We start from the raw sequence: 115,343 nt of genomic DNA on the forward strand, positions 1-115,343 counted from the left end.
TCTTAACAGCTGGCGGCGAGCCTTTTTCCATGAGTGCGGTGGACCTTACGATGATCCATCACGTGCCGGAATTGATTGAAGCGGGTGTGGGAAGTTTTAAAATTGAAGGCAGAATGAAGTCGATCCACTATGTTTCGACTGTGGCGAATGTGTACCGGGCGATTGTCGATGCCTATTGCATAGATCCAGGCCATTTTGTTTTTGACCCGGCGTGGGAGGAAGAAATTTGGAAAGTGGCACAACGGGAACTGGCAACCGGTTTTTACTTTGGGGAACCGGATGCCCGCCAGCAACTGTTCGGGCGCCCCCGCAAAATCCCGAAATATACTTTCGCTGCCCGCGTTTTGGATTACGACCCGGCTACAAAAATCGCCACGCTTGAACAGCGCAACCATTTTGCGGCAGGGGAAGAAGTGGAGTTTTACGAGCCGGGGTTTTCCCGTTTCACACAAACCATCCGCAAGCTTTGGGATGAAGACGGCAAATGTATTGAACGTGCCCCGAATGCGCTGATGACCGTGAAAACGATCACCGACCATCCTGTAAAACCTTATGATTTGATGCGGATACGCAAAATGCCGGTGAGTACGGCGCGCTTTTCAAACTTCCCTGTACAGGCTCCAAGTGAATGAAAATTTACCTCAAAACGGCGGGATATCAAAACATGTCCCCGCCGTTTTTTGCATCCCCGGCTTTCGTTAATTTGCCTTCCAATGGTATGCAAAATAGATTATGCTATGCATTTTTGCATAAGAAGTTTTCCTTTTTCCCGCCTGTCCCTCCGAAATCCCGCGGCTGCTTTTCCCAAATTCTGAGTTTTTTAAATCCTCCCTTTGTTTTTCTGGCAATTGGTATGAAAATTGCAAAGATGTAGAATAATAGGCCTCCGTGTGGATGGAAGCGGATCTGCCTTATTGGCGTACCAAAAAGCAAACATCTTTGATTTGTGGAATAGAGAGGGAGAATGATAAAATTGGAGAATGTGACATTAAAGCGTTCACTCGGTTTATGGGCCATCGTCGGACTCGGGTTAGGGTATATGACGCCTACCATTGTGTTTGATACTTTTGGCATCGTATCAAAGGAAACCAACGGGGTGGTGCCGCTTGCCTATATCACAGCTTTGATTGTCATGCTGTTTACTGCTATCAGTTACGGGAAGATGGTAAAAGTTTTCCCGAACGCCGGATCTGCCTACACGTATACAAGGGAAACGATGAACCCCCATCTCGGGTTCCTTGTCGGATGGGCGGCGTTGCTCGACTATTTGCTGTTGCCCATGGTGAATGCTTTAATTATCCGGATTTATATGGTATCCGTCTTTCCAAACGTGCCCGCCTGGGTCTGGGTGGTGGCGTATGTAGCCGGCGTGACGGGCATCAATGTATGGAGCATGGGGAAAACGTCCAATATGAACACCATTCTTGTTGCTTTTGAATTGGTGCTGATCGCCGCTTTTCTTGTGCTGGCCATTGTACAATTTTCGCACGGGATGGGAAAAGGCACGGTTATCACTTTCGATCCGCTTTACCACTCCGGTGTCCGTTTGAGCGCGGTCCTGACGGGTGCGACAGTCGTATGTTTCTCGTTTATCGGCTTTGATGCGGTGACGATGTATGCGGAGGAAGCGAAAGATCCCAAAATCATGCCGAAAGCGATCATGCTGACGGTTTTTATCGGCGGAGCGGTCTTTTTTATCGCCAGTTATTTCGCGCAAGCCTTGTTTCCGGACGTTTCTCATTTTAAAAACACGGATGACACATTGCCCGAAATCGGATTGTACGTGGGCGGAACGCTGTTTAAGTTATTGTTTATTTCCGGTGCATTTGCCGCCACGGTTGCGTCCGGCCTTGCTTCCCATGCCAGTGTTTCACGGCTGTTATATGTGATGGGGAGAAACGGCGTCCTGCCGAAGCGATGGTTTGGATACGTGCATCCAAAATTCCGGACCCCCGCTTGGAATGTAATCCTTGTCGGCCTGGTGTCGCTGCTTGCGATCACGCCCAGCCTGGAGCTCATTTCCTCGTTTATCAACTTTGCCGGGCACGAGGTTTGTTGTAATAGGAGAAAAAACCATTTATACTGGTTATACGCATGATGTTTATATGGTTGCCGCAATAGCGCGGCATGGTGCAAACAGAAAGGGGATTGCTATGAACGAGAAACAGCGTTTGGAACAGCAGCAAGTGAACCCTGTAGAGCCTGCGGACAAAAAATCCGAAAAGGACTACAGCAAATATTTCCAATCGGTTTATATTCCGCCAAATTTAAAAGAAGCAAGAAAACGTAGCCGGAAACCGGTCCAGTATTTTAAAGACTTTGAAATCGATGAAGACTTAAAAGGCATGGGCGACGGATTGAAATTTTACATCCGGACTTACGGCTGCCAAATGAACGAACATGACACGGAAGTGATGGCCGGCATTTTTATGCAGCTTGGCTACACGCCGACCGAAACGGTGGAAGATGCGGATGTGGTTCTGCTGAATACATGCGCCATCCGTGAAAACGCCGAAAATAAAGTGTTTGGCGAAATCGGCCACCTGAAACCGTTGAAAACGGAAAAACCGGACATGCTGATCGGGGTTTGCGGCTGTATGTCGCAGGAAGAATCCGTCGTCAATAAAATTTTGCAAAAACACCCGCATGTCGATATGGTTTTCGGCACCCACAACATTCACCGCCTGCCGTACATTTTAAAAGAAGCGTATATGTCCAAGGCAATGGTTGTGGAAGTATGGTCCAAAGAAGGCGACGTGATCGAAAGCCTGCCGAAAGTGCGCAAAGGCAACATCAAGGCATGGGTGAACATCATGTACGGATGCGATAAATTCTGCACGTACTGCATTGTGCCGTATACGCGCGGAAAAGAGCGTTCAAGGCGCCCGGAAGACATCATCCAGGAAGTGCGCGAACTGGCCGCCAAAGGCTACAAGGAAATCACGTTGCTCGGCCAGAACGTCAATGCCTACGGAAAAGATTTTGACGACCTTGAATACGGCCTTGGTGATTTGATGGATGATCTGCGCAAAATCAACATCCCGCGCATCCGCTTTACCACGAGCCATCCGCGCGATTTCGACGACCGCCTGATCGAAGTGCTGGCGAAAAAAGGAAACCTCGTCGAGCATATCCATCTTCCGGTCCAGTCCGGTTCAAGCGAAATTTTAAAAATTATGGGCCGCAAATATACGCGGGAACAATATTTGGAACTCGTCAGAAAAATCAAAGCCGCGATTCCGGATGTGGCGCTGTCCACCGATATTATTGTCGGTTTCCCGAACGAAACCGAAGAGCAGTTTGAAGAAACATTGTCCCTGTATAAAGAAGTCGGGTTCGAAACGGCCTATACGTTTATTTATTCCCCACGCGAAGGCACGCCGGCAGCGAGAATGAAAGACAATATCCCGATGGAAGTGAAAAAGGAAAGGCTGCAGCGCCTGAATGAACTCGTCAATGCCTATTCAAAAGCAGCCATGGAAAAATACGAAGGCCAGGTTGTGGAAGTGCTTGTAGAAGGCGAAAGCAAAAACAATCCGGAAATTTTAGCCGGTTACACACGCAAAAACAAACTTGTCAACTTCAAAGGCCCGAAATCAGCGATTGGAAAACTCGTGCAGGTAAAAATTACGAAGGCGAAAACATGGTCACTGGACGGGGAAATGGTGGCTGTGCTTGACCCGGCCGGGGTGGAAGCGTGATGCAGAAGTTTACAAAAGATGATATTGTCGCAAAAGCTGCCGAACTGGCGAAAATGATTGCGGAAACGGAAGAAGTGGATTTTTTTAAACGGGCGGAAGCGCAAATCAATGAAAATGAGAGAGTCCGCAATTTAATTGCCAATATCAAAGCTTTGCAAAAGCAGGCTGTCAATTTGCAGCATTATGGAAAAAAAGAAGCGTTAAAACAAGTGGAAGCCAAAATAGACGAACTGGAAGAAGAACTGGACGGCATCCCGGTCGTCCAGGAGTTCAAGCAGTCGCAGATGGACGTAAACGACCTGCTCCAGCTTGTAACAAACACCATTTCCAATACGATTACGGATGAAATCATCAAATCCACCGGCGGCGATCTTTTAAAAGGCCAAACCGGATCCCAGGTGAAATATTCTTCCGGCACCCTCCACTGAAAAAAACGGTGTGCACCCGGGTGCACACCGTTTTTTTTTTTTGCACGCCCAAGGCAAATCCATTCCCGGGTACGGGCACTCCTTCAGAGCCGCGGCATATGTTAGGATTACCCGGAGGTGGCGGGAAAAGAATTGGCACACCGGCCTGGGTAAAAGCATAGGATGAATTGAAAATAGATGAGGAGGGTTCGCTCGAATGGCAGAATATAGAGAAATCATTACAAAAGCAGTCGTTGCGAAAGGGCGCAAATTTACGCAGTCCAATCATACGATTTGCCCGCCGCAGCATCCTTCGAGCATTTTAGGCTGCTGGATTATCAACCATAAGTACGAAGCCAGGAAAATAGATAAAGAAGTTAAAATCCGCGGCTCTTATGATGTGAACATCTGGTACTCCCATAATGACAATACGAAGACATCGGTCATGACGGAAAAAGTCGAGTATACCGATACCGTTAAATTGCATTACAGGGATCCGGATTGCCTGGACGACAAAGAAGTCATCGCAAGCGTCCTGCAGCAGCCGAATTGCATTGAAGCGGTCATTTCGCCAAACGGCAATAAAATCATTGTCAGTGTCGAAAGAGAGTTTCTCGTGGAAGTCATCGGTGAAACAAAAGTTTGTGTTGCCATCTCGCCTGAAGGGTGCAGCGATGATGATGAATGGGAAGAAAGCAGCGACGAGTTTGAAGAATTAAACCCTGACTTTTTAGTGGGAAGTGAAGAAGAATAGAAGCCGCAAACTAGGAGGCATACACTCCTAGTTTTTTTTCTGGGCGCGGCGGATTTCACCACCAAAACGCTTGTGCCGCTTAGAATGCGATTAAAGTTTTTCCCGGATCCCCACAGCGGGCTTTGCCACAGGAAAGAAAAAACCCGGCACCCCGGAGGAGGCATTGAAAATCAACAGACAAGGCCCGGTTTTTGTAAAATGATCCGTATTTCAATTTATGAAGGCCTTTATGCAAATATGTTATAATAAACAGGATTGAAGAATGATTGATAAGCAGGAAAGGAATTTGGTAAGAATGGCTGCGTATACCCCAATGATCCAGCAATATTTGCAAGTGAAGGCGGAATATCAGGATGCCTTTTTATTTTTCCGCCTCGGCGATTTCTATGAAATGTTTTTCGAAGATGCCATTAAAGCGTCCCAGGAACTTGAAATTACATTAACGAGCAGGGACGGCGGCGGCGACGAAAAAATCCCGATGTGCGGGGTACCGTACCATTCCGCCAGCACTTATATTGAACAGCTGATTGATAAAGGCTATAAAGTGGCAATATGTGAACAGATGGAAGACCCGAAACTGGCAAAGGGCGTTGTCAAGCGGGAAGTCATCCAGCTGATTACCCCCGGCACCCTGATGGAGGGCAAATCGCTCGCAGAAAAAGAAAACCACTATATTGCGTCTGTTGCATCCCTGGCGGACGGGCATTTCGCGATTGCCTATATTGATTTGTCAACAGGGGAGGGCAAGGGTTGCCTGTTGGAAGGCCCGTTTGAAGAAGTGCTGAATGAACTGGCGTCAATCGGCGCAAAAGAAGCTGTGGTAGATCCGGAATTTCCGGATGAGTACGCGCGGCTGATGAAAAATACAGGAAATATCACCATTTCCTTCGAAACGGATACCGCCGTCAAGGAAGGCTTTGAAAAGCTTTTGCCCCAGCTTAAACCGGAGCTTTTGCAGCTGGCTGCGGCAAGGCTGTTAAACTATTTATTCCGCACGCAAAAAAGGAGCCTCGACCATCTACAGCCGGTTGAAATGTATGAAGTCCGCCGGTTTTTAAACATCGATTATTATTCCAAGCGCAATCTCGAACTGACAGAGACGATCCGCGGGCAAGGAAAAAAAGGATCGCTTTTATGGCTGCTCGATGAAACGATGACGGCCATGGGCGGACGGCTTTTAAAACAGTGGATCGGCCGGCCGCTTCTTAAGCAAGAAAAAATTGAAGCGCGGCTTCAAATGGTGGAAACCTTTTTAAACCATTACTTTGAACGGGAGGATATTCGCGGGCGCCTGAAGGAAGTATATGACCTCGAAAGGCTTGCCGGCCGGGTGGCATTCGGCAATGTGAATGCGCGCGACCTGATCCAGCTGAAATGCTCGCTGCAGCAAATCCCGGGCATCCGGGCGGTCATGGAGAGCATGGAAAGCCCGGAAAGCAAAAAACTGGCGGCGCTTCTTGACCCGTGCGAAGAGCTGACAGATTTGCTCGAACGCGCCATTGAGGACAGTCCCCCGGTTTCCGTGAAGGAAGGCGGGATGATCCGTGACGGCTATAACGAAGAGCTGGACCGTTACCGCGACGCAAGCAAAAACGGCAAGCAGTGGATTGCAAGCCTCGAACGCGAAGAGCGCGAGCGGACCGGGATCAAGTCGCTGAAAGTCGGATACAACCGCGTGTTCGGCTACTATATCGAAGTGACGAAGGCAAACCTCCACCTGCTCGAAGAAGGCCGGTATGAACGGAAACAGACGCTGGCGAATGCCGAGCGGTTCATTACACCGGAATTGAAAGAAAAAGAAGCGCTTATTTTGCAGGCGGAAGAAAGAATGATCGACCTGGAATACGAGCTGTTTACGGAAATCCGGGCACATGTAAAAGAATTTATTCCGCGGCTGCAGCGCCTCGCAAAAGCGGTCAGCACGATTGATGTGCTGCAAAGCTTTGCCGTCGTAAGCGAAAAACGCCACTACACAAAGCCGGTATTCCGGACAGACGGCGTGCTGAAGATTACGGAAGGGCGCCATCCGGTTGTTGAAAAAGTGCTCGATTCGCAAAGCTATGTGCCAAACGACTGCCTGATGGATGAAAACCGGGAGATTCTGCTGATTACCGGGCCGAACATGTCCGGGAAAAGCACGTATATGCGGCAAATTGCACTGACGGTAATCCTTGCGCAAATCGGCTGCTTTGTGCCGGCACGCGAGGCGGAGCTACCGGTTTTTGACCGGATTTTTACACGGATTGGCGCAGCTGATGATCTCATTTCCGGTCAGAGTACGTTCATGGTCGAAATGCTGGAAGCGAAAAACGCGATTGCAAACGCAACGGAACGAAGCCTGATTTTATTTGATGAAATCGGGCGCGGAACGTCTACATATGACGGGATGGCACTTGCCCAGGCGATGATCGAATACATCCATGATGAAATCGGGGCCAAAACGCTTTTTTCCACCCATTATCATGAGCTGACGGCGCTTTCTGCAGATCTGGGCAAGCTGCAAAACGTCCATGTCACCGCCATGGAGCAAAACGGCAAAGTTGTTTTCCTCCATAAAATCAAAGAAGGCCCTGCAGATAAAAGTTACGGGATCCATGTGGCAAAACTGGCCGGCCTGCCGGAACAAGTCATTCGTCGCGCCGAAAAAATCCTCCATGCGCTTGAAAACCAGGATAATGGCGAGACGCAAATGAACCCCCCGGAAGCGGCTGGTACCAGCGAACCCGCGCAACTGTCCTTTTTTGAAGAGCCAGAAACGCCGCGCCAGAAAACCGTTGAAGCAAAGGAAAGAAAGGTGCTCAAGCAAATCAGGGAACTCGATCTGCTTGAGATGACGCCGCTTGCGGCCATGAATGCACTCTATGAAATCCAGAAAAAATTAAAAAAATAGGTGGTGTTGTCCGCGATGGGAAAAATTGCACAACTGGACGAGTCGCTTTCGAACAGGATTGCAGCCGGTGAAGTGGTTGAACGGCCGGCATCTGTCGTGAAGGAACTGGCGGAAAATGCCATTGACGCGGAAAGCACGGTCATCGAAATTGATGTCTGGGAAGCCGGTATGGAAAAAATCCGTATGATTGATAATGGAACCGGCATCGAGCCTGAAGATGTTGAGCTTGCTTTCTCACGCCACGCCACAAGCAAAATTAAAAACGAACATGATCTGTTCCGGATCCGTTCGCTCGGATTCCGCGGCGAAGCGCTGCCGAGCATTGCGGCTGTTGCCCGTGTTGAGATGGTCACCTCAACCGGAAACGGGCCCGGGACAAAAGCGGTCATTGAAGGCGGGAAATGGGTGGCCCGCGAACAGGCGCCGAGCCGGAGAGGAACCGAAATTACGGTCACCGATTTATTTTTTAACACGCCTGCACGGTTAAAATATATGAAGTCGATCCATACCGAGCTCGGCAATATTACCGATGTGGTGAACCGCCTCGCGCTCAGCCATCCCGAGGTGTCTTTCCGCCTCCGCCACGGCGGAAAGATGCTGCTTCAGACAAGCGGGAACGGCGACGTGCGCCAGGTGCTTGCCGCCATTTACGGCGTGAACATTGCCAAAAAAATGATTCCGGTACACAGCCAAACGCTTGATTTTGAAATCAACGGGTTTATCGCTTTGCCGGAAATTACGCGGGCTTCGCGCAATTATATTTCCACGATGGTAAATGGCCGGTTTATTAAAAATTACGCGCTTGTAAAAGCCATATTGGAAGGGTACCATACACTGCTCCCGATCGGCCGCTACCCGATTGTGCTGCTATCGCTGAAAATGGATCCGGTGTTAGTCGATGCGAATGTCCACCCGGCCAAGCTGGAAGTGCGGTTCAGCAAAGAAAAGGAGCTTTGCCGGGCGATTACGGACGCGATTAAAGCTGCTTTCAAAAAGCAGGAATTGATTCCGTCCGGCATGGTGCGGCAGGCAGAAAAGCCAAAACAGGAACAGGTGTCGTTCCAGCTTGACCATTTGCCGGAAAAAACGGAACCGGAAACCCCGAAAGCTTTCTCTGCGCCGGTTGCGCCGCACCCATCGTCCCGGCCGGAGGAAGCGAAAACGGGGCAGCCTTATAAAAGCCCGGATGCGGAACAGCCGACCGCTGATTTCCCGCCATTTTCAGGAGGAAATTCGGATCCCGTTTTACCGGAAGAGATCCGCGAACCGGTGCGTGCTGCATTGGATGTTAAAGAGGCAAAGGGGCAGCTGGCGGCACAGCAGCCGGCATCCCGCATTCCGCCGATGTATCCGATCGGCCAGATGCACGGCACGTATATTTTTGCACAAAATGAAAACGGCCTGTATATCATTGACCAGCACGCTGCCCAGGAGCGGGTCAAGTATGAATTTTTCCGCGAAAAAGTCGGCGAAGTGAAAAAAGAGGTGCAGGAAATGCTTGTGCCGCTGACTTTGGAATACGCGACGGATGAAGCGATTAAAATTCAGGAGAACCTTGAAGCGCTGAAAGAGGTCGGCGTTTTCCTTGAACCATTCGGGCATAACAGCTTTATTGTCCGTTCCCATCCGACATGGTTCCCGAAAAATGAGGAAAAAGAAGTCATTGAGGAAATGATCGAGCATGTCCTTTCCATAAAAAAAGTCGATGTAAAAAAATTGCGTGAAAAAGCGGCGATTATGATGAGCTGCAGAGGGTCCATCAAGGCGAACCGGCATTTGCGCAATGACGAAATCCAGGCGCTGCTTGATGCGCTCCGGATGGCATCCGACCCGTTTACATGCCCGCACGGCCGCCCGATCATCATCCACTATTCGGTATACGAACTCGAAAAAATGTTCAAACGTGTCATGTAATTCCCCGATCACGAAACCCCTTGTTAAACAAGGGGTTTCGTTCTTTTTAACGGATGTTTTACTACAATTTGGCTGCATTTATTGCTGGACGCTGTTCTTTCGGAGCGCTTCAGCCAAAAGGATTACTGCTTTCTTTGTTTTAGCAGATTGACTTCATATTCCGTATCGGCGACTTTACGGTTTACAAAAATAACCCCTTCACGCAGTTCTTTAACAGCGTCCTTGACACCTGCAATTTCGCCATGGGCATGGTGGACATCCATTGACAGGGCATCAAGCTTTGCATCGGTTTCTTCCTGGCGGTCGCGGATTGCCCGGACCATTTGATAAAGTTCATCCTGGCCTGATTCCATAACTTCCAATTTTTTGTTCAGTTCTATTTGGCCTGATTCCATAGCTTCCAATTTATTGTTCAGTTCAACTTGGCCTGATTCCATAACTTCCAATTTTTTGTTCAGTTCTATTTGGCCTGATTCCATAACTTCCAATTTTTTGTTCAATTCCACTTGGCCTGATTCCAACGAGTTTAATTTATCCAGAATAATGTCCAGCCTCTGATCCATTGCCAATCTCCTTCCAAATTGTTTTAATTATCTTTTTCATGTTGAAATTCTATCACCATCTATTATATATTGCATTTTTAATCCAATCCACAGGAATTCATCTCTGTCCTGAAAATATGCGCCGCAAGATTCTCATCTTCCGGTGGTGCCGCATTCAGTGCGGCATGGGCATCTAATTTGTTTTGCAAGACGAAGATTGCTTTCAATCACGGGCCGTAGAAGTCCTTTTGTTTCCTCGTTCATTGCAAACGCCGTGCCAGAGTACACTTCTTCCAGGATGCAACGCCTGACGGGCCATCATGACTACGGCAAGCAAAAAAGGCAGCGGCCGGCATTTGTTTTAAAGGAAATGGCGGATGGAAGGAATTAATCACGGAATGAGCCGCCCTTGCTTTGTGCGAGCATGCCCAGCTGGTATTCATAAATCAGTTTGTCCAATAATTGGCTTTGGCGGATCGTTTCCGGGTGGTTCATGCCATTTTGTTTGGCACACTGCATCAATTGTTCGCGGAGGATCAAAATAATACGGGGCAGATGGGCAGAGGCAAGTGTGGGATACTGATTCATTTTTTCCATGCAAACATCCCTTTCGGAGAAATATAAGAAGATTAGAAAAACAGTTTTGAAGAAAAGGCAACATAAGCGTGTTTCGGAGGCGGTTGTGCTTAAGATGGCTTTTTAGCGGAGCCAGCAGGCATATCGTTTGAATCAGGGCCAATGGCATGCCTGAGCAATACGATATCTTCATATATGCTTTTTTTCACAGCCTCATACGGGCATTTGTGGTATTCATCCAAAAGCCGCCCTAATTCAATAATAAAAAAGAAACGCTCGTCATTTTTGACCATACAAAAAACCTGCCTTACATGGATCATAATCATTATCCTTATTATATAGTATAAATGGACTTGAAGCAGGACTTTAGACCTATATGCATTTTTTTAAATATTTTTTTGTAAGCGAATTTTCAATGATGAATAAAATCCCGAAAAAAGGGAAACTGTATAGATGTTCTGTTTGCTGTTTTATGGTACGATAGAGACAGAAAAATCCGGGGATTTAAAGAATGCTGCAATCTCCAGCATAAAAGGTAGGGTACGAATGGCAAAACAAAAACTGATCGTACTGATCGGCCCGACAGCATCAGGAAAAACGGCGCTTAGCATCCGCCTCGCGAAAAGATTCGATGCTGAAATTATCAGCGGCGATTCGATGCAAGTATACAGAGGCATGGATATCGGCACAGCAAAAATTACGCAGGATGAAATGGAAGGGGTTCCCCATCACCTGATCGACATTAAAAATCCGGATGAGTCTTTTTCGGTTGCTGAATTCCAGCAACTGGTACGGGAAAAAATAAGCGATATTGCTTCCCGCGGCAAGTTGCCCATGATCGTCGGCGGCACGGGGCTTTACATACAATCTGTCTTATACGATTACCGTTTTTCGGACATTGCCGGAGACCCGGTATACCGCGCGGAACTTGAAAAGATCGCAAAGCGGGAAGGGCCCGGCCTGCTTTACAAATTACTGGAAAAAACCGATCCGGAAAGTGCCGCAAAGATTCATCCGCATAATGTGAGAAGGGTGATCCGGGCGCTGGAAGTATGCCATTTTTCCGGCAGGACGATGCAAGACTACCAGAAACAGCAACAGCATGAACCGCTTTATTGTGCGGCGCTGGTGGGGCTTGTGATGGAGAGGGAGAAGCTGTATCAATGCATTAACGAACGGGTCGATCAAATGATGGAACGCGGTTTAATCGAGGAAGCGAGAAAGTTGTATGACAAACATTTGCGTGGTGTCCAGTCCATCCAGGCGATCGGCTACAAAGAACTGTACGATTACTTTGACGGGCGCACGACCCTTGATGAGGCTGTTTCCCGCTTAAAACAAAATACAAGACGTTTTGCCAAAAGGCAGCTCACCTGGTTCCGCAATAAGTTGGAAATAGAGTGGTTTGACATGACAAAAGAGGAAGAAAAGGAAAAAAAATTTGAAGAAATTTCCGCTTTCATAGCAGGAAAGCTACAATTAAAATCGAATAGTTTATAATATAGAGTATAGCCGGGAACACGCGTGACTTCAGTCATGAGATGCTCCGGGCACCGAACCGCAGAAACTGCGGGGGCTGCCTGCCAAAAATCACCGGAGATCCACCGGCGTTTGCAGGAATCTCGCGGCTTTAGTCATGAGCAGGTTAAAATAGAGAGAAAGTCCTACGGTGTGATGTCAAGGGTTAAAAACAAGTGAATTGGAAATTTTGTTGGCTCTATGTCATAAAAATGGCAATACTGAACTAAGCCTCCAGATAATTGGAATAATCTGGAAGTTTTCAAGTTCAGGCTATCGATGATGGTTACCTGGTTACCTCATCGCGTCACCTTCTTTTTCGGCGCATAAATTTGATCGTTGCGGAGCAGCGCATCGATCAGGCGCACCAGTTTTCTTGCCGTTAAGACGAGGGCGCGTTTGTGTGAGTGCTTATGCACCTCACGATATTTCTTTTGGTAAAAGGCGCGGTACTCAGGTTCGTGTCGCCGGACCAGATTGGCAGCCTCAACCAGGTAATACCGGAGATAACGATTGCCTGTACGCGCAAGCATTTTGTCATCAGCCTCAAAATCACCCGATTGGTGGCGGGGCCAGAACAATCCGGCAAATTTTGCGATCGCGGCTTGGTCGTCAAAGCGCTCAATGTCGCCGATTTCAGCGAGAATCCCAGCACAGCTCACCGGGCCTATTCCCGGAATGGTCTGGAGGGTATTCGGGATTCCATCAAGAACGCGGGCAATCGCCTTATCCAAATCCTTGATTTGGCGTTTAAGATGCCGGATGATCTCAATAGAACTGCCCAGGACCAAGTCAATCGAATCCTCCACACATTTAGAAAGCCGGTAAGAGGACCGGGCAGCTTTTTGGATGGATGCGGCCAAATCCTCGGGATCGCTAAAGCGGCCATGGCCTTTGGTCTGGAGATACATCGCTAAGTCCTCCAGAGGCATTTGGGCAATTTCATCGAGGCTATAGGCCTCAAGCAAAAATTCCGTTATGGCATGGCCGAAGACCGATGTATCCACTTCAAGGTTAAAGGCACTGAATTTGAAAAACAGATGATTCAAAAATACCTGTTGTTCCCGGGTTAAACTTTGAATCAGGTGATAGCGCATCCGTGTTAACCGTTGAAGGGCAAGGTATTGTTCTGACTGAATCACGGATTTCGGCAATCTCCCGAAACGCAAGCGGTCCGCAATTACCCAGGCATCTTTGGGATCGGTCTTGTCCATCTCGGCATAAGCCTTTTTGAAATTTCTCACCAGCTTCGGATTCAGGGTAAACACCTTTGTACGACGCTGTTTCAGCTCGGGATCTTCATGGAAAAACATTGCCGGGTGCCAACTATACACAGATGTGGCCTCCATGGCGATCTGGATGGTGTCATCCGCCTCCGCATGTTGGAGGATGGTGTCTCTTAACTCAGAGGCACCGGGAAGATTGTTTGTCACCGTTTGGGTGGCTAACGTTTCCCCCATTCCATCCATCAGGCAGGCATCGAGGTTTTTGGAGCTCACGTCAATACCGACAAATAAGGGCATATGATTTCCTCCTCTCTGTATTGGGATCGATGGAATCGGACGCTTCGGGATATCCCCAGATGGCTTGCCGATCTGTCAGCCTCGCGTATGAGAACTCATCCGGGCCGTGGGCTGCCTGGAACTGCTCATTTCCAGCACGGAGATCCGGAGGAACGGCCTACGGGTTAGACGTTCAAGCAAGAACCTGGGGATGCAGACTTTTCGAGTAGTCAGGCTACAAGGAGGGGAAGCATTGACCCAAACGATCCTAAGACCATTATCCGGGAACATCGCGAAGCGTCCAAGTCCGAACTTGTATTCCGGGCTCGCCCGGAATACAAAATCTTATATTCACTTGTCAATGAGCAGCAGAATGAACTGGAAATTGACATCCACTTTGGATTTAAACTTATTATACGAGAGGAGGATTTGTAATGAACAAAGCCATCAATATTCAGGACCAGTATTTAAACCAATTGCGGAAAGACGGTACGGTTGTCACAGTCTTTTTGATGAACGGCTTCCAGCTTCGCGGCCAGGTAAAAGGCTTTGATAACTTCACCGTGCTGATTGAAACAGACGGCAAACAGCAACTCGTTTTCAAACATGCGATTTCAACGTTCCAGCCGCAAAAAAATGTTCAAATCAATTTTGAGGAAAATTAAAACAAAATGTCCGGCAACTTGCCGGGCATTTTAAATATGGTGTACTGTTATCCGCCCCCGAAACATAAACTGATACAGATGATTATTTCTCGGGAAAGCGCAAAAACCGACAAATTCCCCCGCCATTTTGGATGATGCTGATTTTCGGCCGGTGCGGATTTGAAAAACAACCGGTTTTCTTATGCCGAACAACAAGTTTTTGTACGTGGGCATTTGTCACACTCCCGGCCCAATCCGCGTATATTGTCTGTAGAATGCGAGGTGGCGGTGATGGATCAACCGATTCGTATGAAAAATAACGGCCAGATCAATATTGTCCTCCATGCGGGCCAAAGGGAGGCCGTTATTCCCCAGCCGAAAATAGAAACCAGCAAAAAAGATTTATCAGCGGAACATGAAATTTTAAAAGAAATTGAAGATGAACTTGGCACGCTTGTCGGAATGGAAGAAATCAAAAAAATGGTAAAAGAAGTTTATGCCTGGATCTATATTAACAAGAAAAGGGAAGCCGCCGGGTTAAAAACGGGAAAGCAGGCTCTCCATATGATGTTTAAAGGCAATCCCGGAACAGGCAAAACAACTGTCGCCCGATTGATCGGGAAATTGTTCCATAAAATGAATGTATTGTCAAAAGGCCACTTGATTGAAGCGGAAAGGGCCGATCTTGTCGGCGAATACATCGGCCATACGGCGCAAAAGACAAGGGATTTGATTAAAAAAGCGATCGGCGGCATTTTATTTATTGATGAAGCGTACTCTCTCGGCCGCGGCGGCGAGAAAGATTTCGGGAAAGAAGCAATCGATACGCTTGTAAAGCATATGGAAGACAAACAGCACGAATTTATTTTAATTTTGGCCGGCTATTCAAACGAAATGGATTATTTCCTGAGCCTGAATCCGGGGCTGCATTCCCGGTTCCCGATTGTGTTCAACTTTCCCGATTACTCGGTAGAGGAGCTCATGGATATCGGGAAAAGGATGCTGACTGAAAAAGAGTATACGCTCAGTTTGGATGCAGAACGGAAGCTCCGCGACCATCTGGCTTTTGTCAAAACAACGAGCAACCCTGCCAGTTTTTCAAACGGCCGGTATGTGCGGAATGTAATTGAAAAATCAGTGCGCGCCCAGGCGATGCGGCTGTTGATGCAGGCTTGCTATGACCGCCATGAGCTGGTCACGCTGCGCAGCAGTGACCTTGTTTTTCCGGACTGACGCCCCTGCGCCCTCTGCGGTTTTCCGCAGGCGCTTATTTTCCGTCCGAAAGCTTAAGCCGGTTTTGCCGGCTAGCTGTTTCGCCCGGAAAATAAGCAGCTTGGGGATACATTTTCAAGTCATGCGGGCCCGGGCATAACAGCGCCCGGCCTTTTTTAATGCGGGCGGAAAAAAAGCCATATCGCACGAAGCCATGCCCTGTTTCCCAAAAAAAGCGCCTCGACATGTTATACTTGTGCGTTTTTTGGTAAGATAACAGGTATACTGGACGGAACAGGTGATGAAATGGAAAATAAAAAAGAAAGAGCGATTCTTGTCGGATGCGAATGGAGCGGCATCAGCCACAGCCGTTTTGCCTATTCAATGGAAGAGCTGAAGCGGCTTGTCGAAACGGCGCAGGGGGAAGCGGTGCTTGAAGTCGTACAAAAACGGGACAGGGTAGATGCTGCTACGTATATCGGAAAAGGCAAGGTAGCGGAACTAAAGGCGCTTGTTTCAGAACTGCAAGCTGATCTGATCGTTTTTAACGCGGAACTTTCGCCGAGCCAGCTCCGCAATCTCCAGGCCGCGGTGGAGTGCCGCGTGCTGGACAGGACACAGCTCATCCTTGATATTTTTGCGACGCGTGCCCGTTCAAAAGAAGGGAAGCTCCAGGTGGAACTGGCGCAGCTTGAGTATTTGCTGCCGCGTCTTGGCGGGCGCGGGACGGAGCTGTCGCGGCTCGGGGGCGGAATCGGCACGAGGGGGCCGGGGGAAACCCAGCTTGAAACGGACCGCCGCCATATCCGCCGCCGCATTTCTGAAATCAAGGCGCAGCTTGAAACGGTTGTCCACCACCGGGAGCGGTACCGCGAAAGGCGGAAAAAGAACCATGTGTTTCAAATTGCGCTTGTCGGCTATACCAACGCCGGAAAATCGACATTGTTTAATCGCCTGTCTGCCGCAAATTCTTATGAGGAAAACCAGCTGTTTGCCACGCTTGATCCGATGACAAGAAAAGTTGTGTTGCCAAGCGGTTATACGGCTTTGCTGACGGATACGGTCGGATTTATCCAGGACTTGCCGACGACGCTGATTGCGGCGTTCCGCTCGACCTTAGAAGAAGTGCGGGAAGCCGATTTGCTTTTGCATGTCATTGACAGTTCCAACCCGGATTATGACAACCATCAAAAAACGGTGCAGCGCCTGCTTTCCGAACTGGAAATGAACCATCTACCGCAGCTTGCCGTTTACAATAAAATGGATATAAAAGACAGCCATTTCGTGCCCAATGCACAAAACAGCATCATGATCAGCGCGAAAGACGAAAAAGATATCCACCGGCTGCTGTTGGAAATTGAAAAACAGGTGCTGGCCGAAATGGTGCCGTACAGCGCGCTTGTCCCGCAAACGGAAGGAAAGCTGCTTTCGGTTTTAAAAAGTGATACCATTTTAAGAGAACTGATTTTCAAGGAAGAAAATGAGGCATACCAGTGCAAGGGATATGCGCTTCCGGGCCATCCAGTTTTGGGCGCGATACAACCATATGCTGAATAAAAATCTTGTGCGCGGGTGCATGCAGCGGGTTCCCTTGTTGCATGCACCCGACATTTTGAACGGAAAGGTGTAGAAGATGTACCAGTATTTGACTCATGGTGCCAAACTCAGGCAAATGGCAGAGGAGGCCGAGCGCCAAATCCGCCCGGTCCACAGTGCAATAGAAAAACGGGCGGAAACGAACCAGTTCCGCGTATTGCAAAGCTTTCAAAAGCATAAAGTGAGCGAGTCGCATTTTTATCCGTCGACCGGATACGGCTATGATGACGCCGGCAGGGAAACACTTGAGCGCATATATGCCGATGTTTTCGGCGCGGAAGCCGGGCTTGTCCGCCCGCAAATCATTTCCGGGACACATGCGATTACGATTGCGCTTTTCGGCGTCCTCCGCCCGGGGGATGAATTGTTATACATAACCGGGAAGCCGTACGATACGCTTGATGAAATTACAGGGGCGCACGGCAGCGGCAACGGTTCGCTGCAGGAGTTTAACATAACGTACAATTATGTAAACTTGAAGGAAGATGGCACAGTCGATTTTGAAGCGGTGAGAAAAGCGATCCATCCCCATACAAAAATGGTTGCGATCCAGCGCTCAAAAGGGTATGCGTCAAGGCCTTCGTTTACAGTGGATGAGATCGGGGAAATGATCCGCTTTGTAAAAGAAATCAAGCCGGATACAGTTGTGTTTGTCGACAACTGCTACGGCGAATTTGTAGAGGAGAAGGAGCCGTGCCATGTTGGCGCGGATTTAATGGCCGGTTCGCTTATCAAAAATCCAGGTGGCGGGCTTGCTAAAACAGGCGGCTACATTTGCGGGAAGAAAAAATGGGTGGAAAGCTGCGCTTACAGGATGACATCCCCCGGAATCGGCGCGGAAGCAGGAGCATCGCTTTACAGCCTTCTTGAGATGTACCAGGGCTTCTTTCTGGCGCCGCATGTTGTGGCAGAGGCATTAAAAGGTGCGGTGTTTACATCGGCAATCCTGGAAAAATCCGGGATGCATACTTATCCGAAATGGGATGCGCCCAGGACGGACCTTATCCAGTCCGTTGAATTTGGCGACCCGGACAGCATGGTCGCTTTTTGCCAGGCGATCCAGTTTGCTTCACCGGTGAATTCTTATGTGACGCCATATCCGAGTGATATGCCCGGTTATGCGGACGATGTCATCATGGCAGCCGGCACATTTATCCAGGGGGCAAGCATCGAGCTTTCCGCCGACGGCCCGCTCCGCCCGCCTTACACCGCCTATGTTCAGGGCGGCCTTACGTATGCGCATGTCAAAATGGCCGTCCTGCTCGCGCTCGACCGGCTGATTGAAGAAAACCTTGTCGATCCCAATTGAATTTTTCCCTACTTTGATCCACGGCCGGCTGGATGTTAACCGGGCACCATGTTCCGCCCGTGCAGGGACGCCTTTTTCTAATGCGGCCGGTTTGCCGGTTGTGTTATAATAACAGGATGATATTTGATGAGGTGATCGCATGAATAAGAGGCCGCATTTGCTTTTGATTGACGGGATGGCGCTTCTTTTCCGGGCGTTTTATGCCACCGCCGTGACGGGGCAGTTTATGGTGAATTCCAAAGGAATGCCGACAAACGGCGTGCAGGGCTTTTTGCGCCATTTGCTTTTGGCGGCTGAGAACAAAAAACCGACGCATGTGGCCGTTTGCTGGGATATGGGGAGCAAAACGTTCCGCAACGACTTGTACGGTGAATATAAAGCAAACCGGGACGTCCCGCCGGTTGAGATGATTCCACAATTTGACCTGGCGAAAGAAACAGTGGAAGCTTTTGAAATTCCAAATGTCGGAGTGGCCGGGTATGAAGCAGACGACTGTCTCGGTACCCTTAGCAGCCGGTTCAAAGACGAGGCGGATATTTCCATTTTGACTGGCGACCGCGACATCTTGCAGCTTTTGGATGACCACGTGGAAGTCCATCTCCTCCAAAAGGGGTTCGGAAATTATAAAACCTATACAAAAGCGGCGTTTATGGACGAATACGGGGTGACGCCGCGGCAGTTTATCGATGTAAAAGCGCTGATGGGTGATACAAGCGACGGGTATCCGGGTGTGAAGGGGATCGGTGAAAAAACAGCGTTTAAGCTCGTCAGCCGGTTTGGAAACATCGGCGGCATTTTGGAACATCTCGGGGAGCTCACCCCGTCACAGCAGAAAAAAATCGAAGCGGGATTGGAGATGCTGCACCTGAGCAGAAAACTTGCTGAAATCCGTTGTGATGTGCCTGTGGCTTTTTCTTTGGAAAAAGCGCGGTTTGGCCAGATTCCGGAAACGTTTATGGAACTGATGGAGGAACTGGAATTAAAAATGGTAAAACGCCATTTGGTTACAGCGCGGATAAACGCAAGCTTCATTTCTTAACCACTTTGCCCGGTTTAATTGGGGACGGAAAGTGGAAAAACAGCATTCAGGACAAGAATGCTGTTTTTCTTCTCCGTTTTGCGATTGTCAGATTTTTGTATTGGACTTTTTCGCGCGGTTTTCAAGGGTTGTCTTTGGGTCCGGCGCGAATGCCGCATCCTGTGCGATTCCTTGCGGCGTAACGGAATTTGCCGCTTTACCGCGGTTTGTATTGTCTTTTTTAGCCATCCTGATCACCTCTTGTTATAGCATGCCCAAATTCGGGGAAATTTTGATAAAGGGATCCCCGGGAAAGTCCGGCGTGCCGCAATGGATAAATGCACGCGCAATGCGGATGGGAAAGCTGGCGGAAAGAAAGAAGGGATAAAGATGGAAAGAAAACAACTCATCCGGGAAGTGGATGAAATATTGAAGACGTATTGTGAAGGCTGTTTTTTAAAATCGCATTTCCGGAAAACACGCGGGAAAAAATATGCCCACCAGTTTTGCATCCGGCAATGCACGGTAGGCGAAAAGCTGAAAAAATACGGCGACCGGTTATCGTGACGGGTTTTACAACCGTAAAAATGCGGGGAACAGGCGGCACCTAAAAGCTGTTGCTCGTCTTTCCGCAATTTAACCATCACAAAGCCGGCCCGGGAAACAGGCGGCGCCTGATGACCACCATCGGGCTGTAAACAGCATACCTGCTGATGCAAAAACCGGGAAAATGCGGGAATCCGGTATTGTGATGGCTTACACAAATACAAAAAATAAAAGGCTGGCATAAAAGCCAGCCTGGTTGCATTCTATGATTTATGAAAGTTTTGTTACATTCGCTGCCTGAGGTCCGCGGTTGCCTTCAACGATGTCGAAAGAAACAGCCTGGCCTTCTTCCAATGTTTTGAACCCTTCACCTTGAATAGCGGTGAAATGAACGAAAACATCGTCTCCGCCCTCAACTTCAATGAATCCGTAGCCTTTTTCGTTATTGAACCATTTTACTTTACCGTTTTGCATTTCTTAATCCTCCTAAATCAAAAGCACGTTCGTGCCAAAAAGTGTTGCATTAAACAGATGAAAAACCGCCATCAAGGTCTGGGAAATCACTTGTTTAATGTTATAATTAATATACTCCAACCGGTATGGATAGTCAAGACAAAGGAAGCAAAAATGATGGAAAATTGTTGTGAATTCTTAAATTTGCAAGCGGTTTAAAATCGGCGCACATTTATTATGAATTCTTGTACATCATCCGTGATTATAGTAAACTGATGGTATTGTACCGGCAGACTCAATATTTGTTGTAAGAATGGGGGCCCGTGGATGCCGACACCTAGTATGGAAGACTACATTGAACAGATTTTTATTCTGATTGAAAGCAAAGGATATGCGCGTGTTTCGGATATTGCCGAAGCGCTTTCCGTTCATCCTTCATCCGTTACGAAAATGGTACAGAAGCTGGATAAGGATGATTATCTTGTTTATGAAAAATACCGCGGACTGGTCCTCACCCCAAAAGGCAAGAAAATTGGAAAACGGCTTGTCGACCGCCATCATTTGCTTGAACAGTTTTTAAGGATCATCGGGGTCGATGAAGAAAATATTTATAGAGATGTAGAAGGGATTGAACATCACCTGAGCTGGAATTCCATTGACCGGATCGGAGACCTTGTCCAGTACTTTGAGGAAGATCCGGGCCGGGTGAACGACCTGAACCGGCTGCAGGCACAAAACGAGGATTGAATTTTCCGGCCAGCCTGCCCATGAAATGGGGCTGATTCCTTTTATGCGTCGGCTGTTGCCGGATGATGGGGCATAGGTGCCTGGAAGCCTGTCTGCCGGCACGCATCAGGATTTTAGAGTCCTCCCTGCATGATGCAAGCAGGGCTTTTCCCCGCCAGCCGGAAGACAAAATCCGCATGGCAGCCTTCATGTAGAAAATCAGGGATAAAGCCAAACGATTTCCCGGTGCGGGCGAAAAATGCTTTTTTCAGGTGCATTGGGCTGCAGGGGTATGTAGAATAGAAGATGGAAGCAGATTTTTGATGAAGCGGAGGATTTGACATTGCCAAGCCATTCGATTGGAAAGACTGATATTGATATCGCGCAGCATGCTTCGCTGAAACCGGTCAAAGAAATTGCGGAAACCGTGCAGCTTGCAGAAGAAGACCTGGAATATTACGGGAAATACAAGGCGAAAATTACATATGAAAAAATCAAGCAGCTCCAAACCAAAAAAGACGGAAAATTATTTCTTGTCACTTCCATCAATCCGACGCCGGCGGGGGAAGGCAAGTCAACCGTCACCATCGGGCTCGGCGATGCATTAAAACAGCTGGGCCATAAAACCGTGATTGCCTTAAGGGAGCCATCGCTCGGGCCGGTCATGGGGCTGAAAGGGGGCGCAACGGGCGGCGGTTATGCACAAGTCTTGCCGATGGAAGAGATCAATCTTCATTTCACAGGCGATTTTCATGCGATTACCGCTGCCAATAATGCCATTTCTGCTTTGCTGGACAACCATATCCACCAGGGAAATCCATTGCAGATTGACCCGCGCCGCATTGTCTGGAAGCGGGCGGTCGATTTAAATGACCGGGCGCTGCGCCATGTCGTCGTCGGCCTCGGCGGTCCCGGCCAGGGCGTGCCCCGTGAAGACGGATTTGACATTACGGTGGCTTCTGAACTGATGGCCGTTTTATGCCTGGCGGAAGATCTCGAAGATTTAAAAAGGCGGATTGCGAACATCGTTGTAGCCTACAATTACGAAAAGAAACCCGTAACCGTCGGTGACCTCGGGATCGAAGGCGCGATTGCCTTATTGCTGAAAGATGCCTTGAAACCGAATCTTGTCCAGACGATCGAACATACGCCGGCCCTTGTCCACGGCGGCCCGTTTGCCAATATTGCGCACGGCTGCAACAGTGTTATGGCGACCAAAACCGCTTTGAAACTGGCCGATTATGTCGTCACGGAAGCCGGCTTTGGTGCCGACCTCGGCGCTGAAAAATTTCTCGACATTAAAGCGCGGGCGGCCGGCCTGAAACCGGACGGCGTCGTGATTGTCGCCACCATCCGAGCCTTGAAAATGCACGGCGGGGTGCGCAAGGAAGATTTGGCGGCAGAAAATATTGCGGCTCTTGAAGCCGGGCTTTTAAACCTGCAAAAACATGTTGAAACGATCGCTTCATTCGGTTTGCCGTTTGTGGTTGCCATCAACCGGTTTATATCGGACAGCAATGCGGAAATCGCTGTCTTAGAACATTGGTGCAGTGAACGCGGCATTCCCGTGTCGCTTACGGAAGTGTGGGAAAAAGGGGGCGCAGGCGGCATGGATCTAGCGGCCAAACTGCTGGAAGCCGCCAAACAGCCGCATACATTCAGGCCGGTTTACCCGCTTGAATCAACCATTGAAGAAAAGATAGAGGCGATTGTGCGCCAGGTGTATGGCGGTCGCGGCGCCGAATTTTCCGCGAAAGCGCAAAAACAAATCCGCGAATTTGAACAGCTCGGATGGGGGCATCTCCCTGTTTGCATTGCAAAAACGCAGTATTCCTTATCCGATGACCCGCACAAAACGGGCCGCCCGCATGATTTTGCGATCCATGTCCGCGAACTCGTTCCGAAGCTTGGCGCCGGGTTTATTGTTGCCCTGACAGGAGACGTTCTGACCATGCCGGGCCTTCCGAAAGAACCGGCCGCTTACCGGATGGATGTTGATGCGGACGGCCGCGCATCCGGGCTCTTTTAACGTCTTTCCGAAAGAAGTCTCCCATCCTCAAGGAATGTGAAGGTGCGAATCGCACCAATGAGTAGGTGGGAGATGAATTTCGGTTGGCTTTAGCCAAAGTTATTTTTCCAATCCTTTTCTCAACAATTCTAAGATTGCGGCTGTTCTAGTTGGAATCCCATTTTCTTTTTGATATTGCTCCAATTTTTCTAATATCGTCTTAGGCATACGAATTTCTACACGTTCTTTCTCTTCTCTCATGATTATCACCTCATATTGATTGTACGGATTTTTTACGATATAATCAATATATACGAAATTTTTCCGCACAAAGTGAGGTGAATTGATATGGCCAAGCAAAACAAAGCTTTCAAGTTTCGTTTGTTACCAAACAAAGAACAATCCGCATTATTAGCTAAGACATTTGGCTGTGTTCGCTTTGTCTACAATAAGATGTTAGCTGAACGCAAAGAAACGTATGAAAAGTTCAAGGATGATAAAGAATTGCTTAAAAAGCAAAAGTTTCCGACCCCTGCAAAATATAAAAGTGAATTTCCATTCCTAAAAGAAGTGGATTCTTTAGCTTTGGCAAATGCACAAATGAACTTACAGACTGCTTATAAGAATTTCTTTGAAGGAAATGCGGATTTTCCAAAGTTCAAAAATCGTAAAGCAAAACAATCCTATACAACTAATATGGTCAACGGAAATATTAAGCTAGAAAATGGTCATATCAAACTGCCAAAAATCAAAAAGCCAATAAAAATGAAACAGCATAGAGAGATACCTGCTGATTATAAAATCAAATCTTGCACTATTTCTAAAACAAAGACAGGCAAGTACTACATTTCAATTTTGACAGAATATGAGAAAGATATTCGTCCAGTTAACATACAGAAAGTTGTTGGTTTGGATTTTGCTATGGATGGTCTATATGTCGAGAGTGAACAGGGTAAGAAAGCCAATTACCCACGTTACTATCGGCAAGCCTTAGATAAATTAGCAAAAGCACAACGAATTCTTTCTCGAAGAAAGAAAGGTTCTGCACGTTGGAACAAGCAACGACTAGTAGTGGCTAAGTTACATGAGAAAGTGGCGAACCAACGCATGAATTTTCTTCATCATAAGTCAAAAGAATTAGCTTCTAACTTTGATGCTGTCGTGATTGAGGACTTGAACATGAAAGGGATGTCTCAAGCCCTTCACTTTGGGAAAAGCGTTCATGATAACGGCTGGGGGATGTTCACTACTTTCTTAGCGTATAAGCTAAAAGAACAGGGGAAACAACTTGTGAAAATTGATAAGTGGTTTCCCTCCACTAAGAAGTGTTCATGTTGCGGCAAGGAAAAAGAAATGCCATTATCTGAACGTGTATATAAATGTTCTTGCGGCTTTGTATTAGATCGCGATCACAATTCAGCAATCAATATCAAAAATGAGGGATTACGCTTATTAGCGTTATCATAAGTAACAAAACTCTTGGAACAAGAGGGTTAGCTCGGTCAGTTTTCGTTGGCTAGTAAAAGCAACGATAAGTCGAGAAGCCCCCACTTCAATCAAACCGTAAGGTTGATAAGTGGTGGGTAGTTCACACGGGGGACAGGCGATGTTTGACCCGACTGCTTTTGAAAATATGAAGACTGTATTCGAAGGCGCTGCCTATGATCTTGATTTAAGAGGGGAAGCATCCATCACCGGAAGAAAAGACCTGGTCGACCTGGCGGAAATGTCCCGGGAATACCGCATTACGCTTCAGCTTCCGGAATGGCAGGAAGCAAGCGTGATGATCTGTCTTTCGGCTTCGCTCGGGCAGCTGGCGGCGGAAATACTGGATCCCGCGCCCGGCGCCAAAGCGGGTGCCAGTGCCGCCGTAACTTTTTCCTGGAAAAACAGTGGCCGGTCCGCTGATTATAAACAGATGATCCTTTCCGCATGGGGAAACGGCAACCGGCGCCGCATCGAGGAAAGGACTGTCCATTCATCACGCTCGGGTGTAACCGAAGAAGTTGCCATCGATTTTGCCCGGCTGATAACGGAAGATTTAATGGATGATTTGTTTGAGATGCCCGCAGATGCCGTGAAGACTTTGCGCCGGATGAGGTTCTAACAAAAGCTGTACGCCCCGCCGTGCAGCTTTTGGCTTTCCTTGTCCAAAAACATGATAAAATGGCAAAGAAGGGAACGCTTATGCGGGATTATCTTTGCAGGAGAACGCCGCTTCTTCAGTTTTGACGGCAATTTTTCAAAGAATGGATGTTGAATCATGAAAATATTTCAAGCCCAAGGGTTGACAAAATCTTACGGGGAAAAAGTGCTGTTTGACAATCTTTCTTTCCATATCGGCGAACAGGAACGGATCGGCCTTGTCGGCGTCAACGGCACCGGAAAATCGAGCCTGCTCAAAATCTTCGCGGGACAGGATGAAGCGGATAGCGGGGAACTGAGCACGCCGAACGATTATACCATTGGTTATTTGCCGCAGGAACCCGAACTGAATCCGGCCTTCACGGTCCTTGAACAGGTATATAAAAGCAAGTCTCCGATTATGGCGCTTTTACGTTCCTATGAAGAGGCGCTGCTTGAAGTCGGGAAGGATCCGGGAAATGCAGGCAAACAGGATCGATTGTTCCGGCTGCAAAAAGAAATGGATGCCGCCGGTGCATGGGAAGCCGGCGCCAATGCACAGACGGTCCTTTCAAAACTTGGCATCCGCGATTTGGACAGAAAAATTTCGGGATTGTCAGGCGGGCAGAAAAAGCGGGTCGCCCTTGCCCGGGTATTAATGGAAACACCCGATTTGTTGATTTTGGATGAGCCGACCAACCATCTCGACTATCCGGCTGTCAAGTGGCTGGAAGCATTTATTACAAAATATCCCCGTTCTGTCCTGTTTGTGACACATGACCGCTATTTCCTCGACCGGGCGGCAAACCGGATTTTCGAGCTTAATGGTGGAAAACTGTACAGCTACAAAGGGAATTACCAGGATTTTATGGAAGCAAAAGCGCAGCGGGAAGAAGCGCAACTGCAGCAGGAAGAAAAACGGAAAAATTTGTACAGGCGGGAACTTGCCTGGATGAAGCGTGGGGCAAAGGCACGTTCGACAAAACAAAAAGCAAGGATCGGGCGTTTTGAAGAACTGGAATCCAGCCTCGGTAAAAGCCCCCGGCAGCAGGAAGCCGATATCGCTTTGTCCGGCAGCCGCCTCGGCAAACAGGTTTTTGAACTGCAACATGCTCATAAAGCGTTCGGTTCAGAGACGATTCTAAAGGATTTCAACCTGCTCGTAAAGCCGGGTGACCGGATCGGCATCGTCGGGAAAAATGGAAGCGGAAAATCAACTTTGATGAACATTCTCGCTGGCAGGATTCCGCTCGATTCCGGGGAACGCCTCACCGGGCAGACCGTCAAAATCGCGTATTACCGTCAGGAAACGCCAGGCATGGATGAAAATAAGCGGATGATCGAGTATATACGGGAAGCGGGGGATACGGTGACAACAAAAGACGGGGAAACGATTTCCGCCGCGCAAATGCTGGAAAGATTTCTTTTTGACATGCACACGCACGGCACCCCGGTCAGAAAACTGTCGGGCGGCGAAAAGCGCAGGCTGTATTTGCTCAGGCTTCTGATGTCGCGGCCGAATGTGCTGCTTTTGGACGAACCGACGAATGATCTCGATACGGAGACGCTTACCGTGCTTGAAGATTATATCGGAGCGTTTCCAGGCGTCGTCATCTCGGTTTCACACGACCGCTATTTTCTTGATAAAACCGCGGAGCAGCTGCTTATTTTTGAAGGCGGCGGCAAAATCAGCCGCTTTTTTGGCCGTTACAGCGACTACCTCGAAATCGCGCATGAAACGCCGGCACAGGAGGAAAAAACGGATGTGCCGAAGTCTAAACGGGAACCGAAACGAAAAAAATGGTCTTACAATGAGCAGCGGGAATGGGAAGAGATAGACGAAAAAATTGAAGCATGCGAGCAAGCCATTGCCGCACTGAACGAACAATTGGAACAAGCCGGCTCCGATTTTGTCAGGGCCCAGGACATTTCAAAAGCGCTCGAAGAAGAAAACGAGCGGCTGGAAGGCCTTATTGAACGCTGGAGCTATCTTTCCGAGCTGCAGGAAAAAAACGACAACTAACTTTTTCTGAGGAAGGCGACCCGTTTTTTGCCGGAAAAGCGTGACGGTTGGTCCGTCGCTTTCCGGGCTGGAGGAATGGGCGGCAGCCGGAAACATGCTTTTTGAAAGGAAAAAAGGATGCGCCGGCGAACGCACGAAAGATGTTTCTGATTTTCAAGGTACGCTTGATATTTATGAAAAGAATCAACTCATTCGTGTATCCACTGTGATTATGTTAAAATGCAAGTAGACTTGATGGGAAAGGCGGTGTGGAGATGAAAATTAAAGCGATTGAACCAACGCCGAGCCCGAATACGATGAAAGTCGTATTGACGGAAGCACTGCCGGACGGCGCCCGCAGCAATTATAAGAAAGGGCAGGAAGAAGGCGTGCCGCCGCTGATCCGCCGTATCCTCGATATCGAAGGCGTGAAAGGCGTATACCATGTTGCGGACTTTCTCGCGGTGGAGCGGCATGGCAAAACGGACTGGCAGGACATTCTGCCGAAAGTGCGTGAGGTGTTCGGGGAAGCGGAAGCAGAAACCGGAAACAGCCCCCGTGCCAATGAGCATTTCGGGGAAGTCCAGGTGTTTGTCCAGATGTTTAAAGGCATTCCGCTCCAGGTCAAACTGGCGGACGGGGAACAGGAAAAACGTTTCGGGCTGCCGGCTTATTTTGCCGAGGCGCTTGCCGCTGCGCAATTGGAAGGCGACAATTATGTTTTCTTGCGAAAATGGAAAGACTTCGGCGTGCGGTACGGGGAGATGCAAGAAATCGGTGCGGAAGTCACAGAAGAAATCATTGCCGCTTATCCGAAAGAAAGGCTAAACCGGCTTGTCAATGAAGCGCAGCATCCGGAGCAGGTTCAAGCCGCCAAAAAAAGGCTGAAATTAACGCCCGGCATGCTGGAAACGGATGACTGGCGCAAAAGGTACCGGCTCCTTGAACAAATGGAAGACCCTGATCTTTCCGACCTGCCTGTCCTGGAGAAAGCCCTAGAAGATGAAAAACCATCGATCAGGCGGCTTGCCGTTGTTTATTTGGGCATGGTGAAAGACAAGCGGGTGCTGCCGCTATTATACCGCGGCCTGCACGATCCGAATGCAAGCGTGCGGCGGACGGCAGGCGACTGCCTTAGCGACCTCGGGTTCAAAGAGGCATGCGGGGAAATGGCAAAAGCGCTTAAAGATAAAAGCAAAATTGTCAGGTGGCGCGCCGCCATGTTTTTATACGAAGCGGGCGACGAGGCTTCTCTCCCGGCCTTAAGGGAAGCGGAAAACGACCCTGAATTTGAAGTCAGGCTCCAGGTCAGAATGGCGATTGAGCGGATTACAAAGGGTGAAGAAGCAAAAGGCTCGGTCTGGAAGCAGATGACAGAAGCAAGGCAAATCCAGCCATAATTAAAGGAGGACATCAACATGTCAATGGCATATGAAGAATACATGCGGGCGCTTATTACCCCGATGAGGGAAGAATTGACGGCAAACGGGTTTACGGAACTGCGCACACCGGAAGAAGTCGAGGCCTATATGGAAAAAGCGGAAGGCACCACGCTGGTTGTCGTGAACTCGGTGTGCGGCTGCGCAGCCGGGCTTGCGCGTCCGGCAATTGTTGAGGCAATCCGGACGGCTGAAAAGAAGCCGGACCATCTTGTTACGGTATTTGCCGGCCAGGACAAAGAAGCAACGGCAAAAATGCGTGAATATTTTACCGGCGTCGAACCATCCTCCCCTTCTGTGGCGCTGCTTCAAGGGAAAGAAGTGGCCCATTTTATCCCGAGAAGCGATATCGAAGGGCATGAAGTCGAAGAAATCATCGAAAATCTGCATGCTGCTTTTGACCAACACTGCGCATAAAATTGCGGCCCCGTTTGCATCATTCCGGTTGCAAAATGGGGCCTGTTTTTTCTGTGTAAATATTATATAATAAATACATATTCGAACTGTTGGGATATGGAGGGGATCACGTGAAAAACTGGCTGAAAAAATCAATGGTTATCCTTGTTTCTGTTTTAACATTCGGCCTTGTCCCCCCTTCCCATGCAATCTGGAATCATCTCTATAAAACTGGCAATGAAACGGCGGAAACGACTTCTGCTTATTCCAATCGGACGGCTGCCACAAGCCGCAAGATTGACAGTGCCGCGCTTGCTCGGTCATTCGTTGAAGATGCAGAAAAACGGGCTTATCTGAAATTCGGGGAAAGGATCAGGCCTGTTATTGAAGACGAGTTCCGTGCTGCCGTTTTGCCAAACATTCAAACCGCCATCGCGGAAACGCTGCAGGAATACCCGCAGGACAAACTACCGCTGCTCGCTGTTTCAGACCAGCCGAGTGCGGGAACCGGTGAAAAAATGTTTCATATTTACAATACGGAAACAAATAAAGACATCATCCGTTTCCATGTCCGGCGCGACCATCCGCCCGGCGACGGCTACTATTTTAATTTCCATTACCATGTAGCCTTTGACCATTTCCAAACGCACCGCCACCTTGGCACCATTTACTGGGGCAAAAACATGCCGCCGCAATGGATGAAAGGGTAAAGGCGGGATGAATGCCTGCCGCGGCAGCAGCTGGAAACAAACAACGCCTTAACGGATAAAAGGCTAAAGCAGGGTGGAGACGGGCAACCCCAACATCCACGCGGACATTCCATGCACTTTTTGCAAACGCAGTGAATGTAGCACCAGCAGAAGGATATAAAATGAGCGAAACATGGCTGCTTTGTTGCCGGCTGCAACAGGGAATAATCATGCAGATGGATGGCTTTGCCCCATTTTAAATACTGGAGTTCATTTTGTACAGCACAATTTTCCAGGGTAGAAACCCGGATATTTGAATGACAAAGGATGGAATCATGATGAAACAATATTTGGATCTTTGCCGCGAAGTGCTCGAAAACGGCGTCAAAAAAGATGATCGGACCGGTACCGGAACGATCAGCGTTTTCGGCCATCAAATGCGGTTTCATTTGCAGGACGGTTTCCCGCTTCTGACAACAAAGAAACTGCATTTGAAATCGATTATTTATGAACTGCTCTGGATGCTGAAAGGAGATACGAATGTAAAATACCTCCAGGAAAACGGCGTCCGCATTTGGAATGAGTGGGCAGATGAAAACGGCGACCTCGGCCCGGTTTACGGGCAACAATGGCGTTCATGGCAAACCCGGGACGGGCGGACAATTGACCAGATCACCCAGGTCATTGAACAAATTAAAACCAATCCGGATTCCAGGCGCCTGATCGTTAACGCTTGGAATGTCGGGGAGATTGACAGGATGGCCCTGCCGCCGTGCCATTGCTTTTTCCAGTTCTATGTGGCAAACGGCAAGCTGTCATGCCAGCTGTACCAGCGTTCGGCCGATATTTTCCTCGGCGTACCGTTTAACATTGCTTCTTACGCGCTGCTTACGATGATGATTGCGCAAGTCACGGGTCTGGAACCAGGGGATTTTGTCCATACGCTTGGCGATGCCCATATTTACTTGAACCATATCGAACAAGTGAAGCTGCAGCTGGAACGGGAGCCCCGCAAGCTGCCGAAAATGGTTTTGAATCCTGAAGTAAAAGACATTTTCTCCTTCCGGTACGAAGATTTTACATTAAAAGATTACAATCCGTATCCGCATATTCCGGGGAAGGTGAGTGTATGATCTCCTTCTTATGGGCGGAAGATGAAAAAGGCGTGATCGGAAAGAACAACGCGCTTCCGTGGCATCTTCCCGAAGACCTGAAGTATTTTAAAAATGTAACAATGGGCCATCCGGTTGTGATGGGAAGGCGGACGTTTGAATCGATCGGAAAGCCGCTTCCCGGCAGAACGAATATTGTGATGACGAGAGACCCGGATTTTCAGGCGGAAGACTGCGTCGTTGTCGCCGGCAAAACAGAATTGTTAAAATGGGCGGATGCACATGGCGGCGAGATTTTTGTCACCGGCGGCGCGGAGATTTTTGCCCTGCTGCTCGAAGAAGCGGAAAAATTGTACCGGACGAAAATACATGCTGACATGGAAGGCGATACCTATTTTCCGCCCGTTGACTGGGAGGAGTGGGAAATGGCTTCCAGCACAAAGGGGATAAAAAACGAAAAAAATCCTTATGACTACGAATTTCAAGTGTTTGTACGGAAAAGGTAAAAAACCATGGAAACATTCCCATGGTTTTTCGCTGTGCCATCAGACATAAAATAAAATAGTGAAGTACATAAACGCGCTGCCGGCAATGACAAAAATATGCCAGATCGCATGGGAATAAGGAAGGTTTTTCCATGTGTAGAACACGGCGCCTACCGAGTAGCAGATTCCGCCTGAAAAAAGGAGCCAGAATCCCGGAGCCGAAAGCCCTTTATACAAAGGCTCAATCGCAATAAGGATCAGCCAGCCCATGATTAAGTACAGCATCGTGGACAATAATTTAAAACGGTGAATGAGAAAACATTTTCCAGCAATGCCAATAGCAGACACTCCCCACACGACCGAAAACAGCACCCATCCCAAAGTGCCATGCAGCGTAATCAGCACAATCGGCGTGTAGGTCCCTGCAATTAAGATGTAAATGGCAGAATGGTCCAGAATGGCGAGAAATGTTTTCACTTTCGTCCAGTAAAAGCTGTGCAGCAGTGTGGAAAACAAATACAGAAGCAGCATGGAGATCCCGAAAACGAGAAAACTTGCCAGATAGAGCGGGTTATTCTTTTCTGCGGCGAAAACGACGAGCATAACCATCGCCGGAATGCTGAGCAGAAAACCGATGCCATGCGTAACGGCATTGGCCAGTTCCTGTTTCCAGGATGAAAGCAGTGTTGAAGTTGTCAAAAATTTAAACCACCTTTGTCTTTGGGCTTCTCTTTATTATAGTGTTTGGCGGGGAAATCTGCAATGGAAACATCTTGCGCTTTAAGCGGGTGCAATTTTATGCGTAAATCAGCAGAAGATCCCGTTTTTCATGTTATAATGGGTACATTGTAAATTCAGAAAGGCTTGAAAAGTGGTGTCAAACATGAAAAAATGGTTCATTCCTCTTCTCATCTCCGTTGCGCTTGCCTTATCGGGCTGTTCACACGGCATAACCGGCCTGTTGTTTAAATCGGCAAGCAATGAAAAAAAGATGGTGCCCGTTCCGCTGCACATCGTCTCGATCGGGGACTCCCTGACTGAAGGCGTAGGCGACAGCAAGGGGCGCGGCGGCTACACCTATTATTTGAAAAATGAACTAGACGCCTTAAAGGGTGTGAAAAAAACCACCATTGCCAATTATGGCGTAAAAGGGAACAGGACCGACCAATTGCTTGCCCGGCTCCAGAATGAAAAAATCCGGAAGTCCATCAAGGATTCAGATGTTGTTATGATTACCATCGGCGGCAATGATATGATGAAAGTGTTCCGTGAAAATATTTCCAACTTAAACAAGCAGGAATTTGAGGCGGCCATTCCGGGGTACAAACAACGGCTCGATCAAATTTTCCGCCGCGTCCGCGCGGTCAATCCGGATGCAAAGATCGCGCTCGTCGGTCTCTATAACCCTTTTTCAAAGTGGCTGACCGACATAAAGGAAATGGACCAAATGCTTGCAGCCTGGAATAATGCCGGCAAAGCGGTGGCATCTCGCTATAAAAATACCGTTTTTATCCCGGTTGCGGATATTTTTGAGAATAACGAAGATGCATTGCTTTATGACGATCATTTCCATCCGAACGATGAAGGGTATAAACGGATGTCGAAACGGATTTACCGGTATCTCCTGAAAGGGAATTTTTTGGGGATTCCAAAATAGCAAAGTGGTAAAGGAATGATGCTTGCGTGAAAAGAAACCCATGGAAAATCGCTTTTTTTGCACTGGCTTCAGTGGTTGTGGCCTTTGTACTTGTGCTTTCCTTTTTTCTTTTTGTGCCGGATGGCCGCGTGCCGGAACCGGAAAAAACCGGAAAAACGGTTGATTTGCGGGTAGAGACAAACAAGGCGGATTTAACGGCGCTCATTAACCGCTATTTGCGGGAAGAAAAAATAAAGGGGAAAGTGCTTTTAAATGATGAAGTCGTCTACTATGGAACTGTCGGGGTCTTTTCCGAAAAAATGCAGTATAAGATGACTTTTAAGCCGAAAGCGTTAAAGAACGGGGACCTCGTTTTAAAGCAAAAATCGGTATCCCTCGGTTCCGTCCATCTCCCGGTATCCTATATTTTAAAATTCGTCAAAACGACTTACCACCTGCCCAAGTGGGTGATCATCCAGCCGGGTGAAAAACTGGTGTATGTCCAGCTGCAAAATATGAAGTTGGAAAACGGCGCCAAAGTGAAAGTCAACCAATTTGATTTGCAGCATGATGACATCTCGTTTACACTTGGTTTTCCAAAATAACGCAAAAAACCGGCCTTTAAAAGCCGGCTTTTCAATATGGTGGAAGGGTTTGCCGCCTGTTAACGTTACACAGGTTTAAACGATCCTTAACCCTTTCGGATAAAAGTTTTTCAAAATGCCGCCCGCTTCTTTGCTCCAGCCGAGCGGAAAACCGTCCACCGTGATAAGGACCCAGCCTCGGTTCTCCTTTGTTCCGGGGAGGGTTTCCCCTTTTAAATAGCGGATGCATTCGCTGCTTCCGGCGCCGAGGTCTGTCCGGTGTTTGCATTGTCCGGCTTTCAGGGAAAGCGCGAGCGCGTGATTCGGTTCAAACCGGTTTTTTTTAAAAGCGCCTAGATGCAGACCGCACCGGACAAGGCGGAGCCCTTTTAACTGCGGGCAGTTAAAAGGCAGCAGGAAAAGCTCGTTTTTATACAGAAAAAAGGAGCGCCTGCCGGGATCAAAGTGCTGGAGGGTGTTTTCTGCAAAGGTTGTCCAGTCTTTTTCCTGTTGCTTTGAAAGCTTTGTTGTCTTTTCAGGCGGCACCGTTTGCCCCGCTTCCCCCGGGTGTTTGCGCATTTTTGCGGCAAAATGGCCTTCGCCTTTTAAGCGGTGCGGCCATAAACGCGCCGTATTGGACAAATCTTTCCGCTTTTCCGTTGCCCATTCCGGCTTTCCCGGTCCGACGCCGTGTTCATGGGGAATCGGCACCAGTGTCATGTCTTCATGCCGCGCCAAAAAAGCTTCAATCGTCTGTTCGTTTTCTTCCGGAGAAAAGGTGCAGGTCGAATAAACAAGGGTGCCTCCGGGCTTTAACATCTTCCAGGCGTGCTCCAAAATCGCGCGCTGTTTTGCCGCGCACGCTTCGACATGTTCCTGGCTCCAGAGCCGCGCTGCTTCGGGATCTTTTCTGAACATGCCTTCCCCCGAGCAGGGGGCGTCAACCAAAATTTTATCGAAATAGTTTTCGAAATGCCGGCTTAGTTTTTCTGGCGTTTCGTTTGTTACAACGGTATTGGAGAACCCAAGCCGTTCGATATTTTCAGAAAGCGCGCGCGCCCGCTTCGGATGGATTTCATTTGCAAGCAGAAATCCGTTCTCGCCGATTCCGGATGCAATTTGCGTCGATTTGCCGCCCGGCGCGGCGCATAAATCAAGCACTTTATCGCCTTTTTCAAGCCCGAGCTGCCCGGCGATAAACATCGCGCTCGGCTCCTGGATATAATAGAGCCCGGCGGCATGGTACGGGTGTTTTCCAGGCTTGTCTTTTTCCTCATCAAAATAATAACCGGAGGCAAAAGGAATTTTTTCCAATTGGAAAGGGTTGTGCGCATGCCATTCCGTTTCGCTCACTTTTGCCGGATTCAGGCGCAATCCGGATGCCCGCGGTTCCTCATAGGAACGGAAAAAATCAGCGGCTTCCTTTCCGAGCAGCTGCCCCATCTTTTCCATAAAAGTTTCAGGTAATTCCAATTATGAGACCCCTTTCCGTTAAAATCGCCACTATGATCCATTATAATGAATTATGGGATTGCAGTCACGAAACTGGATGAAAACAACACCAACAGGTAAAATAAAAATAATCTATAGATAAAGGAGGGGATCCGCATGGCAGAGGAAACCGCGATTTTTGCCGGCGGATGCTTCTGGTGCATGGTCCATCCTTTTGACCAGTTGCCCGGCATTCAAAAAGTCGTTTCCGGGTACACGGGCGGAACAAAACCAAACCCGACATATGAGGAAGTGTGCTCCGGTGCGACCGGGCATACAGAAGCTGTTGAAATTACGTTTGATCCGGAAATTTTCCCTTATGAAAAGCTGCTTGACATTTATTGGCGGCAAATTGACCCGACAGATGCAGGCGGGCAGTTTTACGACAGGGGGGCCTCTTACCGGCCGGTTATTTTCTATCGGAACGAAGCCCAGCGGCAGGCGGCGGAAGCTTCAAAAAAACGGCTGGAAGAGAGCGGGCGGTTTAAAAAGCCGATTGCTGTCACAATTGAACCGGCTTCCGCCTTTTATCCGGCGGAAAGTTACCACCAGGACTATTACCGGAAAAACCCGGCCCATTACGAAGCTTACCGGCAAGGTTCAGGCAGGGCCGCTTATTTAAGCAACCATTGGAGGGATGAACATGAAGGATGAAGAATTGACCCCTTTACAATATGAAGTGACGCGGAAAAACGGAACGGAACCGCCGTTTCAAAATGAATACTGGAACGAGTTCCGCGACGGCATTTATGTCGATGTTATTTCCGGAAAACCGTTGTTCAGTTCAAAAGATAAATATGACGCAGGCTGCGGCTGGCCGAGTTTTACAAAGCCGATCGATGCCAGTGAACTCAACGAACAGCTTGATACGAGCCATGGCATGATCCGTACGGAAGTGAGGAGCAAGGCGTCTGACGCGCATTTGGGCCACGTGTTTCCAGACGGCCCGGGCCCCACGCATCTCCGGTACTGCATGAATTCAGCCGCGATGCGTTTTATTCCGAAAGAAAAGCTTGAGGAAGAAGGATATGGGGAGTATCTTGCGCTCTTTGAAGAAAAAGAATAAGCCGACTGGGCGGATGCACATACAAAACGGGCCCGTATCCCATACGATGCACTGTACAGAAAAACAGTTTTTTTGAGGAGTGAATGGGATGTATTACGGCCATGAAGGTGCTTACCCTGCATATGACTCCTGCTGCGGCTACGGATACGGTTATGGATACGGTTCCGGTTACGGCTGGGGCTATGCAGGGCACAGAAACGGCTTTGCTTTAATTGTTGTGCTGTTTATTTTGCTGATCATTATCGGCGCATGCTGGATCGGCCCTAATTAAAAAGCGGAAAAAGCCCGGGCCATGCCCGGGCTTTTTAGTGTGTCATTTATATTTTAAAGTTTCCGATCAGCTTGCGCAGGTTTTCTGCTTGTTTTGACAACTCCGAGGCTGCGGCTGTGATTTCTTCCATCGATGCAGACCCTTCTTCGGTACTTGCCGCGGTCATTTCCGTATTTGCCGCGGTATTCATGGCAATTTTGCTGACGGCATCGAACGAACCTGCGACATCGACAGCAAGTTTCTGCGTTTTTTCCATTTGGGTGGCCATATCAATAATGACATTTGTCGTTTCATTCGTTTGTTTTTGAATGACTTCGAGCGAGTGCATCGTTTCATTGGAAATTTGCACGCCGCAAGCAACCGCCTCTACGCCTTCCTGATTCTGGCCGATAATGGTGCTGATTTCTTTTTGGATCGCACGCACAATATTTGTGACTTCCTGGGCGGCGGACTGGGATTGTTCGGCCAGTTTTCTGACCTCATCTGCAACAACGGCAAAGCCGCGTCCGTGCTCCCCGGCCCTGGCTGCCTCGATTGCCGCGTTTAATGCAAGCAAATTGGTTTGTTTGGCAATCCCGGTGATCGTCATAATGATCTTCGTAATATCATCCGATTTTTCGCCGAGCGCTTCTACCGTTTTGCTCGTATTCGTCATGATCGCTTCAATGCTCTTCATTTTGCCGGACGTTTCCATGATGGACCGGCTGCCTTTTTCTGCGGATTCTTTCATATGGAGCGAAGCCTGTTTTACTGTTTCCGCCTGCCGGAAAAGCGTATCGACCACTTCTTCAAGCGACTTCATTTTTGATAAGGATGTATCCATCTTGGCAGAAGTTTGTTCGCTGTCTGCCGCGATTTCATTGGCTGTTTCCGCAATTGAGTGGATCGTTTTCGATGTTTCTTCCGATGAAGCGAGCAGTTCTTCGCTTGAGGCGGAGACACTTTCCGCCATTGCGGATACTTCTTTTACAAGCCGGGCAATGCCGTCTATCAGCTGGTTTGTATCTTTTGCCAGTTTTGCCAGTTCGTCATTGGACGACACTTCAATCCGCCTTGTCAAATCCCCGCCGGCATTTGCGATCCCCAAAATCGACCGGCTGATTTTTCTCGTGCTCGATTTGATGTTTTTCGTCAGGCTGATGCTGAGAATGACGGCCAGAACGATTGCAAGCAAGGAAAGGGTGACGGTTGCGATCCGCGCAATCAGGACGGAACGATGCAATTCGCCGATCCGGCTTTCCGATGCTTGTGTGGTGCTTGCGAGCAAATCATTGATGCTGCTTTTCAAATTTTTCATATAGCCGGATGCCTGGGAATCTTTCACTTGTGCAACCGCTTCTTGTTCCGATCCGTACTGTCTTGCTTCGACAACCCGGTCAACCGTGCCCACCCAGAAATTATAGGCTTCTGAAATTTTTTCGAGTTTTTTGCTCTGCAACCGGTTATCTTTCAGCATTTTTTGCAAGCGGCTTAACGTGCTGCTTGCTTCCTGTTTCCCCTGGTCATACGGCCGCAAAGCACCTTCCTTTCCGGAAATGGCGTAGTTCAGGGCGCCCGTTTCGATTTCGCCGGTCTGATTGAGCAGGCTTTGGACACGATCGTGTACGGCGAGATCATGCTGGACGACATGATTGATTTCATTCTCCAGCTCGCGCATGTTTATGTATGAAGTGACGGTTAATACAATGAGCAAGGCGGTTAAAACCCCGAATGAAATCACAATTTTCCCCCTGATCGTCTGCACATAATAAAGGGCAAGTCGATGCAGCTGGCGGTTCGGACGGGAATTTTTCCGTTTCTCGCTTTTTTGTCTTCTTTTTGCAAAAATGTTCTTTTTATTCAATCAAAAGCCCCTCCTTTTTACCCTGTGAACCGCAAAATCATCATTTATATTTTAAACATGTTTTCTATCTTTTTCTAGTTTTTTGTAAAAATTCCCTCTTCCCGTAATGCCGCCCTCCGTACTTTACGCGGGGGAGCGGATCGGCTATATTGGAGTAAAAATCATTTTGGGGGATACCAATGAAATCTTTTTACCAGTTTTTAATGAGATACAGGGATCCGCATCTCCGTGACGAGTTGACGGTTTTTGCCAACGGGGCATACAATGATCACAGCTTTCCGAAGCATTCAGCCAATTATCATGAAATCAGTTCCTATCTCGAATTAAACGGGCATTATATCCCGTCAATGTCGGTTTTTGACCGGGCATGGGAGATTTATAAAGGCGAAAGCAAATAACCGGCCGCAAATTGTGCTGTTCGCTTTTTCCGGGCCGCATGCATAGAATGAAGTAAAACGTGTTTCGTTTTCAAGGAGCATGAAAAATGGATGCAAAAGCGCCGAAGTTTCAAATTGGAGATACAGTTGTCGTAAAAGTATACGGAACGGTGGGAAAAATTACGGCTGTCAGACAGCTGGAAGGAGGGTATTTCTATGTGGTCAACGGCCGGGAAGGCCTCCTTGCCGAACAAAGCCTCGCCCGCCTGGAAGAATATGATGGGATCCTGTACAAGAAAGAAGAAGTCAATATAGAATTGAAATTTTTTATCGGGGATATTGTAAGAGCCCTTGCCAAAATGCTATATCCCCTGAAACTGTAAGCAGTCAGACAATTAAAGGTCGTTGATTTATTCCACTAAAGAAAAAAGACGTTTGTAGGAACATTATGACAAATGTAAAAAGAAATTGTGAGTTTTTGATTTTAATGGGGTAAATTTATTTGTTATAAGTGTCTAAATTTTTCCACTTTTGTCGGTTTTGGGCGGGTTTCAATAGATTAGGCTACTCATTCCTGTGGTAAATATTGTAAAACGGAAAAGGATGATTTTTTTTGAAAAAAAAGAGCCATGAAAGCCACTCCTTTGCTAAGATATAAGTACGATCAAATATCCAGGGAGTGATTTCATGACTATTTCTATTCTAACACAAACCAGAGACTTTTCAATACAACAAAATTTGATTCCCCACAATTGGCAAGACTATGCCGATATACCATTTGTCATTCCAGCCATGTGTTTCCCATGGGAGATTTTTAAGCCGATTGAACGAGAATACTACACCCTTTTATATTTGCACCTAAAAAATGAAAGAGCACATGATCCTTCTAATGAAATACAACCGGCACTATTTTCAATAACGGAGGAAGAAGACAAGTCTGCGTCTTCATTATTTCATCTCCCTTCCACTGGGAGAAAACCGCATCCTTTCATGCCCTTTTTTCGTGCTTTTGAACTGGCCTCTTTACAGTATATTGAAGTGATGGTGGAGAGTGTCTATTTGCAAGTGAAATCAAACCCGCTATTTGCCACCATGTGTGGATTTACGGAGAAAATTCCGAGCTACCGTTCCTTTGCTCGTTTTGATCAAATCATGACAACAAATGGTCTTTGGGAAAAAGCCCGGCTATTGGTTGTTGAATATAATAAAGGGGAAGGCGTGGTTGAAACGAATGAGGAAGCAGCCGCCGTGGATACATCGCATATAGAGGCAGAAGCAACCTTGAATAAAACAAGGAAGACGTGTTCTTGTGAGGGTGATTGCGATTGCCCCAAAGTCCTTACGGACGACAATGTAGGGGTAATGCGTAAAAGTAATGCAGTCTCCTATATTGCGCATAAATTATCAATGGTATGCGGGGTGAGATCCGGTTTGCCTTTGACGCGGGAAGTATTTAAAGGAAATACACCCGATGGGAAAACATTAGAACCGACATTGGAAACGTTTAAGACAGAGCACCCCGAGATGGCTGAGCAGTTGAGCTTTATCCTGGCAGATGGAATCTACCAAACGCCGGAAAATCAAAAAGTGACAAAGGATGTATTACAGGCGAAATTGGTGGCACCGATCAATCCACGGAACCGTAAAGATAAACCAACTACCGCCCGGGGGATTGAAAAAATCAACCGGTACGGCACTCCCATCTGTATCAGTGGACATAAAATGGAACTTAGAGGATCTGATCGGGAAAAGGGGCAATATATTTACACTTGTCCTGTATTTCATCCAAATGCCAAGCAAGAAGGTCTCACCTGCCCGCTAGCGAATCACGCGGAATGTTGTAATGGGGCAGCACAAGGAAGAGTATTTAGGATGGACTTTGATCAAACGCCTCAAGTAGATGTCGAGTTGCCGCAACATGGTCGCACATTTGAAGTGTTATATAGTGCCAGGACGATCATCGAAAGAATCTTTGGCATTTTAAAAGACGGATACAGTCTCCGTCGTGTTCACAAGCGTGGGAAACAGGCAGTTGAAGCTCATGTAGATCGATGCATGATATCTATGCACATCATGGCAAATATGGCGTACCATCAGACAGGAAAGGCCAATTGTGGATGGACACGCAATCGGCTGCAAAGAGCAAATTAAGTTATTCACAGGTGGATATGTGAATAACTCAAATGAACGTTTTCTTTCCACAAAGGGTAGTGAAAAAAACCATTTTGTGAAGGCGGGATACGTATGCCCTTTTTTTGAAGAAAAATGACCGTTTTACTTCTATTGAATTGAAAATCTGGATGAAAAGGCAAAAAAATCGGGATAATTAATTTTCCAGAGCCTCGCTCAAGGGTATATTTTTATTTTGGCAGAGGCTCTAAAAGTAAAAGGCTACGGCGGCGTCCTTTTTAAAATTGCCGGTTTCCGCACGGAGATTTGGCGGTATGCAGAAGATGCATGGGAAGATGTCATCTATGAAATGGTCAGCATTCCAAAGGGCGAATGGCTTGAAGCGGATGAAGACGAACTGTTGTTGATCGCCGATGCCGGGCAGGCCGATTCGTTTGTCAGCCGTTATCAATTTTTTTACCCGATGAAAAGCAGCCCCCTGTACCAGCTTGTCACTTCCGATTTGAAAACGCAGGAAAAAATCGACCGACTGCTCGATATGTACAATGATTATGCGCTGCTGTTAAATCTGTTTGGCGATGAGGCGTACAGGGCCATGCTTGAGGCGGTCAAAATGCAAATCCGGGTTCTTGCGGCGCACGGCGGCCCGGATTAGTTTGCCGGGTTTGGCATATCAGGCCGTACGGGGTCATATTTATATCAACAAACAGAACGAAACGTGGGGTGTCTGCGGGATGAAAAAAGGGGGCGTTTTTAATGGAAAATATGGATGTTTATATTGATACAGAAGAAATCGCCGCATTCTTTTTTAAAGAGCTCGTGAAAAGGGGATTTGCGCCCCGTGAAGAAGAACTGGACGAAATTGCCGATATTACTTTTGAATACTTGCTTGCAAAAAGCATTATAGACGAAGAATATGAAGACGATTCCATGTAAGGCGATCCTGTTTGCAGGACGTATGGGGAAAGGTGCAGCATCGGTATCCGGGACAGTCTTTTTTCGGTCCTGCACGAAATGGCACTTGATGTCCCTTTGAATTTGCCTTAAAATAAAAAAAGAGAAATCGCAGGGGGAGAAACCTGCGATTTTTTTTGGCAAAAGAGCGGGATGCGGACGGTTGTGCGCTTAACGGGAATGTGCCCGGTTTTCCCGCCGCAGAAAGATCCGGATGGGGCATCCATGCCGCTTCTTTTGCAGTACCGGCTGCAGAATGGGGAAGCAGCATCCATTTTGGAACAGAAGCCCATGCCGCAGTGAACGCGGCACATGAAGAAGGATCAAAAGCACAAATTTTCAGGATAGAGAAAGGTGACAACATGAGAAAATATGTATATACCGGCCTTGCCGCGATTTTGCTGGCCGGCTGCAGCGTAACAAACGGAAACGAGCCGGAAACGGGCACCCATAAAAGCACCGCCCCGGCGAAACCAGCCCACACGGATACCGGAAAAAAAACCGGTTCCGGTTTGATGCTTGGCGCAAAATATTTTAACGAAATCAAAACGGTCAACGGGAAAAAAGTGATCCAGAATCCGGACAATATTTTGGCACTTGTCAATAAAACCTATATTCTCGGGGATTACAAACCGAAAGACCTCGTCCGGCCAAATGTCCGCTTTTCATTTGGCGACGAAAGAATCGAAAAAAGCTATATGCGGAAAGAAGCTGCCGCGGCGCTTGAAAAAATGTTTGCCGCCGCCGAAAAGGACGGCATTGAATTATATGTCGCTTCCGCATACCGGTCGTACAACCGCCAGAAAGCCGTATATGCGGCAGAAGTGAAAAGTTCGGGGGAAGAACATGCAGAACAGGCGGTTGCCATCCCGGGGTCGAGCGAACATCAGACCGGTCTTGCCGTCGACATCACAAGCCAGACCGCCCATTTTCTCCTCACACAGCAAATGGGGGAGCAGAAGGAAGGCATCTGGCTTGCAAAACACGCGCATGAATACGGGTTTATTTTAAGGTATCCGAAAAACAAAGAGAACATTACGAAATATGAGTACGAGCCCTGGCATTTCCGGTATGTCGGAAAAAAGGCGGCAGCTGCCATTTACAAGCACGGCTGGACGCTTGAAGAGTATTTCGAACATGTACATAAGGCTGAATAAATTTCGGGCTCTTTTATTAAAAAGAAAAAGCTGGTAGAATAAAGAAGTTAGAAATCAGGAACTTTGACTTTTGGAAAACGGCATGAAAGTGGTGAAGCCTTTGGACGATGAGAAGAAACAGACGGAATCCGGGCAGGAAGAACAAACCGGTTATATCCGTATGAAAAAATTTAAATTTGTCATGCTTTTGTTTTTTGTGATTTTCATAACAGCCGGCATTACGACCGCTGCCTTTGCGTTCGGCGACCAAAAAGCCGTCAACGTGACGACTGTCAACCGGCCGGAGTTTGACAAACTGTATAAAGCATATGACAGCATCCAGAAAAAATATTACACAAAAGTAAAACAGAAGACGCTTGTCGACGGGGCCATTAACGGAATGGTGGAATCGCTCAATGACCCGTATTCTGATTATATGTCAAAAACCGAAGCATCAGACTTCAATAACACCATTTCTTCTTCTTTTGAAGGAATCGGTGCGGAAGTGGAAGAAAAAGACGGATATATTGTGATTGTTTCGCCGATTAAAGGTTCTCCGGCCGAAAAAGCCGGCCTGAAGCCGAACGATAAAATACTCGCGGTTGACGGCAAAAGCGTCCATGGCATGAGCGCCAATGAAGCGGTCATGTTGATCAGGGGCAAAAAAGGGACAAAGGTGACACTCACGATCCAGCATGTCGGATCGAAAGACGAAACGAAAGTGACCTTGACACGCGACACGATCCCGGTCAATACAGTTTATGCGAAGATGTTGAAAAACGGGGTTGCCCATATCCAGATTACGACATTTTCAGACGGCACATATAAAGAATTCAAGGCGGCCGTTGAGAACATGAAAAAGCAGGGCATGAAGTCGATGATTGTCGATGTGCGTCAGGACCCGGGCGGACTGCTTGACCAGGCTATTAAAATTGCGAATATGTTTGTGCCGGAAGGGCGTACGATCCTGCAGACGGAAGACCGGAACGGCTCCCGGGAGAAATATGTGGCAGAAAGTGGCACGAAAATTACGGTCCCGGCGGTTGTGATGATCGACGGCGGCAGCGCGAGCGCTTCTGAAATTTTGGCGGCCGCACTGAACGAATCGGCAGGCATTCCGCTTGTCGGCGAAAAATCGTACGGCAAAGGCACCGTGCAGTCTGCTGAAAAATTCAGCGACGGATCGATTTTAAAATTCACCGTCCAAAAATGGCTGACGCCAAATGGCAGCTGGATCCATAAAAAAGGGATTGAGCCGGATGAGAAAGTGCCGCTTCCGGATTATGCCAAACTTCCGGTGATCGGAACAGATGCGAAATTGAAACTGTATTCGGTCTCGGAAGATGTGAAGACGGCGGAAAAAATGCTGAAAGCACTCGGTTACAATCCGGGCAGGGTTGACGGGTATTTCGACTGGAATACAAAAACGGCTGTCGAAGCTTTCCAAATGCATGAAAAAATGCAGCCGACAGGCATCATAAATGGCGATACGGCAACAAAACTGATGTCTGAAGTCAGCAATCTTATTACGCAGCACGATACGCAGCTCAAAAAAGCGGAAGAAGTTGTCCAAAAAGAAAAATAGCAAAATAAGCCGGGAGATCTGCTCCCGGCTTATTTTGTGCAATCCGATGCACGAAAAATGATATAATAAAGTCAGGAGATTCGCCTGTCCCCTATAAGAAAGGAAAGGAATGGGAGTGTTGGAGACAAAAGATACAGTCGATCTGGAATTCATCTTCCGCAGAGTATACCGTAAAATTAAAGAAGAACTGCATAGCTTGTTAAAAGAGCATGTAACCCTTAACGAATTTATGGTGTTAAAACTTTTATCGGAATCCCCGATGCGTTCATCCGATTTGTCAAAAATGCTGCAAGTGTCCGCCAGCCATATTACTTCTGTAACCGATTCACTCGTGGAAAAAGGGCTGATTGAGCGGAGAAGATCCAATAAAGACAGACGTGTGGTCGATTTAATTTTAACGGAAAAAGGAAAATCGTTAATCAGTCAGTTGAAAGAAACCAAATCTCAGTTTCTAAAAGACCAGCTGAACGTTTTTACGGAAGAAGAACGGGAAACATTGTATAAGCTGTTCCGGAAGTTTGAAGACCACCTCAATCAAATGCACTGATGTGAAAACGCGCCCATATGCACAAAAAGCGCCCTGAAGCCGTAAGCCCGGCCCCGGGGCGCTTTTTTTAAATAAATATGGCAGCATGCAACATTCAAGAAAAAAATGTAACAATATCCGCCCGTTTCCCGCCTTGTCAACCCCAAATTCCCTCCATTTTTTGGATATTTAAAAAGGCGGTACCAATGTGTGAAATGATAGGAAATCCGCACAATGTGCCGGAACCTTTGATACAGCTGGTTTTTTCATTTTCAGTTTGCAAGCAGGCCCCTTCTTTGCTGCTTGTTCTATATTCTCCCAAAAATATTACAAAAATCGTATGTTATGATGCTATTGTGTACGAGAGAGAAACCAACGAAAACGAGGGAGGACATCATTGATGAAAAAGGCCATGTTCACAACAGCAGCAGCACTTGCACTGATCCTAGCGCCGGCAGTTTCCGGCAAGGCGGGGGCAGCCTCAAACGAAACAAACTGCAGCCCGAAAACGGTTGTTCAACATGAATACAAGTTTCATAGCATGCAGGAATTGGAGAACTGGTTAAAGCAGCATAACATCCGTTTTTCTTTTAAACCGGCAACCCATCAAACGGCTTCAAACAACGCGGGCAAAACGGACCAGACAACGGCAGCACCAAAGCAATCGGCACCGGAACAAACAGCAGCACCAAAGCAATCGGCATCAAAACAAACTTCAACGCAACCGGCAGGCAGCACGCAGTCCCAGGCTGCCAACACGTTAAACGCCTATGAAAAACAAGTGGTGACCCTTGTAAACGAAGAACGGGCGAAAAACGGCCTTGGCGCGTTGAAAATCGATACGGCTTTGAGCAAAATGGCGCGCGTCAAATCGAATGATATGGCAACCCATAAATATTTTGACCATACAAGCCCGACTTACGGCTCCCCGTTCGATATGATGAAACAATTCGGGATCACCTATCAATATGCCGGCGAAAACATCGCAATGGGCCAGCAAACACCGCAGGAAGTCATGAATGCATGGATGAACAGCGAAGGCCACAGGGCGAATATTTTAAATAAAAATTTCACCCATATCGGCGTGGGCTATGTTGAAAACGGCCATTACTGGACACAAGAATTTATTGGAAAATAAACCGCTTGGCGCAGCCTCTTTTACGGGGCTGTTTTTTTTGTGCCGCACTTTTTGAAACGCTTCCTGCGGAACAGGATCGCTTTTCTGCACGATAGTCAAAACTGCCGGATATGCCCGGCTTGCGCCAAACAATTATCCAGTCTTTTTCAGTCCATCGCCGGCTTTTTGCTGGATAGAATGCAAGCGCCACAAAAGTGTCACCGCCCCTGCAGCAAGGCCTGTGATCAGCCCGATCCAGTAGGCATACGGGCCGAGGGCGGTGACGGCATCCAGCAAATATCCGAGCGGAAGCCCAATAACCCAATATGAAACAAACGTCATAATGGTCGTAATCCGGACATCTTTATACCCTCGAAGCGCACCTTGCACCGGCGCCTGAACGGCATCTGACCATTGGAAAAAGATGGCGTACAGCAAAAAATGTCCGGTTAACCGGATGACAGCCGGATCATCACTGTAAAACGCTGCAACTTGTTCATGGAATAAGTAGAGCAACAGCCCGGTCAAGGTGGCGATCACAACAGCGGTTATAAGCCCGATTGTGCTGTACTGGCGGGCGTCTTGAAATCTTCCGGCCCCTGCTTCAAAACTGACAAGAATCGTCATTGCAAGCGAAATGCTGAGCGGAAGCATGTACAAAAGCGATTCAAAATTCATGGCGGCCTGATGGGAAGCGATTGTGTCAGTGCCAAATTTGCTCATGAACAATGTCACAACCGAAAAAATGCTTGATTCAAAAAAAGTCGACAACCCCATCGGGATCCCAAGCGCCAACAGCGCTTTCCAGCTGCGGAACGAAACCGGGTAAAACGTGCGGAACAGCCGCATTTCAGCAAAACGTGGCAAACGCATAAGCACAAGGATTGCAATCAACAAGATAAGCCAGTAGGTGATGGCACTCGCAACGCCGGCACCTGCCCCGCCAAGCTGCGGAAATCCGGCATGCCCGAAGATGAACAGAACATTCAATCCAATATTGATGGGCAGCGCCAACAGTGTGATCAACATTGATATTTTTGTCAGCCCGGTTGCATCAATCAGCGAGCGGCAAACCTGGTAACAGAACAACGGAATCAGCCCGAAAGACAGGGCAAATAAAAACCGATGCGCGACCCTCTCCACATGCGGCGCTAAATCCATCCGGCCAAGGACCGGCCCAATCACCAGCCCGCCTGCAAACAGCACCAGTACGGCCATACAGACGGCGACGTAAAGGCTCTGGATAAATGTACGGGGGATTTCATCCGTGTTTTTGCTGCCGATCAAATGGGAAATGATCGGGGTAACCACCTGTAAAACCGTTCCAAGCCCGGTTGAAACGGGGAACCAGAGGGATGCGCCGATCGCAACACCGGCCAGATCGGCTTTGGAAAAATGGCCGGACATCGTTGTATCGAAAAAATTCATGAGCAGCATCGCAAGCTGGGTGATGAGAATCGGCAGAAATAAATGCCAAAGCTGTGCGATTTTTTCTTTTAAGGTAAAGGTTTGTTTCATGTTCATTCCCCCAACTTTTCCACGGACTCCAAAAAATTATAACATATTCATTTTCCGGGCCGCCATGGACAGCCTGCCATGAAAATGGAAATGCCTGCGAAAGATTTGCAAACCCGTAAAACCATCATGATTTATAAAAAGTCTCATATAATAGAGTGACCAGACAAAAACGGGAGATTCTGTATGGAGCTGAAAAAAACCTATTCGACGTTGTCTCACATGTACCTGTGCCAAACCGTTATTCTTGCATGCGGCCTTTCCGCATTTTGTCTCACGCTGATGTATATCGGGCGCGGCGGCATGTTCATCTGGCTGGTTTTGGCCGTCTGGCTGTTCATTCTCTACTTTGCTGCGCGCTATTTCTACTATCAAAAGATAGAAGAAAACATATCCGGAGACAAAGGGGAGGAAGAAAGGCGGGCGGACAGCGGGCAGTACTTGATCCAGTTTCCTCCCGGTGCAAAACTCTCGGTGCAGCTTTATGACGGAAGCGGCCGCTTGGGATGGCTGCTTGAGGAAAAAGCTTTCAGACAGCAAATCCGGTATTTCCGCCTTGAACGGGGAGCGGGCGCCACATTTTGCGCCACGGTCCGCAAACGGCAAAACTGGGAAATCAGCATCAGATTTCCGGCATATGAACTGGCCTTTTCATTAAAAGAAGCAAAAGGAAAAGAAATGATATTTGAAAACGGCAGCCGGACTTGCGCGATCCGGAAAAATGGGAACCATGATTTGGAATTTTACCGGGACGAACAACTTTTGGCAGTGGTGTCGCGCGGCATGATGCCGGTCAGCTGGCAGGAGAAGTTTCCGCTTAATGCGCCGGTACTTGCTTTTACACGGGGGACGGAAGAAGACGAAGTACTCGTCATCGCACTGCTCGCCTTTTTTTACAGGCATGATAAATATTTCGTGTAAAAAAAAAGAAGAGATGATACAATTTTTGTAAGAATAAAGAAAGAAAAAGAGAGGAAATCCATCATGCATGTAAAACTGATTAAATGCCACGGCTCAGGAAACGATTTTTTGCTGATCGATGAAGCGGAAATCTCCGCACCGTTAACGGACGATATCCGCAAAAAAATGGCCCTGTCATTTTGCCGGCGCGATGCTGGGCTCGGGGCGGACGGCCTGCTCTTTGTGTCGGAAAGCCAGCAGGCAGACGCAAAAATGCGGGTATTCAATGCAGACGGTTCCGAGGCGTCTATGTGCGGGAACGGCCTGCGTTGTGTTGCGCGGTACGTATCCGAAAAACGCGGGAAAGACGATCTGTTAATTGAAACGATGAAAGCAAATCTATATGCCCGCAAAGCAGAGCCCATATTGGACGGCATCCCGACGTTCCGGGTCGAAATATCGCCTGTCTCCTTTGACTTGGACAAACTGCCGATGCATATTGATAAAGAAGTGCTCATCAATGAACCGGTTAAGGCCTTGTCGGAAGATTTGTCGTTTTCGGCGGTTGCGGTGCCGAATCCGCATCTGATCGCCTTTGTCGGAAATGAAGTGTTCCGGTCTGATACGCAAAAAACACTGTCTGAGTATGTGAACGGGCCGAATTGCCTGTTTCCGGACGGCGTGAATGTCAGCTTTGCCAAACCAATTGATGAAAATGGCTTATACGTCCGCACGTTTGAACGCGGCGTCGGTTTTACAAATGCGTGCGGAACAGCGATGTCCGCTTCAAGCCTTGTGGCCTGCCTGTTAAGATTGCGCCCGTTCGGTGAGATGATCGACGTATTCAATAACGGCGGTAAAGTGCGGTGCTTTGTCCAAAAAATTGATAAAAAAGGGGAACCGGCATATACGATTGACCTGATCGGCAATGCCACCTATTTATACGAAACCGCTGTTTCTTTTGACGTTGGGCACCCGGAACAGTTCCGGATCGCGGAAAAAAAGGATTTCGGCGAACAGAAGCTGTATCAAAAGCTCGAAACCCATGCAAAAGAAACGGTAGAGAAAGCATTGGCTTAAAATTTGCGCCTCCTGTAAAAGGGAGGCGTATTTGCCGCCATTGGAAAGCTGCGCCAAAACTATATGGGGCGCCCTTTGTTCTGCTTTAAAAATGCAAGTACCGGGGCAAAAGGCTGGCCGTTTTTGCAGGCAAAGAATCGCGCAAACGGGCAGCCGTACCGGTCCACGCGCGAAAGGACCGTTTCAATGGTAAAGTGATCCGGGGAAAGCGACGCGTTTACTTCTTTCCAGAAAAGCGGCGCCGCCACAAGCGCATCCTCATGCCCCCGCATCGAATAAGGCGCAATGATCGTTTTTCCTTCCGCATGCTGGACGAAATCAACATACAATTTTCCGCCCCGCTTTTTCTTCATCCGTTCGATTGTAAAATGTTCAGGCGATTTCGAAACGAAATAAGCAGCCATAAATTCCGTGAACAGCCTTGTATCTTCCCATGAAAACTGCCCGTCCGGCAATGGAATATAGACTTGCAGCCCTTTATTGCCGGAAATTTTAACAAAGCTCTCCAAATGAAGGGCATCCGTCACCTGTTTTAATAGCAAAGCCGCTTCTACTGCAAGTTGAAACGCATCCCGGGAAGGGGGGTCAAAATCAAATACAATCTCACTGACGAAACGACTGTTTACGGTCTGAAACGGGATATGGTATTCCACCGCCAGCTGGTTTGCGAGCCACATCAGTGTTTTTAAATCGTTGCAGACAATATACCGGATGTCTTCATGCATCGCCGTATCCACAAAAGCGGGCGCATAATCGGGGCAGTTTTTCTGGTAAAATGCCTCGCCGAAGACGCCGTGCGGGTAACGGATGACGGTCAAAAGCCTGTCCGAAAGAAACGGCAGCATAAAAGGAGAAATTTCCCGCATATAGGCAAGAAAGTCGAGCTTTGTCACATGGCGCTTTTTCCATAGCGGTTTATCCGGATGCGTCACTTCCACTTCTTCCGGAATGGCGGCGTTACGGAGCCTGAAATCTTCAAACGTACAGGCATCCGGTGAAAGATCAAAGCGGAAGCGGTGGAAATGAGGTTCCCGCAGATTGGCGCCGTCCCATTCCAAATAAAATATCTCGACGCAAATCGAAGGATCGATCGTGTAGACGCCGTTTTCATTGTTTGCGGCATTTTTCCTGACCGCTTCTGTGAGGATTTGTTTTTCGTCCGGATTCATGCTGAAAAGAAACTGGCCGATTGGAAAAATGCCGCCATCTTTAAACACTGCGACATCGAAATACCCGTTTTTCTCGTCATAAGCCGTAATAAAGCAGGCGGCTGTCTTCCAATTTTTCACTTTTATCCATGTTTCAACTCGTTTTCCCGCTTCCCACTTGCTGTCCGTTTGTTTTGCGACAATGCCTTCACTGTTAAAATTTTTCACCGTCTCTTTTAAGACGGATGCGTCACGGGTGAACGGGATTTGCTGAACCCGTGCCGTTTCGCCCGGGGCGGGGGAGAGCGGCAGCGCGAGCGTTTCACATAAGTTTTCCAATGCTTTTTTTCGCTGCAAATACGGTTTGCCGGCCATATCCTCTCCGCCAAGCATGAGCAAATCAAATACGAGATAATGGGCGGGGCGCATTTTCGCCTGCTCTGCAGCTGCTTCAGCTTTCATCCGCCCGCGGCGTTGCAGCTCCCTAAAGCCAGCTTTATACGGATTTTCAAGCAGCACAAGTTCGCCGTCAAGCCGTAACGGAAGCTGCCCTTTTACACGGCCTTCAAGCGTTTGCAAAAAGGTGCGGATTTCCGGAAACCGGGGCAGCAAATCTTTTCCGTTGCGGCTCCATAACCGCATGCCGTCTTCTGTCCAGTCGAGGATCGCGCGATAACCGTCATATTTAATTTCGTATACCCACTTTCCTGTATCTGGCAGAGACCATTTTAAAACCGGCAACATCGGTTTCATTTCGAGCACCCTTTCTTTTTCCAAAAGTTGAAGTACATAGCGGGGTGGATTCGTACATATATTATCTTCAAAAAGCGAGGCGTTTCATTCATGCATACGATGTGGAAAGGCACGATCAGTTTCGGACTCGTCAATATCCCGATTAAACTGCATGCCGCAACGGAAAATAAAGATATCAAATTGCGTTCCCTTCATAAAAAATGCCATTCCCCGATCCGGTATGAAAAGGTTTGTCCGGTGTGCGAGGAAGAATTGGACGCAAAAGAAATCGTAAAAGGATACGAAATCGCGAAAGGAAAGTTTGTCGTACTGGAAGAGGAAGAACTGGAAGAACTGCGCAAACAGACAGAAGAAAAAGCAGTGGAAATTATGGATTTTCTTGATATGCGGGAGATCGACCCGGTCTATTTTAACCGGAGTTATTACATGTCCCCGAATGAAGGGGGCGTAAAAGCTTACGGCTTGTTGCGGAAAGCGCTGACCGAATCAGAGAAAGTCGGACTTGCCCGGATTGTTATGCGTTCAAAGGAGCAGCTCGCCGTTATCCGCGTGTATGAAAACACGCTTTTGATGGAAACGATCCATTACCCGGATGAAGTCCGGAAAGCATCTGACGTTCCGAATGTGCCGCAAGATGATGAAGTCTCGAAAAAAGAAATTGAGACGGCAATTTTGCTGATTGATCAGTTAACGACATCGTTTGAGCCTGAAAAATATACGGATGCATACCGGTCAAACCTGATGGCTTTAATTGAATCGAAACGGACCGGAAAAAAACTCGTCACGGCAAAAGTAAAAGAACCGGAAAACAATGTGACCGACCTGATGGCGGCGCTCCAGGCTTCCATTGACAGGGCAAAGCCGGCAAAAAAACCGGCAAAAAAACCAAAAAAAGCGGCCAAAACAAAGGCAAAAGAAGCGTAAAAACCGGGCGGTACCGGATAGCACGGGGAATGCCGGAAAATTTGCCGGAAAGCCTCCAATATGGTAAATTATTTCATATTGGAGGTTGATGATGAAAAGGCAGACGATTGTGCAATGGGTGTTCGTTTTACTGGTGCTTTCCTTCTGCACCTGGATTTTTTTTGAAATCGCCGGTCACTTCAACCAGGCGGAGATCCGGCATTTTGACCTTCCGATTATCTCATTTGTCCAGGGGAATATTTCCGGCCGGCTAACGAGCGTGATGCTGGCTGTTACCTTTCTCGGATCTGTAAAAGGGGCGGCGGCGGTCACCCTCTTTCTTTCCCTTGTGCTCTGGATCAAAAAATACCGTACACTAAGCCTTTATCTCGCTGTATCTGTCGCGCTTGGAGCCGGGGTTTTTAACACCATATTAAAATACATATTCAAGCGCCAGCGTCCCGATATTATGCGTGTCGTCCAGGAAACGGGTTACAGCTTCCCAAGCGGGCATTCGATGGGATCCATGATTTTATACGGCTGCCTCGTATTGATCCTGTTCCGCATTGCGAAACGCCGGTGGGTGAAGGTCGCGGGTACGCTGTTTGCCCTTTTATTGGTGCTTGCCATCGGCATTAGCCGCATCTATTTAGGGGTCCACTACCCGAGCGACGTTGCCGGAGGATATACGGCCGGCCTTGTTTGGGTCATTTTATCTGCGCTTGCGTTGAACTTGTTTGAAAGAAAATTGAAATTGTAATAAAATATGGTGGAAATAAAAATATTTGGCGGTGGGTATGCGGAATTCCGGCGCGGACAGCCCCGCTTGGCCGGAAAGGGCTGCCCCGGGGCTGGAAAAGCCGTTGATGAGCGCTTGCTTTTTTTAAAAATTGTATTACAATATGTTGGTATGAATAAATGAAGCGTCCTGAAATTGTTGCCGGAGAGTTTGGCAATTGGGAGGGAATACTGAATGAAGATCTCGTTTAACCAGATTAAAAGTTTGCTAAATAAAAAATACGCCCTGTACTTTCTCATGGTTTTATTGTTCTGGGTAAAAACTTATATTGTCTATAAAGCGGAATTCAATCTGGATTTGCAAAACGGCATGCAGAAATTTTTGCTTGCCATCAATCCCATCAGTTCGGCACTGTTCTTCTTTGCGCTTGCGCTTTTCTTTAAGGGACGCGGCCGGATCATTGCAATGACCGTGATTGACGTGCTTTTGTCTGTTTTGCTGTACGCGAATGTATGCTATTACCGTTTCTTCAATGACTTCATTACGCTGCCGGTTTTGTCGCAGACAAAAAACTTCGGCGACCTCGGCGGGAGTGCAGCTGCATTAATGAAGCCTTATGATATTTTTTACTTTTTTGATACGATCATCCTCATTGCCTTGATTGCAACGAAAACCGTCAGGGCCAACGCAGGGAAAATCAACCGCCGCTCGCTTGCCGGGCTGATGATTGCCGCGATTGCATTTTTCATTTTTAATCTCGGCCTTGCCGAAGCGGACCGCCCGCAGCTTTTAACGCGGACTTTTGACCGCAGTTATATCGTGAAATATCTCGGCATGTACAATTACACCCTTTATGATGCGGTTCAGACAACAAAATCGTCTGCGCAGCGGGCGATGGCTGACAGCAGTGACGTGAGCGATGTGGAAAACTATGTGAAAGCGAACTATACCGAGCCGGACAGCAAATATTTCGGCGCGGCAAAGGGTATGAATGTCATTTACGTTTCACTCGAGTCGTTCCAGAACTTTTTGATCAATTACAAATTGGACGGCAAAGAAGTCACACCGTTTTTAAACTCGCTGACAAAGGATAAAAACACCTTTTATTTCGATAACTTTTTCCACCAGACAGGCCAGGGGAAAACGTCTGATGCCGAATTTATGATGGAAAACTCGCTGTTCCCGCTGCCGACGGGGTCTGTATTTACAACGAAAGCACAAAATACGTACCAGGCAGCACCTGCTATTCTTGACCAGAAAGGCTATACATCGGCTGTTTTCCACGGAAACTATAAGACTTTCTGGAACCGTGACGAAATGTACAAATCGTTCGGCTATGACCGTTTCTTTGACGCCAAGTATTACGATATGAACGACAAAAATACGTTAAACTACGGGATGAAGGACAAACCTTGGTTTAATGAGTCGATGCAGTATTTGACCAAATTGCCGCAGCCTTTCTATGCGAAGTTTATTACGCTTTCAAACCACTTTCCGTTTCCTTTGGATGAAGAGGATGCAGACTTCCCAAAGGGCGATTTCGGCGATAAAACCGTGGATAACTATTTTCAAACCGCCCATTATCTGGATGAAGCGATACAGCAGTTCTTCACCTATTTGAAGGAATCCGGGCTTTATGACCATACGGTGATTGTCATGTACGGCGACCATTATGGCATTTCGGAAAATCACAATGCGGCGATGGCGAAAGTGCTCGGCGTTCCTGAAATTACGCCATATTTGAACGCACAGCTGCAAAGGGTGCCGCTGTTTATCCATGTTCCGGGCGTAAAAGGCGGGATCAAGCATACGTACGGCGGTGAAGTCGATGTAATGCCGACGGTGATGCATTTGCTTGGCGTTGATACAAAAGACTACATCCAGTTCGGGTCTGATCTTTTGTCCAGCCAGCACCGCCAAGTCGTTCCGTTCCGTAACGGCGATTTTGTCACCAATAAGTTCACGCAAGTATCCGGAACGCTTTACGACAATGCGACCGGTGAAAAAGTCAATCCAAAACTTGGCAAAAATGATGAAAAGATTGCAAAAGAGATGCTGAATCTGTCTGATAAAGTGGTGTACGACGACCTGCTCCGTTTCTACACACCAAAAGGTTTTACGCCGGTGAACCGGAACAAGTACGATTATTCCTTTGACCAGACGGATATGAGTGGGTTGCCTGAAACCTCCATTCCGGATTCAGCCAAAAAGAATAAATAAAACAAACAACCCCCGGTGAATCAACCGGGGGTTGTTTGTTGTGCCGTGCAAAAAGCATATTGTGAATGCATCATTCCGGATTTTTTATGGGTTTGCACAAGTATGTCCAGCTTTCCGTTTTCACACTTTATTCAAGCCCTTGTCTATTCTCACGATGTTGATGGATTAATTGTAATACCCACTTTTCGTCAAAACGGAGCTTTTCTAACCGGTGCCGGAAAAAGGTCAGGATATACTGCTGTTCTTCCTTGGGAATCCGTTTATCCCCTCCCGCATAAACCAACCGTTCTTCCTCATGGCGGATTTCATAACGCAAGTAATCTTTATATTGATGCAAAATTAAAAACTGCACTTCCTCACTGACCAGACCAAAATTTTTCAGCTTCATATAAAAATGCAGTTCATAATCCGGTGAGTATGGAATCGGTTCTTCCATCAGCCGGAAAAACCGGATTCTACCTTCATCTGTAAGTTTGTAAATCTTTTTCTTTTTTCCTTTTCCCCGCCGAGCGCCCTCCGGTTGTTCTTCGGGGACCTGCTCGATCAGACCGTCTGCAAGCATGCTGTGAATGAGTGGATAAAGCGCCCCCCAGCTGATTTTTCGTGTGGGGCCCACAATTGCGTTCAAAATTTGATGCAGCAAATAGCCGTGCATCGGGTTGTTCATCAATTCGCCAAGTATGAACAATTCGTTCAAGCGAACGTCTCCTTTCCGTCTAACTTCCTTTTTATGGAACAAGGGATGCTGAACCATGAATATCCAACAAACAGACTCTCGCCATATAATTGTGGGAAGATGGTGCAGCGGGAAGCGCCGGGATTCCGCTTAACCTGTCTGGCGGCTGCCAAGTTGGCATGGATGACATTTGAAAGCCGCCTCTTTTTTAATGATCAGATACTAAGTAAAGGGTATTGCCGTCAGGGTCATTGAAGTGTACGACCTGGGCTGCCTTCCCTTCAACATAATCATGGAATTTAACACCATGGGATTTCAATGTCTTGATGGCTGCCTCTAAATCCTGCACCACAAATCCAATCGACATGCTTTCTGATTTTGCCGATTGGGCATTCCGCTCTCCGGTAAGATGCAGGAGCCCAATCGTCAATCCCGGTGCTTCGATCTGTACAAAATGATCGTCCATTTCGCCCTGCAGCTTCAATCCAAGGGTTTCGGTGTAAAATTGAACGGCTTTTTTTAAATCCGCTACCGTAACTGTTACATTCGCACTCGTAAACATGATATTGCCTCCTTCATAGGTTTGGTCGCTTTTATTATATAAAAAATTTATAATGTGTAAACATGTTTTTTTGATATAAAAAATTGGAAGAAAGAAGATGAATGGAAAATGCAAGAAGATAGATTTAACGGCAATCAGAAAATGGTGCTTATTTCAAAAAGGGATTATCCTAGCAAAGCAAACGGAGCAGCATCATCATAGTTCCGGGCAACTGTTCATTTTCTGCTCCCCGTATGTAATAAAAAAAGGAAGGCATCCACCTTCCATGCATAAATCATTTTTTAAAGAGCAAATCCATGGCAGTTTGAAAATCATTTGTCGGTTGATTGCAGCTGAAGTTTTCACAGACATAAATGGTTGGTTGTCCGTTTATCATGGCATAATCTTCAATAAAAGGGGCGATTTTGGAGAGTTTCGCCTGTTCACGCCTTTTTACCACCATGACGGAAATGCCAGGGTAGAAGTTCTTCTGTATATGGTTAATGAAATCAACAACTTCTTTTGTTTCATCATCCATCACGATCACGACTTCTTTTGTTGCCTGCTGTGCGTACATCACAGCCTGCAGCATCATGGCGTGGGCAGTGGGTTCATCATCGATATCCTTGCTGAAGGCCTGAAACAATTGCTGGACTTTTTCTTCCAACGTAAAATCCCCAGTCAGTTTCGAAAGCCTTAACAACTGGCAGGCTGCAACACTGTTCCCGGAAGGCAGTGCCCCGTCATAAGACGCCTTTTGCCTGACGAGCAATGGCTCATCGTCGTTTCCGCTAAAGAAAAAGCCTCCTCCATGTTCGTCCCAAAATAAATCAATCATATTGCCGGCCAGTCTTTTTGCTTCCGCCAAATAAAAAGGGGCAAAAGTGGACTCATACAGTTCCATATATCCCCACAGGAGAAAGGCATATTCGTCTATAAAACCTTTGTTTTTTACTTCGCCATCGCGGTATCTCACCATTACACGGTCATTTTGAATCAAGTTGTCCCTGATAAAAGAAACCGCTTTTTCTGCAGCCTGCACATAGGATGGTTGATGAAAAACACGCCCTGCTTTTGCGAGCGCTGCAATCATTAAGCCGTTCCATGATGTTAAAATTTTATCATCGCGGAACGGGCGCACCCGCTTTTCCCGGTGTTGGAACAAGCTTTGCCGTGCCGTTTCTAATTTTTCTGCGAGCGCCGCGGGAGAAATCCCTCCTTTTTTTGCGATTGATTCTAAAGGCGTTGTAATCTGATTCGGGATGTTTTTTCCTTCGAAATTTCCCTGCTCGGTAATGCCGTATGCCTGGCAAAAGAGCGTGCCCAACTGTTCCCCCAGCACATCTTTTACTTCTGCAGGCGTCCACACATAAAACTTTCCTTCCTCACCTTCCGAGTCGGCATCTTCCGCGGAATAGAACCCGCCATCCGGATGAGCCATATCACGCAGCACATACTTGATGATTTCTTCCGTTATTTTTTTGTACCGGGCATTTTTCGTCATCCGGAAAGCATCGGTATAGGCCAGTGCAAGCAGCGCATTGTCATAAAGCATCTTTTCAAAGTGCGGCACCAAAAATTTTTCATCAACGGAATAGCGGGAAAAACCGTAACCAATATGGTCATAAATTCCCCCGCGCGCCAGCCCGTCCAATGTTTTGGTTGCCATCGCAAGCGCATCCCGGTTTTCATAAAATTTGGCATACATGAGTAAAAATACAAGTGAATGCGGCATTGGAAATTTCGGCGCCCTGCCAAAACCGCCATAGCGGGGATCAAAAGCCTGCTTGTAAGTTTGGAAAGCGCGCCCGGCCGTTTCTTTCGTTAAAGCCGTTTGCCCCCCTTTTTTCCGGCTTGCCTTGAGCGCCTGTTTGACTTGTGCGCCTACATCCTTGATCCGGTCCGGATTTTCGGTGTATTGTTGGGATAAATAATGCAACACTTCTTTAAAACCGGGCATCCCATACCGGCTTTCCCGCGGAAAATAGGTTCCGGCATAAAAAGGGACCTTCTCCGGCGTCAAAAATACGCTCAACGGCCAGCCGCCCTGCCCAGTCATCATTTGGCAAACAAGCATATAAATGGCATCAATATCCGGCCGCTCTTCCCTGTCCACCTTAATCGCCACAAATTTCTCATTCAGGATCCGCGCCACCTCTTCATTTTCAAAAGACTCCCGCTCCATCACATGGCACCAGTGGCAGGTCGAATAGCCGATGGAAACAAAAACCGGCTTGTTTTCCCGCTTCGCTTTCGCAAAAGCGTCTTCGCCCCACGGATACCAGTCAACCGGATTACGGGCGTGCTGCAGCAAATAAGGCGATTTTTCATGAATTAACCGATTAAATGGTCTGTTTTCACCCAAGACATTCCCTTCTTTCTTTCAATTCCTTTATCATCAGTTTACCTGAAACAAAAAGGCGCTACAAATGCTTGAAATCGCACGACTCCGCAATTAAGCAGAGGAAGAGGCTTTAGCACGTGATTTGTCCGGTTTCACCGCCGCAAATGTAAGCCCTGCCGCCACCAGGCAGAAACCGGCCATGATCACCATGCTGATCTCAACTCGCCCTTTCATAAAATTGGCCATAAATAACGGGCCTGCCGCCACGCCGATATAGCGCATCGAACTGTAAATGGCGCTGATCGTCCCGCGGACTTCTTTTTCAATCGACTGGTTAATCAGCGCATCCAACGGCGTAAGAGAGGCACCGATTCCGATTCCACAAATGAGAAAGGTCCCCATTAAATAGAAAAAACGGTCCGAAAAGGAGATCACGAGCACGGAGGCTCCGGTAATAAGCGCACTGGAGAAAATAATCCATTTCATCAGTACCATGTTTTCTTTAATGATTTTCCCTGTTATAAAGGAAGAAAGGCACAGCGCCGCAAGCGGGACGGCCAAAATAAACCCTTTCTTCACGCCGTGGTAGCCGTACTGGTCTTCCAGATTGGACGACAAATAAAACAGCACCGCAAACAAAATAAACATCACGATGGCCCCGATCGCAAATACGGACGCCAGCCAGCGCCAGTGCTGGCGGAACACCTTTTTCGTATTCGATATAAATGCTTTGATTCCCGGACCTTGTTTTTCTTGTGCCGGCCTTTTGACAAGAAACAAAACAGACAGGATAGAGATCAGGCAAAAGACAGGGATGGCCGCAAAAGGCAAAAACCAGATCACCCCTGCCAGAAAGGATCCGAGAATCGGGCTCAATACTTTTCCAAATGTATTGGCCGTTTCAATAATGCCGAGGGTGGTGCTCACATCCCGGTTGCGGCGGAACATATCGCCGACAAGCGGCAATACGATCGGTGCCGCGCCGGCCGTCCCGACGCCCTGCAAAGTCCGGCCGACCAAAATAAGGGAATACGGGTGATCGAGTTGCCAGGCAGCATATGCCGAAATCGCCCCTCCGGCAGCCGTAATCACAAGTGACGGGATAATGACCATTTTTCGGCCGTATCTGTCCGATAAAAATCCGGCAACCGGAATAAGGAAAATGGCGACAATTGAATAAAAGGTGATAATATAGCTGGATTGGACTTTGGAGATGCCCAGTTTGTCCTCCATCAGGGGAAGGACCGGGATCAGCATCGAATTCCCCAGTGTCATAATCAGGGGGATGGACGATAATGCCACAATCGCCCATCTTTTTTGATGGATTTCATTGTTTTTATCGGATAAAGGTGTGTTTGTTGTTAAATGATCCATTGTCTGTATTTTCCTTTCTTCTTTTCAATGTCAACACTCTTCTTTACTATCTGCCCAACCGGAGACATTTATGAATGGAAAAAACGGGTTTTCTTTCTCATCATTTTTTAACAAACTATTCATATCTTTTTCTTTTCATTCGGTTAGTATATAAGTAAAAGCGGATTCTCCTTGATCATGCGCCTTCCGGGGCTATAATAAGGGCAGCGGAAAAGAAAGAGTTCCGGCAAAAGAACTTCGAGGGGGAATCATCATGAACATGAAACGGATATTATTGGTGGAAGATGAAAAAAATCTGGCCCGTTTTATTGAGCTGGAGTTAAGGCATGAAGGATACGAAGTGAAAGTGGCGTATGACGGGCGGGAAGGGCTGCAGTCGGCTTTGGAGGAGGAGTGGGATGTGATTCTCCTTGATTTAATGCTGCCGAAACTGAACGGCCTTGAAGTATGCCGCCGCCTGCGCCAGGAAAAAGAAACACCGGTCATCATGATTACCGCTCGGGACAGCATTATGGACCGTGTATCCGGGCTTGACCATGGGGCGGATGATTATATTGTCAAACCATTTGCGATTGAAGAATTGCTCGCAAGGCTGAGAGCCATTTTCAGAAGGATGGAGTACGCCGAGCCCAAAAAAGCAGCGCTAACAACGTACAAGTTTCGTGACCTTGTGCTGGAAAAAGAAAGCCGGCTTGTTAAAAAGGCAGGGAAAACCATTGAATTGACAAAGCGGGAATACGATTTGCTGCTTACGCTTTTGGAAAATAAAAATATTGTCATGACCCGTGAAGCGCTCCTGAACAAAGTATGGGGATATGAAACCGAGGTCGAAACGAATGTCGTCGATGTGTACATCCGGTACTTGCGCAATAAAATTGATACAGAAGGCGAAGACAGCTATATCCAGACAGTGCGGGGAACAGGATATGTGATGCGCGAATGAGGGCGGTAAAACACTGGCTGCAAAAAAGTTCCTTGAAAGTGAAATGGTCCGTTGGCGCAAGTGTAGCGATCTTTTTAACGTTTCTGATTTTCGGATTTTTCCAGTATACACTAATCAGTAGATGGCTATTGCATGAAGAAGCGACTTCGGTATCCGAGGCGCTGGATGATTTGAACAACAAGGGGGAAAACATCGATGACATTTTATCGAACCGGACGCTTTTTCAGCAGGTGCTGGAAAAAGACCAGTCGATCCGGATCATCAATGCGGAAGGAAGGGAAATGCTTGTCGTAAAAAGCATTCATTCTACCGATGCAAAAGTGCCGTTTATGCCGGTGAACGAAAAACGGGTCAGCCTGATCCGCGCGGGCAATCATCAAATTTTAGTCGGAAGGAGCCCGTTCCGCTCCCAGTCGTTCAACGGCTATATTGAAGTGATCTATCCTTTATACCGGTATGAAAATTTAATGCGGAATGTTCTGTTTGTCATGATGGTCGCCGGATGTGTGGGCTTGCTTTTGAGTGCTTTTCTCGGGTTTATGATGGCAAAAAATTTCCTCAAACCGTTGAAAAAACTCTCTTCCACCATGCAAAGCATCCGCAAAAAAGGATTCCAGGAACGGATGGAGCCAAGCGCCTCCAAAGACGAAATGGGGGAACTGACCAATATTTTTAACGATATGATGGACCAGATTGAACAGTCGTTCCGGCAGCAGAAACGGTTTGTCGAGGATGCTTCCCATGAATTAAGGACCCCCGTGCAAGTAATGGAAGGGCACTTAAATTTGTTAAACCGCTGGGGAAAAAATGACCCTGCGATTCTTGAAGAGTCGCTCCAGGCCTCGCTTCAGGAATTAAGCAGAATGAAAAAACTGGTGGAGGAACTGCTCGATCTTTCCCGGGTGGAAGAAGCCAAAATATTGGCCAATGAGGAAAAAGCAGATCTTTTGGCGGTCACAGAAAGGGTGATCCGCAATTTTAAAATGATCCACCAGCAATTCGATTTCAATTTTCAATATGATCCCAAACAGGCCTATGAAATCCTGATGAGCGAGAACCATCTTGAGCAGGTGCTGATCATTGTATTTGATAATGCGATAAAATATTCCGACCGCATTTACAAAGTCGATATCCGTCTCAAGCAGGAAAAGGGGAGGGCCGTGTTAACGGTAAAAGATTACGGGATCGGGATCCCGAAAGAAGATTTGCCGCAAATTTTCCACCGCTTTTACCGGGTGGATAAAGCAAGAAGCCGCGCAAAAGGCGGGAACGGGCTCGGGCTTGCTATTGCCAAACAACTGACAGAAGGATATTCCGGCACGATAGAAGCAGCAAGCGAGGTTGGCAAAGGGACCGAAATCCGGTTTACATTCCCCCTTGCCGCAAAACAAAAAACAGGCGGAAAAGAGGGCGTTTCGAAAAAATGAAACGTTCTTTTTCTTTTAAAGAAAAGGGGAGGGCCGTGTTTCGCCTGTGCCTGGAAACCGCGCCCGCCTTTCGCCCGTTTCCAAAAGGATAAACCTTTTTGATCCGCAAAATAACCGGGAGCTATACGTATGGAACCAACTGTAAGTTTTATCCAGAGGGCCGGGCTGTTAAAAATCTATGCCGACTTCTGTCATTTCATGTTCACTTTTTTTCAGGAGCCGGATTTCCAGGATGCCGTCCCGGTATTTTGCGGTCGTCCCTTTCCGGCGCACCGGGGAAGGCAGCCGTATCACCTGTTCCGCGTCCGGTTTTGGAAATGATTTTAACATGACTTGAAGGGAAGTGTGGAAGATTTTTAAGCCGGTGAGCATGCTTTCCTCCTGGACAGGGACGCGGATAAAAATAAAATCCAGTGTTTCAAATATTTTTATAGACGGGGCGCCCGTATCCGGGGAAGAGGGAGCCGGATCATCGGCCCCGTCCCCCTTCTTGAACGCAGCGCCCCATTCGTCCCATTGAGAAAGGGCTTGGTTTATATGTTCCTGTACAGGTGGAAACGGCATATTCATCATCTTGAAGATCTCTTCGGTAAACGGAAACGTTTTCCATGGGAACATTTTTCTGCTCCTTTCTGCAACGGGGATATCATAAAATATGCGGTTTTGAACAATCGGGTGAGGCAAATGCAGCAGCACTTTCCGGGAAAAAAACAGAATGAATCACTATTCATGCAAATTTTTAAAAATAAGAGTTTTTAACTTTATCTATTACGCTTACAGTGCTAAAATTGAGTTTGTAAGCGTTACAGCTTTCAAAATTCTTTATCGTTACATAATTTCTTGGTTCCGTTTTGGCATCCGCCAGGCGAAACCATACGAAAGTGAATAAGGGACGAAGAGCTGGAGGTTTTTCAAAATGAATGCAACTACACCAAAGGGATTTTGGGAAAGTTTTTCCGGTCCTAATCTTGGGTATGTCATGGATTTATATGAACAATACCTGGAAGATCCGGACAGCATCGACGAAGAGGCGAGAAAAGTTTTTGACCAGTGGGGCGCGCCCGCTGTTTCCGAAGGCGGGAGCCCGACACAGGGGCAGGCGGATATTTCTTTCCAATTGCCGGCAAACCCGACGATTTTCAGCAAAATGGTCGCTGCTGTCAAATTGGCGGACAATATCCGGACTTTTGGCCATCTCGCAGCGGATATCAACCCGCTCCAAAAACCTGTTGGGGATGTCAGAAGAATTGAACTGGGAGAATTTGATTTAACCGAAGAAGATTTGAAAAAAGTGCCGGCATCCTTTATTTGCCCGGATGCACCCAAAAGGGTCAAAAACGGGCTTGATGCCATCAATTATTTAAAAGAAGTGTACACCCAAAAAGTCGCCTTTGAGTTTGACCATATTCATGACATGGAAGAAAAGCACTGGCTGCAACGGACAGTTGAATCGGGCAGCTTTTTCCGCGAACTCGGCCGGGAACAGAAAATCGGGATTTTAAAACGCCTTTCAGATGTGGAAGGATTTGAAAAATTTATTCACCGGACATTTGTCGGGCAGAAGCGTTTTTCCATTGAAGGGCTTGATGCGCTCGTTCCGCTGATGGAACAAATGATCATGGAAGCGGTCAAAACGGGTGTGAAAACCGTTAATATCGGCATGGCGCACAGAGGCCGCCTCAATGTGCTTGCCCATATTCTTGAAAAACCATACGAGCTCATTTTTGCGGAATTTAAGCATGCTTCCAATAAAGATTTAATCCCTTCCGAAGGATCGATCGGCATTACGTACGGATGGACCGGCGATGTTAAATACCATCTCGGCGCGGACAGAAAAGGGCAAAACGGCGGCCCGATCGGCGCGCGTATCGTGCTTGCCAACAACCCAAGCCATCTGGAAGTTGTCAACCCTGTTGTCGAAGGGTATACACGTGCCGCGCAGGATAACCGGAACAAAGCGGGCTATCCGGACCGCGATCCGGACCGCGCATTTGCGATTCTTGTCCATGGGGATGCCGCATTTGCGGGGCAGGGCATTGTCGCAGAAACGCTGAATATGAGCAAGCTGAACGGATACGGGACAGGCGGGACCATCCATATCATCGCCAATAACAATATCGGGTTTACGACCGAAACATACGACTCGAGGTCAACAAAATATGCTTCTGATCCGGCAAAAGGCTATGAAGTGCCGATCCTCCATGTGAATGCGGATGATCCGGAAGCATGCGTACAGGCGGCGCTGTTTGCTTATGCTTACCGCGAAAAATTCCATAAAGACTTTGTGATCGACCTGGTCGGCTACCGCCGCTACGGCCATAATGAAATGGATGAACCGATGGTAACCAACCCGGTAATGTACCATGCGGTGCACAATCATCCGACGGTCAGGGCCATCTACGGTGAACAGCTTGTAAAAGAAGGCGTCCTGACAGCCGAAGAGGTTAAAACGATTGATGAAGCCGTTCAGAAAAAACTGCAGGCGGCTTACGAAAAAGTGCCAGACGGCGAAGCAGAACCCGATACGGCCATGGAGCCCCCAGAAAATGTGAAAAAAGGCTATTTGAGCATGAAAACAGGGGTGCCGGAACAGGAACTGAGGGCTTGGAATGCTGAATTGCTCGCCTGGCCTGAAAACTTCCACGTCTTTAAAAAACTGGCGCGGATTTTGAAACGCCGCGAACACGTTTTTGACGGAAAAGGGAAAATTGACTGGGCCCATGCGGAAGCGCTCGCGTTTGCAGCCATTTTAAAAGATGGCGTGCCGATCCGGTTTACCGGCCAGGATACACAGCGCGGCACGTTCGCACAGCGCAATCTCGTCCTGCACGACGAACAGACGGGGGAAGAATATATTCCGCACCATCATCTGTCCGGCGTTCAAACTTCATTTGCCATTTATAACAGCCCGCTGACCGAAGCCGGCGTTGTCGGGTTTGAATACGGCTATAACGTCTTTTCGCCGGATACGCTCGTCATTTGGGAAGCCCAGTTCGGCGATTTTGCAAACATGGCACAGGTCATGTTTGACCAGTTCATTTCATCCGGCAGGGCAAAATGGGGGCAAAAATCAGGGCTTGTCATGATGCTGCCGCACGGATACGAAGGGCAAGGCCCTGAACATTCAAGCGGCAGGGTGGAACGCTTCCTGCAACTGGCAGCGGAAAACAACTGGACAGTGGCGAATGTCTCGACAGCCGGCCAATACTTCCATATTTTAAGAAGGCAGGCAAAATGGCTGGCAAAAGAAGAAATCCGCCCGCTCGTTCTCATGACGCCAAAAAGCCTGCTTCGCCACCCGCTGGCATCTGTAGAGCCGTCTGTACTGGTAGATGGCAAATTCCACACCGTGCTGGAAGGCCCGGATACGGAAAATACGGGTGCAGTCGAAAGAATCCTGCTTTGCAGCGGGAAAGTGGCTGTAGACTTGGAAGAAAAGCTGGACGGTGCGGATATGAGCTGGCTGCATACGGTAAGGGTCGAGCAAATCTATCCTTTCCCTGAACAGGAATTGAAGGAAATCTTCGCGCGCTTTAAAAACGCGAAAGAAATTGTATGGATGCAGGAGGAGCCGGAGAATATGGGTTCCTGGTCTTTTGTTGAACCGTATTTAAGAAAGTTGGCGCCTCAGGGAGCAGAAATCCGATACATCGGCCGGCCGAGAAGGTCAAGCCCGTCGGAAGGCGACCCGGTCGTCCATAAAAAAGAACAAAACATAATTCTGACTGAAGCCATTACCCGCCCTTAAACGGCGGCTCGCTCCTTCCCAAGGGGCGGGGGCTTCCTATGCGCAAAATAACCGTTGCTTTGCCCGCTTCATCCTGCAGCCCGCGCTGCTCGGAAGATGAAGGAGGAGGCTTTGATATAAAAAAAGTGATACTTTTAAGGGAGGACAAGTGTTGTGGCTGAAATTAAAGTGCCTGAACTGGCAGAATCCATCACGGAAGGAACCATTGCACAATGGCTGAAACATCCGGGGGACCATGTAGATAAAGGGGAATATATTGTAGAACTTGAGACAGATAAAGTAAATGTAGAAGTCATTTCGGAAGAAGAAGGCGTCGTCCAGTCCCTCCTTTTTGAAGAAGGGGACACAGTCCAAGTCGGCGATGTCATTGCGATTGTCGGCGAAGGAACAGGGGAAAACAACGCAACGCCTTCCGCGCCGCCAAAAGAAGCGGAAGCACCGCAACCGGCACAAGCACAGGCGCTGGCGCAAACACAAGCGCCTGCCCCGGAGCAGCCAAAGCCGGCTCAGGAAGAAAGCGAAAGCCGCCCGGTTGCTTCTCCGGCTGCCCGCAAACTGGCACGTGAAAAAGGCATTGACTTATCGCAAGTGCCGGCAGTGGATCCGCTTGGCAGGGTAAGGAAACAAGATGTGGAAACCTTCAATCCGCAAGCTGCGGCAAAAGCGCCGGCAGCACCGGAAAAACCTGCAGCCGGCAAAGCTGTGGCAGAAGAAGCCGGCAAACCGGTTGAAAGAATCCGCATGTCACGCCGCCGCCAGACGATCGCAAAACGGCTCGTTGAAGTGACACAGACAACGGCGATGCTGACGACATTCAACGAAATTGATATGTCGGCCGTCATGGATTTAAGAAAGCGAAAAAAAGAACAGTTCGTTAAAGATCATGACATCCGTCTCGGCTTTATGTCGTTCTTTACAAAAGCAGTGGTTGCGGCATTGAAGAAATATCCGTATGTCAATGCGGAAATTCAGGGCAATGAGCTGCTCTTGAAAAAATATTATGATATCGGCATTGCGGTATCCACGGAAGAAGGGCTTGTCGTGCCGGTTGTCCGGGATTGCGACCGGAAATCGTTCGCGGAAATTGAAGCGGATATTGCTGCATTTGCCCAAAAAGCACGTGATAATAAACTTGCATTAAGCGATCTGCAGGGCGGAACCTTTACGATTACAAACGGCGGCGTCTTTGGCTCGTTGTTCTCAACGCCGATTATCAACGGGACACAGGTTGGCATCCTCGGCATGCACACCATTCAAAAACGCCCGGTTGCAGTCGATGGGGACCGGATTGAAATCCGCCCGATGATGTACGTGGCGCTTTCCTATGACCACCGCGTCATTGACGGAAAAGATGCTGTCGGTTTCTTGAAAACGGTGAAAACATTAATTGAAAATCCTGAAGATTTGCTGCTGGAATCTTAAAAGCATGAAAGAAAAGCATCGGTTTTGCCGATGCTTTTCTTTTTAACCGCCCTTTAAGGATTGGCGATCCAGACGCTTTTGACTTCCGTATAGTTTTGGAGCGCGTAGGAACCCATCTCGCGCCCGATGCCGGATTGTTTATAACCGCCAAACGGGGAAGCAGCATCAAACACATTGTAGCAGTTGACCCAAACCGTTCCCGCCCGGAGACGGTTTGCAATATAGTGCGCATTGGCCACATTTTCCGTCCAAACCCCTGCCGCAAGCCCGTACTCGCTGTTGTTGGCGCGGCTGATTACTTCATCGAGGGATTCGTAAGGCATTGCCGCAATGACTGGGCCGAAAATTTCCTCTTTGGCGATCGTCATCTCATCACGGACATCTGCAAAAATCGTCGGTTCAACAAAGAAGCCTTCTTCACGCGGTTTTTTTCCGCCTGTCACAATTTCCGCCCCTTCATCAAGCCCTTTTTCAATATAATTCAAAACGCGCGCTTGCTGCTCATCTGAAACAAGCGGCCCCATTTCCGTATCTTTATTCAGCCCGAAGCCCTGCTTAATTGACTGGGCGTGGGAGGCCATATCGGCAATGACATTATCGAAATGTTTCTTTTGAATGAAAACGCGCGAACCGGCGCAGCATACTTGCCCCTGGTTGAACATTACGCCGTTTAAAGCGCCAGGAATTGCTTTCGATAAGTCGGCATCCGGCAAAATAATGTTCGGGGATTTTCCGCCAAGTTCGAGCGTGACCCGTTTTAGCGTTTTCGAGGCATTGGCCATGATCAGTTTCCCGACTTCAGTGGAACCGGTAAAGGCAATTTTATCCACAAGCGGGTGGTCGACAAGGGCGGCTCCGGCAGTTTCCCCAAAGCCCGGCACAATATTGATGACGCCATCCGGGAAGCCGGCCTCGCTCACCAGCTGCGCCAAATAAAGGGCGGAAAGCGGCGTTTGTTCAGCCGGTTTTAAAATGATCGTGCAGCCGGTCGCAAGCGCGGCGCCCATTTTCCACATTGCCATTAAAAGAGGGAAGTTCCAAGGGATGATTTGCCCGACAACCCCGACCGGTTCATGGCGGGTATAGTTAAAGTAAGGGCCGTTTACGGGAATGGTCTGGCCGGTGATTTTCGTTGTCCAGCCGGCATAATACCGCATATGTTCAATGGCAAGCGGAATATCGGCATTTGCCGTTTCGCGGATCGGTTTCCCGTTGTCGAGCGTTTCGAGCTGTGCCAGCGCTTCCCGGTGCTCTTCCATCAGATCTGTCAATTTATACATTAACCGGCTTCTATCGGCAGGGTTCATCCGCGGCCATGGGCCTTCATCAAATGCTTTTCTGGCGGCTTGTACGGCACGGCCGATATCTTGTTTATCCCCTTCATAGACCGTAGCCAGCGTTTCGCCGGTAGCCGGATTCGGCGTGTCAAATGTTTTGCCGGATGCGCTTTCAACAAATTGCCCGTTAATGAACATCTTCTTTTTGCCCTGAAGGAAATGCTGAACCCTTTCATCCAACTGCACGGTTAATTGTTCCATTCCAACCCCTCCGTTTATGTTAATTTCAAGGAGACAAGCCTCCTTATACACTTGCTTTGCGCGCCAGTTTGTCAGCGCTTACATTAATATTCTACTAAATCCAAAAAATAGGTGCAATAGAAATCATTCGAATAATTTGAACATATTCCGTGGAAAACCGCAAAAATTCGACATGCCCCTTTATGAATAATTATTCGCTACTAATTTTCTAACAAAAAATAATTATTTTATCTTTTTATTTTACTAGTTTCATATTATAATCTATATATACATACATTTTAAGAAACGAGGGATAAAATTGACGATTAATGAGAGAATGGCACTAAAAATCCGCCTGGAGCAGCTGGAAGACGCTGAGATCCGGGTTATACAGGAATTTCAAAAAGAACGGGAATATATTTTTAAAAGATTAAGGGAGCTGGATGAAAAAGAAGGTCAGCAGGCAGAAACAGCATCCGGCAAACCGGAATATGTATCTTTTAATACGCTTGCGTCCGTCCCGCCGGAAACCTCCGGCGGCGAAGTCCTTACGAAAGAAAGAAAGGTGCGGAAATCGCGGCCGTCAAGAAGAAGCAAGTCGGGCAAGATGAGAGAAGAGGCCATCCAAATATTAAAAGAGGTTTCGAAACCGATCAGAGGGGCTGAACTGCAGCGGATGATCGAAGAAAAAACCGGCTTTAAAATCGCTAATATGACCTCTTTTATGAAATCCGTCGAAAAACTCGATCCGCGCATCCGCAAACCGGACCGCGGGCTGTATCAATTTGTGAATGATACAGCAAATACGGAAGAACCGCATCAGGAAATGGAACAAAATGAACACGAGCCGGAGGAAAACGAGGCAGTTGCTGAACAGAAGTAAACCGGCATAAAAAATCCCCGGAAATCCGGGGATGAAAAACAAAAAGCGGCGGGAACACATTAACTGTGCCCCCGCCGCTTTTTTTGTATTTTAGTGACTACCAAACGATCAAGATGCAATTATGAATTTGATTCTTCCTTCGGCGGGTGGGTCTGGTAAAATTTTTTCTGAATCAGCGTCTGCCCGATCATAAACAGCCCGCTCACCGTCCAGTACAGCGGCAGAACCGCCGGAGCTGAAAAAGAAACAAACAGGATCATGATCGGCGACATGAGCATCATGTATTTCATTTGCTTTTTCTGTTCTTCAGGGACCCCGATCAGGGAAATCTGGGCCTGGATGAAATAAATGACACCGGCGAGAATGGCCATCGGTATATCCGCTTGTCCGAGATTGAACCATAAAAAGGAGTGGGTCGCAATTTCTTTTGAGCCGCGGATCGCATAATAAAATCCCATTAAAATCGGCATTTGGATGATAATCGGCAGGCAGCCCATATTCAGCGGGTTAACGCCGTGCTTTTGGTACAGCCCCATCATTTCCTGCTGAAGCTTTGCCTGTTCTTCTTTCGTTTTTGCCGTTTTGATTTTTGCCTGCAGCTTATCCATTTCCGGCTTCAAAACTTTCATTTTATCCTGCATGATTTGCTGTTTTTTGAATGTATGCAGCATAAAAGGCATAAGAATCAGCCGGATGATTAACGTCAAAACAATAATGGCAATCCCGTAATCGCCATGAAGCAGCTGGGCCGTTGCTTTAATGACAATTGAAAACGGGGCAACAAAATAATGATGGAAAAATCCACCGCTGTGCCCGCCGTTTGTATTTGAACATGCGCTCAAAACGAACAATAAACCGCTTAAAACCAATGTGAAGCTGAAAAATCTTTTCATGAAATATCCTCCTTCAGTATATTGCACAAATCCTGCCCTCTCCGGCCGGCGTTAAATCCGGTTCCGGATCAGGATCCTCAGAAGGATATGTCCGTATTCTGACACAACTTAAAATCCAAACCGTAAAGAAATTGCACCGGCATTCCGCAGCCGGGCGGGTGTGTACAGTAAAATCCTGCATGATGGCGGCGGGCCTTGCTTCAACAAACGCTGCCGGCCTGATCACAAACCGGCTGAGATAAAGAAAACCTGCTGCCAGTACGTAAAATGACAGCGTGCAGACGGCTGGATCATTTACAAAATCGATGATGTTTTGAATCAAAGCTATTCACTCACTTTAAAGAGATCAGTACAAAGTATACTTTAAATTTATCTGTTTTACAATCGTAATCATCATTTTACCATACACTGCGAAAGAATCCTAATTTAAAGGAAGGGGAGTATGTGTCAAGTTTTTCTCGACAAGGTTTAAATATCGGGTATTCCAAGACACTCTTTTTGTACACTTTCGGCTACCGTGCTTTACTTGCTCGGTGTAATTTTCGGAAAAGATGTAATATTTCCGTATAAAGATGGATAACGGGGATGTTGAGGCGCGCGAAATTCACTCGCTTTCCGCGGGCGGCCGGCGAGCCTCCTCGCTCGTACCTCGCTGCGGGGTCTCTCCTGGCTCGCTTTTCCCGCAGGAGTCTCGTAAATTTCGCGCGCCTCAACGATCAGTCCCCACTGAGCCAAGCTTAAAACGAAAGCTCTAATATTTTGCTTAAATGTCCCATTGCCGATGAACTGCTTGAATGCAGGGCAACTGATCCGTGCTTTACGCCCACTGACGGGCGTACAGGCTGCTTGAGTAGTTGAGACATCCTGATTAATTGTTTCAAGTTCCGTTGCTTTCTCTCGCTTCTTGAACGGTGTTTCAGATAGACTTCTCTCAATGTCCCATTGAGTATGCCTTGTTTGATTTTCACCATGGCTTCTGCGCCAAGTTCACTCCAATGCATGCCCCTTTTTTTCATCCTGAAGGAGATATGCCTTTGATTCGATTCCATCGCTCCTAGGCCTCTCGCACCTTCCGGCACGTTTTTCACCCTGTCTCTCCAGTCAAAAATGCGGTCCCAGTTTTTCAAGATATACGAACGGAATTCCTTGATTTTCTTGAGAGCCTTTTTATCCGTCAAGGTGCTTTCGTGCGTATCCAAATATAACGTGAATTGGTCCAGGTCATGCGTTCTAATCGCTTTTCTAATTTGCTCTTTGATCTCGCTCTTTCCGCCCCCGAATGTCCTTACGATGGCTTGTGCAACGTGGTAGGTATCCAGCTGGTTGAGCACCGGAAATTCCGACTGTGAGAATGCTGTTTGAAACCGTTCAGCTGTATACCCTGCACCTCCATCGCTGTTTGTAATGACATGCGCTTTTTCAAGAGAGTAGGTGTTGGCAGCTTTGGCTTGCACTTCATCCCAAAATGTCTGGATGGCTTCCGTTGTCATGATGACTGTGGGCTGACGCAGGGAGACCCTTTTACCATTGGTTTGCCATCCCTCATAGAGAATGGCGTGGTGGACTTCCATACTCTGTTTCTTTTTTAGTCCCCGAACGAATACACCATCTGCTTCAGAAAACAGGTAGTCTACCTTCTTCCCCTCAGGCAGGGAAACAGCTATTTCTAGCTCTTCTACAAGTGCCTTATCGGCTTCCGCCTGAGTTTTCCCTACGTGTTTTACCATGTTCCCTACAGTTGTGTGACTAAGGCTCACTGCTGTCCATTCTTTTAAAATATCAGCTACCTCCCGATAGGTGTTCTCACTTGCCAACTCTGCCACCTTTAATTCCACTAACGGGCTGTATCGTTGGTATGGTAAAAGCCCTAACCATTCATCCAGAGGATAATGTGAATTCCCTTTCTGGTCATGCATTAGTGAACGTTTAAAGGTCACATTTCCAAATAAAAACTGAATGCTTCTGTTATCACTCCGGCAGTACTCCCAACCATCCTCCAGCTTTTTCTGCTTAATTGTTTTATCTAACGTCTCAAATATTTCCCCAACCCATTGCGTAAAGGCATTCTGAATCAGAATTTTAACTTGTTCTTCAAATTCAATAAGACTTTTTGTATCCTTTAATAATCTAGCAATTATTGATATAATATCCATAGGAAGACCTCTTTCTAAATGTATTCGCCCACAAGCGTACATTTAAATGATAGAGCGTCTTCCCATTTTTTTCCACTCATCTGCCCTTCGAGTAAAATTTTACACATACGGAAGGGGAGTATGGCCGGACAGCGTGAAAATGGAAAAAGTTATATGTGCATATAAACAGGGCTGCCCGGATGGACAGTCCTCATTTACGCCGTTAGTGAATATCTTTTTTCTTAAATCTGCCGCCGCGCACTTCCGATATGTTTCCAACCGCAATAAAGGCGCTTTCGTCAAATTCTTCTACAATTGATTTCAATTTTGCTTCTTCAAGGCGGGTGATGACGCAGAAAATAACTTTTTTATTGTCTCCTGTATAAGCGCCTTCCCCGTTCAGATAGGTTACTCCGCGTCCGAGGCGGGCCATAATGGCTTCGCCGATGTCATACATCTGGTCGCTGATGATCCATACCGATTTGGATTCATCCAGCCCCTGTACAACCACATCGATTACTTTTGTGGCGATAAAATAGGTAATGACCGAATACATGGCATATTTCCAGCTGAACACAAAGCCGGCACAGGTAAAAATGAAGAGATTGAGGCCGAGTATAATTTCACCGACAGAGAAAGGAAGCTTTTTGTTTAATAGAATGGCAAGCGCTTCTGTTCCGTCAAGGCAGCCTCCCCAGCGGATTACAAGGCCGACGCCGATGCCAAGGATAATGCCGCCGAAAACCGTACACAGCAGCAAATCATCCGTAAACACTTTTACGGGGGTCAACAGGACGGTTGTCACCGACATGACGGAGATGCCGTAAAGGGTGGTCAAGGCAAAAGTTTTTCCGATTTGCTTGTACCCGATATAAAAGAATGGGAGGTTTAAGATGAAAATAATAGGGCCCAGTTTCCAGCCGGCAAGGTGGGAGAGGATAATCGAGATGCCGGTGATGCCGCCGTCTAGAATCTGGTTCGGGACAAGGAAAAGTTGGAGGGCAACCCCCATAATCATCGCGCCGAGGCTGACAAAGATAAAGCGCTGGCCAAGTATCACCCACTTGTTTTTCTTCTGTCTGAATGATGCATATGTTTTTGCAGTTTCTTTCATATTTAGCCCCTTTCTAAATATTTTTGTGAAATAATGTACACTTTACGCATAATGAGCCGTTCCTTTAAGGGCGGCTTCTGCCAAAGCCAAGGATTTTTCCTTGAACCGGAGAACGAAAAAACATTTACAATGAAGGACGCTCCCGATATAAACAGATGAGAAAAAGCGGGTTTTTATAACAGAGGAGAAAAACCGGTACAAACATCTATAATTTAATTATATTATAAGAAAGTTAAAAAGTGAATGGATATGCATTTCCATGTTGTTCAAATTTTTTCCGGCCGTGTTGAAACATGGGGCATGGCGCGAATTGCCCGTATTGGCCGCGAAAATGTTTATAAAAAAGCCCGGCTTGGCCGGGCTTTTTTAAACATCCAATCTATTCTTTTTCCAAGGCGGCTTTTAAAGCATCTGCCAGGCTGTTGCCGAAACTTTCCTCTTTCTTTGTGTATTTTTGCAGCAATTTCTTTTCTTCATGTTTTGACAAAGTTTTTTTCTTTTCGTCCGCTTTTTGGACAATATTGCAGTGGCGGCATTGGAAATACACGCCGGATTTGCCGTGATGAATCTCCATCTTTTTATGGCAGGTCGGGCAGCGTCGGTTGGAAAGTTTCGGGCTTTTCCGCTTTGTAAACCGGCATTCCCGGTTTGAACAGACAAGCTTTTTCCCGTCTTTGCCGTTTACTTCTTTCATAAGGGAACCGCATTCCGGGCATTTCGTTCCCGTTAAATTGTGGGCGCGGTATTTTTTGTCACTCGTCCGGATTTCACGGACGAGGCGTACGGTTTCCCGGCGGATGGTTTCCAAAAACTGCTTCGGGTTGCCTTTTCCGCGGGCAATCGCTTCAAGCTGTTCTTCCCATTTTGCGGTCAGTTCCGGCGATTTCAACTCGTCATTTACAAGGTCGATCAGCTGCTTGCCTTTCGGTGTCGGCACAAGGCGGCCGGACTCACGGCTGATCGTTTCGGAGGAGACGAGCCGTTCAATGATATCGGCGCGTGTTGCCGGCGTCCCGAGCCCGTATTTTTCCATCCTGGAAAGAATATCCGCTTCGGAATACCGTTTCGGCGCTTCGGTTAGATGCTGGCTGAGCCGGATTTGTTCCAGCTTAAATGTTTTTCCTTCTTTGATCGAAAGCAGCGCCGTATTTTCCCGTTCCTGTTCATGGTGCAAAACAGCGGTAAACCCGGCATTTTTCACGGCCATTGTCCGCCCGGCCAGGGTTTTTCCGCCTGCTTGAAGCTTAAATTGGACGGTTTCATATTCATAAACCGGGTAGAACAGCGCAAGGAACCGTTTTACGATCAGATCATAGATTTTCCGTTCATCGGCAGATAAATCCGGCAAGGCCGGGCGTTCATCCGTTGGAATAATCGCATGGTGGTCCGTCACCTTTGCATCATTGATGACACGTTTGGCCAGTATGTTGCCTTTCCGGGAAAGGACCGGCTGAACTTCTTCTTTGTACGCATCTTTCACCGCAAGCAGCCGGTCGTACATCGTGTTTTCCATATCTTTCGTCAAATATTTCGAATCGGTGCGCGGATAGGTAACGAGTTTATGCTGTTCATATAAGTTTTGCAGCACGTTCAATGTTTTCTTTGCTGTAAAACCGAATCGGTGGTTGGCGTCGCGCTGCAGTTCCGTCAAGTCGTAAGGGAGCGGCTGCTGCTCTTGCTTCTGTTTGCGGATCACTTGTGTTACAACGGCAGTCTGCCCGGATAAAGCCGCGTGTATGGCATTTGCTTTTTGCTCATCAAATATCCGTTTCTCGCCGTTATGGGCATATGACACTTCGAGTTTTCCGGCGAGCGCTTCAATGGTCCAGTATTTTTTCGGCACAAAAGACTGGATTTCCCGTTCGCGCTCGAGCACCATCGCCAATGTCGGCGTCTGCACGCGCCCGGCGGAGAGCGGGTCGTTGTATTTCACGGTTAAAGCGCGGGACACGTTCAACCCGATCAGCCAGTCTGCTTCGCTGCGGCAGACGGCGGAGCGGTACAGATTGTCATACTGCTTTGCCGGTTTTAATTGCTTGAACCCGTCTTTAATCGCTTTGTCGGTCTGGGAAGATATCCATAACCGTTTTACCGGTTTTTTCCAGCGCATTTTTTCCAGAATCCAGCGTGCGACAAGTTCGCCTTCGCGCCCGGCATCGGTTGCGATAATGCAGTCTTTGATGTCGCTTCTTTTGCCAAGCTGTTCGATTGCTTTGTATTGCGGATATGTCTGCCGGATTGCTTTGGTTTCCATTTTATCCGGAAGAATCGGAAGGTCTTCCATGCGCCATTCTTTATATTTTGAATGATAGTCTTCCGGCATTTTCAGTTCGATCAAATGGCCGAGCGCCCATGTCACGATATAGCGCGGCCCCTCGATATAACGTTTTTTATTTTCCGTGCAGCCGAGAACGCGCGCAAGTTCGCGCCCGACGCTCGGCTTTTCGGCGAGTACAAGCGATTTCATTGCATAACACCTTTCTTTTATTCCTGTCTGAACAAGTATAACGCATCAAACAGGATTGATAAATCATTTCGTTTCTTCTGTTTTCACAGTAGAAATTTTGAAATGCAAACGGGCTTTTGGTAAAATGGTGGTTTGTAAGAGACAGTGTAACCTGAAAGCCTGCATTATATCTTGCAAATATAATTGGATAGGTGGTTATCGATAATGGAACAAACAAAGCCGTACAGAGTCTTATTGTATTACAAGTATGTTGAAATTGAAAATCCGGAAGCCTTTGCAGCTGAACATTTGCAGTTTTGCAAAGAGACCGGTTTAAAGGGGCGTATCCTCGTTGCCAAAGAAGGGATCAACGGCACTGTTTCCGGAACGGTTGAACAAACAACCAAATATAAAGAAAAGATGCACGCAGATCCCCGGTTCCGGGACATGGTCTTCAAAGAAGATGAAGCAGACGGCCATGCGTTTAAAAAAATGCACGTCCGCCCGCGCAAGGAGCTTGTTACGCTGCGGCTTGAAAAAGACATCAATCCGAATGAAAAAACGGGGAAATATTTGTCTCCGAAAGAATTTCGCGAGGCGCTGCTGGCTGAAGATACCGTCGTACTGGATGCGCGCAATGACTATGAGTATGATCTCGGGCATTTCCGCGGGGCATTGCGCCCGGATATCCGCACTTTCCGCGAACTGCCGGAATGGGTGCGCGAACATAAGGATCAATTAAAAGGCAAAAAAATTGTGACGTATTGCACCGGCGGCATCCGTTGTGAAAAATTTTCGGGCTGGCTGCTGGAAGAAGGGTTTGAAGATGTCAGCCAACTGCACGGCGGGATTGTGACATACGGAAAGGATCCGGAAGTGCAGGGAGAGCTGTGGGACGGCAAACTGTATGTATTTGACGAACGGATTTCCGTTCCGGTCAACCGAAAGGAACATGTCGTTGTCGGCCGGGATTATTTTACGGGGGAACCGTGCGAACGTTATGTCAACTGCGCCAACCCAGCCTGCAACAAGCAATTTTTATGCTCGGAAGAAAATGAACATAAATATATGCGGAGCTGCTCGCATGAATGCCGCACCGTGCCAAATAATTTATATGTAAAAGAACACGGCCTTACACCGGAAAAAGTAGCTGAACGGCTGCGCCGGATCGAAGAAGAAGACGCGGCGTTAAACCGGTAACCGGCGCGGCTTTTAACCTTACGATTCGGAAAGCGGATGGTGAAAAAGGGGATGGAAACCGTGCCCGCCCGGAAACGGCCGGAGCGATTCCTTGCTTCAAAAGCGGTATTTTCTTGAAAGAAACAAGGTGCCTGAGGGCGGCATGTGAAAAAAAGAGAAAAAAACCGGGATCCACTGCAACCATCCGAAGCCCGGGGGCAGGGTTAAAACGCGGCGTGTTCCGGAACAGAGAAAGGATTTGGTGCAAGCGGGCCAAATCCTTTTTATCTGCCTGCTTTTTTGCGTAAAATGGGATAAAATAGACCTCTGTGCCGCTTCATACGCGGCACCGGAAAAGGATGAAAATTTTCAGGATAGAAAGAAAGGCGGGATTTGGATGTGCGGGAGGTACACTTTGACGGCATCTGTAAATGAGCTGGAAGAAAGGTTCCATGCCAAAGCTTCTTTTCCGGGCAGTGAATATGCCAAAAGTTATAATGTCGCGCCTTCGCAAATGGTGGCTGCCGTGATCAGCGCCCGCGGGCAGTACAGACTGGGTTTTTTAAAATGGGGCTTGATTCCTTCCTGGGCAAAAGATCCGAAAATCGGGCATAAGATGATCAATGCCAGAAGTGAAACTGTATTTCAGAAACCGGGTTTCCGGGAGGCAGTGAAAAGGCGGCGCTGCCTCATTCCGGCCGATTCTTTTTTTGAGTGGAACCGAAAAGACGGCACCCGGGCGCCGATGCGGATTACGCTTAAGAACGGGGGCATTTTTGCAATGGCCGGGCTTTGGGAGAAATGGACGGATCAGGAAGGGAATCCGGTCTTTACTTGCACCATTTTAACGACAAAGGCGAACAGGATGATGGCAAAAATTCACGACCGGATGCCGGTGATTTTACGCAAGGAAGATGAAGAAAAATGGCTGGACAGCACGGTCACTGAACCGGGCCGGCTGTTGCCGCTCCTCGCGCAGTATGATTCGGATGCGATGGAGATGTATGCCGTATCCGAACGCGTCAATTCGCCAAAAAACAATTTTCCAGAGCTGTTATTGCCAAAAAATTAAATTTTTTGTTGAAATGCTGTGGCAAAAAGTTTATCATAAAGGTGACAAATTCATGAACGTAACCACAGGGGGAGCGTTAAGCTGAGAGTGAACGCCATGTTCTGACCCTTTGAACCTGTCCGGTTAATGCCGGCGTAGGGATGTGGAATTTCTTTTGTCCTCCCATGGTTCGTTATGTTCATGCATACCAAAAGGGGGATTTTTTTATGGGCAAATTAAGTTTACAGGCCATGATTGAAGCGGCTGTCTTTGCGGCATTTGCGCTTTTGCTGGACTTGCTGCCGTCCATTGAGGTGACGCACGTGATTTCCCTGTCGTTTGCCATGCTGCCGGTTTTTGTGGTCGCTTTTCGCTGGGGATTTAAAGCAAGTGTTGCTTCGGGATTTATTTGGAGCTTGCTGCAGATCGTCACCGGTGATGCAAATGATATTCTCAACCCGATTCAGGGCATCATGGAATATCCGGTCGCTTTTTCATTCATCGGGTTTGCCGGGCTTTTTCGGCCGCTTATCGAAAGAAGCTGCCGTCATGCCAAAAGGGGCACGATGACTTTTTGGATATGCCTTTCTGTTCTTGCCGGCAGTTTCGCCCGCTATTTCTGGCATTTCTTGGCCGGCGTGTTTTTCTGGGGTTCCTATGCGCCTAAAGGGCAGTCGGCGTTTCTCTATTCTTTCATCACGAACGGCGTCACGATGATTGGCAATGGCATTTTATGCGCAGCTGTTGCGGCGATCCTCTTTAATGCCGCCCCGCAGCTGCTGACAAAATACCGCAATCAGCACAGGCATGCGGCGTAAAAGCAACTTGAAAACGGCAAGGCAACTGCGCCTTGCCGTTTTCACTTCAGGCAGGAGGCTTTATGGAAACAGGCGCCTTGTAAAGCCGGAGTTCGGTTTCACCGCTTTTTCAGTTGATCATGGCCGGCAGAACGGGTAATGGCCGTAAGAAACGGGAAAGGATAAAAAGAAGGAATAATGAAAGAAAGGGGATTTTATGGATAAAGACATTCATCACCCGTTTGGCCGGATCATCCCGATGACTTCGATTGAAAGCGGAACAGGCAGGGAATTGCTGCCGGATATCTATTGCTTTACCATCCAAATTGTAAATGTGTGTCTGATCGGCAGGGCCGGAACCGGTACATTTGTCCTCGTGGATGCCGGCATGCCGGGTTCCGCCGGCGCGATATTTTCAGCCGTGCGGGAACGCTTCGGGGAAAAGTCAAAACCAAAAGCGGTTTTACTGACGCATGGCCATTTTGACCACGTGGGTGCGATTGCGCCATTATTGGAAAAATGGGACGTGCCGGTTTTTGCACATCCATTGGAGCTGCCCTATTTAACCGGGCGTGAAACGTATCCGGATCCCGATCCGACTGTTGAAGGCGGCCTGCTGGCGAAGATTTCCATGATATATCCGAATGAACCAGTTGATCTTGGCAAGGCTGTCCAACCCCTTCCCGAAGACGGGACGGTCCCGTTTCTGCCGGGCTGGAAATGGATCCATACGCCCGGCCATTCGAACGGGCATGTATCGTTCTTCAGGGAAGCAGACAACGTGTTGATCGCGGGGGACGCATTTATCACCGTCAGACAGGATGAATTTTGGAAAGTGCTGGTGCAAAAGCAGGAAGTAAACGGGCCGCCGCGCTATTTTACAAACGACTGGAAGGCGGCAAAACGCTCAGTTGAAAAATTGGCTGCCTTAAAGCCGGAAACTGCTCTTTGCGGCCACGGGATCCCGATGTCCGGCGCCGGCTTGCGGGAAGGGCTTGAGGCCCTTGTCTCCGGATTTGATGAAATCGCGCTCCCGGATCACGGGAAGTACGTGGATGGCGCACAATAGGCGGTTTCTTCATTGCTTCCTTCCCCGCAAAGGTTTACAATAATTTGTAAATGGATGGATAAAAAGGAGCGAGAAAATTGGAAGTCAAAGATTTTATGATCCGCGATGTCATTACGGTAAAAAAAGAGACGACGATCCGGGAACTGTTAAAGGTGCTTGCCCACCACCGGATCGGCGGCGTACCGGTCGTGGATGCGGAAGGAAAGCTGCTCGGCATGGTCAGTGACGGGGATGTCATCCGCTTTTTGCAGCCAAAGGGAAGGACCGTTTATGATTTTTATATTACGATCGTGGTAAATGAGCAGGAAGACTTTAATGAAAAACTGGCGCACAGCCTGGACTTTCCGGTGGAAAAGATTATGAAACGGCGGGAATTGTATACGGTAAGGCCCGAAGACGATTTTGAAAACGCGCTGCGGATTCTGGCCAAACACCATTTTAAAAAACTTCCGGTCGTCAATCAGGCAGATCGTGTTGTCGGTGTCATCTCAAGAGGCGATATCATGCGCCAGATTACGGATAGATTGCTCAACAGCTAAATCAAAATGGTTAGATCGGCCTCCCCGGGGATGACTATACATATCAGTCTTTCGGGGAGGTCAAATCATGAACGGAACTTCAATGCCGCAATCTCCTGAACCGTTGTGGCGCAAAACGGCCACGATGCCGCAATTTCCGCCGTTAACGCAGGATATAGAAGCCGATGTGGCTGTTGCGGGCGCCGGAATGGCCGGAATTGAAACCGCTTATTTGCTGGCAAACGAAGGCTATAAAACGATCCTGTTTGATGCCGGATCTATTGCAAATGGCACAAGCGGGCATACGACGGCAAAAATCACCGCACAGCACGGGCTCATTTATGATGAATTGATCCAGCATATAGGAAAAGAAAAAGCATCCCTTTATTACAAAGCAAACGAAACAGCTGCATCGTTCATTCAACAAACGATCCTGAAGCACGGGATCTGCTGTGATTTTTCGCGGCAGGATGCCTTTCTCTATACCAATTCCGATGCATATATTGAAAAACTGGAAAAAGAAATGCAGGCGTATGAAACCCTCGGCATCCCGGGAGAATGGATCGGTTCGCTGCCGGACGGGATTCCCGGGAAAAAAGCGGTGAAAATGGCCGGGCAGGCACAGTTCCATCCGCTTTCGTACTGAAAAGCACTGATTGAATATTTAATGGACAAAAAATGTCCCGATTTTTGAACAAACCACTGCGAAAGATATCGATTTTGGCAGCCCATTAAAAATCAAAACGGAAAAAGGGCATACCATGACGTGCAAATACATTTGCATCTGTACACACCTGCGAATACCGACGTTGCCAGGCAGCTCGTCAAAGGAAAACTTGACATGCGGGATCAATCTTTAGATGCGTTAAAAAATGACGAAGGGGCCGTTGTCCGTATTAACGGAAAGCGGGCAGGCGCCTACAAAGACTAGGACGGGAACCTCTATCTGGTCGATACGACATGTACCCATATGGGCTGTGAAGTGAAATGGAACTCGGGAGACCGCACATGGGACTGCCCGTGCCACGGTTCGCGGTTTGCTTGTACAGGCGAAGTGGTAGAAGGGCCGGCGAAAGAACCGCTGAAAAAAATCGATCAACAGGACTAAAGTGCTGCAAACACCGCCGCAATTCGACGGTGTTTTTCTGCTTCTATGCGCGAATTCGTGACTTTATGCCTATGTTACAAATTTTTCACGGGATTACAAAGAAGCGTTTTTGTGTAACCAAATCAACATTTTGCCGTTATCCGCCTGTTAAATCCGTGTGTTAGGATTTACGGTGTTGGCACAAAAGCCGGCAAAAAGAGGAGGTTACAATTTATGAAAAAAGCAGTATCAGCACTTGCAGCTGCGGTGACAATCACAAGCGTAATGGCTGTCAATGCACAAGCCGCAGCGCCGGATACTTATACCGTAAAACCGGGGGATACACTTTGGGGGATCTCTCAAAAATACAATACATCCGTTAAAACATTAAAACAAAATAACCAACTTTCCACCGAAATGATTTATCCTTCACAAAAGTTAACCATTTCCCCGAAAAACGTTTATGTCGTTAAAGCCGGTGACACGCTGTCGGATATCTCGAAAAAATACGGCGTGCCGGTTGAACAAATAAAAGAATGGAACGATCTGTCATCGGATGTCATTTTCCCGCATGATCAAATCGTGATTCGTTCCAATCCGAACAGCAAAGTGACAGTAAAAGAACGTGCAGCGGAAGTTTCCGTCCAGCCGCAAACAAACACGGAAAATGCAAAAGTGGACGTGAAAAAGCCGACCGTGCACGTGGAATCTTCCAAAGAGGCGGCTCCAAAACCGCAGGGAAAAACGATGACCGTCACCGCGACCGCTTATACAGCCAATGATCCAGGCTGCTCCGGCGTTACAGCGACAGGCATCAATGTTAAAAATAATCCGAATGCAAAAGTGATTGCCGTCGATCCGAATGTAATTCCGCTCGGTTCAAAAGTATATGTCGAAGGTTACGGGACCGCTGTTGCAGGCGATACGGGCGGAGCCATCAAAGGAAACCGTATCGATGTCCTCGTCCCGGATTCAGGAAAAGCCGCCAACTGGGGGCGCCGTACGATCCAAATCACCGTACTGGATTAGATGGGGATCCGTTACTTGCACCCGGTACGGCAAAACAGAAAACATTCAGGAAGTGACGTGAACGATGGGGGAAGTACCGCATTTTGAAACACCGCCCGGCCGCGTAAATCCAGAGGAAAAGGATTTACCCGGCCGGGCGTTTATTTTTTCTTGGCAGCGTGTGAAAAACATTGTAAAGTAGAGCTAGAAAAAGAAAGGAGTGATCCGTTTGTCTTTTCCATTGATCATCGCCGAAAAGCCTGACCAGGGGCGCACCCTTTGCTCGGTTTTTCCGCATGTGAAACGGGAGGGGTATATTGAAATCCGGCCGAATGAGATCTTCCCGGAAGGCGCTTTCTGCACGTGGGCGATCGGCCATTTAACCCAGCTCGTCCCGCCGGAACATTACAATCCCGCCTGGAAGCAGTGGAAACTGGAAACGCTGCCGATTCTCCCGAAAAAATTCAAATATGAAGTGACAAAGCCGAAATACAAGCAATTTCAAATCGTCAAAAAACTGGTGAAAGACGCACGCGTGACCAATATTATCCATGCAGGCGATGCCGGCCGCGAAGGAGAACTGATCATCCGCAACATCCTTCATTTGTGCGGCGCCAAAAAACCGCTACGGCGCTTGTGGATCTCGTCTTTAACCCCTCAGTCGATCCGGGAAGGGTTCCGCCATTTATTACATGATGAAGACACCCGCCCATTATATGACGAAGCATATGCCCGCGCCTGTGCAGACTGGCTGGTCGGCATGAATGCCTCCCGTGTCTACAGCCTGCTTTTAAGGCAAAAAGGCATGCGTGATGTCTTTTCCGTCGGCCGCGTCCAGACGCCTACGCTCGCTTTAATTGTAAAAAGGGAGCTGGAAATTGAACATTTCAAACCCGAACCGTTTTGGGAAGTCACCGCAATGTTTCAATTTGATGACAAACAATACGAAGGCAAATGGGTGAAAGATGGCGAATCGCGTTTGAATGACCCGGCCATGGCAGCGCGGATTGCCGCATTTTGCCGGCAAAAACCGGCAGAAGTTGCAGCATTGAAAAAAGAAAAAAAGGAATTCCAGCCCCCGCTGTTGTTTAACTTATCATCTTTGCAGGCAGCCGCGAACCGGGCTTTTCAATTTCCGCCGAAGAAAACGCTTGATCTTGTCCAATCCCTCTACCAAAAAGGGATCGTTTCCTATCCCCGTTCTGATTCCCAGTATGTGACAAAAGGGGAAGCCGAAACTTTTCCCGGTATTTTGGAAAAATTATCTGCCTTCCCGGAATATGCTCCGTATTTCCCGCTTCCAAAGCGCTCCATCCTTCAAAATAAGCGTTATGTGAATGAGAAAAAGGTTTCCGACCACTACGCGATTATCCCGACCGAACAGGTGGCGGCGCCAGGCAGTCTTCCGGACGGCGAGAAAAAAATTTATGATATGATCGTCCGTCGCCTCATTGCCGCTCATTACGGCAATGCCGTTTTTCATTACACGACGGTGAAAACGGTCGTGGACAGCCGTGCAGTCTTTCTTTCCAAGGGTACGCAAATGGAAGCGGAAGGCTGGCGCAAAGTCATTTTTTCAAAAGAGAAGGAAAAAGGCGACGTTTTGCCGGATGTAAAGCAGGGGGAAAAAGGGATTGTAAAAGATGCAAACGTAAAAGAAGGCAAAACGCAGCCGCCGAAACGGTATACGGAAGGCCAGCTCATCACGCTGATGAAAACGGCCGGAAAATATATTGAGGACGGGGAACTGGAAAAAGTCATGGCGGAAGTGGAAGGGCTCGGCACGGAAGCAACAAGGGCCGGCGTCATTACCATTTTAAAAGATCGGAAGTATATTGAGGTGAAAAAGAACCAGGTATATGCCACCGATAAGGCGAAAGTGCTCATCCGTGCCATCGGCGGCAAAATTCTGGCCTCTCCGGAAATGACCGCAAAATGGGAAAAACGGCTCCGCGAAATCGGGAAAGGGGCGGCCGAAGCAGCCGCTTTTATGGAACAGACGAAAAAGCTGTCCGAAAAAATTGTGCAAGATGCTGTTCAGGCAGCGGCCGAATGGGATTTTTCTGGCTTAAAAACGGATGGCATCAAAAGGCCGGGATCAAAATATACAATCGGGAAAAAAGCGGGCAAATGCCCGACATGCGGCGGCGACATTGTTGACAAAGGCAATTTTTACGGCTGCAGCGCCTACCGAAAATCGGGCTGCGCCTTTACGCTGTCAAAATCGATCCTTGGCAAAAAAATCAGCCTAGCCAATGCAAGGAAACTGCTGGCCGGCGAAGAAACAAGCATGATCAGGGGATTCCGGAAAAATGGCAAAACCTTCGATGCAAAATTGAAATGGGAGGACGGGAAACTCCGGTTTATTTTTGCAAAGCAACAAACCGGCCGCTGATTATTCAAGGGCCGGTTTGTGCGGAGCCTGTTTTTTCTTCCGGCTCACGAAAACGGCAATGGCAATAATGATCACCATGACGATAAAACTGGCATAAAACCCGGGGCGGATTTCTGTTTCCGCCAGTGTCCCGCTGATCGCAAGCAGCAGGAAAAAGATGCCGGCTGCGGCCGTGATTTTTCCGCCTCCGTTTAGTTTTAAGACGCGGAAAGCCGAAAGGATAATAAACAGCCAGTTCATCAGCAGCAAAATCCCGGCTGCTGTTGTAATGTATTCATAAATTTTCCCCGGCAGCAAAAGGGCCGTAATAATGGAAAGAACGAGGCCGCAAGCCGCAAGCCCGAGCGAAGGAAGCGGGAGGCTTTTCCATTTTTTCATTTTTTTTCCGAACCATTTTGGCGCATCCCCGTCATTCGACAAGGTTACGAGCAAATTGGTGACCCCGAACAGCGCAGCCGTCATCGTCGAAAATCCGGCAATGATAATGGCGCCGTTAAAGACGTGGGGGAAAAAAGCGAGATGATAGTCCGCCATTGCTTTGACAAACGGGCTTTCTTTATCATTAAAAGCCGTGTAGTGTTCCATTGTGACGGCAAGACCGAGCGAGACGATGTACATCATCGTTAAAACGGCCAGCATAATTGATCCGGCTTTCGGGGCATCTTCTTTGTTTTTCAATTGCATCGCCATCAACCCGATCACTTCAATGCCGCCAAACGCATAAAACGCATAAATGAGCGAAGCCCAAAATCCCGCAATGCCATGGGGAAAATAGCCGCGGAGACCATCAGGGAGGCGCCCGCCCGTTCCCTTGCCGCCGTCAATCCAGCCAAAAAGGGCACAAAAGGCAAGCACAATAAACATGATGATGGCGGCCGTTTTGATGACAGCGAGAATGTTTTCCACCTTATCAAAACCTTTTGTGCCAAGCAGGACAACGGCAATGGAAAGGGCTGCGTAAATGGCGGCCAGTATCCATAACGGCACCGTATGAAACCAGAATTTTGTTAAAATAGACAATGCAGTCAGCTGGCTCCCCATAATGAGCACATTCGAACACCAGTAATTCCAGCCGCAACTGAAACCTGCCCAGTTGCCGTAAGCTTTTTTTGCATAATAGCAAAACGAGCCTTCGTGCGGGTCGCGTGCCGTCATTTTCGCAAGCGCGCGGAAAACAATGTATGTACCGGCGGCTGCAATCAGGAATGACAATACGATGGAAGGGCCGGTCGTTTTGATCCCGATACCTGATCCGAGAAAATATCCGGTTCCGATCGTACAGCCGACACCGACAAGCGAAAGCTGCCACCACGCCAGGCTGCCGTTTTTTGTCGCTTTAGATGGTTGCTTCTGGTTACCCATCCCGGTTCCCTCCTTTACCTTACATACTGTTTGATAAAGCAGGCCGGTTTATGTACAAGTCCCGGATGTTTCTTTCTGCTCTGTCTTCTACAGGCCCGAATACAGAGCAAGGCGGGGCGGCCGGAAAGAAGCCGGCAAAGTAGAGAAACGTTTGGTCTAGCAGGCAAGTGGGAATCAAGTGGGAATAAGGAAGGGAAGAGAAAGGGGGAAGACGTTTGTTACATCTGTATAAAAACAAGGAAAACAACTGGAAATGGTATCAGCTGGAAAGTGTAGGCGAGAAAGAAATTGCACGGATTATTGATGAAAACGAGGAATGCAAAACATGGATTGAAAATATAAAAAATGATGATACAAACACTTTAACGATTGATACGGACCAAAATGACCGGCCGTTTGTCGAAGGTTCGCTTATTTTTGACCAGCACACGATCAACCGTGAGGAACATGATATGTTTCACTTTTACATTACCGAACAGACACTGTTGACGGTAGATCTTGATTTTTCCAAGCTGAAAAATACGGAAATCGAAAAAGTGATCGGGCAGATGGCCTATTCCTGCAATGCCATTGAGGCATTTTTTATTATCATCGGCGCGATCGTAAACAATTACCTTGATAAAATAGACGAATTTGAAATCAAATTAAACGAACTGATCTGGGAGATCCAGAAAAGAAACGATATTGACACGCTCGATAAAATATACGAACGCCGCCACGAACTGCTCGTCTGCCGGAATTTGATGGTCCCGGTGAAAGAAATTTTATACGGCATGCAGGAAGGATTTGGCACTGATATTTTGGAATATCCGCAAGTCCAGCAAAGGGTGATGAAAATCGAAAGATGCCTTGCGCTTTTGCAGGATTACCAGCAGGAAATCGATACACTGCTCAAAGTGGAAGAAGTCGTCTCAGGCCACAGGGGAAATTCGATTATGAAAACTTTGACCGTTTTAACGACGCTGTTTACCCCGATTTCCGCCTGGAGCGCCTTATGGGGCATGAACTTTAAAAACATGCCGGAACTCTCCTGGCGCTACGGCTATATTGCAGCGCTCGGCCTGATTGTCGTGAATACCATCCTGCTTTATATTTATTTGTACCGGAAAGGATGGACAGGCGATATTTTAAAAGGGAATAAGAAAAAGTCATTATTTAAATAGCCCTTTTCCGGCTCGGGACCGCCAGCTTTTTTGCGCCCGTTTCATTGATGTGAAAGCCAAATTCCTGTATGTTAAAAACAAAGAAAAGATTTCAAAAGGAGCGGTTCCAATGAAAGTGTACGGCCCGGTTGTAGATGAAGAGACGCGCTGCATCCATTATGCTTCCCCGTTGGATGTCGTAGCCATCCGCTTTAAATGTTGCGGAAAGTATTATCCGTGTTATAAATGCCATGAGGAAGAAGAAGCCCACCCGGCCGAGCGGTGGGAAAAACGGGAATGGGATACAAAAGCGGTTCTTTGCGGCGTCTGCAAGCATGAAATGGCCATCCGGGAATATATGGGGGCAAGCGCTTGCCCCCATTGCGGCGCGCCTTTTAACCCCGGATGCGCCGCCCATTATCCGCTCTATTTCCAAATCGGCCAAGACAAGCCGGCTCGCCAGAAATTTTCACCTTGACCGCTTTTCTGAAATATGGTATCTTAAATGCAATCCAATCCTTTAGCGTATTAGAGTGATAACATAATAAAGAGAAAGTACAGGATGTGAAACCGATGTTTTTACCGGAAGGCAGCCAGGATGAAATGGGCACGATTGTCAAAAACCGCGCAACCGTGTTTGAAATGTTCCGTCACACGGCAAAGGAGCGGAATTATATGGAAATCTCGACACCGCTTGTTGAGTACGCGGATACGTTTACAAATGAAAAGGTCGGCATGAAGCTTCAAAATATGCTGAAATGGTTTGACGGCCGCGGCCAGATTGAAGTTTTGCGCCCGGACTGGACAACATCCATCGCAAGGGCGCTTTCGCAAAAACCGTTCCGGGCGTGTAAATGGGCTTACCAGGGTTCGGTGTTCAGGATGGATACCCCCGGCCTTGAGAGCCGACAGGTCGGGATCGAAATGGTGGGACTGCCGGAACTTTTAGGCGAAGGCGAATGCCTGTTTTTTGCCCATGCCTTTTTTAACAGGCTTGGCGTTACCGGGGTGATGGTGGAGCTCGGCCATGCCGGCATTTTTGAGGAACTGGTCGCACGCCTCAACCTGGAAGAAGGCCAGGTTGACCGGTTAAGAGGGGCCATGCACGATAAACGGAAAGATGAAGTATACGAGATTGCAAGTTTATGCGGCAATGCAGCGATGGCCGCGGAACTGGCGGGGCTTGTGGATGCGTACGGCCCGTTCGAAATGATCCGGACATTCCAGGAAAGATGGAAAACGGACCCGGCACTTTTCAATATGCTTGCCCATATCGAAAAGCTTGGCAAAATTTGCATGGCTGTCGGAATGGAAGACATCATGATTGACCTTGGCCGGGTGAAAAATCTGCCCTATTATACCGGCATTTTGTTCCGGGGATTTTTAAAACAAACCGGCGCTTCCTGCTTTTCCGGCGGGCGGTACGACATGCTGTACGAACAGTTCCACCGCCAAACAACAGCTGTCGGCATTGCTTTTGACGCCGATATTCTGGCAGAGGAACTGGTTCAGGAAGAAAAGCCGGAAAAAATCTGTATCATTGCCGGGGAAGAAACGCTTGCGGAAGCAGAAAAGCTGCGGGCTGCATACGGCGGGAAAATCGTGGATATCCGTTTCGGGCCGCCTGCAGAAGGCGAATTCAGTAAGGTCCTCAAGTTTAAAAACGTGGGCGGCCATTGGGAGGCGGAAGAAATTTGACGATCAGCATTGCCCTTACAAAAGGGAGAGTGGAAAAACAATTTTTGCAATATTTAAAGTCGCGCGGCTTTCATGTTGAACCGCTCGTTGAAAAAGGGAGAAAGCTCCTCGTTGAAACGGATGCATTCACCTGCATTTTCGTAAAAGGCTTTGATGTTGCAACATATGTAGAGTACGGCATTTGCGATCTTGGCATTGTCGGCGAGGACATTTTGGCGGAAACGCATCCCGATGTTTTCGACTTAATGCCGCTTCCATTCGGAAAATGCCGGTTTGCCCTTGCAGGTAAACCGGAGGCTGTCCGCCATCACCGGAAATGCCGGATCGCCACCAAATACCCGAATGTAACAGAGCAATTTTTCCGCGAAAAAGGGGAATCGGTAGACATCGTGAAACTCGAAGGCTCCGTTGAACTCGCGCCGATCGTCGGCCTTGCTGATGCAATTGTCGACATCGTGGAAACGGGTAACACATTGAAAGAAAACGGGCTTGCCGTCATAGAGGAGATCCGGCCGGTCACAGCGCGGCTGATCGCCAACCGGTCGACGTTAAAAATAAAAAAGCAGGCAATCCGGCCGTTTATTGAAAAACTACAGGGAGAAGGGGTCGCAAAATGATACGGGAATACACAAAAAAAGCATTTGCCGAAACGTTTCTGCAATCGAAAAACAAGAGCGGCACGCACGATGAAGACGTGCTCCGCACCGCGAAGGAAGTGCTGGAAGACATCCGCTTAAACGGGGATGCCGCCGTGAAAAAATATGCCGCCCAATTTGACGGGGAAGTGCCGGAACCGTGGGAAGTTTCTCCGGAAGAACGCATACAGGCATGGCGCGAAGTTCCGCAGGATGTGATTTCCGCCTTGCAAAAAGCAGCGGAAAATATCCGCCGTTTCCACGCGAAACAGCTGCAAAACTCCCGGATCATGGAAATGAATGAAAATATCATTTCAGGCCAGCTGTTCCGGCCGGTGGAAAAAGCCGGGATTTATGTGCCGGGCGGGACCGCCTGCTATCCGTCATCCGTCCTTATGAACGCGATCCCCGCTGTCCTTGCCGGCGTAGAAGAAGTGGTCATGGCGACACCGGCCAGAAACGGCACGAAAATTGCCCCTGTTTTATCCGTAGCGGCCGATATTGCCGGTGTCGGCACCATTTACAAACTTGGCGGCATCCAGGCGATCGGGGCGCTTGCATACGGCACGGAAACGATTCCTGCAGTCGATAAAATTGTCGGCCCCGGGAACGCATATGTCGCCGCCGCCAAATCGCTTGTATACGGCACGGCCGGCATCGATATGATCGCAGGCCCGTCGGAAGTCGCCATCATTGCCGATGAAAATGCCAACCCGGCATATATAGCGGCCGATCTGATCGCCCAGGCCGAACACGACGAACGCGCAAGAACGTTTCTCCTCACGACGTCGCAGAAACTGATAAATGAAACAAAAGCGGAACTTGAAAAACAGCTTGTTGTCCTTCCGCGTCGCGGCATCGCGGAAGTGTCCATCAAGATGCAAAGCGCAGCCGTGCTTGTTGCATCGATAGACGAAGCTTTTGCGCTTTCAAACCGGCTTGCCCCGGAACACTTGGAAATCCAGGTGGAAAACCCGCTCTTGCAGCTGTCGAAAGTGAAAAATGCCGGCTCCGTTTTTCTCGGCGAAAACACGCCGGAAGCCATCGGCGATTATTACGGCGGCCCGAACCACGTCCTGCCAACATCGGGAACGGCGCGGTTTTCTTCCGGTTTGTCTGTTGATGATTTTTATAAAAAAATCACCTATTTGTATTATGGTGAAAAAGCTTTACAGCAAGCGGCGCCGGATGTGATGGCGATTGCTGCACAAGAGCGGCTCGAAGGGCATGCGCGGGCGGTCCAAAAACGGGTGAAAGGGTGAGTGCGTTGCGGAAAGCGGCAAAAAGCAGAAAAACAAATGAAACATTGATTGAAATTGCTGTCAATCTGGACGATCCGGCGGAAGTTGAAGTGAGTACGGGCGTCGGATTTTTTGACCACATGCTCGAACTGTTTGCGCGGCACGGGCGCATCGGGCTTGTTGTAAAAGCGAGCGGCGATTTGTACATTGACAGCCACCACACCGTCGAAGACACCGGGATTGTGCTCGGCCAGCTGGTGCGTGAAGCGCTCGGCGATAAAAAAGGCATCACCCGTTACGGCTCCGCCTATGTCCCGATGGATGAAGCGCTCGGCTTTGTCGCCCTCGACATCAGCGGCCGCCCTTTCCTGCATTTTGAAGCGGAATTTGAAAACCCGAAGCTCGGCAATTTTGACACAGAGCTTGTGCGCGAATTTTTCCAGGCGTTTGCATTCCAGGCGGCGGTTACCCTCCATGCCAGGGTACTGTACGGCGCCAACACCCATCACAAAATCGAGTCGCTGTTTAAGGCGTTGGGGCGGGCGTTTCACCAGGCAGTGGAAGTTGACCCGGAAATCAAAGGTGTCAACTCGACAAAGGGGCTGATAGAATGATCGCAATTGTCGACTACGGCATGGGCAATATTGCAAGCGCCTCGAACGCTTTCCGCACGCTTGGGCTTAAGGTTGCCGTAACGGACGACCCGGAAAAACTCGGCGCCGCCACCCACATCATCCTGCCCGGCGTCGGCGCATTTAAAGCAGCAGTGGACGAGATTGAAAAGCGCGGGCTGCGGCCGGTTTTGACGGAGCTTGGGAAGAAAAAGCCGTTTCTCGGCATTTGCCTCGGGATGCAGCTGTTATTTGAAACGGGATTTGAAAATGGCGTTTCCGAAGGGCTCGGCTTGATCCCGGGGACGGTGGAACGGATTCCGGCAAATGAAATTTTACCGCATATCGGCTGGAATACGCTCGATGTGAAACCGGGTTTTCCGGCTTTTGCGCCGTTTCAGCATCAGCATGTGTATTTCGTCCACTCCTACCAGGCGAAAACAAAGGCGTCTTATATTGTGGCTTCAACCGATTACGGGGCGGAAATTCCGGCCATTGTCAAAAACGGGCATGTGTACGGAATGCAGTTTCATCCCGAAAAAAGCGGCAAAACCGGCATGGCACTGTTAAAAACATTTTTGCAGGAAAGCAGTTTGGAGGTACAGGCATGAGAATCATCCCGGCCATCGATTTAATTGGCGGAAAATGTGTAAGGCTTTACCAGGGGGATTTTAACCGAACGACAGAAGTGGCGCCTGACCCGGTGGCACAGCTGGAACGCTTTATTGAAATGGGGGCGGAAATGGTCCATATTGTCGATTTGGACGGCGCAAAGGCCGGCCGGCCCGCACAGTTTGAACTGATTGCCTCTTTGTGCAGGCATGCCGCCGTTCCGGTTGAAGTAGGCGGCGGCATCCGCAATTTGGACACCGTCCGCAAATATGCGGAAATGGGCGTTTCCCGGATTGTGATCGGGACGGCCGCCATCGAAGACCGGGATTTTTTTAAAGCGGCGGTCGCCGCATACCCGGAGAAAATCGTCGCCGGCATTGACGCAAGAAATGGGAAAGTCGCGGCACACGGCTGGCTTGCAGTTACCGAAATGGATTACATCGGTTTTGCAAAAGAAATAGAAAGCTTGGGCGTGCGGCGCATCGTCTTTACCGATATATCGAGGGATGGCACCATGAAAGGCCCGAACCTTGATGCGTTAAAAGTGCTCATTGAAGCGGTCAGCTGTGACATTATTGCTTCCGGCGGCATCACAAGCGAAGAAGACGTGAAAAACCTGGATGCAATCGGCATCAGGGAAGGGATTGTCGGCAAAGCGGTTTATGAAGGCAAAATCCGGCTCAAGGGGGCGGCAGGATGATCGCAAAACGGATTATTCCGTGCCTCGATGTGAAAGACGGGCAGGTCGTAAAAGGGACAAATTTTACCGGGCTCCGCAATGTCGGCGATCCCGTTGAGCTGGCAAAATTTTATTCGGAAAGCGGCGCTGATGAACTGGTTTTTCTTGACATTACCGCAACCCACGAACAGCGCGATACGGTCGTCAATATGGTTGAAAGGACAGCTGAAAATGTGTTTATCCCGTTTACGGTCGGCGGCGGCGTACGGACGATTTTTGACGTGACCCGCCTGTTAAAGGCCGGCGCCGATAAAGTGTCGGTGAACTCGGCTGCGTTCAAAAACCCGGAACTGGTCCGAAAGGCGTCCGTCCGTTTCGGCGCGCAGTGCGTCGTTGTGGCGATTGATGCAAAAAAAGCCGCGGAAGGGAAATGGACTTGTGTCGTGAACGGCGGCCGCATCGATACCGGAATCGATGCGATTGAATGGGCGAAGGAAGCAGAACGGCTCGGCGCCGGGGAAATTTTATTGACGAGCGTTGATACCGACGGGGTAAAAGACGGCTTTGACCTGCCGCTGACAAAAGCGGTTGCCGGCGCCGTAAAAATTCCCGTGATCGCCTCGGGCGGCTGCGGCAAACCGGAGCATTTTGCCGAAGTGTTTAAAGAAACGGGGGCTTCTGCTGCCCTTGCCGCCTCCATTTTTCACGACGGCACGTTTACCATCCGGGAAGTAAAGGACATTTGCAGCAAAGAAGGGGTGAACATCCGTGAAGCTTGATTTTTCGAAAGGGCTGATTCCGGCAATTGTGGTCGATGATGCGACCGGGGATGTGCTCATGCTGGCTTATATGAATGAAGAAGCGTACGAAAAAACACTTGAAACGAAAGAAACCTGGTTTTATTCCCGGTCCCGCGGCAGCCTTTGGCATAAAGGCGAAACGAGCGGAAACACGCAAAAAGTAAAATCGCTCCAGGCGGATTGTGATGCCGACACGCTTTTAATCCGTGTTGATCCGGAGGGCCCTGCCTGCCACACGGGGGAAAGGACATGCTTTTATACAAGGCTCGATGAAAACGGGGAAGCGGCGGAATCGGAGATCCCCTCCAACCGGCGCATCTTTGACGTGCTGGAAGACGAGGTGGAGAGCCGGAAAATAAAGCCGGTTGAAAATTCCTATACCAATTATCTGTTTGAGAAGGGCATCGATAAAATCGCGAAAAAATTTATTGAAGAAGCGGGCGAGGTCGTCATCGCCGCCAAAAACAACAGCAAATCAGAACTCATTTACGAAACGGCGGATTTGTTGTTTCATACCTTTGTCCTGCTGTCCAACCAGAATGTAAAACTATCGGAAGTGGAAGCCGAACTGCGGGCCCGTTCCGCCAAAAAAGGCAACAGCAAAGGCGACCGGAAAAAAATCGAGAAATGGTAATGGAAAGGAGTTTTCTTTCTTGTTCCTCTGGAAAAAGTGACATTTACATGGGATCATTTGCAGTAGCGTAATGATTTGATTGCGCATAAAAAAATCGCCCTTTCTGTAGTGTTGCCTTGGCCACTTACATTTACTGGAAAGGGCAATTTTTTGTGGGAATCATGTAAAAAAGGGCATCCAAAAGGCCATAAAGAATGACTTTTTGGACAGCCCCTTTTCCATCATGTAAATGCCCGGCACAGCGGAATCATTTACAAACCCGGATATAATAATATAGCGTCGTTCCGTCCTTCACTTTCGAGAGCACTTCATGCCCGTGCCGTTTGCACGACGCCGGCACGTTGATAAAAGATTGCGGGCAGTCGGCGATCACTTCCAATATTTCCCCGCCTTCTAATTTTTCGATTGCCTCAAGCGTGTAAAGCTCCGGATACGGGCATGATTCGCCGCGGACATCCAATGTTGCATCCACAGTAAAATTTTCCGCCATTATTTCCGCCTCCTGATTACGCAGACGTTTTCTTTTCGAATAACGTGCGTTTTGCATTTATTTTCTTCGTATACCAATTTTCCCGCCATACGATGAGAAGATAAAGGGCCAGCAGAAAAGTACCCGTACCGAAAAGCGCACCACCCCATCCGAATGATGTTACAAGGTTGACTTCCGGCCATCCTTTGACAAAAACATCGAAAATGCCCCAATGATCCCATCCGTATGCCAGGAGGGTTGCCCCAACGATATTGCCAGCGCCGACTGCAAAAAATTGCACCTGGCCCTCCGTAATGCGGTACATCCACCCTGTTTCACAGCCCCCGGCAATGACAATGCCAATGCCAAACAAGACGCCGCCGAAAAGGGCACCCGGGCTTGCCCAGTGGATAACAGGGGCTTCGCCTTTAAAAATGAAAATGGCGGTGCCTGCCGTCTGGATCGCCATTCCGGCAATGATCGCTTTTCCGAGCGTGCCCCGCCCGGTCAGCCATAAATCCCTGAGCCCGGAAGTAAAGCAAATTTGGCCGCGCTGGATCAGTATCCCAAATGCCGCCCCGAACAGCGCGGCAAGCCCGAGCATCACTTTTCCGGATATGAGATACCAGGCGGCAATCAGCGCGATGAAAAGCAGAACCAAAACAGCAGCATAAAGCTGGTAGTTCCCGTGTTGCGGATCCGGCTGTGTGCTTTTGGCCGCATGCCGGCTGAACGAAATTTTTGGTTTTCCTTTAAAAATAGGCAATACGGCAAGTTTGACGCCAAAATAAGTGCCGATCGCGGTGCCGGCAATAAAGAGCCAGGCGTGGAGAGAAAATTGCGGCAGCCCCGTAAAAAAGGCAGCCAAATTGCAGCCCATCGCAAGGCGCGTTCCGAATCCGGCGATGATGCCGCCAAAGAACCCCCACACCCAGCGCCGTTTCTGGCGGGGAATCTTCCATTTGAAATGCTTGCTGGCAAGGGCACTGAACAAACTGCCAAGCAGCATACCGATGACCAGCCATCCGTCAGTCCGGTCCTGCGGCTCTCCGGTCAGTTTGATCGCTTTAAAATACGCCCAATCAGCTGTATCAACGCCGAACAGCTGCAGCAAATTCCCTCCCCAACGGGTAAATTCGCCTGTAACGGCCCAGAGCGTTCCGGTTAGCCCAAAATAAAAAGCAGCAAATACCCCTGCCAACAGTAAGACAATAAAAGGATTCCAAAACCCGCTGAACCACTTTTCATGGGCTTTTTCCAACCATATACGCATGCCTTCCCAGCCTCCTTCATGAAAAATCATACATTCCCTATTATAGCAGAGATTTCCGCCGGCACATTGATAAAAGCAAAGGCTGTGAGCGGTTTGCTTTTTCAAATCTGAAAATAATGGTAAAATAATGAAATATATTATACGAAAGGAGGGAGGCGGCCCGGGGGAAGGCGTAATACCCGGACCAGCGACGCAAAAAATGGGAAACAATCAAAAAAGCGGAATGTTTTACGCGTTTTTTGCGTATTTTTTGTGGGGCCTTTTTCCAATCTACTGGAAAATGGTTGAACAGGTGCCTGCCCTTGAAATTCTGGCGCACCGCATATTCTGGTCTTTTATTTTTATGATCCTGCTTTTAGCCTTTTTAAGGAAAATGGGGGATTTAAAAACCAGCATAAAAGAAGGGGGCCACCACCCGCGCACGCCGCTTTTACTGCTTCTTGCATCCGTGCTTGTGAGCGGGAATTGGTTTATCTACATATGGGCGGTCAACAACGGGCATGTCATTGAAACAAGCATGGGCTATTACATTAACCCGCTTGTCAGCATCCTGCTCGGCATGATCTTTTTGAAGGAAAAACTGAACAGGTGGCAGCTGATTGCTTTCCTGCTGGCAGCATGCGGCGTCGCAATCCAGACGTTCAGCTACGGGCATATTCCCTGGATCGCCATCGGCCTTGCGCTCACATTCGGGTTTTACGGCCTTGTGAAAAAGAAAGTGGACATTGATGCTTTTATCGGCCTGACATTCGAAACCTTCTTTATGATGCCGGTTGCGTTTATCTATTTAACGATGATCCAGGTAAAAGGCACTGCATCGTTTGCAACAGTTTCACCGGCTGTTACTGTACTGCTGATCGGCACCGGCGTTGTGACAGCCATCCCGCTCATTTGCTTTGCGCAGGGAGCAAGGAGAATTTCCCTGACGATGATCGGCTTTTTCCAATACTTGACGCCGACAATGACGCTGATTATGGGCATTGCCTTTTTCAAGGAACCTTTTACACATGTGCAACTGCTGTCCTTTGCTTTTATCTGGCTGGCGCTCGTCGTGTTTTCCGTTTCCGGCTTTTTGCCGAAGAAAAAATTCCATGTGGAAGAAGTTGCCTGAATCAGCAGCCCATGCCGGAACAATGGCACAAAAAATGCGATGGAAGCGGCGGGAAACCAGGATTGTGCCCCGCCGCTTTTGTCTGCCGAAAATCCAAAAACAAAAGTAGGTCATGATTTTCAGGCCGGCTTTTTTCGAATAGAAAATTTCAGGTATAATAGGGATGATTGATGCATAAGGGAGATTGGTTTATGTCCAGGTTCCAGTTCCGCCCGGCAACGTTTAAAATGGTTTTCTTCATGTATTTGCTGGGCACGGTTATTTTTGCGATTTTGTATTTGCTGCCGGTTTCACACAAACAGCCGTTGCTGCCGTCAGATGCTTTTTTTCTGTCCGCAAGCGCCATCAGTGCAACAGGGCTGTCCACTGTTACCGTTGCGCAGGCACTTACAACGGCCGGAAAAATCATCCTGCTCATCCAGATGGAAATCGGCGGGATCGGCGTCATGGCCTTGGTCGGCGCGCTTTTGATCGTATTGCGCACGAATGCGCCTGTTCCGTCACAAACATTGATGATTTTTGACCAGAACCAGAACAGCAGCCGTTCGATATCAAAACTGATGGCCTTTATTGTAACGTACACATTGATCGTCGAAGTGGCAGGCTTTCTGCTGATTCTGCCGGCTGCGCTGCATCACGGCAGCCATTCTTTTGCCGCTTTTTTTCTTTCAGTGTCGACATTTACAAACGCCGGCTTTGAAATTTCCGGAAACGGGCTTGATGACTTCAAAGGCGAACCGTTCGTGCTCGCCGTGTTAACCTGTATGATCATTCTGGGCGTCCTCGGGTTCGCCGTTGTAATGGAGTTTTTGCAGTCGCGCCGGAAAAAGAAAAGCCTTTATTTCAAAGTAAATGTTTTGATGCACGGCATTTTGCTTTTGGCCGGCTTTCTATTCTTCTTTTTTGTAGATTTTATACATATGCCGGGGCTTTCTTTTACAGATAAAATCATCCAGTCCCTTTTCTTCAGTGCGGCGCCAAGAAGCGGGGGTCTGGCATCGCTCGATTTGCACGTTTTTTCTTTCCCGTCTTTGCTGTTTATGATCGTGCTTATGTTTATCGGCGGGTCGCCAAGCAGCTGTGCCGGCGGGATCCGGACGACCACATTCGCCGTCATTCTTGCCAAATTGTGGTCTGTCATCCGCGGTTCAAATGAGACGCATATGTTCAGAAGGACGTTGTTTGCCGAAGACGTAAACAAAGCCTTTCTCGTCTTTTTCGCTTTTCTTTTTTTGTTCTTTTTCTCGTTTTTTGTATTGTCTTTTACGGAAAAAGCAGCGCCGTTTCCGCTTGCATTTGAAATTATGTCGGCGCTGTCGACATGCGGCTTTTCCCTCGGGATCACGGCCGGGCTGACGGTGTTCGGCAAAATCTGGCTGGCTTTCCTCATGCTAATTGGCCGTCTCGGGGTGATTATTTTGATCTATACCTTTATGAATCAAAAAAAATCCACAATCAAATATGCAAAAGAATCCATTTTAATCGGTTAGGGGTGGGATTGTGAAACATTTAAAAGAAAGTTTTCTTGTGCTCGGGCTCGGCCGTTTCGGGTCGAGTGTGCTGAAAGAACTGGCGAGGCTCGGATATGATGTTGTCGGCGCCGATAAAAATGAAAAGGTGCTTCAGGATGAGGAACTTCAGGACGCCGCTTCGTACCTTGCGGAAGGCGATGTGACCAGCACCGCTTTTTTGGAAGAATTGAATGTGGACAATTTCGATGCGGTGGTCGTCAGCATAGGAGACGATTTTGAATCTGCCATTTTAACGGTGCTTGCTTTAAAAGATCTTGGCTGTGAAACGGTTTATGCGAAGGCGAATGATCAAAAGCGGGGGAGGGGCTTGAAAGGGGCAGGTGCGACCGACGTGTTTTTCCCTGAAGAAGAAACGGGGCGCCGGGTTGCCTACCATATTGCAAACCCGGGCATTTTGCAGTATATCCGCCTGTCGCCGTATTGCTCCGGCCTTGAGATGACAGTGCCGGAAGATTTTATCGGAAAGTCTCTGGCAGAACTCGATTTCCGCAACAGGTACAAAGCCCTTGTTGTAATGGTCACTTCCCAGTCTGAAGAAACGCCGGTTGTCTCCCCGGCACCGGATTATATCTTTCAGCCGGGGGATACCATTTTCACAGTCGGTGCGGAAAAAGATTTGGAGAGGCTGCGCCGGAAATTTTACTAGCGGGGTGAGGCGTTTTCCGGCTGCGTTAAAGTTGAAATGGGGGGCTGCCGATGTTCCGGGGCGGTGCTTCCCATTCGGGGCGTGCGGCGCGGGAGCCGGAAAAACACTTACCTGCCGGGAGATAAGTCTCCTGCCCCCCTACATATTTTGCAAAAAAATCGTTGCGGTTAAATACCGCCTTGCGAGCATTTGAAAATATGCCGTAAAAACGGAAAGCGTCGCGATGACAATGGTGTTGCGGATGGCTTCTTTTTTCGGGTCATCCGGCGATATGTATTTTGATATCATCTCTTCCGCTTTTTCGGTAACCATACCCTCCATTGCTGAAATCATATGTTCATGTTTTCCGGCCGGGAACCGCCCGACTTCCCGCATGGAATTGAGTTCCTCAAAAAGCTGGGAATAAGTGGCATACAGCTGTACCGGATTAATCAAATCATCATGCTCGTCTTCGGGGTCATTGACGATCAATTGCAACAGCTTGCGGATGGAATCGAAATCAAGCGCCGTTTTTAAGTCTTCCACCAGAAACAGCAGCGCCATCTGGTCAATCGAATATTTTTTCCCTTTTTCCGGCGCCACGATCATTTCTTTAATATCGCGCTTTACCCAGTTTTGAATCGCGGTCAGTGTAAAATTTGTATTTTCAATCTGGCTTCCGAGCGCCACGATTTCATTTAACGAAAAACCGAAGTCATCCGTGTTCTTCTTCAGTATTTTTGTGAAAATGGGGGGCATTACAGCAGCTGCAAAGGGACGGTGCGGGTCTTTTCCGCCATTTTTCTTTGCCCATAAGCCTTGTAAAAACGCTGCAGGCGTCATGGGGCCTGATCCCTTCAGCGCAAGCAGCAGATCTGCCATTTCTCTGCGTGTCATTTGAAATAGTTCCATTAACAGCACCTCCCAAACATTGGCATGCTACTTTTTATCGTAAGATTGATGGATGGAAAAGTCAATGATCATTGGGTGTCAAGTTTTCCCCGCTGTGCCGGACTGCGGGGGATGCCTTATTCTTCAGGCGAAACTTTCCATGCTTCCGGGAAGAAGACTTGCCCCTGTCCCGGTTTTGAAAAAAGTTTAAAGACGGCTTTTAAGGGAAAATAGAAACCGGGAATCACATTCTTTTGTGAAAAAGACTTGCATTTTAATTGATAAGTTCATATAATAGGTTCATAGGAACTTAGTATAAAAATAGAAAAGGGGAAATAAAGTTGAAGAAATTTTTTGCGTTGCTCCTGGCATTTACGTTTGCCTTTTCAGTGGTCGGGATTCACTTTTCAAACCCGGTTGACGCAAGAGGATACCGTTCCGTTAAACGGTCTTACCAGTCGGTGCCAAAGACGACAACACCGTCGTCAAAACAACAGTCCCATTACCAGTCAAAAACGAACCAAAATACAAATCCGATTTCCGGCAATAAAGCCAATTCGGCGTCGTCTTCATCGAGAGGCAGCTTTGTCAAGGGGATGCTGCTCGGCGGACTTGGCGGCATGCTGTTCGGCTCAATGTTCAGCCATCTGGGCGGTTTGGGGACGGCTTTGACGGCAATGGTCAATATTTTAATCTTTATTGCGCTGATTCTCATTGTCATCAAATTGTTCCAATCCATATTTGGCAACAGGAAAAAAGATCGCGAGGCCTATGACAGATGGAAACATTAAAACTGTCGGAGCAGGATTTGATTAACGCGGTCTGCATGTATGTGGCAGACCAGCATTATGCTTATCCGGAAAATGTGATGGCGATGCTCACATACGATGATGATATCGGCTACGGCGCAGATGTCGAACTGAACGGCAGAGATCTCGAGCCGCTGACTGAGCCGAAACTGATTCAAGCCATCCGCAAATATTTAGAAGAAGCATATAGCATTGACCCGTTTGCCGTCAGCATCCGCCTGGAAATTGAGGATCAAGATGGCATGGTGGCATACGTGGATTAAGAAACAGCCCGGCATTTTGCCGGGCTGTTTTACTCTATCTTGATACATATTTGTTCCGCCCTGCGCCGGTTCCTGTGGCAAGCATGAGGATGCCGCAGATCATCATGATGACGACCGGCATATGCCAATTGTGCGCACGGTCGTACAGCCAGCCGATCAAAAACGGGCCGGCCGCCGCCACAAGGTAACCGGCTGACTGGCTCATACCGGAAAGATTGGCGGCTTCAGTGGCCGTTTTCGAACGGAGGCCGATAAACGCAAGCGCGAGGCTGATGCTGGCGCCCTGGGCGATGCCGATCAAAATGATGCAAATCCACATCCAAAACATATGCCCGCCGTACAGAAGGCCTGTAAGCCCGCACAAATAAAAAATCGTGATCCCGAAAACAAGGGGAATCTGGTTTTTCATCCGCTCCGCCCAAATCGGCGTCATAAAGGTAGCGGGCAGGCTGACGAACTGCATGATTGACACCATCCAACCGGCCGCTACGAGGCTTGTCCCATGGCTGACCATAATTTCCGCAAGCCAGGCGATGGTGCTGTAAAACAGAAATGACTGCAGGCCGAGAAAAAGCGTCACCTGCCAGGCGAGCGGGGACAGCCAGACGGATCTTCCGGGCGTTTCCTGATGGGCAGAAAACTTTACCCTCGCGTGCCTGCGCAATTGCGGAATCCATACCAAAGCAGCCAGTACAGAGAGGATGCCCCAGACGAGCAGCCCCCATTTCCACCCGAGCCCCAACCCGTCCACAATCGGGACGCTGACGCCGGAAGCGAGCGCAGCAAATCCGCCCATAACGGTTGTATAAATACTCGTCATCAGCCCGAGTTTTTCAGGCACCCGGTGTTTAATGAGGCTGGGCAGCAGCACATTCCCGATTGCAATGCCTGTCCCGACAAAAGCTGTGCCGATATAAAGCATGGCGGCATTCCCGGCCGTGCGGGCCAAAATGCCGATAAATAAAATGACAATCCCAAGAAGCAATGTCAACTCCTGGCCAATCTGGCTTGCCAGTTTGGGCGCAAGCGGTGAAATCAGTGCGAAGGCAAGAAGCGGGAGCGTCGTAATAAATCCCGCTTGTGCATTTGACATATGAAGGCTGTGGCGGATCGTGCCGATAACCGGCCCGACGGAAGTGATTGCCGGCCTGAGGTTGGCTGCAATACATATAACGCCTGCCACAAGCAGCCCGGATAATACTTTTTCTTTTTCTTTCTGATCACCCATCTTTTTCTAAACTCCTTTAAAACTTTCCTGATTTAAAAATGGACAACAGCAGCCATAAAAGCATCAATGTCGCAACACCGAATCCGATCTCAATGATCGGGTTTTTCCAGATCACTGTCGACTGGCCGCTGATGGACGTTCCGATCATCAGCCCGACCATCAGGATACTAAAGGCGAGCAGGACGATCGCAAAGGAAAGCCGGTTGCTGATCCTGTCAAGTTTTTCCAAAAATAAATGCAAATCTGGTATCACGACCTCCATCCTGAACTTGCCTTTTCGCATCGTTTTGGAAATATCGCGCAAATTTTTCGGAAGCTCAAGCAAAATTTCCGCCTGGTCCAAAAACGTTTTCCATCCTTTCCGCGCGACCCTGCCCGGCCGCAACCGATCCCGCAGCAGCCTTTCCCCGAACGGGCGCGCAGCTGCGATCAGGCTGAATTCCGGGTCAAGCGATTCCACGACGCCCTCCACCGTAATCAGCGATTTGCCGAGTATCGTCAGATCGGCAGGGAAGCGGATATGGTATTTAAACGCGAGATGGTACAAATCATTGATCGCTTCCCGCAAGCTTAACTGGCTGAGCGGCAGATCATAATATTTTTCGCGGAGAACTTCGACATCTTCCTTCAGCAGATGAAGATCGGTTTCTTCCGGAATTTCCGCAAGCGCATCAACCGACTTCATAATGGCATTCGTATCCGCCCGCATCAGCGCAATGACGAGCGAAGCGCAATGGTACTTGGTTTCTTCCGTAAGCCGGCCGACCATGCCGAAATCCATATAGCAAATCACATCGCCGGGCAAAACGACAATGTTTCCCGGATGCGGGTCGCCGTGGAAAAATCCTTCCACAAAAATCTGCTGGAGCATCGAATGGATCAGCCGTTCAGAAATGACTTTTTTTCGGTACCCGGGGACGGTTTCACTGAAAAACCCGCTGATTTTCCTGCCCTTTATGTACTCCATTGTCAGGACTCTTTTTGTGGAAAAGTCCCAGTAAATTTTCGGAATCCGGATGTTTTCATCGCCTTCAAATTGTTTGGCGATCCGTTCCGCATTCCGGCCTTCATGGTAATAATCAAGCTCGGACAACAGCGCCTGGGAAAATTCTTCGACAATGTCCCGCAATTGGTAAGCCCTTGCCCATTCAAAACGGGACTCAAGGGAGAGGGAAAGGCTTTCCAATATTTCCAGATCGGTTTCAATGACCGGGCGGATATTTGGGCGCTGGATTTTGATCGCAACCGGCTCTTCCGTATGTAATTTGGCTTTATGCACCTGCCCGATCGATGCAGTTGCGAGCGGTTCCGGATCAAATTCAGCAAACAGCTCCTCAACGCCCGCCCCGAGTTCGTCCCTGATAATCTTTTTTACGTCTTCATACGGAAACGGCGTGGCATTATCCTGCAATTTTTCCAGGTCAGCAATCATCGATTCCGGCAAAATGTCGCGGCGGGAGCTGGCCAGCTGCCCGAGTTTAATGAATGTCGGGCCCAATTCCTCCAAAAACAGCCGGATCCTTTCCCCGGTGCTGCGATGGGGGATGCGGGGAGCCGCTTTTTTCGAGGGAAAAGGAAAGAAATCCGAAAGGCCCCAATCGTTGATCAAATAACCGAGGCCGTTTTTAATTAGAGCGCCGGCAATTTCCTGGTATCTTTTTCCGTGCTTCATCTTTCTGGAAAGCAAGCAACCACCCCCGGTTTTGTTTTATGCAAAAAAACAGCCGGCCCCAGGAAAAAGGGCCAACCGGTTTACGGGTTCAACCGTTCTTCAAGCTGCTGGATGCGAAGTTCCAGCGCCTTGATTTCATCTTTTGTCGCAACATTCATTTCAGAAAGGATCTCGTTGACCCGGTCTTTCAAGGCCTGATTCAGTTCTTGTTTGGATTGTTCCCCTTTTTCCAGCAGTTCATCAATCAATTGTGTGGATTCTGCTTTTGTCAGGTTCCCTTTTTCCACGAGGCGGTTGACTGCCTTTTCTACTTGTTCTTTGCTGAGCACCGCCATGCCGAGGCCGAGTGATAACAATTGGTTCACTTTATCGCGCATTTCCAATTCCTTCCTTTCTCCTCTATCTTAATGTAATCATAGCCCAATCCGGCCGGAATCACAAACGGAAAGGTGTGTAAAAACGGCTAATTAACGGGCTATTTTCCCCAATGGGAGGCAATAAACGTGTCGCGGCCTGACTTCGCCCGGTCTTCGTGATAGGCATTCGGGTTTTTCTTATAAAAATCCTGGTGGTAGTCTTCGGCAGGATAAAAGGGCTTCGCCGGCAAAATTTCAGTTACAATCGGCTTTTTGAATTTGCCGCTTTCTGCAAGCTGCTGTTTTGTAGCTTCCGCCAGCCGCTTTTGTTCTTCATTATGGTAAAAAATGGCCGCCCGGTAGTTAGAACCGCGGTCCTGGAACTGGCCGCCGGCATCGGTCGGATCGATTTGCTGCCAAAAGATTTCGAGCAGTTTTTCGTACGGAAAAACTTTGGGATCATATGTAATTTGGACGGCTTCGTAATGGCCAGTCGTTCCGGTCTTTACCTGTTCATACGAAGGATTTTCGACCGTTCCCCCCGTGTACCCGGAAACGACTTTTTCGATGCCGTCCCACTGGTCGAAAGGTTTGACCATGCACCAAAAACAGCCGCCGGCAAAAGTTGCTTTCTGAAATTGTTCCGCCATTTCTTCTCCTCCAAGGTGGTTCTTTTTCTAAATCGTAACATTTCCTGCGCACCACGACAAGAAAGAATGCCCGGCCTGCTGCGGAAAAATCAAAAAATTCCGGTTGCATCTGCCCAGTTTTGGGTTTTAGAACATATCTTTTTTGTATTGTCCACTAAAATGCAATTTTTTTAAAAAAATGCGTTTAAAATTTGAACATTTTGTGAACATGAAGTAATATAATATACAAAAGGGAGGGTTGTGAAATGAAGGAATTTAAGGGGTACTATCTGCTTGCAACCGCTGAGCTGGTGATGAGTGTGGTGTTTCTTGCCATTCACTTTATTGTAAGCGCTCACACAACGGACTGGTCTTTGATTTTGTTTTGGGGTTTTCTGCTAGGGGGAATGATTACCTACGGGCTCGGAATGGCGTACTTGCTGATGCTTTGCGCGTCAGGGAAAGAATTGCCGAATGAATATCCGGAATTCGATCCGTCATATAGAAAAGCGGGATAATCGTTCGCACAGCATGAACCCTGTAGACACGGGGTTTCTTTTTTTGGGGGGAAAAGCGGGCGCCGAACAATCCGGATTGATCAAGGCTTGACATTTAAAAGCGGAGGGAAAGGAGTCCTTTTTTATGCAAAAAAACGATGCCGCAAAGGGCACCGTTAGTCTTCTTTTTGAACATTTGCCGCCTGCGGGCCGCGTGATCCTTCTTCCACATCAAATGATACTTTCTGGCCTTCTTCAAGCGTTTTATAGCCTTCACCCTGGATGGCCGAGAAATGGACAAACACGTCGTCTCCGCCTTCCCGTTCAATAAAACCGTAGCCTTTTTCACTGTTAAACCATTTTACTGTACCATGTTCCACGTTTAATGCCTCCTAATTTTTAACCTTTCTTGCTTTTAATATATCCAGAATCCCAGGTTTTAAACGCCTTTTTCACTTGCAGGCAAAAATTTGCGGCTTTTTTTGGGTCCATCTGTCCTGAAAATATGCGCCGGCCGGTTTTCATCCCCGTTGTTGCCGCATCCATCCCAGGCATAAGCGTCCATTTGGAAAAAGCTTGGTACACTTTGCGGCATCAACATTTGATATAATCGGGCAGCCGTTGTAAACTTTTAAATAGCCGGATAGTGAAAACTTCATTGCAAAAGGAGCTGTACCCATTCATGATTGTTTCCGGACAAAAGGAACATCAACTAATAGAAGAAACTTTTAAAGATCAAATAGATCATCCTGCTGTGATCAGCAAAAAACTCGAGCAGTCAGGCCAATTTATGGAAGCCGTCCGCAGCCTGATTGATTTATGCGGCGATGATCCGGACCGCGACGGATTGCAGGAAACACCTTACCGGGTGCTGAAGGCCTTTTTGGAATATACAGAGGGGTACCGGGAAGACCCGAAATTGCATTTGGCAAAAACATTTGACGTCGACCACGACCATAAGGAGCTCGTACTCGTAAAAGATATCGAATTTTATTCCATATGCGAGCACCACTTCGCGCCATTTTTCGGCGTCGCGCATGTCGCCTATTTGCCAAACGAAAAAATCACCGGCCTGTCGAAAATTGCGCGCATGGTCGACGGCTACGCCAGGCGTTTTCAGGTCCAGGAACGGCTGACAAAACAAATTGCGGATGCGGTGGAAGAGGTGCTTGAACCGCAGGGCACGATGGTGGTTTTAGAGGCCAAGCATATGTGCATGTGCGGGCGGGGCGTGAAAAAGGCGGATGCGTCCACGACAACGATGTCCTACCGCGGCATTTTTGAAGGGCGGGCGGATTTGCGCGCCGAATTTTTATCCTTGCTCAAATAGAAAAAGAAGGATGGTGTTTATGCTGGATGTGGACATATTGATCATCGGGGGCGGCCCTGCCGGCATTTCAGCAGCGATCTGGTGCAGCCGGCTTGGCATGGACCATCTGCTCATTGAGGAAAAAGAAATGCTTGGCGGGCAGCTCGGGCTGATCCATAATCGCATTATTGATTATCCCGGCCTGCAAGCGGAAAACGGGGAGGAAATGCGCAACCTTTTTGTCCGGCATGCCGAGTCGTTGCAGTGCCGGTACCGGGTGAATACGCGCGCCGTAAAAATAGATGGCGCCGGAAAAGTTGCGGTGGCGGAAACAGGCGGGCTTAAGACCAGGATCGGTTTTCGCTACCTGATTTACGCTGCCGGTGCCGTACGGAGAAAACTTGGCGTGCCGGGGGAAAAAGAGATGTTCGCCCGCGGGGAAATGTATTCAGCTACGAAGGACAGCCATTTGTTTAAAGGGAAATCTGTTGCAGTTGTCGGCGGCGGCGACCGTGCTTTTGAGGGCGCTTGTTTGCTTGCAGAAGCAGGGGCGCACGTCTACCTCATTCACCGCTCGGAACGTTTCAGGGCCAGGCAGGCTTATCTCAGCCGGGCCCAATCTTATCAGAACATCCGGATTTTGCCGAATAGGCGTGTGAAAGCCATTATCGGGGAAGACCAAACCGAAGCTGTGGAACTGGTCCGTTTAAGCGGAGAATCTTGTTTTTTGCCGGTATCCGCGGTCTTCGTCCGGATCGGGATGGAACCGAACAGCGGCCTCGTTCAGCATGTTGCCGGGACGGATGCAGACGGGTACATCGTATCGGACGGTTACGGGAAAACCGGGTGCGAATGGCTGTATGCAATCGGGGACAACTGCCTCGGCCCGCTTTATTCCAGTATTGCAGGGGCGGCCGGGCAGGGGGCTGCTGCAGCAAAGCATATTGCCTCCCGTTTGGCGGGGGAACGTGCCCGGACGGTAAAATAAACGATCTGCCGCGGCTTTACGGCCCCGCGCACGCCGGCTTAAGGCCGGGCAGCCGTGCGTTCCGGAGCAGGAAGGTGGGGCAAGCAAATGCCGGCTTTACGAATTGTTCAGTGGCGATGGCCTCAAAACACTTTGCCCTGCCCCTTTCTGTTTTTTAATCCCGGCCGCCAGGTTGTGGGGCATCTTCCCCGCCCAGCACCCGGCTGAAAGCGGCAGAAACTTTTTCGTATTCTTCGTCTGAATGGAGGGCGTCCAGGTCGCCTTCTTCGTCTGTTTTCAAGAAAAACACATCCAGGTCCCGGCCTGTCTGTTCCTCTAAATCTTCAACAAATGAAACGGCGGCATATTCGGTTCCTTCCAGCGACAATACACCGATGATTTCCACTTCCTGTTCACGCCCGTTTTCCGTAATTGTAAACACTTCACCCTGTTCAATATTTGCCATCGGGTCTCCTCCTTCATTTCCGTCTGTTGCGTATTGTATACAAAAACCGAAAAAACACGCCAAAAGAAAGAAAAGTGCGCTATCATGATAGCAGCCGGATCTCGGAAAGGGGTGTATATATGGATAAAAAAGACATGGAAGAAAAAATCATACAACAATACAAAATGGATGAGAAAATGATGGCGCTCATTTTTGCCCAATGGTGCGTGAATAATGGGATAGATCCGGAAGAGCTATACAGCAGGGCGTACCCGCAACAGGCAAAAAACGTCTTGCTGGAAGAAGCGCTTGCCCTGACGGTGCCGAAAGAAGAAGCAGAAGAAATCAGCAGCGGGACCGTGTTGAATGTATTATCCTTATTCGGCAATGACGATTTGGCTTTTGTGGTGTCGGAAGAAATTACCAAGTTAAAACGATGAATCCGGAAACAAATGAGATGCCGCCCGCACGGAGACGGCCCATCATGATCTTGTCTTTTTCCAATCCCGGAAATGGAAAAATCACCCCTTGGATACCCAAGGGGTGATCATTATAAGGAATCGCGTATTGCCTTTTTAAATCCTTCCACAGAAAGCAGGGCAAATACCGAATAAAGCAATGTATATAGAACCATCACGATCAGCATCGGCGTCCACAGCGAGGACCCGAAAAAGAACCAACCGGATTTTACCGCAAAGTAGCTGTGCGAAAGGCCGAGCAAAAGCGGAATGCCGAAATTGTAAAGCTGCTTGATCCGGATGCCCTTTGTCAAATCCTGCGTTGTAAAGCCAAGCTTGCGCAAAATGGTGTAGGACGGCTTTTCTTCCTCGCTTTCTTCCATCTGCTTGAAATACAAAATGCAGCCGGACGTGACCAGAAATGTAAGCCCGAGAAATCCGACAATAAACATCGCAACGCCCATGTTTTCTTTTTGTGCTTTGAAGATTTCAGGGCTGGAATAGGCAAAGGAATCTGAAGGGAAGTGCAGACTTTGGAACAGTCGGTCTGCTTTGCCAAGATCTTCCTCCTTCTTCAGATTGATGCCGGTAAAGCGCTTTGAATCCAATTGAATTTTCGGGTCCGTATCCTTTTTTAAATCTTGGAAGAACGCATCATCCGTCACTAGAACGGGCATGCTGCCAGAGAAATAATTGGAAAGAATCTGGTCTTTGCGAAGCGCAACGATGCGGAGTCTGGCTGTTTTCCGCTTGCCTGTTAAGTCAATCATCCCTTCCGATTTCATCGGCATAAATTTTGCCAGGGCATCGGGATAGCCGGAAAAGACCGCCTGCCCGGGTTTTACATCAAATCTTTTCACTGCCGCATCGCTGACAACTGCGATCGGCACGGCGCCGGTATCAAACTTCAGATCTTTTGTTTTTTTATCGAACAGGCTGCTTAAATCAGCTGTAACCCGTACGACTGCAATTTCTTCTTTTTCATAGTCGATGCGGTTTTCATTTAAACGTTTTGTAAATTGTTTCGCCTCATTCGTTTTGATAAAAGAAAAGTCCGCAGCTGCTACATTATGGGCTGTATCTTCGGCAGAGTAAAAGGTAATGTAGCTTAATGATAATAAGCCGATCGCAAGTGCCGACACGGTTGTGATGATGGTCAGCAGCACTGCGTTCGAACGGATCCGAAACATGATGGCGGACAGGGACATGACATCCCGGATATTCAGATACCCGCCTTTCTTTTTCCGGATAAGGTAAAAGACAAAGCGGACAGAAGTCTTAAAAAATAGGTAGGTCCCGAGAATGACAAGGGCTAAAATGGTTCCCATTGCGGTAAACAAGGCACGCGCCGTCCGAAAGTCCCCATTGAATAATTTTGATGAAATATAGTATCCTGCCCCGATGCAGACAAATCCGGTTATCCCGAGCACCAGCCCCGCTTTTGACATCCGTGCGGCCCGGTCTTCCGTGGATGAAACGGTGCGGAAGAGGGAAAGGATTGTTTGCCGTTTGATAAAGATGCTGTTGATGAGCAGGATCAGGACGAAAATGATGGAAAAAACAAGGATCGTCTGCTCGAAAGCCTGGATTGAAAAATAAAGAGAGACCTTTGTTTTAACCTGAATAATCCGAAGCAGCAGCATCATCAGCAGCCTGGATGCCGCAAACCCGAAAAAGATGCCGGCAAAGAGTGAGCCGTAGTAGAGCAAAAAATTCTCCGTGCCCAAAATCCGGAATACTTCTCTTTTCGTCATGCCGACGAGCTGGAAAAGCCCGATTTCCTTGCTCCGCCTTTTGATAAACAAATGGTTGGCATAAAAGAGAAAAACGGCCACAATGACGATCAGCAAAACCGACGCCACCTTCAGCGCGGCCAGCCCTTTTACGGAAGATTTTACTTCGTCGAGAGAAGGGGCGTATTGCAGTGTCACAAACGCAAAGTATAATGCAGCACTGAAGGCGAGCGCGAAAATATACAGTGCATAATGCGGAAGGTTCTTTTTAAAATTGCGGTAAATCAAACCGTTAATCGTCATGCTGCACACCTCCCAGCACAACCTGTGTTTTCAGGATGGCCTGATAGAAATCCTGCCTTGATTCGGTGCCTTTATGCAGTTGGGAATAAATCTGCCCGTCTTTGATGAAAATGACCCTGCCCGAATAGCTGGCTGCGGCCGCATCATGGGTGACCATTAAGATGGTTGCTTTTCTTTTTTCGTTCAGGCGGCTTAATTTATTCAAAAGGTCGGATGCCGATTTTGAATCGAGCGCGCCTGTTGGTTCGTCGGCAAAAATAAGGCTCGGTTCATGGACAAACGCCCGCGCTGCCGATGTCCGCTGCTTCTGCCCGCCGGATATTTCATTCGGATACTTGTCCTGGATATCGGCGATCCCGAGTTCTTCCGCAACCGCAAGGAATTTTTCGTCCGCCTCCCGTTTTGAAACTTTTTTCACAGACAGCGGCAGCAATATATTTTCCTTCACCGTTAACGTATCGAGCAAATGGTATTCCTGGAAAATAAAGCCCAAATGCCTTTTCCGGAACTCCGCCAGCTGCTTGTCTTTCATTTTCGTCAACGCTTTGCCTTCGATTTCAATGGAACCGCGGCTGGGCCGGTCAATCGAGGAAAGGACATTTAACAATGTCGTTTTCCCTGATCCGGACGGGCCCATAATGCTCGTGAATTCTCCTTTTTCAACATTTAAATCAATCCCTTTTAAAACTTCTTGTTTGTTCCACTTGTTGCCGTACGTTTTATAAACATTTTTTGCTTCAAGGATCATGATTGGTTCCCCCTTTCTGATATGATTTCATTATAGAAAAGCCGGCATGCTTCTTCCTTCGTTTCGGCTAACAATACAGAAAAGCATATGACAGTTTTGTCACATGCCTGTAATTTGCTGCAAGCCATTTCTTTCCGGGAAGATGAGCGTAAAGGTGGAACCGGCGCCGGGAACTGACTGGACAGCAAGCACAATATTTAATTTTTCCGCCGCCCTTTTGGCAAGGTACAGGCCGAGGCCGGTTGCCCCCCTGTTTTGGCTGCGGTCAGAAGACGTAAAGCCCTTTTCAAAAATGCGCGGCAAATCTTTCGGGTCAATGCCGCATCCCCTGTCTGCCACCGATAAATGGAAGCGGCCGTCTGCCATTTTTCCGGAAATGGAGATGTCTGTCCCGCAACTATACTGGACTGCATTCACCAGCAGTTGCCGGAGGATAAACGACAGCCATTTTGCATCTGTCACAATTGCCGGAACCCCGGACGAAATGTCAAAACCGATGCCTTTTTGGATGCACCATGGCTGAATCGCTTTGATTTCCTGGTAGATCAGGCGTTTAAGGTCAACATTTTCCATATAAACGTCATTTTCCATATTGCTGATCCGTTTTTCATGAAGCTGTTTGTCAAGCAGGTGGTGGATGCGCAGCCATTCATAATTGAGCGACACTTTTGCTTCTTCGTCTTGAAGCCGGTCAATGATAAGCTGCATGGCAGTCATCGGCGTTTTGACCTCATGTACCCATGCTGTTAATTCATCCTGTTCTTCCTGCACCGTAGACGCGTTCCGGTCGGTTTCTGCCCGCAAATGTTCCGCCTGCGCTTGTACGGCCTGATGCACGATCTGTTCAAAAGGGGTTCCGGGGCGGGCGATGTCGCGCGTATCAAGATCCCCGCCCCATTCTAAAAGGCTCTGATAAAATTTTGCTTCTTTCCGGGCGCGAAAGAAAAGAAAAAGAAGAAAAGCAATCGTTTCTAAAAAAACAATATAAAGAACAGATGAAAGCGCGATTTGCGGATCAAGCCATGCAATGAAAAGCAGCAACAGCTGGCAGGCGGCAAAAAAAATCACCCAGCTTTTACGTTCGGCAAGAAACATCCGGATCATAGGCCGGCATCCTTTTCAAGGGCCATATAGCCCTGGCCCACTTTTGTTTCAATGCAGTCGCCGAGCCCGATCGCGGAAAGCTTTTTCCGCAGGCGGTTGACGTTCACGGTCAATGTATTGTCGCTCACAAACCTTTCATCGTCCCATAAACATTCGATCAGATGCGTGCGGCTGACAATCCGGTTTTTCATGTCCACCAAAATTTTCAAAATAAACATTTCGTTTTTTGACAGTTCAATGCATCCATGTTCGTTTTCGACCGTGTTTTTCTGCAAATCGATTGTGGCCCCGCACCATGTTTTTAAAACTGCCTGCTCGCTTGTGTAGGCATATACCCGCCGCAAAATGGCCTGGATTTTGGCGATTAATACGTCGATATGAAAAGGCTTTTGCACATAATCGTCCGCACCGAGCTGCATCGCCATCACCATATCAGTCGGATGGTCGCGGGAAGAAAGGAAAAGGATCGGGACATGGGAGTGTGCGCGAATCTGCCGGCACCAGTGGAACCCGTCAAATTTCGGAAGCTGGATGTCAATGACCACCAGATCAGGCCGGAATTCCGCAAATTCCTCCATCACATGCCCGAAATCGCGGATCCCCGCAACTTCAAATGACCACTGCAAAAGCCTTTCTTTCACCTCACGAAACAGCGTCACATCGTCTTCAATGATTAGAATTTTTATCAACCGGACCACTCTTTCTATTTTTGCTACCCTCCATTTTACAAGAAAAGGCGGCAGCAGGCTATATTTGCAGGTATTCTCTTACAAAAGACAGAACCAGCCTGAAGCACCATATATCTGATGGATGGTGATATCTAAATGGCCTGTCATTTATTTTCACCTAACTGGTTTTATGATGATATCGCTAACGCCCGTAGTTGTTCCTTTATAGCTTTTTTCAATCCCCGTTCTTTTTAATCCCTCGTTGCTGTTTACAAATACACCATAACTTTTTAAAGACAAAAAAAGATAATATATTAAAATAACTAATTTTAAGATTTGTTCGCTTATCCAAGTGTATTGCCCTTTAGAAAAGGGTACAAGAAATTATCCGGCAAGCATAATCACGTAACGATGACGGAGGGATAATGTATGAGCGAACAAATCCGAAATGGCAAAAAACCGGCAAAGGGGATTGCCCCAAATGTGGAATCCGATGCCTTATACAATGATAAAAGAAAAATTTTCCTCTTTGGTTCCCCAAGCTACACCAATATCGGGGACCAGGCCATTGCCTATGCGGAGGAAAAATTTATCCGCAACCATTTTCCTTATTACGAATACATTGAAATCATGGACTACGCGACGGATGACGGCATTGAATTTGTAAAAAACATCATCGGGAAAGATGACATCGTCTGCTTTACCGGTGGCGGCAATCTCGGCAGCCTCTACCTGGAC

112 protein-coding genes, 1 pseudogene and 1 riboswitch (2 of these 114 only partly in view) are annotated in these 115,343 nt (G+C 48.2%); of the genes and pseudogenes, 77 read left to right on the forward strand and 36 right to left on the reverse strand.

Going from position 1 to position 115,343, the window contains the following annotated elements:
- From NST20_RS06385 to mutL, 7 genes are all read left to right on the forward strand, one after another.
- Nucleotides 1-632: the final stretch of a U32 family peptidase gene (locus NST20_RS06385; RefSeq protein WP_342400276.1), read on the forward strand. It extends 640 nt beyond the left edge of the window; 632 of the gene's 1,272 nt are visible here — the last part of the coding sequence; the start codon falls outside the window, past its left edge; its stop codon occupies nucleotides 630-632.
- A gap of 350 nt (nucleotides 633-982) precedes the next feature.
- A complete protein-coding gene (locus tag NST20_RS06390; RefSeq protein ID WP_342400412.1) occupies nucleotides 983-2,098 on the forward strand; it encodes an APC family permease in 1,116 nt (371 codons plus the stop codon).
- Nucleotides 2,099-2,153: 55 nt separating this feature from the next.
- Nucleotides 2,154-3,701, forward strand: a complete 1,548-nt coding sequence (gene miaB, locus NST20_RS06395; protein ID WP_013859174.1) for a tRNA (N6-isopentenyl adenosine(37)-C2)-methylthiotransferase MiaB — start codon at nucleotides 2,154-2,156, stop codon at nucleotides 3,699-3,701.
- A complete protein-coding gene (locus tag NST20_RS06400; RefSeq protein ID WP_013859175.1) occupies nucleotides 3,701-4,129 on the forward strand; it encodes a RicAFT regulatory complex protein RicA family protein in 429 nt (142 codons plus the stop codon). Before miaB ends, NST20_RS06400 begins: the two co-directional genes overlap by 1 nt.
- Nucleotides 4,130-4,325: 196 nt before the next feature.
- Nucleotides 4,326-4,862: an outer spore coat protein CotE gene (locus NST20_RS06405; protein WP_013859176.1), complete on the forward strand. Its 537-nt coding sequence runs from the start codon at nucleotides 4,326-4,328 to the stop codon at nucleotides 4,860-4,862.
- 262 nt (nucleotides 4,863-5,124) lie between these two features.
- Nucleotides 5,125-7,752: a DNA mismatch repair protein MutS gene (gene mutS / locus NST20_RS06410; protein WP_340703552.1), complete on the forward strand. Its 2,628-nt coding sequence runs from the start codon at nucleotides 5,125-5,127 to the stop codon at nucleotides 7,750-7,752.
- A gap of 15 nt (nucleotides 7,753-7,767) precedes the next feature.
- Entirely contained in the window at nucleotides 7,768-9,666 is a 1,899-nt protein-coding gene (gene mutL / locus NST20_RS06415) for a DNA mismatch repair endonuclease MutL (protein ID WP_342400277.1), read from the forward strand.
- A gap of 122 nt (nucleotides 9,667-9,788) precedes the next feature.
- On the opposite strand, the gene NST20_RS06420 is transcribed toward mutL, so the two are convergent.
- The 3 genes from NST20_RS06420 to NST20_RS06430 all read right to left on the reverse strand — a co-directional run bounded on the left by NST20_RS06420 (nucleotide 9,789) and on the right by NST20_RS06430 (nucleotide 11,077).
- Entirely contained in the window at nucleotides 9,789-10,229 is a 441-nt protein-coding gene (locus tag NST20_RS06420; protein ID WP_342400278.1) for a hypothetical protein, read from the reverse strand.
- 366 nt (nucleotides 10,230-10,595) lie between these two features.
- Complete coding sequence (locus tag NST20_RS06425) at nucleotides 10,596-10,805, reverse strand: aspartyl-phosphate phosphatase Spo0E family protein (RefSeq protein ID WP_013859180.1); 210 nt, start codon at nucleotides 10,803-10,805, stop codon at nucleotides 10,596-10,598.
- A gap of 89 nt (nucleotides 10,806-10,894) precedes the next feature.
- Nucleotides 10,895-11,077, reverse strand: a complete 183-nt coding sequence (locus NST20_RS06430) for a hypothetical protein (protein WP_017553376.1) — start codon at nucleotides 11,075-11,077, stop codon at nucleotides 10,895-10,897.
- Nucleotides 11,078-11,330: 253 nt separating this feature from the next.
- On the opposite strand from NST20_RS06430, the gene miaA reads away from it, so the two are divergent.
- Complete coding sequence (gene miaA, locus NST20_RS06435) at nucleotides 11,331-12,284, forward strand: tRNA (adenosine(37)-N6)-dimethylallyltransferase MiaA (RefSeq protein WP_342400279.1); 954 nt, start codon at nucleotides 11,331-11,333, stop codon at nucleotides 12,282-12,284.
- A gap of 317 nt (nucleotides 12,285-12,601) precedes the next feature.
- Here miaA and NST20_RS06440 read toward each other — a convergent pair whose 3' ends face one another.
- A complete protein-coding gene (locus NST20_RS06440) occupies nucleotides 12,602-13,825 on the reverse strand; it encodes an IS110 family transposase (RefSeq protein ID WP_237349286.1) in 1,224 nt (407 codons plus the stop codon).
- Between the two features lie 413 nt (nucleotides 13,826-14,238).
- On the opposite strand from NST20_RS06440, the gene hfq reads away from it, so the two are divergent.
- From hfq to NST20_RS06465, 5 genes are all read left to right on the forward strand, one after another.
- Complete coding sequence (gene hfq, locus NST20_RS06445; protein ID WP_013859183.1) at nucleotides 14,239-14,469, forward strand: RNA chaperone Hfq; 231 nt, start codon at nucleotides 14,239-14,241, stop codon at nucleotides 14,467-14,469.
- 270 nt (nucleotides 14,470-14,739) lie between these two features.
- Nucleotides 14,740-15,681: a stage V sporulation protein K gene (spoVK, locus tag NST20_RS06450; RefSeq protein ID WP_017553373.1), complete on the forward strand. Its 942-nt coding sequence runs from the start codon at nucleotides 14,740-14,742 to the stop codon at nucleotides 15,679-15,681.
- Nucleotides 15,682-15,966: 285 nt separating this feature from the next.
- Nucleotides 15,967-17,217 carry a GTPase HflX gene (gene hflX / locus NST20_RS06455; protein ID WP_342400280.1) on the forward strand — a complete coding sequence of 417 codons (1,251 nt, stop codon included), beginning with the start codon at nucleotides 15,967-15,969 and terminating at the stop codon, nucleotides 17,215-17,217.
- A 76-nt stretch (nucleotides 17,218-17,293) separates the two neighbouring features.
- Nucleotides 17,294-18,565: a methionine gamma-lyase family protein gene (locus NST20_RS06460; protein WP_013859186.1), complete on the forward strand. Its 1,272-nt coding sequence runs from the start codon at nucleotides 17,294-17,296 to the stop codon at nucleotides 18,563-18,565.
- Between the two features lie 139 nt (nucleotides 18,566-18,704).
- Complete coding sequence (locus NST20_RS06465) at nucleotides 18,705-19,604, forward strand: 5'-3' exonuclease H3TH domain-containing protein (protein WP_342400281.1); 900 nt, start codon at nucleotides 18,705-18,707, stop codon at nucleotides 19,602-19,604.
- An 87-nt stretch (nucleotides 19,605-19,691) separates the two neighbouring features.
- On the opposite strand, the gene sspL is transcribed toward NST20_RS06465, so the two are convergent.
- Nucleotides 19,692-19,832, reverse strand: a complete 141-nt coding sequence (gene sspL / locus NST20_RS06470) for a small, acid-soluble spore protein L (protein WP_013859188.1) — start codon at nucleotides 19,830-19,832, stop codon at nucleotides 19,692-19,694.
- A 141-nt stretch (nucleotides 19,833-19,973) separates the two neighbouring features.
- Here sspL and NST20_RS06475 point away from each other — a divergent pair, with 141 nt between their 5' ends.
- A complete protein-coding gene (locus NST20_RS06475) occupies nucleotides 19,974-20,150 on the forward strand; it encodes a zinc-finger domain-containing protein (RefSeq protein ID WP_014098476.1) in 177 nt (58 codons plus the stop codon).
- A 249-nt stretch (nucleotides 20,151-20,399) separates the two neighbouring features.
- On the opposite strand, the gene cspD is transcribed toward NST20_RS06475, so the two are convergent.
- Nucleotides 20,400-20,603 (reverse strand): cold-shock protein CspD, encoded by a 204-nt coding sequence (gene cspD / locus NST20_RS06480; protein ID WP_013859190.1) that lies wholly within the window; start codon nucleotides 20,601-20,603, stop codon nucleotides 20,400-20,402.
- A 306-nt stretch (nucleotides 20,604-20,909) separates the two neighbouring features.
- Here cspD and mntR point away from each other — a divergent pair, with 306 nt between their 5' ends.
- A complete protein-coding gene (mntR, locus tag NST20_RS06485; protein WP_041818986.1) occupies nucleotides 20,910-21,329 on the forward strand; it encodes a transcriptional regulator MntR in 420 nt (139 codons plus the stop codon).
- Nucleotides 21,330-21,651: 322 nt separating this feature from the next.
- Nucleotides 21,652-23,337 carry a formate--tetrahydrofolate ligase gene (locus NST20_RS06490; protein WP_285958063.1) on the forward strand — a complete coding sequence of 562 codons (1,686 nt, stop codon included), beginning with the start codon at nucleotides 21,652-21,654 and terminating at the stop codon, nucleotides 23,335-23,337.
- Nucleotides 23,338-23,436: 99 nt separating this feature from the next.
- Here the strand turns inward: NST20_RS06490 and NST20_RS06495 are convergent, their stop codons facing one another.
- Nucleotides 23,437-23,577, reverse strand: coding sequence for a ribbon-helix-helix protein, CopG family (locus NST20_RS06495; RefSeq protein WP_003352379.1), 141 nt, complete (start codon nucleotides 23,575-23,577; stop codon nucleotides 23,437-23,439).
- Nucleotides 23,578-23,664: 87 nt separating this feature from the next.
- Between NST20_RS06495 and NST20_RS06500 the strand changes: the two genes are divergently transcribed.
- From NST20_RS06500 to NST20_RS06535, 8 genes are all read left to right on the forward strand, one after another.
- Nucleotides 23,665-24,783 carry an RNA-guided endonuclease TnpB family protein gene (locus NST20_RS06500; protein ID WP_014096213.1) on the forward strand — a complete coding sequence of 373 codons (1,119 nt, stop codon included), beginning with the start codon at nucleotides 23,665-23,667 and terminating at the stop codon, nucleotides 24,781-24,783.
- Between the two features lie 112 nt (nucleotides 24,784-24,895).
- Nucleotides 24,896-25,423, forward strand: a complete 528-nt coding sequence (locus tag NST20_RS06505; RefSeq protein ID WP_342400282.1) for a hypothetical protein — start codon at nucleotides 24,896-24,898, stop codon at nucleotides 25,421-25,423.
- A 156-nt stretch (nucleotides 25,424-25,579) separates the two neighbouring features.
- The gene (locus tag NST20_RS06510; RefSeq protein ID WP_342400283.1) at nucleotides 25,580-27,463 is read left to right on the forward strand and encodes an ABC-F family ATP-binding cassette domain-containing protein; all 1,884 of its coding nucleotides are present in this window, start codon (nucleotides 25,580-25,582) and stop codon (nucleotides 27,461-27,463) included.
- Between the two features lie 254 nt (nucleotides 27,464-27,717).
- Nucleotides 27,718-28,842: a conserved virulence factor C family protein gene (locus tag NST20_RS06515; RefSeq protein WP_013859197.1), complete on the forward strand. Its 1,125-nt coding sequence runs from the start codon at nucleotides 27,718-27,720 to the stop codon at nucleotides 28,840-28,842.
- A gap of 18 nt (nucleotides 28,843-28,860) precedes the next feature.
- Nucleotides 28,861-29,298, forward strand: a complete 438-nt coding sequence (locus NST20_RS06520; protein ID WP_133537419.1) for a BrxA/BrxB family bacilliredoxin — start codon at nucleotides 28,861-28,863, stop codon at nucleotides 29,296-29,298.
- A 110-nt stretch (nucleotides 29,299-29,408) separates the two neighbouring features.
- A complete protein-coding gene (locus NST20_RS06525) occupies nucleotides 29,409-29,987 on the forward strand; it encodes a YpjP family protein (RefSeq protein WP_017550773.1) in 579 nt (192 codons plus the stop codon).
- Between the two features lie 317 nt (nucleotides 29,988-30,304).
- Entirely contained in the window at nucleotides 30,305-31,099 is a 795-nt protein-coding gene (locus NST20_RS06530; RefSeq protein WP_133537423.1) for a thymidylate synthase, read from the forward strand.
- Entirely contained in the window at nucleotides 31,096-31,584 is a 489-nt protein-coding gene (locus tag NST20_RS06535) for a dihydrofolate reductase (RefSeq protein ID WP_237349234.1), read from the forward strand. Before NST20_RS06530 ends, NST20_RS06535 begins: the two co-directional genes overlap by 4 nt.
- 39 nt (nucleotides 31,585-31,623) lie before the next feature.
- Here the strand turns inward: NST20_RS06535 and NST20_RS06540 are convergent, their stop codons facing one another.
- Nucleotides 31,624-32,262: a hemolysin III family protein gene (locus NST20_RS06540; protein WP_133537425.1), complete on the reverse strand. Its 639-nt coding sequence runs from the start codon at nucleotides 32,260-32,262 to the stop codon at nucleotides 31,624-31,626.
- Nucleotides 32,263-32,446: 184 nt separating this feature from the next.
- Here NST20_RS06540 and NST20_RS06545 point away from each other — a divergent pair, with 184 nt between their 5' ends.
- On the forward strand, nucleotides 32,447-33,220 hold the full coding sequence (locus NST20_RS06545; protein WP_017554659.1) for an SGNH/GDSL hydrolase family protein: 774 nt from the start codon (nucleotides 32,447-32,449) through the stop codon (nucleotides 33,218-33,220).
- A 26-nt stretch (nucleotides 33,221-33,246) separates the two neighbouring features.
- Nucleotides 33,247-33,804 (forward strand): YpmS family protein, encoded by a 558-nt coding sequence (locus NST20_RS06550; RefSeq protein WP_342400284.1) that lies wholly within the window; start codon nucleotides 33,247-33,249, stop codon nucleotides 33,802-33,804.
- Nucleotides 33,805-33,879: 75 nt separating this feature from the next.
- Here NST20_RS06550 and NST20_RS06555 read toward each other — a convergent pair whose 3' ends face one another.
- Entirely contained in the window at nucleotides 33,880-35,256 is a 1,377-nt protein-coding gene (locus tag NST20_RS06555; RefSeq protein WP_328005081.1) for an RsmB/NOP family class I SAM-dependent RNA methyltransferase, read from the reverse strand.
- Between the two features lie 135 nt (nucleotides 35,257-35,391).
- On the opposite strand from NST20_RS06555, the gene msrA (NST20_RS06560) reads away from it, so the two are divergent.
- The 3 genes from msrA (NST20_RS06560) (at nucleotide 35,392) to NST20_RS06570 (ending at nucleotide 36,611) form a co-directional block, all read left to right on the forward strand.
- Entirely contained in the window at nucleotides 35,392-35,928 is a 537-nt protein-coding gene (gene msrA / locus NST20_RS06560; RefSeq protein WP_029142274.1) for a peptide-methionine (S)-S-oxide reductase MsrA, read from the forward strand.
- Entirely contained in the window at nucleotides 35,918-36,340 is a 423-nt protein-coding gene (gene msrB, locus NST20_RS06565; RefSeq protein ID WP_017554655.1) for a peptide-methionine (R)-S-oxide reductase MsrB, read from the forward strand. The genes msrA (NST20_RS06560) and msrB overlap by 11 nt, the downstream gene beginning before the upstream one ends.
- 88 nt (nucleotides 36,341-36,428) lie before the next feature.
- Nucleotides 36,429-36,611, forward strand: a complete 183-nt coding sequence (locus NST20_RS06570; protein ID WP_013859207.1) for a YjcZ family sporulation protein — start codon at nucleotides 36,429-36,431, stop codon at nucleotides 36,609-36,611.
- Between the two features lie 46 nt (nucleotides 36,612-36,657).
- On the opposite strand, the gene NST20_RS06575 is transcribed toward NST20_RS06570, so the two are convergent.
- On the reverse strand, nucleotides 36,658-38,454 hold the full coding sequence (locus NST20_RS06575; protein WP_342400285.1) for a methyl-accepting chemotaxis protein: 1,797 nt from the start codon (nucleotides 38,452-38,454) through the stop codon (nucleotides 36,658-36,660).
- A gap of 179 nt (nucleotides 38,455-38,633) precedes the next feature.
- On the opposite strand from NST20_RS06575, the gene NST20_RS06580 reads away from it, so the two are divergent.
- The 9 genes from NST20_RS06580 to NST20_RS06620 all read left to right on the forward strand — a co-directional run bounded on the left by NST20_RS06580 (nucleotide 38,634) and on the right by NST20_RS06620 (nucleotide 46,300).
- Nucleotides 38,634-38,852 carry a YozE family protein gene (locus NST20_RS06580; protein ID WP_017554653.1) on the forward strand — a complete coding sequence of 73 codons (219 nt, stop codon included), beginning with the start codon at nucleotides 38,634-38,636 and terminating at the stop codon, nucleotides 38,850-38,852.
- Between the two features lie 86 nt (nucleotides 38,853-38,938).
- Nucleotides 38,939-39,214, forward strand: a complete 276-nt coding sequence (locus NST20_RS06585) for a hypothetical protein (RefSeq protein ID WP_342400286.1) — start codon at nucleotides 38,939-38,941, stop codon at nucleotides 39,212-39,214.
- 304 nt (nucleotides 39,215-39,518) lie between these two features.
- Nucleotides 39,519-40,982: a transposase gene (locus NST20_RS06590; protein WP_342399685.1), complete on the forward strand. Its 1,464-nt coding sequence runs from the start codon at nucleotides 39,519-39,521 to the stop codon at nucleotides 40,980-40,982.
- A 214-nt stretch (nucleotides 40,983-41,196) separates the two neighbouring features.
- Nucleotides 41,197-41,616, forward strand: coding sequence for a hypothetical protein (locus NST20_RS06595; protein WP_342400287.1), 420 nt, complete (start codon nucleotides 41,197-41,199; stop codon nucleotides 41,614-41,616).
- Between the two features lie 101 nt (nucleotides 41,617-41,717).
- Nucleotides 41,718-41,897 (forward strand): YozD family protein, encoded by a 180-nt coding sequence (locus NST20_RS06600; protein WP_013859210.1) that lies wholly within the window; start codon nucleotides 41,718-41,720, stop codon nucleotides 41,895-41,897.
- Nucleotides 41,898-42,277: 380 nt separating this feature from the next.
- Nucleotides 42,278-43,072: a M15 family metallopeptidase gene (locus tag NST20_RS06605; RefSeq protein ID WP_342400413.1), complete on the forward strand. Its 795-nt coding sequence runs from the start codon at nucleotides 42,278-42,280 to the stop codon at nucleotides 43,070-43,072.
- Between the two features lie 70 nt (nucleotides 43,073-43,142).
- Entirely contained in the window at nucleotides 43,143-44,636 is a 1,494-nt protein-coding gene (locus tag NST20_RS06610; RefSeq protein ID WP_207368794.1) for a S41 family peptidase, read from the forward strand.
- A 109-nt stretch (nucleotides 44,637-44,745) separates the two neighbouring features.
- A complete protein-coding gene (locus NST20_RS06615; protein WP_342400288.1) occupies nucleotides 44,746-45,183 on the forward strand; it encodes a MarR family transcriptional regulator in 438 nt (145 codons plus the stop codon).
- A 379-nt stretch (nucleotides 45,184-45,562) separates the two neighbouring features.
- Nucleotides 45,563-46,300 carry a CAP domain-containing protein gene (locus NST20_RS06620; protein WP_342400289.1) on the forward strand — a complete coding sequence of 246 codons (738 nt, stop codon included), beginning with the start codon at nucleotides 45,563-45,565 and terminating at the stop codon, nucleotides 46,298-46,300.
- A 132-nt stretch (nucleotides 46,301-46,432) separates the two neighbouring features.
- Here the strand turns inward: NST20_RS06620 and NST20_RS06625 are convergent, their stop codons facing one another.
- Entirely contained in the window at nucleotides 46,433-47,797 is a 1,365-nt protein-coding gene (locus NST20_RS06625; protein WP_342400290.1) for an MATE family efflux transporter, read from the reverse strand.
- Nucleotides 47,798-47,980: 183 nt separating this feature from the next.
- Between NST20_RS06625 and NST20_RS06630 the strand changes: the two genes are divergently transcribed.
- Nucleotides 47,981-48,715, forward strand: a complete 735-nt coding sequence (locus NST20_RS06630; RefSeq protein ID WP_342400291.1) for a hypothetical protein — start codon at nucleotides 47,981-47,983, stop codon at nucleotides 48,713-48,715.
- 63 nt (nucleotides 48,716-48,778) lie between these two features.
- Nucleotides 48,779-49,774: a diaminopimelate epimerase gene (dapF, locus tag NST20_RS06635; RefSeq protein ID WP_328005090.1), complete on the forward strand. Its 996-nt coding sequence runs from the start codon at nucleotides 48,779-48,781 to the stop codon at nucleotides 49,772-49,774.
- A 59-nt stretch (nucleotides 49,775-49,833) separates the two neighbouring features.
- Here dapF and NST20_RS06640 read toward each other — a convergent pair whose 3' ends face one another.
- Nucleotides 49,834-51,675: a DNA ligase D gene (locus tag NST20_RS06640; protein WP_342400292.1), complete on the reverse strand. Its 1,842-nt coding sequence runs from the start codon at nucleotides 51,673-51,675 to the stop codon at nucleotides 49,834-49,836.
- Nucleotides 51,676-51,765: 90 nt separating this feature from the next.
- Between NST20_RS06640 and NST20_RS06645 the strand changes: the two genes are divergently transcribed.
- The 3 genes from NST20_RS06645 to NST20_RS06655 all read left to right on the forward strand — a co-directional run bounded on the left by NST20_RS06645 (nucleotide 51,766) and on the right by NST20_RS06655 (nucleotide 55,537).
- On the forward strand, nucleotides 51,766-52,599 hold the full coding sequence (locus NST20_RS06645; protein ID WP_035188554.1) for a Ku protein: 834 nt from the start codon (nucleotides 51,766-51,768) through the stop codon (nucleotides 52,597-52,599).
- A 91-nt stretch (nucleotides 52,600-52,690) separates the two neighbouring features.
- Nucleotides 52,691-53,338 (forward strand): phosphatase PAP2 family protein, encoded by a 648-nt coding sequence (locus NST20_RS06650; RefSeq protein ID WP_342400293.1) that lies wholly within the window; start codon nucleotides 52,691-52,693, stop codon nucleotides 53,336-53,338.
- Between the two features lie 213 nt (nucleotides 53,339-53,551).
- Nucleotides 53,552-55,537 (forward strand): LTA synthase family protein, encoded by a 1,986-nt coding sequence (locus NST20_RS06655; RefSeq protein WP_342400294.1) that lies wholly within the window; start codon nucleotides 53,552-53,554, stop codon nucleotides 55,535-55,537.
- A 127-nt stretch (nucleotides 55,538-55,664) separates the two neighbouring features.
- On the opposite strand, the gene NST20_RS06660 is transcribed toward NST20_RS06655, so the two are convergent.
- From NST20_RS06660 to NST20_RS06675, 4 genes are all read right to left on the reverse strand, one after another.
- Complete coding sequence (locus NST20_RS06660) at nucleotides 55,665-56,234, reverse strand: PadR family transcriptional regulator (protein ID WP_014098440.1); 570 nt, start codon at nucleotides 56,232-56,234, stop codon at nucleotides 55,665-55,667.
- 187 nt (nucleotides 56,235-56,421) lie between these two features.
- Complete coding sequence (locus NST20_RS06665) at nucleotides 56,422-56,775, reverse strand: VOC family protein (protein ID WP_017550795.1); 354 nt, start codon at nucleotides 56,773-56,775, stop codon at nucleotides 56,422-56,424.
- A gap of 274 nt (nucleotides 56,776-57,049) precedes the next feature.
- Nucleotides 57,050-59,119, reverse strand: coding sequence for a thioredoxin domain-containing protein (locus NST20_RS06670; protein ID WP_342400295.1), 2,070 nt, complete (start codon nucleotides 59,117-59,119; stop codon nucleotides 57,050-57,052).
- Nucleotides 59,120-59,209: 90 nt separating this feature from the next.
- Entirely contained in the window at nucleotides 59,210-60,472 is a 1,263-nt protein-coding gene (locus NST20_RS06675; RefSeq protein ID WP_342400296.1) for an MFS transporter, read from the reverse strand.
- A gap of 259 nt (nucleotides 60,473-60,731) precedes the next feature.
- On the opposite strand from NST20_RS06675, the gene NST20_RS06680 reads away from it, so the two are divergent.
- Nucleotides 60,732-61,415: a response regulator transcription factor gene (locus NST20_RS06680; RefSeq protein ID WP_026104841.1), complete on the forward strand. Its 684-nt coding sequence runs from the start codon at nucleotides 60,732-60,734 to the stop codon at nucleotides 61,413-61,415.
- On the forward strand, nucleotides 61,412-62,842 hold the full coding sequence (locus NST20_RS06685; protein ID WP_342400297.1) for a HAMP domain-containing histidine kinase: 1,431 nt from the start codon (nucleotides 61,412-61,414) through the stop codon (nucleotides 62,840-62,842). Before NST20_RS06680 ends, NST20_RS06685 begins: the two co-directional genes overlap by 4 nt.
- 168 nt (nucleotides 62,843-63,010) lie before the next feature.
- Here NST20_RS06685 and NST20_RS06690 read toward each other — a convergent pair whose 3' ends face one another.
- Nucleotides 63,011-63,460 (reverse strand): HSP20-like chaperone, encoded by a 450-nt coding sequence (locus NST20_RS06690; protein ID WP_133536012.1) that lies wholly within the window; start codon nucleotides 63,458-63,460, stop codon nucleotides 63,011-63,013.
- 298 nt (nucleotides 63,461-63,758) lie between these two features.
- Between NST20_RS06690 and NST20_RS06695 the strand changes: the two genes are divergently transcribed.
- Nucleotides 63,759-66,590 carry a 2-oxoglutarate dehydrogenase E1 component gene (locus NST20_RS06695; protein WP_342400298.1) on the forward strand — a complete coding sequence of 944 codons (2,832 nt, stop codon included), beginning with the start codon at nucleotides 63,759-63,761 and terminating at the stop codon, nucleotides 66,588-66,590.
- A gap of 153 nt (nucleotides 66,591-66,743) precedes the next feature.
- Entirely contained in the window at nucleotides 66,744-68,012 is a 1,269-nt protein-coding gene (odhB, locus tag NST20_RS06700; RefSeq protein ID WP_061575882.1) for a 2-oxoglutarate dehydrogenase complex dihydrolipoyllysine-residue succinyltransferase, read from the forward strand.
- Between the two features lie 53 nt (nucleotides 68,013-68,065).
- On the opposite strand, the gene NST20_RS06705 is transcribed toward odhB, so the two are convergent.
- Nucleotides 68,066-69,550 (reverse strand): aldehyde dehydrogenase family protein, encoded by a 1,485-nt coding sequence (locus tag NST20_RS06705; protein WP_342400299.1) that lies wholly within the window; start codon nucleotides 69,548-69,550, stop codon nucleotides 68,066-68,068.
- A gap of 298 nt (nucleotides 69,551-69,848) precedes the next feature.
- Between NST20_RS06705 and NST20_RS06710 the strand changes: the two genes are divergently transcribed.
- Entirely contained in the window at nucleotides 69,849-70,412 is a 564-nt protein-coding gene (locus NST20_RS06710; RefSeq protein ID WP_237349251.1) for a competence protein ComK, read from the forward strand.
- A gap of 119 nt (nucleotides 70,413-70,531) precedes the next feature.
- Here NST20_RS06710 and yidC read toward each other — a convergent pair whose 3' ends face one another.
- The 4 genes from yidC to NST20_RS06730 form a co-directional block, all read right to left on the reverse strand.
- Nucleotides 70,532-71,305 carry a membrane protein insertase YidC gene (gene yidC, locus NST20_RS06715; RefSeq protein ID WP_029141632.1) on the reverse strand — a complete coding sequence of 258 codons (774 nt, stop codon included), beginning with the start codon at nucleotides 71,303-71,305 and terminating at the stop codon, nucleotides 70,532-70,534.
- A gap of 737 nt (nucleotides 71,306-72,042) precedes the next feature.
- On the reverse strand, nucleotides 72,043-73,458 hold the full coding sequence (locus tag NST20_RS06720; protein WP_342399659.1) for an ISLre2 family transposase: 1,416 nt from the start codon (nucleotides 73,456-73,458) through the stop codon (nucleotides 72,043-72,045).
- 202 nt (nucleotides 73,459-73,660) lie between these two features.
- Nucleotides 73,661-74,551: a YitT family protein gene (locus NST20_RS06725; protein ID WP_342400300.1), complete on the reverse strand. Its 891-nt coding sequence runs from the start codon at nucleotides 74,549-74,551 to the stop codon at nucleotides 73,661-73,663.
- 379 nt (nucleotides 74,552-74,930) lie between these two features.
- Nucleotides 74,931-77,018, reverse strand: coding sequence for a DNA topoisomerase III (locus NST20_RS06730; RefSeq protein ID WP_342400301.1), 2,088 nt, complete (start codon nucleotides 77,016-77,018; stop codon nucleotides 74,931-74,933).
- A 204-nt stretch (nucleotides 77,019-77,222) separates the two neighbouring features.
- On the opposite strand from NST20_RS06730, the gene NST20_RS06735 reads away from it, so the two are divergent.
- From NST20_RS06735 to NST20_RS06775, 9 genes and pseudogenes are all read left to right on the forward strand, one after another.
- Nucleotides 77,223-78,197, forward strand: a complete 975-nt coding sequence (locus tag NST20_RS06735; protein ID WP_019721175.1) for a rhodanese-related sulfurtransferase — start codon at nucleotides 77,223-77,225, stop codon at nucleotides 78,195-78,197.
- A 376-nt stretch (nucleotides 78,198-78,573) separates the two neighbouring features.
- Nucleotides 78,574-79,248, forward strand: coding sequence for an SOS response-associated peptidase (locus NST20_RS06740; RefSeq protein WP_029141317.1), 675 nt, complete (start codon nucleotides 78,574-78,576; stop codon nucleotides 79,246-79,248).
- A gap of 57 nt (nucleotides 79,249-79,305) precedes the next feature.
- Nucleotides 79,306-79,406: riboswitch (TPP riboswitch) on the forward strand.
- Between the two features lie 48 nt (nucleotides 79,407-79,454).
- The gene (thiT, locus tag NST20_RS06745; RefSeq protein WP_342400302.1) at nucleotides 79,455-80,045 is read left to right on the forward strand and encodes an energy-coupled thiamine transporter ThiT; all 591 of its coding nucleotides are present in this window, start codon (nucleotides 79,455-79,457) and stop codon (nucleotides 80,043-80,045) included.
- Nucleotides 80,046-80,241: 196 nt separating this feature from the next.
- Nucleotides 80,242-81,093, forward strand: coding sequence for an MBL fold metallo-hydrolase (locus NST20_RS06750; RefSeq protein ID WP_342400303.1), 852 nt, complete (start codon nucleotides 80,242-80,244; stop codon nucleotides 81,091-81,093).
- Between the two features lie 77 nt (nucleotides 81,094-81,170).
- Nucleotides 81,171-81,632 carry a CBS domain-containing protein gene (locus tag NST20_RS06755; protein ID WP_342400304.1) on the forward strand — a complete coding sequence of 154 codons (462 nt, stop codon included), beginning with the start codon at nucleotides 81,171-81,173 and terminating at the stop codon, nucleotides 81,630-81,632.
- 67 nt (nucleotides 81,633-81,699) lie between these two features.
- The gene (locus NST20_RS06760) at nucleotides 81,700-82,257 is read left to right on the forward strand and encodes an FAD-binding oxidoreductase (RefSeq protein WP_342400305.1); all 558 of its coding nucleotides are present in this window, start codon (nucleotides 81,700-81,702) and stop codon (nucleotides 82,255-82,257) included.
- Nucleotides 82,258-82,410: 153 nt separating this feature from the next.
- Nucleotides 82,411-82,719, forward strand: a pseudogene (locus NST20_RS06765) ((2Fe-2S)-binding protein); the annotation flags it as partial.
- Nucleotides 82,720-82,932: 213 nt separating this feature from the next.
- The gene (locus NST20_RS06770) at nucleotides 82,933-83,727 is read left to right on the forward strand and encodes a 3D domain-containing protein (protein ID WP_013859244.1); all 795 of its coding nucleotides are present in this window, start codon (nucleotides 82,933-82,935) and stop codon (nucleotides 83,725-83,727) included.
- Nucleotides 83,728-83,935: 208 nt separating this feature from the next.
- Nucleotides 83,936-86,101, forward strand: coding sequence for a DNA topoisomerase III (locus tag NST20_RS06775; RefSeq protein ID WP_118497846.1), 2,166 nt, complete (start codon nucleotides 83,936-83,938; stop codon nucleotides 86,099-86,101).
- Here NST20_RS06775 and NST20_RS06780 read toward each other — a convergent pair whose 3' ends face one another.
- The gene (locus NST20_RS06780) at nucleotides 86,102-87,463 is read right to left on the reverse strand and encodes an amino acid permease (RefSeq protein ID WP_328005099.1); all 1,362 of its coding nucleotides are present in this window, start codon (nucleotides 87,461-87,463) and stop codon (nucleotides 86,102-86,104) included.
- 215 nt (nucleotides 87,464-87,678) lie between these two features.
- Between NST20_RS06780 and NST20_RS06785 the strand changes: the two genes are divergently transcribed.
- The 10 genes from NST20_RS06785 to hisIE all read left to right on the forward strand — a co-directional run bounded on the left by NST20_RS06785 (nucleotide 87,679) and on the right by hisIE (nucleotide 95,515).
- Nucleotides 87,679-88,626 carry a magnesium transporter CorA family protein gene (locus tag NST20_RS06785; protein WP_342400306.1) on the forward strand — a complete coding sequence of 316 codons (948 nt, stop codon included), beginning with the start codon at nucleotides 87,679-87,681 and terminating at the stop codon, nucleotides 88,624-88,626.
- 109 nt (nucleotides 88,627-88,735) lie between these two features.
- Entirely contained in the window at nucleotides 88,736-89,083 is a 348-nt protein-coding gene (locus NST20_RS06790) for a CHY zinc finger protein (protein WP_019721180.1), read from the forward strand.
- A 95-nt stretch (nucleotides 89,084-89,178) separates the two neighbouring features.
- The gene (locus tag NST20_RS06795; RefSeq protein WP_017553240.1) at nucleotides 89,179-90,303 is read left to right on the forward strand and encodes an ATP phosphoribosyltransferase regulatory subunit; all 1,125 of its coding nucleotides are present in this window, start codon (nucleotides 89,179-89,181) and stop codon (nucleotides 90,301-90,303) included.
- Nucleotides 90,300-90,920, forward strand: a complete 621-nt coding sequence (hisG, locus tag NST20_RS06800; RefSeq protein WP_019721182.1) for an ATP phosphoribosyltransferase — start codon at nucleotides 90,300-90,302, stop codon at nucleotides 90,918-90,920. Before NST20_RS06795 ends, hisG begins: the two co-directional genes overlap by 4 nt.
- Complete coding sequence (hisD, locus tag NST20_RS06805; protein WP_017553238.1) at nucleotides 90,917-92,200, forward strand: histidinol dehydrogenase; 1,284 nt, start codon at nucleotides 90,917-90,919, stop codon at nucleotides 92,198-92,200. The genes hisG and hisD overlap by 4 nt, the downstream gene beginning before the upstream one ends.
- Nucleotides 92,201-92,205: 5 nt before the next feature.
- Nucleotides 92,206-92,793 carry an imidazoleglycerol-phosphate dehydratase HisB gene (gene hisB / locus NST20_RS06810; protein WP_026104772.1) on the forward strand — a complete coding sequence of 196 codons (588 nt, stop codon included), beginning with the start codon at nucleotides 92,206-92,208 and terminating at the stop codon, nucleotides 92,791-92,793.
- Complete coding sequence (hisH, locus tag NST20_RS06815) at nucleotides 92,790-93,401, forward strand: imidazole glycerol phosphate synthase subunit HisH (protein WP_061575376.1); 612 nt, start codon at nucleotides 92,790-92,792, stop codon at nucleotides 93,399-93,401. The genes hisB and hisH overlap by 4 nt, the downstream gene beginning before the upstream one ends.
- Nucleotides 93,398-94,102: a 1-(5-phosphoribosyl)-5-[(5-phosphoribosylamino)methylideneamino]imidazole-4-carboxamide isomerase gene (gene hisA / locus NST20_RS06820; RefSeq protein WP_342400307.1), complete on the forward strand. Its 705-nt coding sequence runs from the start codon at nucleotides 93,398-93,400 to the stop codon at nucleotides 94,100-94,102. The genes hisH and hisA overlap by 4 nt, the downstream gene beginning before the upstream one ends.
- The gene (gene hisF / locus NST20_RS06825) at nucleotides 94,099-94,860 is read left to right on the forward strand and encodes an imidazole glycerol phosphate synthase subunit HisF (RefSeq protein ID WP_017553235.1); all 762 of its coding nucleotides are present in this window, start codon (nucleotides 94,099-94,101) and stop codon (nucleotides 94,858-94,860) included. The genes hisA and hisF overlap by 4 nt, the downstream gene beginning before the upstream one ends.
- Nucleotides 94,850-95,515: a bifunctional phosphoribosyl-AMP cyclohydrolase/phosphoribosyl-ATP diphosphatase HisIE gene (gene hisIE / locus NST20_RS06830; protein ID WP_017553234.1), complete on the forward strand. Its 666-nt coding sequence runs from the start codon at nucleotides 94,850-94,852 to the stop codon at nucleotides 95,513-95,515. The genes hisF and hisIE overlap by 11 nt, the downstream gene beginning before the upstream one ends.
- Before the next feature lie 247 nt (nucleotides 95,516-95,762).
- Here hisIE and yedF read toward each other — a convergent pair whose 3' ends face one another.
- Entirely contained in the window at nucleotides 95,763-96,005 is a 243-nt protein-coding gene (yedF, locus tag NST20_RS06835; RefSeq protein ID WP_017553233.1) for a sulfurtransferase-like selenium metabolism protein YedF, read from the reverse strand.
- 16 nt (nucleotides 96,006-96,021) lie between these two features.
- Nucleotides 96,022-97,257: a selenium metabolism membrane protein YedE/FdhT gene (gene yedE / locus NST20_RS06840; protein ID WP_342400308.1), complete on the reverse strand. Its 1,236-nt coding sequence runs from the start codon at nucleotides 97,255-97,257 to the stop codon at nucleotides 96,022-96,024.
- 199 nt (nucleotides 97,258-97,456) lie between these two features.
- Between yedE and rarD the strand changes: the two genes are divergently transcribed.
- The 3 genes from rarD to NST20_RS06855 all read left to right on the forward strand — a co-directional run bounded on the left by rarD (nucleotide 97,457) and on the right by NST20_RS06855 (nucleotide 100,546).
- The gene (gene rarD, locus NST20_RS06845) at nucleotides 97,457-98,368 is read left to right on the forward strand and encodes an EamA family transporter RarD (protein ID WP_342400309.1); all 912 of its coding nucleotides are present in this window, start codon (nucleotides 97,457-97,459) and stop codon (nucleotides 98,366-98,368) included.
- A gap of 191 nt (nucleotides 98,369-98,559) precedes the next feature.
- On the forward strand, nucleotides 98,560-99,858 hold the full coding sequence (locus tag NST20_RS06850; protein WP_327076864.1) for a potassium transporter TrkG: 1,299 nt from the start codon (nucleotides 98,560-98,562) through the stop codon (nucleotides 99,856-99,858).
- Nucleotides 99,859-99,868: 10 nt separating this feature from the next.
- The gene (locus NST20_RS06855) at nucleotides 99,869-100,546 is read left to right on the forward strand and encodes a TrkA family potassium uptake protein (RefSeq protein ID WP_237349261.1); all 678 of its coding nucleotides are present in this window, start codon (nucleotides 99,869-99,871) and stop codon (nucleotides 100,544-100,546) included.
- A 138-nt stretch (nucleotides 100,547-100,684) separates the two neighbouring features.
- Here NST20_RS06855 and NST20_RS06860 read toward each other — a convergent pair whose 3' ends face one another.
- A complete protein-coding gene (locus tag NST20_RS06860; RefSeq protein WP_285958092.1) occupies nucleotides 100,685-101,437 on the reverse strand; it encodes a DUF1836 domain-containing protein in 753 nt (250 codons plus the stop codon).
- A gap of 320 nt (nucleotides 101,438-101,757) precedes the next feature.
- Here NST20_RS06860 and NST20_RS06865 point away from each other — a divergent pair, with 320 nt between their 5' ends.
- Together NST20_RS06865 and NST20_RS06870 are read left to right on the forward strand one after the other, a co-directional pair.
- Nucleotides 101,758-102,207: a hypothetical protein gene (locus tag NST20_RS06865; RefSeq protein WP_013859264.1), complete on the forward strand. Its 450-nt coding sequence runs from the start codon at nucleotides 101,758-101,760 to the stop codon at nucleotides 102,205-102,207.
- Complete coding sequence (locus NST20_RS06870) at nucleotides 102,195-102,488, forward strand: YxcD family protein (RefSeq protein WP_041819029.1); 294 nt, start codon at nucleotides 102,195-102,197, stop codon at nucleotides 102,486-102,488. Before NST20_RS06865 ends, NST20_RS06870 begins: the two co-directional genes overlap by 13 nt.
- 34 nt (nucleotides 102,489-102,522) lie before the next feature.
- On the opposite strand, the gene NST20_RS06875 is transcribed toward NST20_RS06870, so the two are convergent.
- The 4 genes from NST20_RS06875 to msrA (NST20_RS06890) form a co-directional block, all read right to left on the reverse strand.
- Complete coding sequence (locus tag NST20_RS06875) at nucleotides 102,523-103,716, reverse strand: MFS transporter (RefSeq protein ID WP_342400310.1); 1,194 nt, start codon at nucleotides 103,714-103,716, stop codon at nucleotides 102,523-102,525.
- A gap of 16 nt (nucleotides 103,717-103,732) precedes the next feature.
- A complete protein-coding gene (locus NST20_RS06880; RefSeq protein ID WP_029141616.1) occupies nucleotides 103,733-105,403 on the reverse strand; it encodes an AarF/ABC1/UbiB kinase family protein in 1,671 nt (556 codons plus the stop codon).
- Nucleotides 105,404-105,468: 65 nt separating this feature from the next.
- Complete coding sequence (locus NST20_RS06885; protein WP_014098395.1) at nucleotides 105,469-105,765, reverse strand: phasin family protein; 297 nt, start codon at nucleotides 105,763-105,765, stop codon at nucleotides 105,469-105,471.
- A 98-nt stretch (nucleotides 105,766-105,863) separates the two neighbouring features.
- Nucleotides 105,864-106,394 (reverse strand): peptide-methionine (S)-S-oxide reductase MsrA, encoded by a 531-nt coding sequence (gene msrA, locus NST20_RS06890; RefSeq protein WP_013859269.1) that lies wholly within the window; start codon nucleotides 106,392-106,394, stop codon nucleotides 105,864-105,866.
- Nucleotides 106,395-106,639: 245 nt separating this feature from the next.
- Between msrA (NST20_RS06890) and NST20_RS06895 the strand changes: the two genes are divergently transcribed.
- Nucleotides 106,640-106,891: a hypothetical protein gene (locus NST20_RS06895; RefSeq protein ID WP_013859271.1), complete on the forward strand. Its 252-nt coding sequence runs from the start codon at nucleotides 106,640-106,642 to the stop codon at nucleotides 106,889-106,891.
- 155 nt (nucleotides 106,892-107,046) lie between these two features.
- On the opposite strand, the gene NST20_RS06900 is transcribed toward NST20_RS06895, so the two are convergent.
- A complete protein-coding gene (locus NST20_RS06900) occupies nucleotides 107,047-107,250 on the reverse strand; it encodes a cold-shock protein (protein WP_013859272.1) in 204 nt (67 codons plus the stop codon).
- Nucleotides 107,251-107,552: 302 nt separating this feature from the next.
- Between NST20_RS06900 and folE the strand changes: the two genes are divergently transcribed.
- Nucleotides 107,553-108,200, forward strand: a complete 648-nt coding sequence (folE, locus tag NST20_RS06905; RefSeq protein ID WP_195850327.1) for a GTP cyclohydrolase I FolE — start codon at nucleotides 107,553-107,555, stop codon at nucleotides 108,198-108,200.
- 19 nt (nucleotides 108,201-108,219) lie between these two features.
- A complete protein-coding gene (locus NST20_RS06910) occupies nucleotides 108,220-109,167 on the forward strand; it encodes an NAD(P)/FAD-dependent oxidoreductase (RefSeq protein ID WP_258921601.1) in 948 nt (315 codons plus the stop codon).
- Between the two features lie 154 nt (nucleotides 109,168-109,321).
- Here NST20_RS06910 and NST20_RS06915 read toward each other — a convergent pair whose 3' ends face one another.
- Entirely contained in the window at nucleotides 109,322-109,612 is a 291-nt protein-coding gene (locus tag NST20_RS06915; RefSeq protein WP_013859276.1) for a DUF1292 domain-containing protein, read from the reverse strand.
- Nucleotides 109,613-109,731: 119 nt separating this feature from the next.
- On the opposite strand from NST20_RS06915, the gene NST20_RS06920 reads away from it, so the two are divergent.
- A complete protein-coding gene (locus NST20_RS06920; RefSeq protein ID WP_342400311.1) occupies nucleotides 109,732-110,031 on the forward strand; it encodes a hypothetical protein in 300 nt (99 codons plus the stop codon).
- Between the two features lie 110 nt (nucleotides 110,032-110,141).
- Here NST20_RS06920 and NST20_RS06925 read toward each other — a convergent pair whose 3' ends face one another.
- The 4 genes from NST20_RS06925 to NST20_RS06940 all read right to left on the reverse strand — a co-directional run bounded on the left by NST20_RS06925 (nucleotide 110,142) and on the right by NST20_RS06940 (nucleotide 114,626).
- Nucleotides 110,142-112,085: an ABC transporter permease gene (locus NST20_RS06925; protein WP_342400312.1), complete on the reverse strand. Its 1,944-nt coding sequence runs from the start codon at nucleotides 112,083-112,085 to the stop codon at nucleotides 110,142-110,144.
- Nucleotides 112,075-112,836: an ABC transporter ATP-binding protein gene (locus tag NST20_RS06930; RefSeq protein WP_029141319.1), complete on the reverse strand. Its 762-nt coding sequence runs from the start codon at nucleotides 112,834-112,836 to the stop codon at nucleotides 112,075-112,077. The genes NST20_RS06925 and NST20_RS06930 overlap by 11 nt, the downstream gene beginning before the upstream one ends.
- 96 nt (nucleotides 112,837-112,932) lie before the next feature.
- A complete protein-coding gene (locus NST20_RS06935; protein ID WP_019721201.1) occupies nucleotides 112,933-113,937 on the reverse strand; it encodes a sensor histidine kinase in 1,005 nt (334 codons plus the stop codon).
- Nucleotides 113,934-114,626, reverse strand: coding sequence for a response regulator transcription factor (locus NST20_RS06940; protein ID WP_019721202.1), 693 nt, complete (start codon nucleotides 114,624-114,626; stop codon nucleotides 113,934-113,936). The genes NST20_RS06935 and NST20_RS06940 overlap by 4 nt, the downstream gene beginning before the upstream one ends.
- Before the next feature lie 408 nt (nucleotides 114,627-115,034).
- Here NST20_RS06940 and NST20_RS06945 point away from each other — a divergent pair, with 408 nt between their 5' ends.
- On the forward strand, nucleotides 115,035-115,343 hold the beginning of the coding sequence (locus NST20_RS06945) for a polysaccharide pyruvyl transferase family protein (protein ID WP_342400313.1). Its footprint extends 723 nt past the window's final position; 309 of the gene's 1,032 nt are visible here — the first part of the coding sequence; its start codon is at nucleotides 115,035-115,037; its stop codon lies beyond the right edge, outside the window.

The sequence above is a fragment of the Weizmannia sp. FSL W8-0676 genome, from assembly GCF_038593015.1.
In the GTDB taxonomy this organism is placed as follows: Bacteria; Bacillota; Bacilli; order Bacillales; family Bacillaceae_C; genus Weizmannia; species Weizmannia coagulans.

What these genes read in the sequence shown, in the direction of transcription:
- miaB (WP_013859174.1), top strand. Translation starts at nt 2,154, where the DNA reads ATGAACGAGAAACAGCGTTTGGAACAGCAGCAAGTGAACCCTGTAGAG.
- NST20_RS06400 (WP_013859175.1), top strand. Translation starts at nt 3,701, where the DNA reads ATGCAGAAGTTTACAAAAGATGATATTGTCGCAAAAGCTGCCGAACTG.
- NST20_RS06405 (WP_013859176.1), top strand. Translation starts at nt 4,326, where the DNA reads ATGGCAGAATATAGAGAAATCATTACAAAAGCAGTCGTTGCGAAAGGG.
- mutS (WP_340703552.1), top strand. Translation starts at nt 5,125, where the DNA reads ATGATTGATAAGCAGGAAAGGAATTTGGTAAGAATGGCTGCGTATACC.
- mutL (WP_342400277.1), top strand. Translation starts at nt 7,768, where the DNA reads ATGGGAAAAATTGCACAACTGGACGAGTCGCTTTCGAACAGGATTGCA.
- NST20_RS06420 (WP_342400278.1), bottom strand. Translation starts at nt 10,229, where the DNA reads ATGGATCAGAGGCTGGACATTATTCTGGATAAATTAAACTCGTTGGAA.
- NST20_RS06425 (WP_013859180.1), bottom strand. Translation starts at nt 10,805, where the DNA reads ATGGAAAAAATGAATCAGTATCCCACACTTGCCTCTGCCCATCTGCCC.
- NST20_RS06430 (WP_017553376.1), bottom strand. Translation starts at nt 11,077, where the DNA reads ATGGTCAAAAATGACGAGCGTTTCTTTTTTATTATTGAATTAGGGCGG.
- miaA (WP_342400279.1), top strand. Translation starts at nt 11,331, where the DNA reads ATGGCAAAACAAAAACTGATCGTACTGATCGGCCCGACAGCATCAGGA.
- NST20_RS06440 (WP_237349286.1), bottom strand. Translation starts at nt 13,825, where the DNA reads ATGCCCTTATTTGTCGGTATTGACGTGAGCTCCAAAAACCTCGATGCC.
- hfq (WP_013859183.1), top strand. Translation starts at nt 14,239, where the DNA reads ATGAACAAAGCCATCAATATTCAGGACCAGTATTTAAACCAATTGCGG.
- spoVK (WP_017553373.1), top strand. Translation starts at nt 14,740, where the DNA reads ATGGATCAACCGATTCGTATGAAAAATAACGGCCAGATCAATATTGTC.
- hflX (WP_342400280.1), top strand. Translation starts at nt 15,967, where the DNA reads ATGGAAAATAAAAAAGAAAGAGCGATTCTTGTCGGATGCGAATGGAGC.
- NST20_RS06460 (WP_013859186.1), top strand. Translation starts at nt 17,294, where the DNA reads ATGTACCAGTATTTGACTCATGGTGCCAAACTCAGGCAAATGGCAGAG.
- NST20_RS06465 (WP_342400281.1), top strand. Translation starts at nt 18,705, where the DNA reads ATGAATAAGAGGCCGCATTTGCTTTTGATTGACGGGATGGCGCTTCTT.
- sspL (WP_013859188.1), bottom strand. Translation starts at nt 19,832, where the DNA reads ATGGCTAAAAAAGACAATACAAACCGCGGTAAAGCGGCAAATTCCGTT.
- NST20_RS06475 (WP_014098476.1), top strand. Translation starts at nt 19,974, where the DNA reads ATGGAAAGAAAACAACTCATCCGGGAAGTGGATGAAATATTGAAGACG.
- cspD (WP_013859190.1), bottom strand. Translation starts at nt 20,603, where the DNA reads ATGCAAAACGGTAAAGTAAAATGGTTCAATAACGAAAAAGGCTACGGA.
- mntR (WP_041818986.1), top strand. Translation starts at nt 20,910, where the DNA reads ATGCCGACACCTAGTATGGAAGACTACATTGAACAGATTTTTATTCTG.
- NST20_RS06495 (WP_003352379.1), bottom strand. Translation starts at nt 23,577, where the DNA reads ATGAGAGAAGAGAAAGAACGTGTAGAAATTCGTATGCCTAAGACGATA.
- NST20_RS06500 (WP_014096213.1), top strand. Translation starts at nt 23,665, where the DNA reads ATGGCCAAGCAAAACAAAGCTTTCAAGTTTCGTTTGTTACCAAACAAA.
- NST20_RS06510 (WP_342400283.1), top strand. Translation starts at nt 25,580, where the DNA reads ATGAAAATATTTCAAGCCCAAGGGTTGACAAAATCTTACGGGGAAAAA.
- NST20_RS06515 (WP_013859197.1), top strand. Translation starts at nt 27,718, where the DNA reads ATGAAAATTAAAGCGATTGAACCAACGCCGAGCCCGAATACGATGAAA.
- NST20_RS06520 (WP_133537419.1), top strand. Translation starts at nt 28,861, where the DNA reads ATGTCAATGGCATATGAAGAATACATGCGGGCGCTTATTACCCCGATG.
- NST20_RS06530 (WP_133537423.1), top strand. Translation starts at nt 30,305, where the DNA reads ATGAAACAATATTTGGATCTTTGCCGCGAAGTGCTCGAAAACGGCGTC.
- NST20_RS06535 (WP_237349234.1), top strand. Translation starts at nt 31,096, where the DNA reads ATGATCTCCTTCTTATGGGCGGAAGATGAAAAAGGCGTGATCGGAAAG.
- NST20_RS06545 (WP_017554659.1), top strand. Translation starts at nt 32,447, where the DNA reads ATGAAAAAATGGTTCATTCCTCTTCTCATCTCCGTTGCGCTTGCCTTA.
- msrA (WP_029142274.1), top strand. Translation starts at nt 35,392, where the DNA reads ATGGCAGAGGAAACCGCGATTTTTGCCGGCGGATGCTTCTGGTGCATG.
- msrB (WP_017554655.1), top strand. Translation starts at nt 35,918, where the DNA reads ATGAAGGATGAAGAATTGACCCCTTTACAATATGAAGTGACGCGGAAA.
- NST20_RS06570 (WP_013859207.1), top strand. Translation starts at nt 36,429, where the DNA reads ATGTATTACGGCCATGAAGGTGCTTACCCTGCATATGACTCCTGCTGC.
- NST20_RS06580 (WP_017554653.1), top strand. Translation starts at nt 38,634, where the DNA reads ATGAAATCTTTTTACCAGTTTTTAATGAGATACAGGGATCCGCATCTC.
- NST20_RS06585 (WP_342400286.1), top strand. Translation starts at nt 38,939, where the DNA reads ATGGATGCAAAAGCGCCGAAGTTTCAAATTGGAGATACAGTTGTCGTA.
- NST20_RS06590 (WP_342399685.1), top strand. Translation starts at nt 39,519, where the DNA reads ATGACTATTTCTATTCTAACACAAACCAGAGACTTTTCAATACAACAA.
- NST20_RS06600 (WP_013859210.1), top strand. Translation starts at nt 41,718, where the DNA reads ATGGAAAATATGGATGTTTATATTGATACAGAAGAAATCGCCGCATTC.
- NST20_RS06605 (WP_342400413.1), top strand. Translation starts at nt 42,278, where the DNA reads ATGAGAAAATATGTATATACCGGCCTTGCCGCGATTTTGCTGGCCGGC.
- NST20_RS06615 (WP_342400288.1), top strand. Translation starts at nt 44,746, where the DNA reads ATGGGAGTGTTGGAGACAAAAGATACAGTCGATCTGGAATTCATCTTC.
- NST20_RS06620 (WP_342400289.1), top strand. Translation starts at nt 45,563, where the DNA reads ATGAAAAAGGCCATGTTCACAACAGCAGCAGCACTTGCACTGATCCTA.
- NST20_RS06625 (WP_342400290.1), bottom strand. Translation starts at nt 47,797, where the DNA reads ATGAAACAAACCTTTACCTTAAAAGAAAAAATCGCACAGCTTTGGCAT.
- NST20_RS06630 (WP_342400291.1), top strand. Translation starts at nt 47,981, where the DNA reads ATGGAGCTGAAAAAAACCTATTCGACGTTGTCTCACATGTACCTGTGC.
- dapF (WP_328005090.1), top strand. Translation starts at nt 48,779, where the DNA reads ATGCATGTAAAACTGATTAAATGCCACGGCTCAGGAAACGATTTTTTG.
- NST20_RS06640 (WP_342400292.1), bottom strand. Translation starts at nt 51,675, where the DNA reads ATGAAACCGATGTTGCCGGTTTTAAAATGGTCTCTGCCAGATACAGGA.
- NST20_RS06645 (WP_035188554.1), top strand. Translation starts at nt 51,766, where the DNA reads ATGCATACGATGTGGAAAGGCACGATCAGTTTCGGACTCGTCAATATC.
- NST20_RS06650 (WP_342400293.1), top strand. Translation starts at nt 52,691, where the DNA reads ATGAAAAGGCAGACGATTGTGCAATGGGTGTTCGTTTTACTGGTGCTT.
- NST20_RS06655 (WP_342400294.1), top strand. Translation starts at nt 53,552, where the DNA reads ATGAAGATCTCGTTTAACCAGATTAAAAGTTTGCTAAATAAAAAATAC.
- NST20_RS06665 (WP_017550795.1), bottom strand. Translation starts at nt 56,775, where the DNA reads ATGTTTACGAGTGCGAATGTAACAGTTACGGTAGCGGATTTAAAAAAA.
- NST20_RS06675 (WP_342400296.1), bottom strand. Translation starts at nt 60,472, where the DNA reads ATGGATCATTTAACAACAAACACACCTTTATCCGATAAAAACAATGAA.
- NST20_RS06680 (WP_026104841.1), top strand. Translation starts at nt 60,732, where the DNA reads ATGAAACGGATATTATTGGTGGAAGATGAAAAAAATCTGGCCCGTTTT.
- NST20_RS06685 (WP_342400297.1), top strand. Translation starts at nt 61,412, where the DNA reads ATGAGGGCGGTAAAACACTGGCTGCAAAAAAGTTCCTTGAAAGTGAAA.
- NST20_RS06690 (WP_133536012.1), bottom strand. Translation starts at nt 63,460, where the DNA reads ATGTTCCCATGGAAAACGTTTCCGTTTACCGAAGAGATCTTCAAGATG.
- NST20_RS06695 (WP_342400298.1), top strand. Translation starts at nt 63,759, where the DNA reads ATGAATGCAACTACACCAAAGGGATTTTGGGAAAGTTTTTCCGGTCCT.
- NST20_RS06705 (WP_342400299.1), bottom strand. Translation starts at nt 69,550, where the DNA reads ATGGAACAATTAACCGTGCAGTTGGATGAAAGGGTTCAGCATTTCCTT.
- yidC (WP_029141632.1), bottom strand. Translation starts at nt 71,305, where the DNA reads ATGAAAAGATTTTTCAGCTTCACATTGGTTTTAAGCGGTTTATTGTTC.
- NST20_RS06720 (WP_342399659.1), bottom strand. Translation starts at nt 73,458, where the DNA reads ATGGATATTATATCAATAATTGCTAGATTATTAAAGGATACAAAAAGT.
- NST20_RS06725 (WP_342400300.1), bottom strand. Translation starts at nt 74,551, where the DNA reads ATGAAAGAAACTGCAAAAACATATGCATCATTCAGACAGAAGAAAAAC.
- NST20_RS06730 (WP_342400301.1), bottom strand. Translation starts at nt 77,018, where the DNA reads ATGAAATCGCTTGTACTCGCCGAAAAGCCGAGCGTCGGGCGCGAACTT.
- NST20_RS06735 (WP_019721175.1), top strand. Translation starts at nt 77,223, where the DNA reads ATGGAACAAACAAAGCCGTACAGAGTCTTATTGTATTACAAGTATGTT.
- NST20_RS06740 (WP_029141317.1), top strand. Translation starts at nt 78,574, where the DNA reads ATGTGCGGGAGGTACACTTTGACGGCATCTGTAAATGAGCTGGAAGAA.
- thiT (WP_342400302.1), top strand. Translation starts at nt 79,455, where the DNA reads ATGGGCAAATTAAGTTTACAGGCCATGATTGAAGCGGCTGTCTTTGCG.
- NST20_RS06750 (WP_342400303.1), top strand. Translation starts at nt 80,242, where the DNA reads ATGGATAAAGACATTCATCACCCGTTTGGCCGGATCATCCCGATGACT.
- NST20_RS06760 (WP_342400305.1), top strand. Translation starts at nt 81,700, where the DNA reads ATGAACGGAACTTCAATGCCGCAATCTCCTGAACCGTTGTGGCGCAAA.
- NST20_RS06770 (WP_013859244.1), top strand. Translation starts at nt 82,933, where the DNA reads ATGAAAAAAGCAGTATCAGCACTTGCAGCTGCGGTGACAATCACAAGC.
- NST20_RS06780 (WP_328005099.1), bottom strand. Translation starts at nt 87,463, where the DNA reads ATGGGTAACCAGAAGCAACCATCTAAAGCGACAAAAAACGGCAGCCTG.
- NST20_RS06790 (WP_019721180.1), top strand. Translation starts at nt 88,736, where the DNA reads ATGAAAGTGTACGGCCCGGTTGTAGATGAAGAGACGCGCTGCATCCAT.
- NST20_RS06795 (WP_017553240.1), top strand. Translation starts at nt 89,179, where the DNA reads ATGTTTTTACCGGAAGGCAGCCAGGATGAAATGGGCACGATTGTCAAA.
- hisD (WP_017553238.1), top strand. Translation starts at nt 90,917, where the DNA reads ATGATACGGGAATACACAAAAAAAGCATTTGCCGAAACGTTTCTGCAA.
- hisH (WP_061575376.1), top strand. Translation starts at nt 92,790, where the DNA reads ATGATCGCAATTGTCGACTACGGCATGGGCAATATTGCAAGCGCCTCG.
- hisA (WP_342400307.1), top strand. Translation starts at nt 93,398, where the DNA reads ATGAGAATCATCCCGGCCATCGATTTAATTGGCGGAAAATGTGTAAGG.
- hisF (WP_017553235.1), top strand. Translation starts at nt 94,099, where the DNA reads ATGATCGCAAAACGGATTATTCCGTGCCTCGATGTGAAAGACGGGCAG.
- yedF (WP_017553233.1), bottom strand. Translation starts at nt 96,005, where the DNA reads ATGGCGGAAAATTTTACTGTGGATGCAACATTGGATGTCCGCGGCGAA.
- yedE (WP_342400308.1), bottom strand. Translation starts at nt 97,257, where the DNA reads ATGCGTATATGGTTGGAAAAAGCCCATGAAAAGTGGTTCAGCGGGTTT.
- rarD (WP_342400309.1), top strand. Translation starts at nt 97,457, where the DNA reads ATGGGAAACAATCAAAAAAGCGGAATGTTTTACGCGTTTTTTGCGTAT.
- NST20_RS06850 (WP_327076864.1), top strand. Translation starts at nt 98,560, where the DNA reads ATGTCCAGGTTCCAGTTCCGCCCGGCAACGTTTAAAATGGTTTTCTTC.
- NST20_RS06860 (WP_285958092.1), bottom strand. Translation starts at nt 101,437, where the DNA reads ATGGAACTATTTCAAATGACACGCAGAGAAATGGCAGATCTGCTGCTT.
- NST20_RS06870 (WP_041819029.1), top strand. Translation starts at nt 102,195, where the DNA reads ATGGAAACATTAAAACTGTCGGAGCAGGATTTGATTAACGCGGTCTGC.
- NST20_RS06875 (WP_342400310.1), bottom strand. Translation starts at nt 103,716, where the DNA reads ATGGGTGATCAGAAAGAAAAAGAAAAAGTATTATCCGGGCTGCTTGTG.
- NST20_RS06885 (WP_014098395.1), bottom strand. Translation starts at nt 105,765, where the DNA reads ATGCGCGATAAAGTGAACCAATTGTTATCACTCGGCCTCGGCATGGCG.
- msrA (WP_013859269.1), bottom strand. Translation starts at nt 106,394, where the DNA reads ATGGCGGAACAATTTCAGAAAGCAACTTTTGCCGGCGGCTGTTTTTGG.
- NST20_RS06895 (WP_013859271.1), top strand. Translation starts at nt 106,640, where the DNA reads ATGAAGGAATTTAAGGGGTACTATCTGCTTGCAACCGCTGAGCTGGTG.
- folE (WP_195850327.1), top strand. Translation starts at nt 107,553, where the DNA reads ATGATTGTTTCCGGACAAAAGGAACATCAACTAATAGAAGAAACTTTT.
- NST20_RS06910 (WP_258921601.1), top strand. Translation starts at nt 108,220, where the DNA reads ATGCTGGATGTGGACATATTGATCATCGGGGGCGGCCCTGCCGGCATT.
- NST20_RS06915 (WP_013859276.1), bottom strand. Translation starts at nt 109,612, where the DNA reads ATGGCAAATATTGAACAGGGTGAAGTGTTTACAATTACGGAAAACGGG.
- NST20_RS06920 (WP_342400311.1), top strand. Translation starts at nt 109,732, where the DNA reads ATGGATAAAAAAGACATGGAAGAAAAAATCATACAACAATACAAAATG.
- NST20_RS06925 (WP_342400312.1), bottom strand. Translation starts at nt 112,085, where the DNA reads ATGACGATTAACGGTTTGATTTACCGCAATTTTAAAAAGAACCTTCCG.
- NST20_RS06935 (WP_019721201.1), bottom strand. Translation starts at nt 113,937, where the DNA reads ATGATCCGGATGTTTCTTGCCGAACGTAAAAGCTGGGTGATTTTTTTT.